At 57.3% G+C, this 115343-nt stretch carries 107 protein-coding genes, 1 tRNA gene and 1 pseudogene (2 of these 109 only partly in view); 47 read left to right on the top strand and 62 right to left on the bottom strand.

The features are described from left to right. Positions 1–96, top strand: partial view of a bifunctional metallophosphatase/5'-nucleotidase gene (locus ACQE3D_RS00980; RefSeq protein ID WP_313729349.1) — the 3' end only. 1749 nt of this gene lie to the left of the window's left edge; 96 of the gene's 1845 nt are visible here — the last part of the coding sequence; its start codon lies off the left edge, out of view; it ends in the stop codon at positions 94–96. A gap of 39 nt (positions 97–135) precedes the next feature. On the opposite strand, the gene ACQE3D_RS00985 is transcribed toward ACQE3D_RS00980, so the two are convergent. The 15 genes and pseudogenes from ACQE3D_RS00985 to ACQE3D_RS01055 form a co-directional block, all read right to left on the bottom strand. Then, a complete protein-coding gene (locus tag ACQE3D_RS00985) occupies positions 136–462 on the bottom strand; it encodes a P-II family nitrogen regulator (RefSeq protein ID WP_071160130.1) in 327 nt (108 codons plus the stop codon). A gap of 8 nt (positions 463–470) precedes the next feature. Next, positions 471–3539: an efflux RND transporter permease subunit gene (locus ACQE3D_RS00990; protein WP_168030294.1), complete on the bottom strand. Its 3069-nt coding sequence runs from the start codon at positions 3537–3539 to the stop codon at positions 471–473. Between the two features lie 12 nt (positions 3540–3551). Next, complete coding sequence (locus ACQE3D_RS00995) at positions 3552–4709, bottom strand: efflux RND transporter periplasmic adaptor subunit (protein ID WP_313729348.1); 1158 nt, start codon at positions 4707–4709, stop codon at positions 3552–3554. Beyond that, the gene (locus ACQE3D_RS01000; protein ID WP_313729347.1) at positions 4709–6043 is read right to left on the bottom strand and encodes a TolC family protein; all 1335 of its coding nucleotides are present in this window, start codon (positions 6041–6043) and stop codon (positions 4709–4711) included. The genes ACQE3D_RS00995 and ACQE3D_RS01000 overlap by 1 nt, the downstream gene beginning before the upstream one ends. A gap of 217 nt (positions 6044–6260) precedes the next feature. Beyond that, on the bottom strand, positions 6261–7700 hold the full coding sequence (locus tag ACQE3D_RS01005) for a carbohydrate porin (RefSeq protein WP_313729346.1): 1440 nt from the start codon (positions 7698–7700) through the stop codon (positions 6261–6263). Positions 7701–7852: 152 nt separating this feature from the next. Continuing rightward, a complete protein-coding gene (gene trpC / locus ACQE3D_RS01010) occupies positions 7853–8650 on the bottom strand; it encodes an indole-3-glycerol phosphate synthase TrpC (RefSeq protein ID WP_313729345.1) in 798 nt (265 codons plus the stop codon). Between the two features lie 129 nt (positions 8651–8779). Further along, positions 8780–8944, bottom strand: coding sequence for a hypothetical protein (locus ACQE3D_RS01015; protein ID WP_175463757.1), 165 nt, complete (start codon positions 8942–8944; stop codon positions 8780–8782). A 131-nt stretch (positions 8945–9075) separates the two neighbouring features. Then, positions 9076–9774 (bottom strand): hypothetical protein, encoded by a 699-nt coding sequence (locus ACQE3D_RS01020; RefSeq protein ID WP_313729344.1) that lies wholly within the window; start codon positions 9772–9774, stop codon positions 9076–9078. Positions 9775–9901: 127 nt separating this feature from the next. Then, positions 9902–10045, bottom strand: coding sequence for a hypothetical protein (locus tag ACQE3D_RS01025; protein WP_313729343.1), 144 nt, complete (start codon positions 10043–10045; stop codon positions 9902–9904). A 539-nt stretch (positions 10046–10584) separates the two neighbouring features. Next, positions 10585–11231: pseudogene (locus ACQE3D_RS01030) on the bottom strand (DUF6680 family protein). Positions 11232–11291: 60 nt separating this feature from the next. Next, positions 11292–12878 (bottom strand): glutamine-hydrolyzing GMP synthase, encoded by a 1587-nt coding sequence (guaA, locus tag ACQE3D_RS01035; RefSeq protein ID WP_168030276.1) that lies wholly within the window; start codon positions 12876–12878, stop codon positions 11292–11294. 81 nt (positions 12879–12959) lie between these two features. Continuing rightward, complete coding sequence (locus ACQE3D_RS01040; RefSeq protein WP_313729341.1) at positions 12960–13928, bottom strand: class I SAM-dependent methyltransferase; 969 nt, start codon at positions 13926–13928, stop codon at positions 12960–12962. Positions 13929–13995: 67 nt separating this feature from the next. Then, entirely contained in the window at positions 13996–15462 is a 1467-nt protein-coding gene (gene guaB, locus ACQE3D_RS01045; RefSeq protein WP_064026411.1) for an IMP dehydrogenase, read from the bottom strand. 94 nt (positions 15463–15556) lie between these two features. Then, complete coding sequence (locus ACQE3D_RS01050) at positions 15557–16027, bottom strand: hypothetical protein (protein WP_313729340.1); 471 nt, start codon at positions 16025–16027, stop codon at positions 15557–15559. After that, entirely contained in the window at positions 16027–16626 is a 600-nt protein-coding gene (locus ACQE3D_RS01055; protein ID WP_281021974.1) for a CPBP family intramembrane glutamic endopeptidase, read from the bottom strand. Before ACQE3D_RS01055 ends, ACQE3D_RS01050 begins: the two co-directional genes overlap by 1 nt. An 86-nt stretch (positions 16627–16712) precedes the next feature. On the opposite strand from ACQE3D_RS01055, the gene ACQE3D_RS01060 reads away from it, so the two are divergent. The 4 genes from ACQE3D_RS01060 to dinB all read left to right on the top strand — a co-directional run bounded on the left by ACQE3D_RS01060 (position 16713) and on the right by dinB (position 19501). Beyond that, the gene (locus tag ACQE3D_RS01060; RefSeq protein ID WP_064026405.1) at positions 16713–16985 is read left to right on the top strand and encodes a YcgL domain-containing protein; all 273 of its coding nucleotides are present in this window, start codon (positions 16713–16715) and stop codon (positions 16983–16985) included. Between the two features lie 103 nt (positions 16986–17088). Further along, positions 17089–18108 carry a DUF2333 family protein gene (locus ACQE3D_RS01065; RefSeq protein ID WP_064026403.1) on the top strand — a complete coding sequence of 340 codons (1020 nt, stop codon included), beginning with the start codon at positions 17089–17091 and terminating at the stop codon, positions 18106–18108. 7 nt (positions 18109–18115) lie between these two features. Beyond that, positions 18116–18418 carry a DUF4389 domain-containing protein gene (locus ACQE3D_RS01070; RefSeq protein ID WP_064026401.1) on the top strand — a complete coding sequence of 101 codons (303 nt, stop codon included), beginning with the start codon at positions 18116–18118 and terminating at the stop codon, positions 18416–18418. A gap of 6 nt (positions 18419–18424) precedes the next feature. Further along, positions 18425–19501, top strand: coding sequence for a DNA polymerase IV (gene dinB, locus ACQE3D_RS01075; protein ID WP_313729339.1), 1077 nt, complete (start codon positions 18425–18427; stop codon positions 19499–19501). Positions 19502–19519: 18 nt separating this feature from the next. On the opposite strand, the gene ACQE3D_RS01080 is transcribed toward dinB, so the two are convergent. The 4 genes from ACQE3D_RS01080 to ACQE3D_RS01095 all read right to left on the bottom strand — a co-directional run bounded on the left by ACQE3D_RS01080 (position 19520) and on the right by ACQE3D_RS01095 (position 23783). Next, positions 19520–21853: a xanthine dehydrogenase family protein molybdopterin-binding subunit gene (locus ACQE3D_RS01080; RefSeq protein WP_313729338.1), complete on the bottom strand. Its 2334-nt coding sequence runs from the start codon at positions 21851–21853 to the stop codon at positions 19520–19522. Beyond that, positions 21850–22317 (bottom strand): (2Fe-2S)-binding protein, encoded by a 468-nt coding sequence (locus ACQE3D_RS01085; RefSeq protein WP_313729337.1) that lies wholly within the window; start codon positions 22315–22317, stop codon positions 21850–21852. The genes ACQE3D_RS01080 and ACQE3D_RS01085 overlap by 4 nt, the downstream gene beginning before the upstream one ends. Positions 22318–22407: 90 nt before the next feature. Continuing rightward, the gene (locus tag ACQE3D_RS01090) at positions 22408–23211 is read right to left on the bottom strand and encodes an XdhC family protein (protein ID WP_313729336.1); all 804 of its coding nucleotides are present in this window, start codon (positions 23209–23211) and stop codon (positions 22408–22410) included. Beyond that, complete coding sequence (locus ACQE3D_RS01095) at positions 23190–23783, bottom strand: nucleotidyltransferase family protein (protein ID WP_313729335.1); 594 nt, start codon at positions 23781–23783, stop codon at positions 23190–23192. Before ACQE3D_RS01095 ends, ACQE3D_RS01090 begins: the two co-directional genes overlap by 22 nt. 476 nt (positions 23784–24259) lie before the next feature. On the opposite strand from ACQE3D_RS01095, the gene ACQE3D_RS01100 reads away from it, so the two are divergent. From ACQE3D_RS01100 to ACQE3D_RS01120, 5 genes are all read left to right on the top strand, one after another. After that, positions 24260–24805, top strand: a complete 546-nt coding sequence (locus tag ACQE3D_RS01100) for a C40 family peptidase (RefSeq protein ID WP_313729334.1) — start codon at positions 24260–24262, stop codon at positions 24803–24805. 122 nt (positions 24806–24927) lie between these two features. After that, a complete protein-coding gene (locus tag ACQE3D_RS01105) occupies positions 24928–26079 on the top strand; it encodes a DUF1624 domain-containing protein (protein WP_313729333.1) in 1152 nt (383 codons plus the stop codon). Between the two features lie 166 nt (positions 26080–26245). Continuing rightward, positions 26246–27055 (top strand): sulfite exporter TauE/SafE family protein, encoded by an 810-nt coding sequence (locus ACQE3D_RS01110; RefSeq protein WP_313729332.1) that lies wholly within the window; start codon positions 26246–26248, stop codon positions 27053–27055. A gap of 127 nt (positions 27056–27182) precedes the next feature. Then, positions 27183–28484, top strand: coding sequence for an NAD(P)/FAD-dependent oxidoreductase (locus ACQE3D_RS01115; protein ID WP_313729331.1), 1302 nt, complete (start codon positions 27183–27185; stop codon positions 28482–28484). 21 nt (positions 28485–28505) lie between these two features. Then, positions 28506–29027: a YcxB family protein gene (locus ACQE3D_RS01120; RefSeq protein ID WP_064026382.1), complete on the top strand. Its 522-nt coding sequence runs from the start codon at positions 28506–28508 to the stop codon at positions 29025–29027. 55 nt (positions 29028–29082) lie between these two features. On the opposite strand, the gene ACQE3D_RS01125 is transcribed toward ACQE3D_RS01120, so the two are convergent. The 3 genes from ACQE3D_RS01125 to ACQE3D_RS01135 are packed head-to-tail and all read right to left on the bottom strand — an operon-like array spanning position 29083 to position 32532. Next, positions 29083–30717, bottom strand: coding sequence for a sensor domain-containing diguanylate cyclase (locus tag ACQE3D_RS01125; protein WP_313729330.1), 1635 nt, complete (start codon positions 30715–30717; stop codon positions 29083–29085). A gap of 19 nt (positions 30718–30736) precedes the next feature. Then, positions 30737–31255 carry a hypothetical protein gene (locus ACQE3D_RS01130; RefSeq protein WP_197471738.1) on the bottom strand — a complete coding sequence of 173 codons (519 nt, stop codon included), beginning with the start codon at positions 31253–31255 and terminating at the stop codon, positions 30737–30739. 20 nt (positions 31256–31275) lie between these two features. After that, positions 31276–32532 carry a hypothetical protein gene (locus tag ACQE3D_RS01135; protein WP_313729329.1) on the bottom strand — a complete coding sequence of 419 codons (1257 nt, stop codon included), beginning with the start codon at positions 32530–32532 and terminating at the stop codon, positions 31276–31278. A gap of 623 nt (positions 32533–33155) precedes the next feature. Between ACQE3D_RS01135 and scpA the strand changes: the two genes are divergently transcribed. Both scpA and meaB read left to right on the top strand, forming a co-directional pair. Next, entirely contained in the window at positions 33156–35321 is a 2166-nt protein-coding gene (gene scpA, locus ACQE3D_RS01140) for a methylmalonyl-CoA mutase (protein ID WP_313729328.1), read from the top strand. Positions 35322–35336: 15 nt separating this feature from the next. Then, positions 35337–36347 carry a methylmalonyl Co-A mutase-associated GTPase MeaB gene (meaB, locus tag ACQE3D_RS01145; RefSeq protein WP_071160164.1) on the top strand — a complete coding sequence of 337 codons (1011 nt, stop codon included), beginning with the start codon at positions 35337–35339 and terminating at the stop codon, positions 36345–36347. Between the two features lie 246 nt (positions 36348–36593). Here meaB and ACQE3D_RS01150 read toward each other — a convergent pair whose 3' ends face one another. Both ACQE3D_RS01150 and ACQE3D_RS01155 read right to left on the bottom strand, forming a co-directional pair. After that, on the bottom strand, positions 36594–37655 hold the full coding sequence (locus ACQE3D_RS01150; RefSeq protein WP_313729327.1) for a helix-turn-helix domain-containing protein: 1062 nt from the start codon (positions 37653–37655) through the stop codon (positions 36594–36596). 130 nt (positions 37656–37785) lie between these two features. Further along, positions 37786–37956, bottom strand: a complete 171-nt coding sequence (locus ACQE3D_RS01155) for a hypothetical protein (RefSeq protein WP_313729326.1) — start codon at positions 37954–37956, stop codon at positions 37786–37788. Positions 37957–38403: 447 nt separating this feature from the next. On the opposite strand from ACQE3D_RS01155, the gene ACQE3D_RS01160 reads away from it, so the two are divergent. Further along, positions 38404–39063, top strand: a complete 660-nt coding sequence (locus ACQE3D_RS01160; protein WP_313729325.1) for a hypothetical protein — start codon at positions 38404–38406, stop codon at positions 39061–39063. A 58-nt stretch (positions 39064–39121) separates the two neighbouring features. Here the strand turns inward: ACQE3D_RS01160 and ACQE3D_RS01165 are convergent, their stop codons facing one another. From ACQE3D_RS01165 to ACQE3D_RS01190, 6 genes are all read right to left on the bottom strand, one after another. Further along, entirely contained in the window at positions 39122–39568 is a 447-nt protein-coding gene (locus tag ACQE3D_RS01165) for a hypothetical protein (RefSeq protein WP_313729324.1), read from the bottom strand. Positions 39569–39800: 232 nt separating this feature from the next. After that, positions 39801–40148, bottom strand: a complete 348-nt coding sequence (locus tag ACQE3D_RS01170; protein ID WP_313729323.1) for an antibiotic biosynthesis monooxygenase family protein — start codon at positions 40146–40148, stop codon at positions 39801–39803. A 57-nt stretch (positions 40149–40205) separates the two neighbouring features. Beyond that, positions 40206–42170 carry a serine/threonine protein kinase gene (locus tag ACQE3D_RS01175; RefSeq protein WP_313729322.1) on the bottom strand — a complete coding sequence of 655 codons (1965 nt, stop codon included), beginning with the start codon at positions 42168–42170 and terminating at the stop codon, positions 40206–40208. 72 nt (positions 42171–42242) lie between these two features. Next, positions 42243–42530 (bottom strand): SelT/SelW/SelH family protein, encoded by a 288-nt coding sequence (locus ACQE3D_RS01180; RefSeq protein WP_168030234.1) that lies wholly within the window; start codon positions 42528–42530, stop codon positions 42243–42245. A gap of 6 nt (positions 42531–42536) precedes the next feature. Continuing rightward, positions 42537–43886: a UDP-N-acetylmuramate:L-alanyl-gamma-D-glutamyl-meso-diaminopimelate ligase gene (gene mpl / locus ACQE3D_RS01185; RefSeq protein WP_313729471.1), complete on the bottom strand. Its 1350-nt coding sequence runs from the start codon at positions 43884–43886 to the stop codon at positions 42537–42539. A gap of 27 nt (positions 43887–43913) precedes the next feature. After that, positions 43914–44438 carry an ankyrin repeat domain-containing protein gene (locus ACQE3D_RS01190; protein ID WP_168030230.1) on the bottom strand — a complete coding sequence of 175 codons (525 nt, stop codon included), beginning with the start codon at positions 44436–44438 and terminating at the stop codon, positions 43914–43916. A 72-nt stretch (positions 44439–44510) separates the two neighbouring features. Here ACQE3D_RS01190 and apaG point away from each other — a divergent pair, with 72 nt between their 5' ends. From apaG to trpD, 5 genes are all read left to right on the top strand, one after another. Continuing rightward, the gene (gene apaG, locus ACQE3D_RS01195) at positions 44511–44888 is read left to right on the top strand and encodes a Co2+/Mg2+ efflux protein ApaG (protein ID WP_064026361.1); all 378 of its coding nucleotides are present in this window, start codon (positions 44511–44513) and stop codon (positions 44886–44888) included. Next, positions 44888–45715 (top strand): symmetrical bis(5'-nucleosyl)-tetraphosphatase, encoded by an 828-nt coding sequence (locus ACQE3D_RS01200; RefSeq protein WP_313729321.1) that lies wholly within the window; start codon positions 44888–44890, stop codon positions 45713–45715. Before apaG ends, ACQE3D_RS01200 begins: the two co-directional genes overlap by 1 nt. A gap of 86 nt (positions 45716–45801) precedes the next feature. Then, entirely contained in the window at positions 45802–46128 is a 327-nt protein-coding gene (locus ACQE3D_RS01205; RefSeq protein WP_168030225.1) for a periplasmic heavy metal sensor, read from the top strand. 68 nt (positions 46129–46196) lie between these two features. Then, a complete protein-coding gene (locus ACQE3D_RS01210; protein ID WP_313729320.1) occupies positions 46197–47501 on the top strand; it encodes an NAD(P)/FAD-dependent oxidoreductase in 1305 nt (434 codons plus the stop codon). A gap of 96 nt (positions 47502–47597) precedes the next feature. Continuing rightward, positions 47598–48614, top strand: a complete 1017-nt coding sequence (gene trpD, locus ACQE3D_RS01215) for an anthranilate phosphoribosyltransferase (protein WP_071160182.1) — start codon at positions 47598–47600, stop codon at positions 48612–48614. A gap of 110 nt (positions 48615–48724) precedes the next feature. On the opposite strand, the gene ACQE3D_RS01220 is transcribed toward trpD, so the two are convergent. Further along, positions 48725–49804, bottom strand: a complete 1080-nt coding sequence (locus tag ACQE3D_RS01220) for a choice-of-anchor L domain-containing protein (RefSeq protein WP_064026352.1) — start codon at positions 49802–49804, stop codon at positions 48725–48727. A 524-nt stretch (positions 49805–50328) separates the two neighbouring features. Between ACQE3D_RS01220 and ACQE3D_RS01225 the strand changes: the two genes are divergently transcribed. The 4 genes from ACQE3D_RS01225 (at position 50329) to ACQE3D_RS01240 (ending at position 55403) form a co-directional block, all read left to right on the top strand. Next, complete coding sequence (locus ACQE3D_RS01225) at positions 50329–52440, top strand: acyltransferase family protein (protein WP_313729319.1); 2112 nt, start codon at positions 50329–50331, stop codon at positions 52438–52440. Positions 52441–52718: 278 nt separating this feature from the next. Beyond that, positions 52719–53345 (top strand): LON peptidase substrate-binding domain-containing protein, encoded by a 627-nt coding sequence (locus ACQE3D_RS01230; RefSeq protein WP_313729318.1) that lies wholly within the window; start codon positions 52719–52721, stop codon positions 53343–53345. A 289-nt stretch (positions 53346–53634) separates the two neighbouring features. Next, the gene (locus ACQE3D_RS01235) at positions 53635–54039 is read left to right on the top strand and encodes a FixH family protein (protein ID WP_313729317.1); all 405 of its coding nucleotides are present in this window, start codon (positions 53635–53637) and stop codon (positions 54037–54039) included. Next, positions 54036–55403 (top strand): cytochrome-c peroxidase, encoded by a 1368-nt coding sequence (locus ACQE3D_RS01240; protein ID WP_313729316.1) that lies wholly within the window; start codon positions 54036–54038, stop codon positions 55401–55403. The genes ACQE3D_RS01235 and ACQE3D_RS01240 overlap by 4 nt, the downstream gene beginning before the upstream one ends. Positions 55404–55634: 231 nt before the next feature. Here the strand turns inward: ACQE3D_RS01240 and ACQE3D_RS01245 are convergent, their stop codons facing one another. From ACQE3D_RS01245 to ACQE3D_RS01285, 9 genes are all read right to left on the bottom strand, one after another. Beyond that, positions 55635–55907 (bottom strand): hypothetical protein, encoded by a 273-nt coding sequence (locus ACQE3D_RS01245; protein ID WP_313729315.1) that lies wholly within the window; start codon positions 55905–55907, stop codon positions 55635–55637. Between the two features lie 120 nt (positions 55908–56027). Continuing rightward, the gene (gene fae, locus ACQE3D_RS01250; protein WP_071160193.1) at positions 56028–56537 is read right to left on the bottom strand and encodes a formaldehyde-activating enzyme; all 510 of its coding nucleotides are present in this window, start codon (positions 56535–56537) and stop codon (positions 56028–56030) included. Between the two features lie 28 nt (positions 56538–56565). Continuing rightward, the gene (locus tag ACQE3D_RS01255) at positions 56566–57867 is read right to left on the bottom strand and encodes a c-type cytochrome (protein ID WP_313729314.1); all 1302 of its coding nucleotides are present in this window, start codon (positions 57865–57867) and stop codon (positions 56566–56568) included. A 14-nt stretch (positions 57868–57881) separates the two neighbouring features. Beyond that, positions 57882–59318, bottom strand: coding sequence for a c-type cytochrome (locus tag ACQE3D_RS01260; protein ID WP_313729313.1), 1437 nt, complete (start codon positions 59316–59318; stop codon positions 57882–57884). A 386-nt stretch (positions 59319–59704) separates the two neighbouring features. After that, positions 59705–59779 carry a pyrroloquinoline quinone precursor peptide PqqA gene (gene pqqA / locus ACQE3D_RS01265; protein ID WP_082885416.1) on the bottom strand — a complete coding sequence of 25 codons (75 nt, stop codon included), beginning with the start codon at positions 59777–59779 and terminating at the stop codon, positions 59705–59707. 81 nt (positions 59780–59860) lie between these two features. Next, positions 59861–60340, bottom strand: a complete 480-nt coding sequence (locus ACQE3D_RS01270; RefSeq protein WP_313729312.1) for a c-type cytochrome — start codon at positions 60338–60340, stop codon at positions 59861–59863. A gap of 19 nt (positions 60341–60359) precedes the next feature. Next, the gene (locus tag ACQE3D_RS01275) at positions 60360–61220 is read right to left on the bottom strand and encodes a substrate-binding domain-containing protein (protein ID WP_313729311.1); all 861 of its coding nucleotides are present in this window, start codon (positions 61218–61220) and stop codon (positions 60360–60362) included. Positions 61221–61249: 29 nt separating this feature from the next. Continuing rightward, entirely contained in the window at positions 61250–63046 is a 1797-nt protein-coding gene (locus ACQE3D_RS01280) for a PQQ-dependent dehydrogenase, methanol/ethanol family (protein ID WP_313729310.1), read from the bottom strand. Positions 63047–63884: 838 nt separating this feature from the next. After that, positions 63885–64676, bottom strand: a complete 792-nt coding sequence (locus ACQE3D_RS01285; protein WP_071160347.1) for an RMD1 family protein — start codon at positions 64674–64676, stop codon at positions 63885–63887. 105 nt (positions 64677–64781) lie between these two features. On the opposite strand from ACQE3D_RS01285, the gene aroG reads away from it, so the two are divergent. From aroG to ACQE3D_RS01305, 4 genes are all read left to right on the top strand, one after another. Continuing rightward, complete coding sequence (aroG, locus tag ACQE3D_RS01290) at positions 64782–65861, top strand: 3-deoxy-7-phosphoheptulonate synthase AroG (protein WP_064026329.1); 1080 nt, start codon at positions 64782–64784, stop codon at positions 65859–65861. A gap of 3 nt (positions 65862–65864) precedes the next feature. Beyond that, positions 65865–66842, top strand: coding sequence for a sulfur carrier protein ThiS (gene thiS / locus ACQE3D_RS01295; RefSeq protein WP_064026327.1), 978 nt, complete (start codon positions 65865–65867; stop codon positions 66840–66842). Between the two features lie 1132 nt (positions 66843–67974). Beyond that, positions 67975–68838 (top strand): hypothetical protein, encoded by an 864-nt coding sequence (locus ACQE3D_RS01300; protein ID WP_313729309.1) that lies wholly within the window; start codon positions 67975–67977, stop codon positions 68836–68838. Positions 68839–69428: 590 nt separating this feature from the next. Next, positions 69429–69629, top strand: a complete 201-nt coding sequence (locus ACQE3D_RS01305; RefSeq protein WP_064026320.1) for a (2Fe-2S)-binding protein — start codon at positions 69429–69431, stop codon at positions 69627–69629. An 18-nt stretch (positions 69630–69647) separates the two neighbouring features. Here ACQE3D_RS01305 and ACQE3D_RS01310 read toward each other — a convergent pair whose 3' ends face one another. The 3 genes from ACQE3D_RS01310 to metH all read right to left on the bottom strand — a co-directional run bounded on the left by ACQE3D_RS01310 (position 69648) and on the right by metH (position 74121). Continuing rightward, a complete protein-coding gene (locus ACQE3D_RS01310) occupies positions 69648–69878 on the bottom strand; it encodes a glutaredoxin family protein (RefSeq protein WP_313729308.1) in 231 nt (76 codons plus the stop codon). Next, positions 69878–70384: a TIGR00645 family protein gene (locus ACQE3D_RS01315; RefSeq protein WP_197471737.1), complete on the bottom strand. Its 507-nt coding sequence runs from the start codon at positions 70382–70384 to the stop codon at positions 69878–69880. The genes ACQE3D_RS01310 and ACQE3D_RS01315 overlap by 1 nt, the downstream gene beginning before the upstream one ends. A 62-nt stretch (positions 70385–70446) precedes the next feature. Next, the gene (gene metH / locus ACQE3D_RS01320) at positions 70447–74121 is read right to left on the bottom strand and encodes a methionine synthase (RefSeq protein ID WP_313729307.1); all 3675 of its coding nucleotides are present in this window, start codon (positions 74119–74121) and stop codon (positions 70447–70449) included. An 80-nt stretch (positions 74122–74201) separates the two neighbouring features. Between metH and ACQE3D_RS01325 the strand changes: the two genes are divergently transcribed. Next, a complete protein-coding gene (locus tag ACQE3D_RS01325; protein WP_064026314.1) occupies positions 74202–74390 on the top strand; it encodes a DUF2970 domain-containing protein in 189 nt (62 codons plus the stop codon). A gap of 60 nt (positions 74391–74450) precedes the next feature. Here the strand turns inward: ACQE3D_RS01325 and ACQE3D_RS01330 are convergent, their stop codons facing one another. Then, positions 74451–74870 (bottom strand): hypothetical protein, encoded by a 420-nt coding sequence (locus ACQE3D_RS01330; protein WP_064026312.1) that lies wholly within the window; start codon positions 74868–74870, stop codon positions 74451–74453. Between the two features lie 209 nt (positions 74871–75079). On the opposite strand from ACQE3D_RS01330, the gene ACQE3D_RS01335 reads away from it, so the two are divergent. The 3 genes from ACQE3D_RS01335 to ACQE3D_RS01345 all read left to right on the top strand — a co-directional run bounded on the left by ACQE3D_RS01335 (position 75080) and on the right by ACQE3D_RS01345 (position 77498). Next, positions 75080–75208, top strand: coding sequence for a hypothetical protein (locus ACQE3D_RS01335; protein WP_255189959.1), 129 nt, complete (start codon positions 75080–75082; stop codon positions 75206–75208). 142 nt (positions 75209–75350) lie between these two features. After that, positions 75351–77255 carry a DCC1-like thiol-disulfide oxidoreductase family protein gene (locus tag ACQE3D_RS01340; RefSeq protein WP_313729305.1) on the top strand — a complete coding sequence of 635 codons (1905 nt, stop codon included), beginning with the start codon at positions 75351–75353 and terminating at the stop codon, positions 77253–77255. A 105-nt stretch (positions 77256–77360) separates the two neighbouring features. Next, positions 77361–77498, top strand: a complete 138-nt coding sequence (locus ACQE3D_RS01345; protein WP_168030184.1) for a hypothetical protein — start codon at positions 77361–77363, stop codon at positions 77496–77498. Positions 77499–77876: 378 nt separating this feature from the next. Here the strand turns inward: ACQE3D_RS01345 and ACQE3D_RS01350 are convergent, their stop codons facing one another. Genes ACQE3D_RS01350 through glyQ form a run of 4 tightly spaced genes read right to left on the bottom strand, consistent with a single transcriptional unit; the run spans position 77877 to position 82120 of the window. Next, positions 77877–78587, bottom strand: coding sequence for a lysophospholipid acyltransferase family protein (locus ACQE3D_RS01350; RefSeq protein ID WP_313729304.1), 711 nt, complete (start codon positions 78585–78587; stop codon positions 77877–77879). Positions 78588–78600: 13 nt separating this feature from the next. Continuing rightward, positions 78601–79143 (bottom strand): D-glycero-beta-D-manno-heptose 1,7-bisphosphate 7-phosphatase, encoded by a 543-nt coding sequence (gene gmhB, locus ACQE3D_RS01355; RefSeq protein ID WP_313729303.1) that lies wholly within the window; start codon positions 79141–79143, stop codon positions 78601–78603. Then, positions 79140–81206: a glycine--tRNA ligase subunit beta gene (gene glyS, locus ACQE3D_RS01360; RefSeq protein WP_409521105.1), complete on the bottom strand. Its 2067-nt coding sequence runs from the start codon at positions 81204–81206 to the stop codon at positions 79140–79142. Before glyS ends, gmhB begins: the two co-directional genes overlap by 4 nt. Then, complete coding sequence (gene glyQ / locus ACQE3D_RS01365; protein WP_064026492.1) at positions 81206–82120, bottom strand: glycine--tRNA ligase subunit alpha; 915 nt, start codon at positions 82118–82120, stop codon at positions 81206–81208. The genes glyS and glyQ overlap by 1 nt, the downstream gene beginning before the upstream one ends. A gap of 144 nt (positions 82121–82264) precedes the next feature. Here glyQ and ACQE3D_RS01370 point away from each other — a divergent pair, with 144 nt between their 5' ends. Further along, entirely contained in the window at positions 82265–82711 is a 447-nt protein-coding gene (locus ACQE3D_RS01370) for a GNAT family N-acetyltransferase (RefSeq protein ID WP_313729301.1), read from the top strand. Between the two features lie 33 nt (positions 82712–82744). Here ACQE3D_RS01370 and ACQE3D_RS01375 read toward each other — a convergent pair whose 3' ends face one another. Next, positions 82745–84850: a hypothetical protein gene (locus tag ACQE3D_RS01375; RefSeq protein WP_313729300.1), complete on the bottom strand. Its 2106-nt coding sequence runs from the start codon at positions 84848–84850 to the stop codon at positions 82745–82747. Positions 84851–85095: 245 nt separating this feature from the next. Here ACQE3D_RS01375 and ACQE3D_RS01380 point away from each other — a divergent pair, with 245 nt between their 5' ends. From ACQE3D_RS01380 to ACQE3D_RS01390, 3 genes are all read left to right on the top strand, one after another. Continuing rightward, complete coding sequence (locus ACQE3D_RS01380; RefSeq protein WP_064025375.1) at positions 85096–85314, top strand: cold-shock protein; 219 nt, start codon at positions 85096–85098, stop codon at positions 85312–85314. Positions 85315–85495: 181 nt separating this feature from the next. Then, a tRNA-Pro gene (locus ACQE3D_RS01385) sits at positions 85496–85572 on the top strand. 984 nt (positions 85573–86556) lie between these two features. Further along, a complete protein-coding gene (locus ACQE3D_RS01390) occupies positions 86557–87012 on the top strand; it encodes a hypothetical protein (protein ID WP_139306335.1) in 456 nt (151 codons plus the stop codon). Positions 87013–87224: 212 nt separating this feature from the next. Here ACQE3D_RS01390 and ACQE3D_RS01395 read toward each other — a convergent pair whose 3' ends face one another. Together ACQE3D_RS01395 and ACQE3D_RS01400 are read right to left on the bottom strand one after the other, a co-directional pair. Then, a complete protein-coding gene (locus ACQE3D_RS01395) occupies positions 87225–88349 on the bottom strand; it encodes a GNAT family N-acetyltransferase/peptidase C39 family protein (RefSeq protein WP_313729299.1) in 1125 nt (374 codons plus the stop codon). Next, positions 88346–89440: a DUF2817 domain-containing protein gene (locus ACQE3D_RS01400; protein ID WP_313729298.1), complete on the bottom strand. Its 1095-nt coding sequence runs from the start codon at positions 89438–89440 to the stop codon at positions 88346–88348. The genes ACQE3D_RS01395 and ACQE3D_RS01400 overlap by 4 nt, the downstream gene beginning before the upstream one ends. A 247-nt stretch (positions 89441–89687) precedes the next feature. On the opposite strand from ACQE3D_RS01400, the gene gltA reads away from it, so the two are divergent. Then, on the top strand, positions 89688–90983 hold the full coding sequence (gltA, locus tag ACQE3D_RS01405; RefSeq protein ID WP_064025365.1) for a citrate synthase: 1296 nt from the start codon (positions 89688–89690) through the stop codon (positions 90981–90983). A gap of 69 nt (positions 90984–91052) precedes the next feature. Here the strand turns inward: gltA and ACQE3D_RS01410 are convergent, their stop codons facing one another. The 3 genes from ACQE3D_RS01410 to ACQE3D_RS01420 are packed head-to-tail and all read right to left on the bottom strand — an operon-like array spanning position 91053 to position 93836. Further along, positions 91053–91640 carry a phosphoheptose isomerase gene (locus ACQE3D_RS01410; protein WP_064025363.1) on the bottom strand — a complete coding sequence of 196 codons (588 nt, stop codon included), beginning with the start codon at positions 91638–91640 and terminating at the stop codon, positions 91053–91055. A gap of 1 nt (position 91641) precedes the next feature. After that, positions 91642–92013, bottom strand: coding sequence for a YraN family protein (locus ACQE3D_RS01415; RefSeq protein ID WP_409521097.1), 372 nt, complete (start codon positions 92011–92013; stop codon positions 91642–91644). Next, a complete protein-coding gene (locus ACQE3D_RS01420) occupies positions 92010–93836 on the bottom strand; it encodes a penicillin-binding protein activator (RefSeq protein ID WP_313729297.1) in 1827 nt (608 codons plus the stop codon). Before ACQE3D_RS01420 ends, ACQE3D_RS01415 begins: the two co-directional genes overlap by 4 nt. A 22-nt stretch (positions 93837–93858) precedes the next feature. Here ACQE3D_RS01420 and rsmI point away from each other — a divergent pair, with 22 nt between their 5' ends. Further along, positions 93859–94716, top strand: a complete 858-nt coding sequence (rsmI, locus tag ACQE3D_RS01425) for a 16S rRNA (cytidine(1402)-2'-O)-methyltransferase (protein ID WP_313729296.1) — start codon at positions 93859–93861, stop codon at positions 94714–94716. Positions 94717–94732: 16 nt separating this feature from the next. On the opposite strand, the gene ACQE3D_RS01430 is transcribed toward rsmI, so the two are convergent. Both ACQE3D_RS01430 and ACQE3D_RS01435 read right to left on the bottom strand, forming a co-directional pair. Then, positions 94733–96202, bottom strand: coding sequence for an oligosaccharide flippase family protein (locus ACQE3D_RS01430; protein WP_313729295.1), 1470 nt, complete (start codon positions 96200–96202; stop codon positions 94733–94735). A gap of 64 nt (positions 96203–96266) precedes the next feature. Next, complete coding sequence (locus ACQE3D_RS01435; protein WP_168030166.1) at positions 96267–96830, bottom strand: TetR/AcrR family transcriptional regulator; 564 nt, start codon at positions 96828–96830, stop codon at positions 96267–96269. A gap of 109 nt (positions 96831–96939) precedes the next feature. Here ACQE3D_RS01435 and ACQE3D_RS01440 point away from each other — a divergent pair, with 109 nt between their 5' ends. Further along, positions 96940–97587 carry a glutathione S-transferase family protein gene (locus tag ACQE3D_RS01440; protein WP_071160238.1) on the top strand — a complete coding sequence of 216 codons (648 nt, stop codon included), beginning with the start codon at positions 96940–96942 and terminating at the stop codon, positions 97585–97587. 22 nt (positions 97588–97609) lie between these two features. On the opposite strand, the gene ACQE3D_RS01445 is transcribed toward ACQE3D_RS01440, so the two are convergent. After that, positions 97610–98626, bottom strand: a complete 1017-nt coding sequence (locus ACQE3D_RS01445; protein WP_313729293.1) for an asparaginase — start codon at positions 98624–98626, stop codon at positions 97610–97612. 58 nt (positions 98627–98684) lie between these two features. Between ACQE3D_RS01445 and ACQE3D_RS01450 the strand changes: the two genes are divergently transcribed. The 6 genes from ACQE3D_RS01450 to phoU all read left to right on the top strand — a co-directional run bounded on the left by ACQE3D_RS01450 (position 98685) and on the right by phoU (position 106059). After that, the gene (locus tag ACQE3D_RS01450) at positions 98685–99200 is read left to right on the top strand and encodes a dihydrofolate reductase (RefSeq protein WP_313729292.1); all 516 of its coding nucleotides are present in this window, start codon (positions 98685–98687) and stop codon (positions 99198–99200) included. Between the two features lie 130 nt (positions 99201–99330). Next, positions 99331–100317 (top strand): PstS family phosphate ABC transporter substrate-binding protein, encoded by a 987-nt coding sequence (locus tag ACQE3D_RS01455; protein WP_064025348.1) that lies wholly within the window; start codon positions 99331–99333, stop codon positions 100315–100317. A 215-nt stretch (positions 100318–100532) separates the two neighbouring features. After that, entirely contained in the window at positions 100533–102809 is a 2277-nt protein-coding gene (locus ACQE3D_RS01460) for an ABC transporter permease subunit (protein WP_313729291.1), read from the top strand. Then, positions 102806–104461 carry a phosphate ABC transporter permease PstA gene (pstA, locus tag ACQE3D_RS01465; protein WP_064025344.1) on the top strand — a complete coding sequence of 552 codons (1656 nt, stop codon included), beginning with the start codon at positions 102806–102808 and terminating at the stop codon, positions 104459–104461. The genes ACQE3D_RS01460 and pstA overlap by 4 nt, the downstream gene beginning before the upstream one ends. A gap of 35 nt (positions 104462–104496) precedes the next feature. After that, positions 104497–105330 (top strand): phosphate ABC transporter ATP-binding protein PstB, encoded by an 834-nt coding sequence (gene pstB / locus ACQE3D_RS01470; protein ID WP_064025385.1) that lies wholly within the window; start codon positions 104497–104499, stop codon positions 105328–105330. 9 nt (positions 105331–105339) lie between these two features. Continuing rightward, positions 105340–106059: a phosphate signaling complex protein PhoU gene (phoU, locus tag ACQE3D_RS01475; protein WP_064025342.1), complete on the top strand. Its 720-nt coding sequence runs from the start codon at positions 105340–105342 to the stop codon at positions 106057–106059. A gap of 79 nt (positions 106060–106138) precedes the next feature. On the opposite strand, the gene ACQE3D_RS01480 is transcribed toward phoU, so the two are convergent. The 5 genes from ACQE3D_RS01480 to ACQE3D_RS01500 form a co-directional block, all read right to left on the bottom strand. Continuing rightward, on the bottom strand, positions 106139–107701 hold the full coding sequence (locus ACQE3D_RS01480; RefSeq protein ID WP_313729290.1) for an ATP-binding protein: 1563 nt from the start codon (positions 107699–107701) through the stop codon (positions 106139–106141). A gap of 8 nt (positions 107702–107709) precedes the next feature. After that, positions 107710–108285, bottom strand: coding sequence for a YfiR family protein (locus ACQE3D_RS01485; RefSeq protein ID WP_313729289.1), 576 nt, complete (start codon positions 108283–108285; stop codon positions 107710–107712). Next, positions 108286–110262, bottom strand: a complete 1977-nt coding sequence (locus ACQE3D_RS01490; protein ID WP_313729288.1) for a TonB-dependent receptor plug domain-containing protein — start codon at positions 110260–110262, stop codon at positions 108286–108288. Positions 110263–110340: 78 nt separating this feature from the next. After that, a complete protein-coding gene (locus ACQE3D_RS01495; RefSeq protein WP_064025334.1) occupies positions 110341–110958 on the bottom strand; it encodes a class I SAM-dependent methyltransferase in 618 nt (205 codons plus the stop codon). Between the two features lie 2 nt (positions 110959–110960). Continuing rightward, a complete protein-coding gene (locus ACQE3D_RS01500) occupies positions 110961–111908 on the bottom strand; it encodes a Tim44 domain-containing protein (RefSeq protein ID WP_064025383.1) in 948 nt (315 codons plus the stop codon). A 143-nt stretch (positions 111909–112051) separates the two neighbouring features. On the opposite strand from ACQE3D_RS01500, the gene ACQE3D_RS01505 reads away from it, so the two are divergent. The 4 genes from ACQE3D_RS01505 to ACQE3D_RS01520 form a co-directional block, all read left to right on the top strand. Continuing rightward, complete coding sequence (locus ACQE3D_RS01505) at positions 112052–112444, top strand: hypothetical protein (RefSeq protein WP_157197747.1); 393 nt, start codon at positions 112052–112054, stop codon at positions 112442–112444. 117 nt (positions 112445–112561) lie between these two features. Beyond that, positions 112562–113866 (top strand): TolC family protein, encoded by a 1305-nt coding sequence (locus ACQE3D_RS01510; protein WP_064025330.1) that lies wholly within the window; start codon positions 112562–112564, stop codon positions 113864–113866. 71 nt (positions 113867–113937) lie between these two features. Beyond that, positions 113938–114954 carry an efflux RND transporter periplasmic adaptor subunit gene (locus ACQE3D_RS01515; RefSeq protein ID WP_313729287.1) on the top strand — a complete coding sequence of 339 codons (1017 nt, stop codon included), beginning with the start codon at positions 113938–113940 and terminating at the stop codon, positions 114952–114954. Next, on the top strand, positions 114954–115343 hold the 5' end (the start) of the coding sequence (locus ACQE3D_RS01520) for an efflux RND transporter permease subunit (RefSeq protein ID WP_313729286.1). 2673 nt of this gene lie beyond the right edge of the window; only the first 390 of its 3063 coding nucleotides appear in the window; its start codon is at positions 114954–114956; the stop codon falls past the right edge of the window. Before ACQE3D_RS01515 ends, ACQE3D_RS01520 begins: the two co-directional genes overlap by 1 nt.

Here is a 115343-nt window from a genome sequence, read left to right on the forward strand (position 1 = left end):
CTGATCGGCTATCTGGGCCGTTATCTGCCGCCGCATCCGGCCTACGATCCAAGCGCCGCGACGTTGCACGCGCCGCGCACCGTCAAGCTGCCTTAAAACGCTGGGGCCGGTCGGACTGGACGCCGACCGGCCCTTTTACGCCAAATCCTCGCCGCGTTCGCCAGAGCTGATTCGCCCGCCCTTGTGGACCTCCAGCATGTAGACCTTGCCGTCGCCGTGGTGGCCGCTGTGGGCCACTCGCATCACCGTGGTAAAAATTCGCTCGGCCAGTGCGTCCGGCGCGAAAATCTCGATGCGCTTCTTGGGCAAGAAGGGTTTGTAGTCCTGAATATGTTCGGTCCGTTCCCGGCCGAAACCTTCGCAATCCATCACCGACATGCCGGGAAAGCCGGGAATCTCCAATAGCGCCAACGTCAAGGGATTGAGTTTATGCGGTTGGATGTAGGCGCGTATCTCTTTCATGGGCAGTCCTAGGGCTCGTCGGCTTCGGAAAAATAACGGTACAGGGCCGGTAGTAGGGTCAATGTTAGAACGGTGGCGGTCGCCAAACCGCCGATAATCACCACCGCGAACGGTTTGGCGGTTTCCGAACCGACGCTGGTGGACAAAGCCGCCGGCAGCAAACCCAGCATCGCCATCAGCGCGGTCATGACCACCGGCCGCAAGCGGCTGACCGAGCCGTTGACGATCGCGTCGTGCAGGGACTGACCTTCGCGGCGCAATTTGTTCAACTGCGATACCAGAATCACGCCGTTTTGTACCGCGATGCCGAACAGCGCGATAAAGCCGACCGCCGCCGACACGCTCAAATTGATGCCGGTCGCCAGCAGGATCAGTAAACCGCCGATCATCGCGAACGGTACGTTCATCACGATCAACAACGCGTTTCTAACCGACATGAAGGCCCAGAACAGCAAGACGAAGATCAATCCCAGACTGATCGGAACAATGATGGCCAGGCGTTTCATCGCCCGTTGCTGGTTTTCGAACTGGCCGCTCCAGACGATATGATAGCCCGGCGGCAAGGCCACTTGCTCGGCGACTTTTTCCCGAGCTTCGGCGACGAAGCTGCCCTGGTCGCGGTCGATTAGGTTACATTTGATCGCGATCCGCCGCATGTTGTCCTCGCGGCTGATGCGCGACGCGCCCTGATTGACCTTGATCGTCGCCAGTTGCGCCAACGGAATCTTTAAGCCGTCCGGCGAGCTGACCAGCAAATTCTCCAGGCTGGCGATCGAATTGCGGGCGTTCTCCTGATAGCGCAGCGTGATGTCGAAGCGCCGTTCGCCTTCCAGAAACTGAGAAGCCGCCTTGCCGCCCATGCCGATTTCCATGACCCGTTCCACATCGGCGACGTTGATGCCGTAACGGGAAATCTTGGCGCGGTCGATCTCGACGATGGCTTGCGCCAAGCCGGCTTGCTGCTCGGCGGCCACGTCGGTGGCGCCGCGGATCGAGGCCAGGATTTGGGTAATTTGATCGGCTTGGTCTTGCAAGGTTTTCAAATCGCCGCCGAACACCTTGATCGCGATTTCGCCCTTGACGCCGGAAATCGCCTCCTCGACGTTATCCTGAATCACCTGGGAAAAGTTGGTCATCAGGCCGGGATAAACCGCCAAGGCCTTATCCATCGCCTGCACCAGTTCGTCCTTGGAATGGTAACGCCAAGTCGATTTCGGGTTTAGATCGATTAACGCTTCCAGGTTATTGAAGCCTTTCGGATCGGTACCGTCTTCGGGCCGGCCCAACTGGGTCAGCACCATTTTCGCTTCGCTAAAGGTTTCCAGCTTGGCGCGCACCCGCCGTTCGATGTCCTTGGCGGTGGTCAGCGACACCGGCGTCGGCAGCGTGATGGTCAGCCAGATGTTGCCCTCGTCCAGTTTGGGCATGAATTCGGTACCGATCAGCCGGACGGTCATGAAACTCAACACCAGCGCCGCGACCGCCGCCGTAAACACGATTTTGGCGTGGCGCAACACCCATTCCAGCAGGCGCCGGTAGTGGCGTTCCATCGCGTGTACCAACGGATTGTGGCGCTCGCCGATGTTCGGCCCGAGCAAATAGGTCAGCATTGCCGGTACGAAGGTCAGGCTGAACAGCATCGACGCCACCAATGCGAAGCTCAGCGTGTAGGCCATTGGCGAAAAGATTTTGGCTTCGACGCGCTGGAACGTGAAGATCGGCAAAAAGGCGATGATGATAATGGCCTTGGAAAACAGGATGGGCCGGCCCATCTCGGTGGCGGTGTTCAGCAACGACTGGCGCAGATGGCGCATGTCGGCCTTGCGCTGCAAATCCAGGGTAATTTGTACCATCACCGCTTCCACCAGCACTACCGCGCTGTCGACGATAATGCCGAAATCGATCGCGCCCAACGAAATCAGGTTGGCCGAGACGCCGCCGGCATCGACCAGAATAAACGCGAACAGTAAGGACAGCGGAATGATCAAGGTGACCAGCAAGGCCGCCAGGAAGCGGCGCAAAAACACCAGCAGGATCACCAGAATCAATGCCGCGCCTTCGATCATATTGTGTTCGACGGTATGCACGGTATGGCCGACCAGCTCGGTGCGGTCGTAAATCGGCGTGATTTTGACACCGGGCGGCAGGCCGAACTGGTTCAGTTCGGCGATCTTGTCCTTGACGCCATTGACCACTTCCACCGCGTCGCGGCCCTTGATCAACAGCACGATGCCTTCGACGATGTCGTCGCGCTGATTCATCGCCACGATGCCGGTGCGCGGTTGCGGGCCGACCGCGATTTCGGCGATGTCCTTGACCCGCACCGGCACGCCGTCGTGGCTGGCGACGACGATATCGCCGATTTCGTCGGCCGACTTCAGCAAGCCGACACCCCGCACTACCAAGGCTTCGTCGCCGTCCTCGATATAGCCGCCGCCGGTGTTAGTGTTATTGGCGGCGATCGCCGCGTACACTTGGTTCAGATCGAGTTGGTAATTCTTCAGCCGATCAGGTTTGACCAGTACCTTGTATTCCTTGACGCCGCCGCCGTAGGAAATCACGTCGGCCACACCCTGCACGGTGCGCAACTTCGGTTCGATCACCCAGTCCTGCAACGCGCGCTGCTCGGTCAACGGCAGATGTTTGGCGTCGATCACGTAGCGGTAAATCTCGCCGACGCCGGTCGACAGAGGCCCCAACTGCGGTTTGACCTCGTCCGGAATGTCGGCATTGTGCAGGCGCTCCAGTACTTGCTGGCGCGAAAAGTAATCCTCGGCGTCGTCGTCGAAGGTTAACGTCACCACCGACAAGCCGAAGATCGACACCGAGCGCATGTTCAGCAGATGCGGCAGACCGTTCATTTCCCGTTCGATCGGCAGCGTGACCAACTTTTCGACCTCTTCCGGCGCCTGGCCGGGATACTGGGTAACGACTTGGACGAACACGTTCTGCACGTCGGGAAAGGCCTGAACCGGCAGTTTTTCGAAGGCAATGATGCCGGATACGGCGACGGCCAGCGTCATGCCGATCGCCATCAAGCGTTGCTGCAAACAAAAAGCGATGATGCGCGCGATCATGAGCTATCCCGGTCAATTGGCCTGAGTGTCGGCATCTTCCTCGGCGCGCAGCACCAGGGCGCCTTCGGTGACTAGGCGCTCGCCGGGCTGTAAGCCTTCCAGAACGACGCCTTGGTCTTTCAGGCGCAGGCCGATTTTGATCGGCTTTTGCTTGAAACGATTTTCCCCGGTCGCGACGAATACGTAATCGGATTCGGCCTCGGTAAATACCGCCGTCAGCGGAATCACGATCGCCTGTTGAGACGGGTCGCTTTCCAGAGTCACGCTGGCGTACATGCCCGGCAGCAGGCGGCCGTCCGGATTGGCCAGCTCGCACCGCACTTGCACGCTGCGGCTGTTTTCATCCAGTACTTGGCCGATATAGCGCACCACGGCCGGAAAACGTTCGCCCGGATAGGCGGGCACTTCGACGCTGACTTGCTGACCGACCTTGATCTTGCTCAGATGGATCTCGAACACCTCCAGCACCGCGCTCAGCCGGCTCAAGTCGGACACCACGAACAATGGACGGTCGGTGTCCGGGCCGACTTCCTGACCGGGATTGACGTTACGCTCGACGACGTTGCCGGCCAACGGCGATTTCAACGCAAACCGGCCGTTGGCTTGGCGACCGGCCAGATGCAGATTTTTCAAGCGGGTTTCGGTGCGTTGCAGTTCGCTGCGCGCCCGCTGCAAATCGTCCTCGGCTTGCTCGAAGTCCTTGCGGGCGACGACCTTGCCTTCGTAGAGCTCGCGCTGGCGTTGATAGGCCCGGTTGGCCAGCGTCGATTCGGCCCGAGCCTTGGCGAAATCGGCTTCGGCGTCGGCGACATCGGGGCTGTGCAATTCCAACAGCGTCGACCCGGCGGCGACTTGGCTGCCCAAGGCCAGCGCTTGGCCGACTACCCGGCCGGCGACCGGCGAGCTAATCCGCGAGGTCAGGTTTTCGTCGTAGGCGATCTTGCCGGCCAGAGGCTCCATCGTCGGCGGCCGGCTGTAGGCCACTTCGCGAATCTTGACGTAGGTTTTTTTCGGCGAATCGGCTTGCAACACCACCTCGCCCGGCGTTTTGGCAGCTGGGGGCGGCGGAGTTTTATCGGCGGCTTCGTTGCACGCGGCCAGCGCCAGCAAGCCCGCCAGCAGCGCGGTCCGAATCGGGACGTTAAAATGGCGTTTAAACACGGTGGTCATCAGGGCTTGGGAATGGAATTTGAATCGGCGGCCGGATGGCCGAGCGGGGTTTCGTCGCCGACGGCTTTGGCCAAGTCGTAATAGGCGTTGGCACGACCGACGACGGCCGCGAAGTAGTCGCGCATCGCGGTTTTGTAACTGCGCTGCGCCTCGATAAAATCCAACACGCCGGTCGCGCCTTTTTTGAAAGCCAGTTCGGCGCTGTCTCGCACGGTTTGGGCATCGGTCAGCAAGCCGTTTTCGTAGCGTTGGGCGATTTTATCGGCGCTGCGCCAGGCGGCCAGCGCATTGGCCACGTCGCTACGAATCGCCAGTTCGGTTTGTTCGACCGCCAATTGCGCTTGATTCAAACCGACTGTCGCCTTGTCGGCTTCGCCCTGGTACTGATAAAACACCGGCACCGGCACGCTGACGCCGACGAAAAACGAATTGAGCGCGTTGTTGCTGGGGTCGCGGGCGTAACCGGCGTTGACCGTGACGTCCGGGTATTTCAAGCGGCGGGCCAATTCCAGCTCCTTTTGCGCTTGCTCGGCGCGGCGCCGATCGGCCTGCAAATCCGGCCGCTGACGCAAGGCTTGGTCGAGCAATGCGGTTTCATCGCCGTGCTGGCCGATGTCGCTGAGCGCCGGCCAGACTTCGGTGGCCTCGAATTGCCAGTCCGGCTCCGGCCAACGCAGAACTTGCGCCAGCGAGGTTTGGGCCTGACGCACCGCCGCTTCGGCCGCGTCCAGATCCGCTTCGGCGCGGGTGGCTTCCATTTTGACCCGTAAAAAATCCGCTTCGGCGATGTCTCCGCTGTTTAGGCGCAGCTTGTTGGCCACCGCGATGTCCCGATAATGGGAGACGGCTTCCTGGGCTAGCCAGCGGTTTTTTTGGGCCAGCAACAGATCGAAGTAGGCGTCCAGCACCATATTGCTAAAGATACGCACTGCATCGCGCAGATCGGCTTCCGCGGCTTGCGTCGCGAAGCCGCTGCTTTCGATGCGCAAACCGCGTTTGCCGGCCATCTCAATCAACTGACTGAACGAAAAGTATTCGGCGGGCCCGCAAGAGACCGACGGATTGTGATTGCAGCCGCGCGCCGCCGAGCCCATGTTGGGATTGTCGCCGATCTCGGACAACTGGAAATTGAAATCCGGATTGGGGATGGCGCCGGCGATGACTTCCTGGGCGCGGGCCTGATCGATGTTGTATTGGGCGGCGATCAAATCCAGATTGCGCTGAAAGAACAGCGCCAAGGTTTGCTCGGCGCTGACTAGCCGGGTTTGCGCCCACGCCGACTGCCCGCCGAGCAGCGCCAGGAGGCAACAGAGTTGCTGGAATCGTTTTCGCATCAATTTCGCCGTGATTGATTAAACCTCCGGCCGCGCCGGAGCAGATTCAGTTTAGCAAGAGCTTTGCCATTACCGAGTCGGGGTTACGGTCCGCGCCGACACCCGCCGTTCGCGGGCCGCGCATGATAGCAGACTATTATCGATACGCTATCTTTTTCCGGAAAAGCCTTTTTTGGGTAAAATCCCCCAACCTGCGGTTGATTTCAACCGCGCGACGTCAGAATTCGAAATGGGCGCGCAGTCCGTAAACGTCGACCGGACCTCGATCGGCATTGTAGGCCGGATTGGCGATGTGCTGGTAGTCGGCGGTCAGCCACACCGAGGGCCAGGGATGGAATTTATAGTAAACGTCTACCAACTGTTCCGGCCGGTAGCGGATGGTGCCGTCGCCGATAAATCCGTCCACGCCGCCCAGGCGCAAATAGTCGACGTGGCTGGCCGACAACCAACTGCTGGCGAAGCCGACCCCGACCGTGTCGCGGGCTCGGCCCCAATATTCGCCGTCGACGGCCGCGCCCAACGACAACGAGCGGTCGGCCGAGGTATAGGAGTACACCTCGGTTTGCCCGTCCGAAACCATGCCGCGTAGAAATATCCCGATCGCGCCAGTCAAGCGCTGTTCGATATTGATGCCGATGCCGGTTTTGACGTTGGGTCGGCGCACCCAACACAGATCCGGCGCGCCGGCGTTGGTCGAGTCGTAATGAAAGCCGCCGCAAGCCGCGGCGTTTTTGCTTGGGTCGTCCTTCAGCGCCGCGATGGCCGCGTCCCAGCGACCCATGATTTCCCGATTGCGGTAGGCCAACAGCCGCACCGCGCCGTCTTGGCCGTACAGCGTGTGGCGGTGTTCGATCTCCAGTTGATCGCCGTAATGGTTGAACACGTTGAAATCCAACGGCAGATCGTTGGGATTTTGGGGCGTGGCGAAGCGGCCCAGCCGCAAGGTCCACGCGCCGAGATGATATTCGCCGGCCAGACCGACCGAATAACCGCGCGCGTCGGCGGCAAAGTCGTAAGCCGCGTGGCTGAGAAACGCCATGTTCAAAAACTGCTGGCGCAGGTCGGCGGAAAAGCGGTTCTTGTCGAAAATGTCCAACACGCTGAGATTGCCGAAAGTGACCACCAAGCGGTGGCTGTCCAACGCGCCGGCCAGTTGCAAGGGCGCGGACTCGTTGCGGCCGTCGTCGCCACCGAAGCCAAAGGTTTGCTTAAGATAAAACCGCGACTTGTACCAGGTCGCGCTGACCGAGCCGGTTTTTTGCAATTCGAAGTTTTGGATGCCGCCGCCCAAGCCCTTCAAGTCGGACAGCGGCAGTTCGGAAATCATTTCCGGCGCCAGATAAATCTCGCCGCCCGGCCAGGCTTTCAAACCGAAATAAGCGGTAAAGGTGCCGGTAAAACTGCGCTCGGCATTCGGACTGAGCGAATGCGGCGTGCCGTTCAGATTGGTGTAAGCCGCCGCGAAGGCCGGTTTCCAGCTGGAGATGTAGGTAGCCTGGGCGTAGGCGTTCCAACGCTCGTCGTCCAGGTCGTGCCAGCCCTGGTCGGCCAGGGCCTGCATTAACGAAAATTCGTCGCCCGCCAAGCCGGCCACGGGCGCCAGCAGCACCAGCAAGCACCATCTCCAACCACGGACCGCCCCCAGGATATTAGCCATCGCCCCGCCCCCATCGGTGAAAACCGGCGGCACTATACCAGTCTCCGTCGTGCGCGCGTGAAAGACGTAAACCCGTTTCGAGTAAAAAAGGGTTTGGTCGGTCTAATCTGGCCCGGCAGCGGCGAGCATCAGCGAATCCGAAAATAACGGACTTAGAAAAACAACTCGCGCATCTTCTTACCCGGCGATTCGGCGCGCATGAAGGCTTCGCCGACCAGGAAGGTGTATATGCCGTTGTCCTGCATCAGTTTGACGTCGGCCGGAGTGTGGATGCCGCTTTCGGTGACGATCAATTTGTCGGCCGGAATCGTGTTTTTCAGGTCCAGCGTGGTTTGTAGGGACACTTCGAAGGTACGCAGATTGCGGTTGTTGATGCCTATCATATGGGTGTTCAGCGCCAAGGCCCGTTCCAGTTCCTCGGCATCGTGCACTTCCACCAACACGTCCATGCCCAAACCGGTCGCGGTATCGGCCAGTTCCTTCAGCATCGCGTCGTCCAGCGCGGCGACGATCAACAAGATACAGTCGGCGCCCAGCGCCCTCGATTCGTGGATTTGATACGGATCGATCATGAAATCCTTACGGATCGCCGGCAGCGGGCAACGTTCGCGGACCATTTGCAGATTGGCTTCCGAGCCCTGGAAAAATTCCTTGTCGGTCAACACCGACAAACAGGTCGCACCGTTGAAGGCATAATCGACCGCGATTTCCACCGGCTTGAAGTCCTCGCGGATCACGCCTTGGCTGGGCGAAGCCTTTTTGATTTCGGCGATGATTGCCGGTTTTTGCTGGTCGGCCTTGTTGCGCAAGGCCTGGTAAAAGCCGCGCGGAGCCTGCACGGTGCCGGCCAATTCTTGTAGCATAGCCAACGGTGTGTTGTTCTTGCGGCGCGCTACTTCTTCGGCTTTTTTGGCGAGGATGGTTTTGAGGATGTCGGGTGTGTCGGTCATGTTGTGTGGTTTGGCTAGGTGATGTATCGCTAATGCTCGGATTATATTGCAAAGTGTTCCGGACTCGGCGTCAAAGCCATTCGGCTTGATTCTTTTTATTCGCTCGCGGCAACGGCGCGTTAGACGATTTCAGCCGCAGGGGCCACAAGCGCCTTTTCCAACCAAGCCGAAATAGGCCGGTTGTTTGCCCTGTCGCAGTGGCTTGCCGGATTGTTCCTGAATAAAGATGGCGGTTTTATAGGGGCGCCAGAGCGTCGGCGCTTCGGCGTGGGCGCCGACGCGGTAGTACTTCATCTTTCGCGCTGTTTGTTGGACTGAGAACGGCATTGTTATCAGTCCAGCAGCAACAATGCTCGGGGCGGAACTATGGAATTCTATCTGGCCGGGTTAGCGAGTATCCAACCCGGCTTTTCCGGCGTCGCACGCTAAACAAACACCTTCGCAGTCCGGGCTTGTTGCTTAGAGCCGCTTAACACCCAGCCTATTAACAAGACCGACAAGGGAAGCGCTAACGAAGGAATAGGCACTGGAACAGGTAACAGAAGCGGCGTAATTCCAGCCAGCGCGGCTTGCGGCGACAATGGTTGAGCAAGAAATCCGCTCGACGTAGTTTGATCCGCTTCAACGAAATTATAGCTTGCTTGTCCTGGAGACCAATGCGAGTAATAACTAAAAACTCGGTTTGAACTGTCAGGCGTAACGCCGTCGTAACTCCAGCGTATATATCCAACACCCTGACCCAGGTTAAACAGATCGGTATTGCCAATTTCCAAATTCCAACCGCTCGGTCCCGATAACAAACTAATTTCTTGATCCGAGAAATACGGAATAGTTAATGCGGCGTGTTCGTTGATTTGCTGGCCAAATATTTGATAGCTATATTGCCATAAGCTTTCAGCTTCGTTATAGCCCAATCGCTGACCAATAAGGACAGGATTCGAGGCAGGAACACCTTCGGGTGGCTGTCCTGGCGATATTGTTATACCGGGCAATTCCGGGCGAATGGTTACTTCGGGGACCGTTATTTGATTTGAGTGGATTGGCGTATTATCGATAACTTCGCTAGCGTGAGCATTGAATGAAAATACGCCAATCAATGCCGGCCATAATAATTTCCTGAACATTTTTGTTTCCTTACGTTTGAAAATAGGAGATGTCTGGAAGTAGAGTGTTTCGAGTCTCTACCACGGAGCTTGTCGCGCCGAACTGACTCTAACATATTAACTGATTGCGGAGCAATCCCGATTACCGTTATCGCGCTCCCGCGTGGATGCAATCCAGCGTTTCCCGCATCATCATCTCGCTAAACACTAGTTCGGCGTTTAGGCCTTTCTGCCAAAATGGGAATTCGCGGTCGTTCTTATGCGCGGCCTTGGCGAAACGCAACTTTTGCAAAAGGCGCTCGGCTTTTGTTGTTGCGGCAGGTCGATGATTCGCCGGTCAGAGTAGGATTTGAAACTGGCGACGCATTTGTCCAAAACCGTAGCCTGGGCGACAGGTTTTCCAGGATCGCGTAAGCGAAGAGTTTGAAATTGGCGTGCTGCCGTTGGTATCGCCAAGTATCCAGAACGATTTGAATGGCATCAGGGCGGGTAAACTCCGGCTGACTTTATTCTCGTTACAGGTTAGAAATGGGGTTTGTCCGGTTTGGTGATGAGGTTGCGGCTGCTGCCCATTTTGCCTCCCTTGGTTACGGACGCTGCTATGCTATAGCGTGGTCAAGCGGTGCTTGCCGCCGCTCGAACCTCTACGGTTGTAGGAAGTGACCCTGTTGGAGCGGGCTTTGGCAGTTATTCGCTTGCAAACACGACGCCACGCGGGGTGGCAAGGCTATATTGCAGCGACTTTGTCTTCGCCCTGGATGCACAGAAGATGTCGAGATGAGATGTGTATAACGTGAACGCAGAGCGCGGGAACGATGGAAATCAGGGTTACTAATCGGGTTTCGCGATATTACTCGGTTGTTCGCTTTCACCACCAGGCGTTTCTAACGATGATTCCGAATCGTGATTATTAACTCCAGGGAAAGAAGTTACCGCCATTGGTAGTGATTTATCTCCTTTTACAATACTTTCTAAACCAGTTAAAAGATTGAGCTGTATATTTTCAATCGTTCCGTGAGCTTCCGGTCGATAACAGTCCCTTTGAAGCTGAACTTTATCGTAGTCATAGTTTAAGGATTGCGCCATTGCATAAAGCAAATCAGTAAACAGCTCATCGCATTTTTTAGCCATGCCTCACCTGACTCATATGTATTTCTTTGGCCTAGGTGGTTATTATAATTCTTCCAACAATTAGTAACTGCTTGTTCTTTTTGAGTTTGATATCGCGTTCTTATAAGTGGAATCATTTGACCATAAAACTCAATGTCAATCATGTTTAGAGCTTGAACATGGTCTCTATTTAGGCGCTCTGCTCGTGTAGACATCAAGGTTTTGAACAACCTGATACGACGTTCCTTTTTTTCACTAAAATTTTCAAGAAATTTCTGAGCCTGGACAGCAAGGATTGGCCCCACAATGACTGAAATGGTCATTATCCAATCTTTAGTATCCATATTCAGTTCATTAATCAAAGGCATGGTGCCAAGCCCTAAAAAATTACGAATTAGATGTTGAATGTTTTATTTTTCAGCGCATCTTTACTCCCACTCAATCGTCGCCGGCGGCTTGCCGGAGATGTCGTAAGTTACTCTGGAAATCCCCGGCACTTCGTTGATGATGCGCCTTGAGACCAAGTCCAGAAAGTCGTAGGGCAAGTGGGCCCAGCGGGCGGTCATGAAATCGATGGTTTCGACAGCGCGCAAGGCCACGACGTAGTCGTATTTGCGGCCGTCGCCCATTACGCCGACCGATTTGACCGGCAGGAACACCGCGAAGGCCTGGCTGACTTGGTTGTACAAATCATGGCGATACAGTTCTTCGATGAAGATGGCGTCGGCCTTGCGCAGTAAGTCGGCATAGGATTTTTTGACTTCGCCGAGGATGCGCACGCCCAAGCCGGGACCGGGGAAGGGGTGGCGGTAGATCATGTCGGCCGGCAGGCCCAGTTCCAGGCCGAGTTTGCGGACTTCGTCCTTGAACAGTTCGCGCAGTGGTTCGACCAGTTTCAGCTTCATGTTTTCCGGCAGGCCGCCGACGTTGTGGTGGGATTTGATCAGATGCGCCTTGCCGCTTTTGGCGCCGGCCGATTCGATGACGTCCGGGTAGATCGTGCCTTGCGCCAACCATTTGGCGTCGGTCAGTTTGCCGGCTTCCTCGTCGAAAATCTCGACGAACAATCCGCCGATGATTTTGCGTTTTTGCTCCGGGTCGTTGACGCCGGACAGTGCGCTCATGTAGCGGGCCTCGGCATCGACGCGGATGACCTTGATGCCCATGTGTTCGGCGAACATTGCCATGACCTGATCGCCTTCGTGCAGGCGCAACAGGCCGGTATCCACGAACACGCAGGTCAGTTGCGAGGCTATGGCGCGGTGCAATAAGGCCGCGACCACCGATGAATCGACGCCGCCGGACAAGCCGAGAATCACTTGGTCGCTACCGACTTTTTCGCGCACCGCGTTGATGCTATCTTCGATGATGTTGCTGGCGTTCCACAGCGCCGCGCAGCCGCAGATGTCCAATACGAAGCGGCTCAGGATGCGGCCGCCCTGCTTGGTGTGGGTGACTTCCGGGTGGAATTGCAGCGCGTAGAAATTGCGCGCCTCGTCGGCGATGCCGGCAATCGGCGCGCCGTCGGAGCTGGCGATCAGTTTGAAGCCGTTCGGCAATTCGACCACGCGGTCGCCGTGGCTCATCCATACGTCGAGTAGGCCGTAGCCTTCCGGTGAGACGTGGTCTTCGATTTCCGTCAACAGTTTGGAGTGGCCGCGAGCGCGAATTTGGGCGTAGCCGAATTCGCGGTGGTCGGAGGACTCGACCTTGCCGCCCAACTGTTCGGCCATGGTTTGCATACCGTAGCAAATGCCCAGTACCGGCACGCCTAATTCGAACACGGCCTGCGGCGCGCGCGGGGTGTCGCTGCTGGTCACGGTTTCCGGACCGCCGGACAGGATGATGCCCTTGGCGCCGAAGTTTTTGACTTCGTCGTCGCGACTGTCGCAGGAATAAATCTCGCAATACACGCCGATCTCGCGGATGCGGCGGGCGATCAGCTGCGTGTATTGCGAACCGAAGTCGAGGATCAGGATTTTGTCGGCGTGGATGTTGGATGCGGGAGTCGTCACGGGAACACCTTGAAGTAACGGAAGCGGCTTGGGCTTTAATCTAGCCCAAGCCGTCGGAAATAACAGAAAATCGGTCGCTGCCTAGAGTACGCGATACTCGCGGTACAGCTGATCCAGCAGGGCTTTGCTATCGGCGACCGGCTGGTTCAGTCCGCGCTCGGCGATGCTGCGTTGCAGTTTTTTCAAAAACCGCAGATAGGGCGCGGCCCGCATGAAGTGGCGCAGGTTGGTATGGCCGCGCACGATCGCGCCGATCCGGTCGGCGTTGCCGCTCAGCGCTGCCGAGTCGGCTCGGACTTCGGCGGGTTTGAAGAACATCGTCAAGTTGCCGCCGTCTTCCGATAAGCGGTATTCGCTTGCGGTCAGGCCGACTTTTTCGCCCATCCGTTGCAGGGTGTTGGCGTTGAAATTGAACAGATGGGCTTCGTGAAAGCTGCTGGCCGGCGATTGGCAGACGGCCTCGACGTTGGGTACTTCGACAACCAGGATACCGTCGGGTTTGAGCAGGCCGCGCAGGCGGCCGAGCACCGCGCTGGGGTCTTCGGTGTGTTCCAGCACGTGCCAAATCGTGACTAGGTCGAAACTGGCGTCGTCGAGTGCGGCGTCCTGGATGAAGCCGATTTGCAGATTCAAGCCGTATTGGGCGGCGGAATATTCGCCGTAGCCCTTGTTCGGTTCGATACCTTGCAGCTCGTGGCCCAGCGATTGAATCAGGTAGGCGAATTCGCCGCCGCCGGTGCCGACGTCCAACACCCGTCGGCGTTGCTGCAACAGATGCTTGATCTTGGCGTGGCGTTCCAACGCCACCCGGCCGGCGCGCAGGATATGCTTGGCCTTGGGCGCGTAGGTTTGCTTATAGGCCAGACGGTAGTCGTCGGCGTAAAACTGGCGGGGGTCGTGCGGAAACGGGTCGCTCCATACCAGGCCGCAATCCTTGCAGATTACGGTGCGTAACGCCGCGCCGCTACGGGAACGGTTGGACAGTACCTCGACATGGCGGCCGCCGCACAGGTTGCAGGGCATGGAGGATTCGAGTTGGTTTGCTTGCATGCTGATTTCCGGAAACCCGCCGTCGCCGGTCGGCGACGGCCAGGGAGCGGACCGGGATCGGTCCGGATTAGTTCATGTGGTAGTTGGGCGCTTCCTTGGTGATCGTCACGTCGTGGACGTGGCTTTCCCGCATGCCGGCGCTGGTGACTCGAACGAACTGAGCATTGTTGTGCATTTCTTCTATCGTGCTGTTACCGGTATAGCCCATCGCCGAGCGCACGCCGCCCAACAATTGATGGACGATGGCCAGTACCGAGCCTTTGTAAGGCACCCGGCCTTCGATGCCTTCCGGCACCAATTTTTCGACCTGCTCGGTATCTTCCTGGAAATAGCGGTCGCTGGAGCCTTGTTGCTGCGACATCGCACCCAGCGAGCCCATGCCCCGGTAAGATTTGTACGAGCGGCCCTGGAACAATTCGACTTCGCCGGGGGCTTCCTCGGTGCCGGCGAACAAGCCGCCCAGCATCACCGCGTGAGCGCCGGCCGCCAATGCCTTGGCGACGTCGCCGGAATAACGAATGCCGCCGTCGGCGATCAGCGGCACGCCGCTGGCTTTCAAGGCGTCGGCGACATTGCTGACCGCGGTGATCTGCGGCACGCCGACGCCGGCGACGATACGGGTGGTGCAGATCGAGCCGGGACCGATGCCGACCTTGACGCCGTCGGCACCGGCTTCGACCAGCGCCTTGGCTGCCGCAGCCGTGGCGATGTTGCCGCCGATGACCTGAACCTGCGGAAAGTTTTGTTTGACCCAGCGCACCTTGTCCAGCACGCCTTGCGAGTGGCCGTGGGCGGTGTCGACGATAATCACGTCCACGCCGGCCTCGACCAGCGCGCCGACCCGTTCGCCGGTGTCGGCGCCGGTCCCGACCGCCGCGCCGACGATCAGCCTTTCCTGCTCGTCCTTGCAAGCTTGCGGATTGTCCTTGGCTTTTTGAATGTCCTTGACGGTAATCATGCCGCGTAAATGAAAGGCGTCGTTGACCACCAGGACTTTTTCGATGCGGTGGGTATGCAGTTTTTCGATGACTTCCCGGTGGCTGAAGCTTTCGCGCACGGTGACCAGCTTGTCTTTCGGCGTCATGATCTGGCTGATCGCCACGTCGAGGCGGGTTTCGAAACGCAAATCTCGGCTGGTAACGATGCCGACCAATTCTTCACCGTCGACGACCGGCACTCCGGAAATATTCTTGGCGCGGGTCAGTTCCAGCACTTCGTGGACCGTGACGTTGGGCGAAACCGTGATCGGGTCCTTGATGACGCCGCTTTCGTATTTTTTGACCCGCCGTACTTCGCCGGCCTGCTGCTCGACCGTCATGTTCTTGTGGATGATGCCGATGCCGCCTTCCTGGGCGATCGCGATCGCCAAGCGGGCTTCGGTAACGGTGTCCATCGCCGCCGAAACCAGCGGGATGTTCAGGGTGATTTTGCGGGTCAGCCGGGTTTTCAGCTCGACTTCGCGGGGTAATACGGAAGAATGGGCCGGCACCAATAACACGTCATCGAAGGTGAGCGCTTCCTGAATAATTTGCATAATCACACCTGGGGCTAATCTTTAATAAGCCCGCCATTGTACAACCTAAGCGCCCATCCTAAAAATCGGAAATAGTCAACGGGATTTGCCGGCATCACGGGGTTTTCCGGGTCAGCTCGGCGACAATGCGCTGATATTCCTCGGTCTTGGGTCGATGCAGATACACGCCCAGCGCCGCCATCAGGCTGAAAATATAGAGGGTGTTGTAACCGTCCCCGATCAGAAACATCCCGAAACCGAACAGCCCGACCCATGCGATCAGCCCCTGGGTGACCGCAATCGTGACCAGATAGCGGGCCGCCGCCGGTTTGGGGCCTGGCATGGTCTGGTTCAGACGCAGCAGGACGTGGCGCAGCAGATTGGTGAACGGAAACAGCACGATGGCAATGCCGTACAGCACGCTACGGATCAGCTCGCGCCGGTCGGCCGGCCAGCCGAGCTGAAACTCGTTCGGCCAGAAGTGGCAAAACGCGTTGTAGGCTAGCAGCAGCGCCAGCATCGCGACGCAGATCAGTTTGTGGGCCGTCAGCTTATCGTGGTTGTCTCGACCAGGCGACTCGGGCATTACTGGCTCCTTAACTGGCGGTGGCGGTAATCGCGCAGGATAACAACAAACGCGACGAAGTCGTAAGCGGCGTGGGCCACCATCGGCATCAGCAGGTTGCGCTCGCCGCCGTAATCCAGCAAAACGCCGAGATAGAGACCGATCAGCAAGGCCAACACCGCGTACAATGGGGTTACCGCGTGTACCAGCGCGAACACCGTGTTGCTCAGCCAGAGCGCGGGCAGCGCGCCCCAACGGTTCTCCAGCCACGGCTGCAAAAAGCCGCGAAACAACGCTTCCTCGCCGAAGCCGGCTAGACCGGCCAGAATCAGCAGATCGGACCAGTGCCGTCCGACCAGTCGGGCGCCCAACGTCTCCAGCAGCAATTCGCGAATGTCGCGCAACGCCGGATATTCCAGCGCTTGCAGCGCGAAAAACACGATCAACAGCGGCAGCGTGGCCAATAAGCCGTTCGCCAATGCCGGTTCCGACCAATCCAAGCCCGCGAACGGATCGACGTCGGTCAACCAGCCGAACAGAACCGCCAGCGGCGCCAAGCCGGCCTCGAATAGGCAGGCCAGCCGGAAAAAACGGTCTTGCGGCGGAATCGAATCGGACATTAGCGGTGGCTGCGAGAAGGGGTTGACCGAAAATTCTAAACAAAAACCGTTAAAATTGGCAGTCCAAACCAATCCGAGAGCCGCGCATGCAATGCTTTATTTATAAAAGCCTTAAAAAAGACGAACTCTATTTATATCTGGACAAGAAAGACGATTTCTCGGCTTTACCGGCCGATTTGTTCGCCAGCTTGGGTCGCTTGCAATTCGTGATGGAGCTGGAGTTGACGCCGGAACGCAAACTGGCCAGGGAGAAGGTCGAAAAAGTCATCGCCAGCCTGCGGGCGAAAGGCTTTTTCGTGCAACTCCCGCCCACTCGGCTGGCCGATCCGCTATCGCTTGCCAACGCCAAGCTGCACTGAAATCGGCGAATGCCAACCGGTTAATCCGTGCTAACATGGTCGCATTTTTATCGGGGGGCGGCTTTCTCCTGTTTCTCAAAAGACTCACCGGGAATTGTTACAAATGTCAGATAATCCATTAGCTTACGAAGACTCCAAGTCGAGAGGCATTCTGTGGGGATTCGGATCCTTGGTCAGCGTGGTGGTCATCGTGATGCTGGTTTTGGGGGAATGGTGGAGCCAGGAGCCGGAACAATTCAGCGTCGAAGATGAAGCGATCGAACGCATGAACGTGACCCACACCGATCAAATGCCGATCGGCTACGTCTACGCCAACACGCTGGCGCACATTGCCGACGTGATTTTATTCAAGGCCGGCGGGTACTTATCCAACGACGTGGCGCCGCCCGGCTTGTTCTGCGATAACATCCAAAGTTTCGAGTACGGCGCGCTGGTCATGCTGCGCGATGGCACCACCGCCTTGCGCAACCACTTCGCCCGCGACCAGTCGCAATCGGCCGAAGACCCGGATTTGGCGAAAGCGGAGCCTTATTTTTACTACGAACGCAATTCCTGGGCGCTGCCGTCCACCGAATCCGAATACGTTAAAGGCGTCGAGGCATTGCATGGTTACATGGCGCGTTTGCAAAATCCGACTTCGGAATCCAAACCGGCCCAGTTTCATGCCCGCGCGGATAACCTGTGGCAATACACCGAGGTTGTCATCAAACGCTTGGGCGGATTGTCCACCCGTTTGGCGGCCAGTACCGACCGCTTCTCCGGCGCCGCGCACGGCGACCCCTCCAACCCGGTCGATATGAACATGCCGACCATCGGTCAAACGCCTTGGCTGGAAATCGATAACGTGTTCTACGAAGCGCGCGGCGCCAGCTGGGCCTTGTTACACATTCTGCGGGCAATCAAGCACGATTTTTCCGACATTTTGCTCGACAAGCGGGCGATGAATACGCTGGACATCATGATCCAGTCGCTGGAAAAAGCCTTGACGCCGACCTTGAGTCCGGTGGTATTGAACGGCGATGGCTTCGGCCTGTTCGCCAACTATTCGCTGGCGCTGGCCAACTACATCGCCCGAGCCAATGCGGCGGCCTTGGACTTGCGCGACGTGATGAACCGGGGTTAAGGCGGCGATGCAGGACCAAATCAACGAAAACCTGAAAAAAATCGAAACCTGGAAGCGGATCATCTTCATGGTGATCTACGCGGCCATCGACAGCCTGGTGAAGTTGTTGCTGTGGCTGGTAATTCTGTTGCAGGTCGGCTCGGTGCTGCTGACTGGCGCATGCAATCCCAACATCCTGAATTTCGGCCGCTCGCTGTCGATTTATCACTACCACATTTTGCTGTTTCTGACCTTCAATACCGACAAATTGCCGTTTCCGTTCGCGGACTGGAACGACACTGCCAATCTGGAATTGCCCCACAAACCCTAGTACGCCATGACCGAGGTGCCGCGCAAAATCATCCATATCGACATGGATGCGTTTTACGCGGCGGTCGAGCAACGCGACCACCCGCAATACCGCAACAAGCCGGTCATCGTCGGCGGCCAGCCCGATTCGCGCGGCGTTGTCGCCACCTGTAGCTACGAGGCCCGCGTGTTCGGCGTGCATTCGGCGATGCCGTCGTCGCAGGCCTACCGGCTCTGTCCGCAAGCGATTTTCGTTAGACCGCGTTTCGACGTGTACCGGGTTGTTTCGGCAGCCATCCGCGCCATCTTCGCCCGCTATTGCGATTGCATCGAGCCCTTGTCGCTGGATGAAGCCTATCTGGACGTCAGCTCGGCCGAATCGGCGATGCGATTGGCCGGGCAAATCAAACAAGCCATTCGCCGGGAAACCGGACTAATCGCTTCGGCCGGCGTGTCCTATAACAAGTTTTTGGCGAAAATCGCCTCGGATTTGGGCAAACCGGACGGTTTGCACTTGATCACCCCCGAGCAAGGCCCCGCCTTCGTCGAAACCCTAGCCGTCGGCAAATTTCACGGTATCGGTCCGGCCACCGAACGCAAGATGCAGGCGCTTGGGATACTGACCGGCCTGGATTTAAAAAAAGCCCCGCTGGCCTTGTTGCAACAGCATTTCGGGAAGGCCGCCCAGCATTATCACGACATCGCCCGAGGCGTCGATCACCGGCCGGTGCGGGCCGACAGACAGCGCAAATCGGTCGGCGTCGAAACCACCTTCGAACGGGACGTCGCCGACGCGGCGACTCAGTCGCGTTTGCTACAGGCTTTATTCAGCCAAGCCCTGTTACGGCTGACCGAAAAGCAGATGACGGCTTACACGCTGACGGTCAAAATCAAGTACCGCAACTTCGTGCAAGTGACCCGCGCCCGGACGCTGGATCGACCGATCGCCGACGACGCGGATACGCGCCTATTGCTAGCCGAGTTGTTGCACAGCGCCGGCACCGGCAGCGAGCCGGTGCGATTATTGGGGGTCACCTTATCCGGCCTGGACCCGGAGCGCTCCGCCGGGCAGTACCACCAGCTCGATTTATTCGAACACCTCTAGGACAGGATGACCCGACGCTCAGGCGCTTTCCAACTGATCCTTGATCGGCAAATGACGGATACGCTGGCCGGTTGCCGCGAAAATGGCGTTGCACAGTGCTGGCGCGATCGGCGGCACGCCGGGTTCGCCGACGCCGCCCAACGGCACATCGAAATCGCCGGCCGGCAGCAAATGCACCCGAATCTCGCGCGGTGCATCGTCGATTCGGGCGATTTGGTAGGCATGGAAATTATCCTGTTGCACAGCGCCGTTCTTGAAACTGATCTCGCCTTGAGTAGCCAAGCTGACACCCATATTGCAAGCGCCTTCGATTTGCGAGCGTATCCGTTCCGGGTTGACTTGCGGGCCGCAGTCGACGGCGATGTCGATGCGGGGAATGCTGAGTTTGCCGTCCGCGCCAACCGCGACTTCGGCGACCACCGCCACATAGGTGACAAAACTGTAATGCGCCGCCAGGCCCAGACCTTGACCCTTGGGCAAGGCTCGGCCCCAGCCGGCTTCGCGGGTCGCGGTTTCGATGACCCGACGCAAGCGGCCGGTATCGATAGGATAGCGTTCCGGCGATTCGCCGTGGTTCCAGTTGTCGCCGAGTCCGCGTGGATCGATTTTGCGAGGCGGACCGATCAAGGCCAGCAAAAAATCGCGGTGATCGTGGCTGGCCGCCGCCGCCAACTCGGCGACGAAGGATTGCACCGCGAACGCGTGCGGAATGTTCGAAACCGAACGGAACCAACCGATTCGGGTATGGGCCTCGGCCTCGGCGGTTTCGATGCGTAGATGCTCGATCGCGAACGGCACGTTGATCACGCCCATGCCCAATTCCACCGGCATCGGCAATTTGCTGCCGGCGACGAAGGTCGAGGAAATGCTCGGCGAGGCGCTGCGGTGCAACCAGGACAGGGGCTTGCCTTCCGCGCTCAGTCCGGCTTCCAGGCGATCGAGCGTCACGGTGTGGTAGTAGGAATGATGCAAATCGTCTTCGCGGGTCCAGGTGACCTTGACCGGTTTGCCGGCCATCGCTTGCGACAGCAAGGCCGCCTCGATCACATAGTCCGGCATCGATTTGCGGCCGAAGCCGCCGCCGAGCAAGGTGACGTGAACCGCTACCTTGTCCTCGGGTAGTTTCAGCCATTTGGCGACCTTTTCCCGGCTCAATTGCGGCGCTTGCGTGCAAGCCCACACTTCGCAACGGCCGTTGCCGATGCGGGCGGTCGCCGCCGGCGGCTCCATCGGTGCCTGGGCCAGATGCGGGACGTAATATTCGGCTTCGACGCGCTTGGCGGCGGATTTCAGCGCGGCCCCAACATCACCTTGCTGGCGGATTACCTTGGCGGGTTGGCGTGCCGCCGCCTCCAGCTCGGCTTGGTAGGCCGAGGAGTCGTACCCGGCGTGCGGGCCGGCGTCCCATTCGATTTTCAACGCCGCGCGTCCCTGAATCGCCGCCCAGGTGTTGGTCGCAATCACCGCGACGCCGCCCAGCGGATTGAATTCGGCCGGCGGCGGACTGCCGGGCAATTCGACGACCTTGACCACGCCCTTCACGTTTAGCGCGGCACTGGCGTCGTAGCTTTTAAGCTTACCGCCGAAGACCGGCGGCCGGGCAATCACGGCATACAACATGCCTTTCAGCCGAATGTCTATCCCGTATTGAGCCTTGCCGGCGACGATGTCGGCGCCGTCGTAAATGTCCGACTGGCCCTTGCCGATGTAGCGAAATTCGGTCGGCGCTTTCAATCGCAGGGTATCTCGTTCAGGCACCGGCAGTTTCGCCGCCGCCTTGGCCAGTTCGCCGTAGCCGACGGTCTTGCCGCTGGGTAGGTGTTTGACCTGATGCAGCTCGGCGCGTACCTCTTCGATAGGCACGCGCCATTTGGCCGCCGCCGCTGTTTCCAGCATGCGTCGGGCCGCCGCGCCGACCCGGCGCATCGGTAGGAAAAAATGCCGAGTGCTGCGCGAGCCGTCGGTATCCTGATTGCCGAAGCGGACCTCGTCGCCGGGCGCTTGCTCAACCCTCACCCGTGCCCAATCGGCTTCCAGTTCGTCGGCGACCACCATCGGCAAACTGGTACGCACGCCCTGACCCATTTCCGAGCGGTGGCAAACGATGGTGACCATGCCGTCGGCGGCGATTGCAACGAACACCAGCGGATCGTCTATCCAGCCGTGCGGCATCGCGTCGGCGCCGTACTTTGCCGGGGTTTGCGGCGATGCGGTTTCGTCGGCTTTCAACATGGCCGGAAAGCCCGCAGCCAGTACGAAGCCGGTCAGCGCGCTGGTTTTCAGGAACTCGCGGCGGCTGACGTTGACGATGCTTAGCGCGTCGCCGGGACGATCGGAAAACGGCCGGTTCATACGGGCTCCTCGTTCAGACTCGCGGCCTGCTTGATCGCGGCGCGGATGCGTTGGTAAGTACCGCAGCGGCATAAATTCACGCTCATCGCCTTGTCGATGTCGCTATCGCTGGGCCGAGGGTGTTGTTTGAGCAGCGCGGTTGCCGACATGATTTGTCCGGACTGACAATAGCCGCATTGCGGCACGTTCAACGCCAACCAGGCGTCCTGCACCTTGCGGCCCACCGGGTCGTTGCCGACGGCTTCTATCGTGACGATTTTCTTGCCGGCCGCCGCCGAGATCGGCGTCACGCAGGCGCGGGTGGGGGTGCCGTCCAGATGCACCATGCAGGCTCCGCACACCGCCATGCCGCAGCCGAACTTGGTGCCGGTCATGCCGAGCCGGTCGCGCAAGGCCCACAGTAGCGGCGTGTCGTCGGGCAGATCGATTTTATGGCGTTTGCCGTTGATATCGAGCGTGGTCATGGTCTATCGCTCCGTTAGGTGTCGCGAAAAATGCCGTGTGGCGAGTGGGCGCATCGTACACGGCGGTTGTCGGCCGGTAAAGCGGCCGAATTAACCGGGCGGACTTGCCGGGAGGCCGCTCAACGGTACGCAACCCGCGCCCCGCCGAACCGCGACCATTTCGGCGACGATCGCCAGCGCGATTTCCTCGGGCGTTTTCGCGCCTAAATCCAGTCCGGCGGGCGCCCGGATACGCTTCAGGGAGGTTTCGTCCCAACCTTCGCCGGCCAAGCGCGAAATCACCAATTGCGCGCGTTTGCGGCTGGACACCAATGCGATGTAGCCGGCTTCGGAATTTAGGGCCTGGGTCAGCGCGTCGTAATCGCCTTTGTGGTGGGTGGCGACGACGACAAAATCGCCGGCAAACGGTTGCAATTGTTGATAGCGCTGATCGTCGGTAATCAGCCGGCAGGCGCCGGGGAAGCGTGTCGGCAAGGCCTGATGATCGTCAACGATGGCGTCGAAACCCAGGCGGCCGGCGAATTCGCACAAGGCCTCGACGATGCGGCCGTGGCCCAACAGCCAGGCGCGCGGTTTCGGCACCACCGGCTCGACGTAGACCCGCATACTGCCGCCGCAGGGCATGCCGGCGCCGAATACTTCGTCGGTCAGATCGACATCGATCACACAGGGTTCGCCGCTGGCCAGGGCTTTTAGCGCGGTATCGACCGCCATCGCCTGCGCGCAACCCCCGCCTATCCAGCCGGCCAGGACCTCGCCGGTTTCGCCGATCAGAGCCTTGGCGCCGGGTTTGGCCGACGACGAACCGAGAATTTCGACCACGGTGGCCAGGGCGTGCGGACGGCGGGCGTCGCGCAATTCAAGTTGCAAACTTAACAGATCGGGTTTTTGCATTGTCGGGGGAGTAAGTCTTCGGGCCTGTCGATGTCGCGGAAAATACCGGGGTCGTCGCAATCGAGCAGCATGAGTTGATGAAGATGGGCTTGGATGACCGATTTTGCGCCTTGATCGCCTTGCAATGCAATCAATTCAGGCGCCAATGCCGCGGCGAAACCGACCGGATGGCCGCGCCGGCCGTTGAACACCGGGGCAGCCACTAAGGCGCCGCCGCGCAAGGCCTCGGCGACTTTGATCACCGTACTCGGCAATATCCAGGGCATGTCGGCCAGTGCCACCAACCAGCCGGCGGCCGGCGAGGCCACCTGCACGCCGCGGGCCAAGCTGTGTCCCATGCCCAGGTCGGCATCGCGGCAAACCGCGACTTCGGCGCCGGCGGCTTGCAAACGGTCGGCCAAGGCCGGATTGTCCGGCCGAACCACCGTGACGACCCGATCGCAACCCTCCGCCAGATTCCGGTAGGCGCGTAGCGCAATAGGTTCTCCATCCGGCAGGCATTGACTCAATTTGTCGGCGCCGTAGCGGCGACTAGCGCCGGCGGCCAACAGAATTCCGACTATTTTCGGCATCGGCTAAAACATGCGGTTGAGTGTGGCGACATCGGGACGGGTGAAAAGCCTGGATTCGAGTTAAGCGTTACCGAACAGGGGAAACGGCGCGCCGGTGAGTCCGATTGCGAAGCGCGACTGATTTCAATGCCCGGCACTCGGCGATTTTTGCCTAGCCCGGACCGCCGGCGAACCTTAGCATCGACGCAACGGCGGCGCAATTGCCCGTTGGATTCTTCTCGCTGGCGCTTAATTCGTGTTTGTCGGACTCTCGATAGTGCGGGTCAATTTGGCGGGGGGCGCTTTCGCGTTATTACGGGGGGCAACTCATAGGCCACGGGTGGACCGATGTTTACCTTCGCGGCTAACGTCGTTCCGGCGCTCGTCTGTGTATTTTTCGGTGCAAAACGTCGTTTTCCGTCGGTTGGGACTCTGCGCTGACATACTAAGCCTGGGCGGACAACGGGCAGGCCGACTATAATTGGCCCAACTTCGTCTTGAAAACCGCACCGATGCTCAAGCTCAGTTTTTCGCCAGCGATATTGCCGATAGCGCTATTGGCCGCGTTGCTGGCCGGTTGCGCCGGCGACGACAAGAAGGCGCTGAATATCGCCCCGCAAGCAATACCGGCCGACGCGCCCAAGGTGGTCGCCGAGGCCTTGCAATTGCAGGGGCGGCCTTACGTTTACGGTGGAGCTTCGCCCAGCCAGGGCTTCGATTGCAGCGGCTTGGTGTATTACGTCTATAACCGCCAAGGTTTGCGTCTGCCGCGCGATACCTTTTCGTTGGCCACCCAGTTGCCGGCCGTCCATCCGGAGCAGCGCCGGCCGGGCGATCTGTTGTTTTTCAATACCGACAAGCCCTACTCCCACGTCGGCATTTATGTCGGCGACGACCGCTTCGTGCATGCCCCCAGTAGTCGGACTGGTCGGGTCATGGTGTCCGATTTGAATCAACCGTATTGGCGGGAGCGCTTCATCGGCGTGCGCCGGCCGCCCAGCCAGCCCGCGCTATCGATGAACGAAGCTTGTTTCGGCGGCTAATATTGGCGGCCGGCGCGCCCGTTTCTAGCGATAGTACGATCAGGTTAGGAACAATCCTCCGCCAGTCGAGCCCAAATCCGGCCGCGCACCGTTAAACGCAGCCGTTAAACAAGTACAAGGCTATGAATCAACGCATTCCTGCTCTCGATAATCTGCGCGGTCTGGTGATGGTACTGATGACTCTGGACCATACCCGCGACTTCTTCAGCAACGCCCATTTCGATCCTACCGACCTGGACAAAACCTCCCCGGCCCTGTTCATGACGCGCTGGATCACCCATTTTTGCGCGGCGGTGTTCGTGTTCCTGGCCGGCACCAGCGCTTATCTGTGGGCGACCAAACGCGGTCCGGACGCGCCGCTCGGCGAATTTCTGGTCAAACGCGGCCTGCTGTTAGTCGTGTTGGTGGCGACCGTCGAAGCCTTTGCCTGGAATTTCCGGGCCGACTTGCGCCAGCTCGACGCTGGCGTTTTGTGGGCGATCGGCTGGTCGATGATCGCGTTGGCCGGCCTGGTCAAACTACCGCTGGCTTGGCTGGTGGCGTTCGGCGGTTTCATGGTGGCGACCCACAATCTGTTCGACGGGATTAAACCGGAACACTTGGGCGGGTTCGGCCCGTGGTGGGCGGTGTTACATACCGGTGACGACATCGATTTCGGCGCCGGTTGGAAACTGAATCCCTATTATCCGCTGGTACCGTGGATCGGCGTGATGGCGCTGGGTTATGGCTTCGGCGGACTGATCAGCAGTCCGGGCTGGCAAAGCGGTCGGCGGCTGGCCGGATTGGGCGCCGCGCTGATTCTGGGATTTATCGCGCTGCGCTACAGCAATTTTTACGGCGATCCCAAACCCTGGCGAAGCTACCCCGACTCGACATTTACGCTGCTGTCGTTTATCAATTGCCATAAATACCCGCCGTCCTTGCTGTACTTGCTGATGACCTTGGGTCCGGCCATGCTGTTTCTGGCAGCCAGCAGCGGTCGGCTGTTGCCGATTTTGCCGGTGTTCGGTAAGACCCCGCTATTTTACTATTTGATCCATCTTTACCTGATACACGGTTTGGCGGTGCTCATCGCCTATTGGACCGACGGTCCGGTCGCTGCCATCGCCGGCGGCGGCATTTGGCGGAAAGACTTGCCGGCGGACTACGGCTACGGGTTGCCCGGCGTTTACGCGATTTGGCTGCTGGTGTTGCTGATGCTGTATCCGGTCTGCCGCTGGTTCGAAGCCTTCAAGGCGGCGCGTCCGGATTGGCGGTGGCTGCGCTATTTGTAGCGCGCTGCGAAGGCTAATTCGCCTCGACGACCACCGCCGTCAAGTCTTGCACTTCAAAGCGCTTGGCGGCCGCGCGCGACACAGCGTTCACCCGTGGCGCCGAACGAAAGATCGGCCACGACTACCTAATTTCTACAACAACCGGCTCGGCCGAAAGAGGAACTTCTTGCTGGAACTCGACTGGATTGCGGCCTACCTGGGCCTGGGGGTGGCGGTCGGCTTTTTTGCCGGCTTGCTAGGTATCGGCGGCGGCGGCATTATGGTGCCGGTGTTGACCACTTTGTTCGCAATGCAAAACTTCGGCGCGGCTCACTTGGTACACATGGCGCTGGCAACTTCGATGGCGGCCATCATCGTGACGTCGATCGCCAGCCTACGGGCTCACCATCGGCATGGGGCGGTGATTTGGCCGGTGGTATGGACGCTCTCGCCCGGCATTATCGCCGGCACCTTCGCGGCGGCGTTCGTTGCCGCGTTGATTCCAAACCGACCGTTAGCCCTGTTTTTCGTGGTGTTCATGGCTTATGTGTCGCTGCAAATGGTGCTCAACGTTCGCCCCAAGCCCAGTCGACAGCTGCCGGGCGCTACGGGTTTAAGCCTGGTTGGCCTGTTGATCGGCGCGGTGTCGGCGCTGGTGGCGATCGGCGGCGGTTCTTTGACCGTGCCGTTTCTAAGCTGGTGCAACGTGCGCATCCAGAATGCGATCGGCACCTCCGCGGCGGTCGGCCTGCCGTTGTCGCTGGCCGGCACTTTGGGCTACATGGCCAGCGGTTGGCGGGTCGAAGGCCTGCCGGCCCATAGTTTCGGCTACATCTATTTGCCGGCGGTGGCGGCGATTGCGCTAGTCAGCGTGGTGACCGCGCCATTGGGCGCCAGACTGGCCCATCGCCTGCCGGTACCGGCCTTGAAAAAACTGTTCGCGCTGTTGTTGTTGCTGCTGTCCGCCAAGATGCTGCACACCGTCTACGACGCCTGAAACCCGGCCGGGAAAATCGGCGGGCGGCCGAGCGCGATTGGTTATAATGCCGGACAACGGAATGCACTATAAAGTGGAGGGATTTCATCCATGCCGCGCCGCGGCTATTGACTGGGGAAGAATATAAATGGCTGATGAACTACATAAAATCCTGATCGTCGGCGGCGGTGCCGCCGGTCTGGAGCTGGCGACCGAACTCGGGAAAAAACTCGGCAAGTCCGGCCAGGCGGAGATCACGCTACTGGATGCCACTTCGACTCACATCTGGAAGCCGTTGCTGCACGAAGTCGCCTCCGGCACCTTGGCCGAAGCCGAGGAAATCGAATACATGGCTCAGGCCCACCGCAACCATTTCCGTTTCCTGTTCGGCCGCATGGAAGGCCTGGATAGAGCAAACAAGGAAATCGTCGTTGGGGCAATCACCAACAAGAAGGGCGAAGAGATCATTCCGCAGCGCCGCTTCAAATACGACACCTTGGTGATGGCGGTAGGTAGCGTCAGCAACACCTTCGGCATCAAGGGCGTCGACCAGCACTGCATGTTCATCGACACCACTACCCAAGCCTATCGCTTTCAGCGGCAGTTGGTGGAAACCTATTACATCCAGTCTTACGCCAACCAAAGCAGGCAACGCGACAAGCCGCTGTCCATCGTCATCGTCGGCGCCGGTGCCACCGGCGTGGAGTTGTCCGCCGAATTGCACGAGGTCACTAAACTGCTGGCGACTTACGGCCTGGAAGGCTCGATAGAAGTCAACATCACCATCATCGAAGCCGCCACCCAATTGCTGCCAGCCTTGCCGCCGCGTTTGTCGCAAGCCACCCAAGACCAATTGCTCAAGTTGGGCATCCAGTTGAAGCTGGGCCGCAAAGTCACCGAAGTCACCGAGACCGAAGTGCATACCTACGACGGCGAGGTGTTCGACGCCGATCTGAAAGTCTGGGCCGCCGGTATCAAGGCGCCGGACTGGATGAAAAGTCTGGACGGTTTGGAAACCAACCACATCAACCAGCTGGTGGTGGATCAAACCCTGCAAACCAGCGATCCCGACGTATTCGCGATCGGCGACTGCGCCGCCTGCGCCTGGGCCGACCATGCCGGTAACGTGCCGCCGCGCGCTCAGGCCGCCCATCAAATGGCCTCGGCCGTTGCCAAGACCATCGTCAACCGTCTGAACGGCAAGGCGCCGGTTAAATTCGTTTACCACGATTACGGCTCGCTGGTGTCGCTAGGTAAATTCAGCACGGTCGGTTCGTTGATGGGCAGCCTGATGGGTACGGTCAGCGTCGGCGGTTTTATCGCCTATGTGGTGTATTTGTCGCTGTACAAAATGCACCAAGTGGCGATTCATGGCTATTTCCGCACCGCGATGCTAACCCTGTCCAACCTGTTCCGGCGCAGTACCCACGCCAAAATCAAGATGCACTAATCCACCCGACGAGCGAGCGCAATGTTAGAAATCGAATACGAATTCCGCGAGGAAGACCTGGTTCACTTCAACGAACTCAGGCTGAAAAGCGATCCGGAAATGCAAAAGAAAATCCGCAACAACCGCCTGTTCGCCCCCGGCGTGATGATGGCGATCGGTTTGTTTTACTACGTGTACTACGTGGATATGATGACCACCGCCTACATCACGATCTTGGCGCTGGGTTGGGCGTTTGCGTCGCCTTTCATCATGAAAATCGACATGCGCCGCCAATTCTTCAATAAATACACCGAGGCCGAGAAAAAAGCCATGTTCGGCATCCACCATCTGACGGCGGAGCCGGAGTTCTTGCGGGAAACCTCGCCGGGCGGCAAGCACAAGACGCTGTGGAAAGACATGCTGCGCGTCGAGCGCCATAAGGATTACGTCTACATTTACGTCGATTTCGACGCCGCCATCGTCATCCCCCGCGCAACCGTCAAAAAGGGCGACCTTAAGGTGTTCGCCAAGCAGGTGGAAGGCTTGATCGAGCGCGCCAGCTGAGCTTTTGCCAGCCCGATAGGCTTTGGCCGCGACTTCGCCCAGCCAACCGCTTGTCTCAAGACGTCAATTGGTCTCTCCGCATCGGCGATGGAACGCTGATGCAAAAGTCGTTTTTGCCGGCGAGCTTGACCTGATACATCGCTTTGTCGGCATGATCGATCAACTGGGCAATCGACAAATGGGCGTGCTCCGGTCCGCTGGCGCAGATGCCTATGCTAACGCCGATATTCGCGTTTCGGCCCTGATTCAACGGGATGTCTTGCAGCAGTAAGCGGATTGTTTTTTGTGCTATCCGGCTTAAGTCGGCTTGGTTGATCGCCGGTTTGCAGATTAAAGCGGCCAGAAATTCGTCTCCGCCCAGCCTAACCAGAATATCGTTTGCCCGAAAACAAGCCAATAAGCGCTCGGCTACCGCTATCAGAACGGTATCGCCGGCTTCGTGGCCGTAGTTATCGTTGATCGGTTTGAAATTATCCAAGTCCATCAGGAAAATCGCGAAGCCGCAGGCTTCTTGCAGGGCCAGATCGCGCATCAGATTAAGGCGGGTTTCCAGGCCATTGCGATTGAACAGCTTGGTCAATGGGTCGCGCTCCGCTTTAAAACGCGTTTGCAGTTCTTCAATCTTTCGTTCCGTGATATCGATTACGATCATTTGCACGAAAGCGCTGCCTTCGAATTCCGACGTTTCGCTCACCCTGGCTTTTGAAAACAGGCATTGAGCCCAACGCGGCCCATCTTGGTCGTCTGTAGTCACCAATTCGAATTCGCCGTTCGTCAACTCGCCGGCGGTTAGCGTGTCGAATACGATACGATTAATTTGGCGGGCATCCTTGAAAAATTGCTCTACGCGGGCCGGACCTTCGGGCGCCGCGTCCAGACGCAACACCTCACGGCAAACCGGGTTGTGCAAAATGACATCGCCGTGTTCGTTCAGCACGCAAATACCGACGCTGGCATTCTCGAACAGCAGTCGAAAACGTTGTTCAAGCTTTTCGAGCTGCTCGCGCAACTCACGTTCGGAATGAATACGGAAATGCGAAATATCCAACAGGAAATTGATGTCGGCGATCAAGTGGCCAATTTCGTCCTTTCGGTGGCTAAGCGGACAGTGCAAGCGTTTCGTGCCGCTTGGGTCGATACGGTTCAGTGTGGATGCCACCGTTTTGATGGTGCGCACGAAGATTTGCTGGATAGCCAGCATGATGATCAGCGCCACGATCAACGTGTACGACGACAGGAGTAGCGCCTGATTTCGAGCGATCAGCTTGGCATTGCGCTCGATAACGTCGTGTTTGGGGAAAATTTGCAGCACACCGACTTTCTCGCCCGGACTGAATGGAGAATCCAGGTCGAGCGCTAACGGCGCTTCGCCGAGAGCATCATTCAGCGGTTTATGGTCATTGGTCGAATGCCAACCGCTTTGACTTTTCAGCAAGACGCCGGCTACGACTTCGTTATTCATTAAACCGCCGATAACGTCGTCCGCAATCTCTTGGTTATCCAGGTAAGCCGCGATCTGCGCGCTTTTTTCGACGGTTTTGGCTAATTCCATGATTCTGGCGTAAGCCTTATTGCGCTCTTGCCGCAACGTATCGGTATAGGACACCGCCGAGCCGACCCCCGCGACCAACAGCGCAAAAAAACTGATGACCAGCGTAATCCGTACCGAAAGTTTCTTAAAGGTGATCATGAGTTAGGCGAGTGAGTCGTCAGTCGGCCGGTTTTAGACGATATACGACTTTGCAACAGCCGTCATAGTCCCGGCCGTCGACATAACCGATGGCATCGGCGTTTTCCTTGACCGCCGACAACACCGCGGCCGGACTGGGCAGCATTTTCGGCGGCGTGGCGTTGCCGGTGAACAGCAGTCGCGCCCAATAGGCATTGACTTGGGGAACGGATTTGCCGACCAATTGTTGATAAAAATGCGCGCGGGTCGGGGAGTCCTGCGCCAGATCGATCGTAAACACGGCTTTGCCGCTGTGGAAATTCTGCTGGCGTCCCATGAAGAAGTCGATCACTTGGTTGCGGCTAAACTCCATGGCCTGATTGGTTTGATTGACCACCACCAAAACCTCCTCGCCGCAACATGCGGGTTGCCCGTGTAGCGTCGCCAACGGAATCAGAAAAATATAGGGATTCAAGAAACGGCGCTTGCCGGCCGGCAGCGCTTCCGAAGGGCTGACCCGCCTTGCATCGCTACGATTGGTGCCTCGGAAACGTCTCATGTTCAAACGGCCCGCCATCATTAAAAAGACCAATTCATGCTGAGCGAAAACAAATCGACATCTAAATCCGGCGTCGAAATCTCACGGCTGCCGTTCAGCCAAAGACTGGAAGAGTTAGCGGCGACATGACTGTGGTCCCATTGAATCTTGGCGGCCAAATTGGGCGCGAAATCCCAGCGGGCACCCAAACTGATGGTCTCCTGATTGATCCTATACTCTTGCATGGCTACCGATGTGGCGGCATACAGTTGGTCTTGCAACGGACCCGAGATTTCCGGCGGTACGACCGCTTTTGACTCGCCGCTCGGTCTGGCGATGCTGAACAAGAGATAGGGGGTAATGTCGCCGATGTGTCGGCCAATACTGAAGTAACCGCTGAATTGGCTTTGTATTTCGGGCACGCCGGAATCGAGATAACCAAACTCGCTTTGAATGCTCCATTCGTTGGCGTTATAGGCGGCGCCTATTGAGTAAAAGCCAATGCCTTTACCAACCTTGTTGAGTTGCGCGGCGTAATCGGCCGCATTGCTCCAGACGGTTTTCACTCCAGGGCCGGTGAGCCCTTGGAGCAGCTGCGAGATTCCCGCGAAGTTTTTATCGAAAATGGTATAGGTGGCGCCGAGGGACAACTGCCAGTCCTCATCTTCGTAACTGAATTTGCCACCGAATATCGGCGAAAGCGCCAAGGTGTTTTTTGAAACGGTATCGAGCTGAAAGATCGGAAACGAATGCGAGTAACTACCGGCAAACGCTTTCGCTTGAAAAAAACCCTGCGCGAGCGGTACGCGCCAAGCCAGGTCCACGCCATCAAAGTTTTGGTTAATCAAGGAGCCGTAAAATTCCGTGGGCGGCCTTTCCCACAAATAGGCGTAACCGACATTGCGGTAATCGGATAGCAGATAAACATCCAGCCCCAAGCGTCCCGCGCGCACGGTGAAGTTGCGGCTGGGTTGCCAGCGCAGCAAGCCCCAAAATAAGTTTTCGTTCAATGAGTTGTACGATCTGTCCTTAATCAGGAACTGCACCATTGCATCCCATTCGTCGGTAAATTTGGCGCTGGCCTGAATACCGAGTTGGGTGCTAGATCTCCACGACCAATGACCGTCGAAGGTGTTCGGTTGATCGGTCGATGTTTGTAAATACAGGATGTCGCTGCTGTCGTAAACAACGCCTAAGGTACCAAAACTGCTCAGGCGTAATTTTCCATCCTCCGTGGAAAAAAAGTCCGCACGAACGGTTCGCACGCTCAATAGAATCGGCAGACTACACACAAACAATGAAATTATCCGCTTCACGACGCACTCCGAATGCCTAGGGCAATGGCGTTAAGTTAACAAAATCAAATCATGTCGCATTTCATAAGTTATTGAAAAATATTTGAATAAAACATTATAGAGGCGTCAGTGCCAGTGCCGGAACTGTCGGAAACCGATGGATCACTGGATTAGCGCATTGAGATTACGAAGCCTACCGTCAACCGTCAAATCGACTCTTACGGTATACATTGTCAACGTCCGCACGGTATTCAGAGCGTTTGGAAGGCGATTTCAGCACAACCGAGTCGTTTGCAGATTCAACAAGTGTAGACGTTACGCGTTAATGATAGAACGAAACCGGATAGGCAGCTTATTGTTGTATGGCGTCTTCAATGAATAGGCCCAAAACAACCTCTCGACCTGTCTTGCTTCAACGCATTGGGTCGCGATCAAGAGCGCCGGCTTTGCGAGCAGGTTCTATCGCTCAAGGCTTCCGGAATTCGGATTGGCGTGACCTGCCTAACTCAGCTTCTTGTATTTTTCCGGACTATCTTTAACCGAATATAATCGATAAAGTGGCGCCGGTTCTACACGAGCGTCTGGCCGATCGGGCATGCAATCACCTCTTGGAAGTAGCAAAGCAGATGAAAAATTATCCTGAAGTAAAGATTCCTTCCCTGGATGCCTGGGCCAAGGCGGCCGCGAAATCCGCGCCGGGCGGCGCGGTCGAGAACCTGACCTGGACGACGCCGGAGGGGCTGTCCGTCAAGCCGCTCTACACCAAGGCCGACACCGAAAACCTGCCGTTCGCCGATACCCTGCCGGGATTCGAACCGTTTTTGCGCGGCCCGCAAGCGACGATGTATGCGGCGCGGCCCTGGACCATCCGCCAATACGCCGGCTTTTCGACCGCCGAGGAATCCAACGCCTTTTACTGTAAGGCCTTGGCGGCCGGCGGCCAGGGCATCTCGGTGGCCTTCGACCTGGCCACCCATCGCGGTTACGACTCCGACCATCCGCGGGTGACCGGCGATGTCGGCAAGGCCGGTGTGGCGATCGATTCGGTCGAAGACATGAAAATTCTGTTCGACGGCATTCCGCTGGACAAAGTCTCGGTGTCGATGACGATGAACGGTGCGGTGTTGCCGGTGCTGGCCGGCTACGTGGTCGCCGCCGAGGAGCAGGGCGTGTCGATGGCACAATTGTCAGGGACCATCCAGAACGACATCCTCAAGGAGTTCATGGTCCGCAATACCTATATCTACCCGCCGACGCCGTCGATGAAGATTATCGCCGACATCATCGCCTACACGGCCAAGCACATGCCCAAGTTCAACTCGATCTCGATCTCGGGGTACCACATGCAGGAGGCTGGCGCGACCCAGGCCTTGGAACTGGCGTTTACCTTGGCCGACGGCCTTGAGTATGTAAAAACCGCGATTGCCTCGGGCATGGACGTGGACGATTTCGCCGGCCGGCTAAGTTTCTTTTTCGCGATCGGCATGAACTTCTACCTTGAGGTCGCCAAGCTGCGCGCGGCGCGTTTGTTGTGGTGGCGGATCATGAAGGCGTTTGAACCCAAGAATCCCAAATCAATGATGCTGCGTACCCATAGCCAAACCTCGGGCTGGTCGCTGGCCGAGCAGGACCCTTACAACAATGTGGTACGAACCACGATAGAGGCGATGGCGGCGGTATTCGGCGGCACCCAGTCGCTGCATACCAACGCGCTCGACGAGGCCATCGCCCTGCCCACCGAATTCTCGGCGCGGATCGCCCGCAACACTCAGTTGATCATCCAGGAAGAGACCCACATCACCAAGGTTATCGATCCTTGGGCCGGCTCGTACATGATGGAATCGCTGACCCAGGACATTGCAGACAAGGCTTGGGCCATCATCGAAGAAGTCCAGGCGATGGGCGGCATGACCAAGGCGGTCGAGACGGGCTGGGCCAAGCTGCAAATCGAAAAATGCGCCACCCAAAAGCAAGCCAATATCGATTCGGGTCGAGACGTGATTGTCGGCGTTAACAAATACAAACTGCCTCGGCAAGACGCCATCGATATTCTGAACGTCGATAACCACGCGGTCCGCGACGCGCAGGTGGCGCGTCTGGCCGAGATTCGCGCCAGCCGCGACGCCGGAGCGGTTCAGGTGGCGCTGGCCGCTTTGAGCGACTGCGCGAAAAGCGGCGACGGTAATCTGCTCGACCTGGCCATCAAGGCTATTCGCCTGCGCGCCACGGTCGGCGAAATCTCCGAAGCGCTCGAACAGGTCTGGGGCCGCCATCGCGCCAGCAATCAGGTCGTGACCGGCGTGTACGGCGCGGCCTTCGAGGCCGATCAGGAGTGGACGCAACTTAAGGAACAGGTCAACGATTTTGCGGCCGCCGAAGGTCGCCGGCCGCGCATCATGATCGCCAAATTAGGCCAAGACGGCCACGACCGCGGCGCTAAGGTCGTCGCGACCGCCTTCGCCGATCTGGGCTTCGACGTCGATATCGCGCCGCTGTTTCAGACGCCGGAAGAAGTCGCCCGCCAAGCCATCGAAAACGACGTGCACGCGATCGGCGTATCGACGCTGGCGGCCGGCCATAAAACGTTGGTGCCGGCGCTGATCGACATTTTGGCCGGGCAGGGCGCCGGCGATATCATCGTCTTCGTCGGCGGCGTGATTCCAGCCCAGGACTACGAGTTTTTGTTCGCCGCCGGCGCCAAGGGCGTGTTCGGACCCGGCACGCCGATTCCGCAATGCGCGCGGGATGTGTTGAACGCCATCCAAGCGGCGCAAGCGCCGACGGCATCCTGATCCGGGGCCAACAGCATGCCGGTTCTACCGAATTTCCAACTCAACCGCGAAGACCAAGCGCTGGTCGGTGCCGTGCTCGCCGGTCAGCGCCGCGCCTTGGCCAAGACGATTACCCTGATCGAGTCGACCCGTAGCGACCATCGCCAGCGGGCAGGGACCCTGTTGCATGCCCTGCTGCCGAACAGCGGCAACTCGATTCGGCTCGGCATTTCCGGCACGCCGGGCGTCGGTAAATCCACGTTTATCGAGGCACTCGGCTTGCACCTGATCGAACAGGGGCATCGGGTCGCGGTGCTGGCGGTCGATCCGTCATCCTCGCGCTCCGGCGGTTCCATTCTCGGCGACAAAACCCGGATGGAATTATTGTCCGCACGCGACGAAGCCTTCATTCGCCCATCGCCTTCATCCGGGTCGCTGGGCGGCGTCGCCGCTTCGACGCGAGAAGCCATGCTGGTTTGCGAAGCGGCGGGCTTCGATGTGATCATCGTCGAAACCGTTGGTGTTGGTCAGAGCGAGACAGCGGTCGCCGGCATGACCGATGCGTTCTGCCTATTACAGCAACCTAACGCGGGCGACGATCTGCAGGCGATGAAAAAAGGTATCGTCGAACTGGCTGACATTTTCGTCGTCAACAAGGCCGATCTCGATCCCGTGGCGGCCGACCTGACCGCAGGCCAAATCACGGGGGCGCTGACACTGCTGCGGCCAAGCGCCGCGCGCTGGCAGCCGCCGGTACTGAAAGTCAGTGCGGCTTTGGGTGAAGGTATCGGCAATTTCTGGCAACAACTCGGCCTCTTTCGCCAGACCGTCGGCGAAACCGGCGAATTGGCCGCTAAACGCAGGCATCAGTCGTTATCCTGGATGTGGGCGCTGATCGAGTCCGGCCTCCAGGAACGCTTTCGAGAAAACCCCGGCGTCCGGGCCGCCATGCCGGATTTAAGCGCCGCCGTCGAAAACGGCAGCGTATCGCCTACGCTGGCTGCGCACCGTTTGCTCGAACTGATGGGCGATACTACCGGGATTTAGCCCGAACGCTGGGCGACAATAAGGCAAAAGGGGCATGCCGGTTAGCCGATAGCAGGCATTAAAATAGCGCACATACTACCTGCCCAAGGTTTGCATCATACGACTGGCCGCATTTTCGGCTCGAGGTGTGCTGAGCAGATGAACATCGTTAGTCATCAACGCCCAGGCAGAAATATCGACCTCAGTTTTTCGACGCCAATTGGTGCATCCTTACGCTGCGGGAACTGCGAATAAATCTGCGGTAACTTAGTTGGATGGCTTGCCGTCGGTTAGCGGGTGCAAGGAGGATTTCTCGGTGTTACCGGCTTCGGTTGTTTGGGAGTCAAGGTTGTTTTGAAGCGCGCGCCGCGCCCGAAAGGCGCCCGGCGGCTCTTGGAATTGCTGACGGAATTGGCGATAAAAGTAAGACAGATCGTTAAACCCGGATTGGAAGGCGATCGCAGCGATATCAAAGTGGCGGAACTTAGGGTCGGCCAGCAGCCGGCATGCCCGGGCAATTCTTAGTCGATTAAGAATCTGAGTAACACTTTCTCCGGTTTCATTCAGCAGATCGAACAAATACCTCCGGGATATTCTCAATTCGCCGGCGATTTGCGCCGCATTCAGCCCTGGCTCACTAAAGTGCTTTTCCAGATATCGAATGACGGCCGCTTGCCGGGCCGCCCGCACCCCTCCGGAATGGGACTCCTTAACCACCTCGTCGTTACAAAGAAAAGCGATGAGATCGACAATATGATTCCCCACTAGTTCGCCTAGGCTAGGATCTTGAGCGACGCCCCCCCGGTCTAGCATTTGCAGGTAATTTCTTAACAACTCTATGCCCTCCGAGTTGCAAAGAGGAGTCATAACCAGGCGTTCGGCTTTCGGTACCCGTTTGGTCAATTCTGATCTGGAAATGCGCAAGCTCAAGAGTTCCTGGTATCCCTCGGGCGAGTCTGGTCCGAACCCGCCGTCGAGAACTTTGGTCGAATCAACTAAGCCGGCGGTGCTTCGATTGATCAACAGTCGCCGCTGTCCTTGCATAACCTCCCAGATACCGGCTACGCATACCGATAGGCCTAGGTAATCGTCTAACCCGTCTCCGGAAATGAGTTCACGAGTACGGCGAAAACGCACCGCGGTACTAGTATGCGCCGCCAAGTTCACGTGGCCGAAGGAATGAAACCGTGTTTGGTTGAAAAAAGGCCGCGAATCGGCGTGTTCGACATCGAATCCAGCAATTTTTCTGGCAAACATTTCGCGCCAAATGTCGACCCGGTCTTTATCCGGGAAATCAGTGCTGGAAAAGATGAATGCAGCGTTAGTCATAGGCCCAAATTCATTTTACTTTTTGATGGATGCGATCGATGGCCTGAAACCAACATCGAACGCCAGGGAAATAAAGAGGTCGGAGAAAAATAAAATATCATCCAGCTACTTGTCCGACTTATCTTTTTGCTCATCTACTGGTCGTCCCGATTTTTTTGCCGTTAACAGGCTGTTGAAATTTAAAAAACTGCTCCACTTTTGCCTCCAAAAACGCATTTTCCGCAAAATAAAGTTTTGTAAGTCCCTGATTGTTTGTCACAGCTAAATGACTTTTAGCGACAAATTGGAAGATTTTTTCCACCGAGTTTCTTTTTCAACAACCTGTTAGACGCAAGCTAAGTTAGTCCCCGCCAAGTAACATGTCGAGTGAAGAAATACCTTGAGGTCGTCTAGGAGAAACGGGCTCCGCTTCCTGATGGCGACTCAAGCTTCAATTCGTCATGGCGAGCGTATCGGGTCGATTTGAACGAGTGTTTTCGCTGAATGAATTCGAAGCAGTGATCGGTGTCGCGGAGAACGAACCGCGAGTTGGACCGCGTTAAAATTTTTTTAGGGGCATTGAACCTTAGCGTTGCTCCGGGGATATACCAACGAGCGGCACCGGTGCTCCGACCACCCCCTATTCGGTAGCTGCGCCATGCCGCTCGGTTATACGGTCTATATTCCTTGTAAACCGCAATCGCACCCGGAGGGAACTTAGTTTCCCGCCGGGTGCTTCCATCGGATATCAGCAACAGAGGATAGGTGTATGAGAATCAACACAGCGAAACATTGGGTATTCGTCGCGATCATCGCCGCCGCGCAGCCGGCGCAAGCCGTCGCGGTCAGCGACGCGATCGGCGATTATGTCGCCGGATACAACGGCAGTACGGCGGGCGACTTGGATGTGGTGTCGGCGTCGGTCAGTTACGATCAGGCCACCGCGACTTTCCGTTTGGATAGTACGTTCAATGCCGACATCGGTTCGTCGCCGAGCGGTTTTTATATTTGGGGCTTCAATCGCGGCGGCGGTACCGCGCTTTTCGAATCTAACGGTCTGAAGAATATTTTGTTCGATTCGGTCGTGCGCTTGAACAACGACGGCACCGGCTTGGTAACCTTGATCGCGCCGTCGTTCAGCACGACGAACCTCGCTCCGGGCTCGGTGACGATCACCGGTAATCATATGGTTGCCGAGATTGCATCGGGTCTGTTGCCGTCGACCGGTTTCGCGCCGGAAAGTTTTACCTGGAACCTGTGGCCGCGCGACGGCGCGGTTGCCGCCGGCTTCACCCAGATTTCCGATTTTGCCCCGGACACCTTCAACGTTGGCGTACAGGTCGTACCCCTGCCAAACGCGGCTTGGTTGTTCGGTTCGATGCTGGGCTTGATGGGGTTGCGCCGCAACCGCCGCGCGGCTGGACGGTAAATTCGCCGGGCTCTTGGCTCTTGCAATCGGGCCGGAACGGCCCGATTGCAAGGCTTTGCTAGCTGTCGTCCTGAATGATCGAAATCAACAGTTCGTTGAAGGTATGGATTGGGGAACCGGTTCCCACCGTATCCACGACGGTCGCCAACAGGCGGTTCACCGCGCCGAGCAGCTTTTCCAGGATTTTATGGCCGCCGACCAGTTCGATGCCGTAGAGCATGAACTCCTCGGTAAAATGATTGATGACTTTCAGCTTCAAATGCAGCGGACTGCCGAGCAAACCGTGCGTCAACAAGGTGTTGGTGTCGGCGCGTTGAATCGCGTCTTTCAATGCGTAAAAGTGAGGGTCCAGTTCGCGCCACGCCCGTTTGTAATCGTCGCGGAATTTGGGCAAAAAATACTGGTCCGCGCCGATCAAGTCGCCGAGCAGCTTTTGTAAGGTATCGACGAAGTGGAGTAGATTTTTCCTGTCGTCGTCGCTCACGCCGAATTCGAGTTTTTCCATGCCGTATCCAATGCCAGGGGTTCCGCGCGGCGCGCGCCAAGGCGCTGGCCCGCAAAAGTTCACTGCCCGGCGCGGTTTCGGGCGGTTATTGCTTGGATAATAGCAGAAACCTGCCGGCGCGGCGGTTCGCGCTGTGCGACGCCGACGATTTACCGTTAACAGATTCCGCTGACGATCGGCATTTGCGTTCTCGGCCCCGGATGCCGGACCGAACCGCCGTCGCCGCTACGGGTCAGGGCGTGACTTCGTAGTTGGAATACGGTTGCGACTTCAGTCTGTCTTCCAACACGGTCAGCTTCATGATCGGCTCGGCCAGTTCGTAGCAAGTCTCTACGCTGTCCTTCAACATCGCATAGCCTTCCGGATCGGCGACCGGTCGTTGCGACTGCCAGGCCTCGCGCCAAGCCGCTTCGTCCGGCCATTGCGCATAGGCTACCCAACTGCCGTCGGCATCGCGGTGCAACCGCGATCCGAGACTGCCGTACATTTGATAGACGGCGTCGGTCACCTTCAGCCAGCCCTCGCGAAATTTCGCTTCGTATCCCGGTTTCACCCGCCAACGATATACGGCAACAAACATGGCTATTCTCCTATCCAGTGTGTACGCGCCGGCCCGAGGCCGGCCTTCGATAATGTGTTACCAAGCTTCCAGCACCACCACTTTCCATTCCCGGTTCGCCACCGGATTTAGACTGACCCAAGAGGCGATGCGCCGGCCGCTATACGCCGCCGAATTTTCATAATACCCCACCCCGCCCCGTTGCCCGGCAATTTCTTCGGCCAATTGGCGCAGCTCCGGGAGTTGGGCATACCGTTCCTCCCGAAACAGATTTAGCCCGATTTCGTTTGTCTCGGTATCGAACAAAATCAACCCGTCATCCTGGATGATCCAAATGGTTCGGCGGCTGTCTTGCAACTCCGCGTGCAGTAAGCCGCCTAGAAATTCGGCGGCCTTGATACGACCGGAGACGAAGCCGATCGTCGCATTGCCGGCCTTGACCGGCGCGACCAGCGTGACAGCCTGATAACCTTCCGGTGCCGCATGCACCTGGCTCAGCACCGGCTCGCCGCTTTGTAAGGCCATTCGGTTATGTTCCAGCTGCGAAGTGTCGGCGCCGATCGCGTGCCGGTAGCGGGCCGGCGCCACGGCCAGGAGGGTGCCTGGCGCCCGGGTGGCGGCGGCACTTTCCAGACGCGGCAGCTCCGTGGTCAGTTTTTCCAAGCGCGGCGTGGCGCCGACCAGGTCGGCATCGGTCCGAAATTGAGTCGCGGCCTGAACTAAGCCGTTCAGCAAATTTGCGAATTCGCCGCCGATACTATAGGCAATCCGGCTGGCGACGGTTAGATTGGTGTTGGAAATGCGGGTTACGTCGGCCAGCGCCTGCTCGGCGCGTTGAAACTGTTGCTTGGCCTGTTCGCCCTCGGCGACCGCCAGTTTGTGGGCTTGCTTGGCTTCGATACCGAATCTCAATGCCAAGCCGGCGCCGATCACGATAGACGCCATGACCGCAGCTGTTGCCAGCAACAACACCTTGTTGCGGGCAATAAAACGCTTCAGCAGTTCGGCGCGGGTATAGGCGTAGGCATTGACGAGACGCCCGTCGCGAAACGCCCGCAATTCGTCGGCGAACGCGCCGGCATCCTTGAACCGCTTGGCCTTGTCCTTGGCCAACGCGTGATCGCAGATCGCCACCAGTTCGACCGGAGCCGCCAACTTCGGATTCCGCGCGGTCGGCATGGCCTGGTCGGAAGCCAACTCGGCTAGAATCCGGTCCATGCCGCCTTGTAGAGGAGGTCGGCCGTTCAGCAAATAAAATAGCATGCAGCCCAGCGCGAACACGTCAGTGCGGGCATCGATACCGCCGAAACGCGGGTCGGCTTGCTCCGGCGCCATGTAAGCCGGTGTGCCCAAGATGTCGCCGAGCCGGGTCAGGTCTTCGTCGTCATCAGCGTTCGAGCGGCCGGCGCGCGGTAACGGCGCCGCCGCCGACTCCGTCTCGCTTTCGACCTTGGCCAAGCCCCAGTCCAGCACGATGGTCTCGCCAAATTGACCCAGCACCACGTTGCCGGGCTTCAAATCGCGGTGGACCACGCCTTTGGAATGCGCGTAAGCCATCGCCTCGCAAACGTCGATCAGGCGGTCCAATAGGGCCAAACGCTTGGACAGCGCATGTTCGGGCAACGGATCGGCGTTGCACTCCTTCAGCGCCTGGGCCAAGGTGTCGCCGCGTACCAGTCGCATGACGTAGTAAGGCGCGCCGCTGGGCTTAACACCCAAGTCGTAGACCGGCACGATGCCGGGATGCTCCAGCCGGCCGGTGATGCGTGCCTCGCGCAGAAAGCGGGTGCTGAGTTCGCGGTCTTCGTTGGCGGCCTGGTCCAGCATTTCCTTGATCGCGACTTCCCGGCCGATACGCTCGTCGAAACCGAGCAGCACCTGGCCGACGCCGCCGGCACCGACCGCACCGCGCAACGAATAGCCGCCGCCGTAAGCCTCGTCGTTCGCGCGAGTGTCGGGCAACGGACGCGGGTAAGGCCGCGGTTTCAGCACCGTTAAATCGTCTTGCGGGAGAAGGCGGGTCAGGTCGTCGTCGGGCGTCATCGGCTAACCGTGGGAACAAACAGTTGCGCCAAGTATAGGTCGCTATTTGCGGTGGGGCCGGCCGCGCGCGGATTAGGTCGGCGGCGGCTTGCGGTCGGCGTGGCCCAGATCGCGCTCCGGGGCGATTTGATCGCGGACGCGTTGCTTAAGCTCGGTGATGTCCGGGAAGCGACCCTCGGCCTTGCGCGACCAGACCAGTACGCCGTCGGCATAGACCTCGAAAATGCCGCCGGTGCCGGGCTGCAAGGCCAGTTCGGTCAGGTCGCCGTCGAAAGTGCTCAGCAGTTCCTGAGCCATCCAGGCCGCGCGCAGCAGCCAGCGGCATTGGGTGCAATAGCGGATTTCGACACGGTGGCTCATAGCGACTTACAAAATCTCGCGCAAGCGTTGGTAGATGCCGCCGAAACTGCCGTTGCTCATCAACAAGACGTGGCAAACGCCGCCGGCTTCGGCGCGGATGGTTTCGATGATGGCATCCAGGCTGTTGCAAATCTCGATGTTGTTGGCGTATCTCAGCAATTGGCTCAAGTCCCAGCCCAGTCCGTCCGGCTGAAAGATGATGGCCTGGTCAGCCTGGCTCAGCGATTCGGCCAGCGACTGGGTATGTACGCCCAGGCGCATCGTGTTGGAGCGCGGTTCGACGATGGCCAGGATTTTTTCGCTGCCGACCTGTTTGCGTAGGCCGTCCAGCGTGGTTTGGATCGCGGTCGGGTGGTGGGCGAAATCGTCGTAGACGGTGATGCCGGCTTTCTTGACAATGACTTCCATCCGCCGCTTGACGTTCTGGAATTGGGCCAACGCGGCAATCGCGTCGGCCGGCAACACGCCGACATGACGAGCGGCGGCAATCGCCGACAAGGCGTTGTAGACGTTGTGTCGGCCGGTCAGCGGCCATTCGACGACGCCTTGGGCTTGGCCTTCGAAATGCACCGCGAAGCGGCTGCCGTCTTTGCTCAGCAATTCGGCTTGCCACGGCGCCGGGGCGTCGATCGCGGTCAGTTGCACCGGGGTCCAACAGCCCATGTCCAGTACTTCGGAGACATGCTGCTCGCAGTCGGGCGCGATAATCAAGCCTTGGCCGGGGATGGTTCTGACCAAATGGTGGAACTGTTTTTTGATCGCGTCCAGATTTTCGAAGATGTCGGCGTGGTCGTATTCCAGGTTGTTCAGAATCGCGGTGCGCGGCCGGTAGTGGACGAATTTCGAACGCTTGTCGAAAAAGGCGCAGTCGTATTCGTCGGCTTCGATGACGAAGAAATCCGATTCACCCAAGCGCGCCGAAATCCCGAAATTCAACGGTATGCCGCCGATCAGGAAACCCGGTTTGAAACCGTTGAATTCCAGTATCCAGCCGAGCATGCTGGTGGTGGTGGTCTTGCCGTGAGTGCCGGCCACCGCCAACACCCATTTGTGTTGCAGCACGTGTTCGGCCAGCCATTGCGGGCCGGAGATATAGGGCAAGCCCAGATTCAACACGGCTTCCACCTCGGGGTTGCCGCGCGACATCGCGTTGCCGATGACGACCAGATCCGGCTTGACGTCCAGATTTTCGGCCATATAACCGTTCATCAAGCGAATGCCTTGCTGTTCGAGTTGGGTGCTCATCGGCGGATAGACGTTCTGGTCCGAGCCGCTGACGCTGTAGCCGAGTTCGCGGGCGATCAGGGCCAAGCCGCCCATGAAAGTGCCGCAGATGCCGAGGATGTGAATATGCAAAGGTTTGTCGTTGGTCATGTGGCTGGTTTATTTGCCTGCTTCCTTGGGGGTCTCGCCTTCGGGCTTAGCTTCGCCTTCGGGTTTGGCTTCGGTTTCGGATTTGGTTTCTGTGCCTTTGGCGCCTGCCGCTTCCAGCAACTTGACGATGGTCTCGCGGCCCGTCTTCTTGGCTTTGTCGAGGATTTTGACATTCTGGCCGTCGGCGGCATTGACGTTGGCGCCGGCCGCGATCAACACGCCGACCACATCGGCGCTGCCGAACATCACCGCGTCGCCAAGCGCGGTGGCGCCGGTTTTATCGGCGGCATTCACGTCGGCGCCGTAGGCCAAAAGCGCTTTGACCACCCGCAGATTGCCGTTGAAACTGGCCGCCATCAGCGCGGTTCTGTCCTGTTCGATCTTGGCGTTGACATCCTCGCCTTGAGCCAGCAAAGCCTCGACTCGCTCCGGCTTGCCGGCCGCCGCCGCCGCGAACAGCTCCTTGCCGCCCTCGGCGCCGGCGGTAACTGAAATCGTCAGCAGCGCCAGCGCCGCGAATCGGGTCGTGAACATTCGGATTGCTTGCTTGCGTTTGCTTATCAGTTGGGTTGAAATAACCGGCATAACGATTTACATCATCTATCAATGAGCGAAAAAAACAAAGTTTTAGTTGAGGCCCAGCCTTACTACATCGAGGCGCAATCTTCGCCCGAAGACAACCGCTACGTGTTCGCCTATACCGTGACGATTACCAACGTCGGTTCCAGCGCCGCCAAGTTGCTGACCCGGCATTGGCTGATTACCGACGCCAACGGCAAGGTGCAGGAAGTCAACGGCGAAGGCGTGGTCGGCGAACATCCGCATCTGAACCCCGGCGATTCGTTCCGTTACACCAGCGCGGCGATGATCGAAACCCCGGTCGGCGTGATGCAGGGCAAATACCAGATGCAGGCCGACAACGGCGAAAGCTTCAACGCGAACATACCTAAATTTACCTTGTCGATTCCCCGCACTCTGCATTAATGGCGACCTACGCGATAGGCGATATTCAAGGGTGTTACGACGACTTGCGCCGCCTACTGGACCGGGTAGACTTCGATCCGGGTAAGGATACGCTGTGGTTGGCCGGCGATCTGGTGAATCGGGGGCCGAAGTCGCTGGAGACCTTGCGCTTCGTCAGGAGTTTGGGCGACGCGGCAGTCTGCGTGCTTGGCAACCACGATCTGCATCTGATCGCCACCGTGGTGGCGCTGGGCAAGTCCAGCAAGAAAGACACGCTGGGCGCCATTCTGCGAGCCGCCGACTGCGACGAATTGATAGCTTGGCTGCGCCATCGTAAATTATTCCATTACGACGATGATTATTGCATGCTGCATGCCGGTCTGCCGCCGCAGTGGGATTTCGAACTGACCCGGCAAATGGCGCTGGAAACCGAACAGGCCATGCAGAGTCCGGACTACGAGCGCTTCTTTCGGTCCATGTACGGCAACAAGCCGGCGGTCTGGCAGGACGATCTCAGCCACACCGAGAAACTGCGGTTTGCGATCAATTGTTTCAGCCGACTCCGTTATTGCAGCGCCGACGGCGTGTTGGATTTCACGCAAAAAGGTCCGCTCGGCAGCCAGCCCGCGCATTTGCTCCCCTGGTTCGCGGTGCCCGGCCGGCGCAGTCTGGGCATGCGGATCATCTTCGGCCATTGGTCCACTTTGGGGTATTACGAAGGCTACAACTGCTACGGTATCGATACCGGTTGTCTGTGGGGCGGCCAATTGACCGCGCTGGAATTGTCCGACCCGCCGCGCCGCCACCAAGTCGAATGCCAAGCCGCCAGCGATCCGCTGGCCGTATGAAAACCTGAACTTTAGCGGTGTTTGCTTATCCATTTCGACGCCGCCCTGAAGGCGCGCATTCATTCAACCCTCCGAGAGTACATCCGATGATTAAACCGCTACTGATGCTGGCCGCGCTGATTTTGCCGCTGACCGCGACTGCCTACCCCAGCGAAAACGATTACGGTCAACCGACCGACCACAAGCTCGAGCACTTGAGCAAAATGCTGCAACTGACGCCCGAGCAAAAAACCAAGCTGGAAGCCATTTTCACCGAGCAACACGCCAAATTCCGGGCGATACACGAAGAGTCGCACGCCCGCATCAAGGAAGTGCTGACCCCGGAACAGATGCAGAAAATGGACGAGATGCGCAAGGAGCATATGGAAAAACGCCAGGAAAAGCGTGGTGCGCTCAAACCCAGCCAACCTTGATCGGTTCGGTTCCTCGCATGATAGGTCAGCCGCCATGCTAACTCGCATACTTCTGGGCTTGGCGGCCGGTGCCAATAGCCGGCCCTGGACGCTTACGCCGGCACCGGCCGGAACAAGTCTTGGCGGCGAACGGATCGCCGGGCATGGATAGCTCGCCCACCGTCGCCATCGTCGGCGCCGGTCCGGCCGGTTTGATGGCCGCCGAAGTGCTGGCTCAAGCCGGTGCCGCTGTTACCGTTTACGACGCGATGCCGTCGGCCGGGCGCAAATTCCTGATGGCCGGCAAAGGTGGCTTGAACATCACCCATGTCGAAGGTTTTGAAAGTTTTTTATCGCGCTACGGTGCACGGAGCCACGCTCTGGCCGGGTTTATACACGATTTCTCGCCGGAGATTTTGCGCCATTGGGCGGCCGAATTAGGCATTGCGACTTTCGTCGGCAGTTCTGGCCGGGTGTTTCCCAACGAAATGAAAGCGGCGCCGCTACTGCGCGCCTGGCTGCATCGGCTGCGCGGCAGCGGTGTCAAATTCCGGATGCGTCATCGCTGGCTGGGTTGGACCGACCAGCGGCTGCGCTTTGCGAGTCCGGACGGCGAAAAACTGATCGAAACCGATGCACTGGTATTGGCCTTGGGCGGTGCCAGTTGGCCGCAGTTGGGTTCCGACGGCGCCTGGACTCAGCCCCTGGCCGAGCGCGGCGTGACCATCTCGCCGTGGCAACCCGCCAACTGCGGCTTCGAAACCGGTTGGAGCGATTATTTCCGCGAACGCTTTGCCGGCGAGCCGCTGAAGTCGGTGGCCTTGACGTTTGTCGGAAACGACGGCCTGGAATGCCGGCGGCTTGGCGAAATGACGATCGCGGATTACGGTTTGGAAGGCGGCTTGATCTATACGTTGTCTGCGCCGATTCGCCAGCAGATCGCCGCCAACGCCGCCGCCGTCGTCCATTTGGATTTACTGCCCGGCTTAACGGTCGAGGAAGCCGGCCAGCGTGCCGGGCAAGCGCGCGGCAAAATGAGTTTGAGCAATCATCTGCGCAAACGCTTGGGTCTCGGCGGCGTAAAAATGGCGCTGCTCCGCGAAGTCTTGAGCGCCGCCGAAATCAACGACCCGCACCGCCTCGCTATCGCGGCAAAAGCCCTGCCTATCCGCCTGAGCGTGGCCCGACCGCTGGCCGAGGCGATCAGCAGCGCCGGCGGCATAGACTTTGCCGAACTTGACCAAGGCTTGATGCTGCGGCGTTTGCCGGGGGTGTTCGCGGCCGGCGAAATGTTGGACTGGGAGGCGCCGACCGGCGGCTATCTGCTGACCGCTTGCCTGGCGACCGGCCGCGCCGCCGGGCTGGGCGCGGCTACCTGGCTGCAAGCACGTTGACATTTGCGGCGCGTCGCGGTTTGTTATCATAACCGTCTACCTTAACCGGCCGCCCGGGACTGCCGTTCCGAAGCGCCCCAACCCACGACGCTTGCCATGCAAATTCAGGCCACGCTGCAAAAACTGCTGGATAAACACGACCTCGACGGCGAGGAAATGCGCGCGGCGATGCGCGCGATGATGAACGGCAAGTTGACCGACGCCCAAATCGCCGGTTTTTTGATCGCGTTGCGTTGCAAAGGTGAAACCATAGACGAAATTGCCGCGGCGGTCGGCGTGCTGCGGGAGTTGGTGCACAAGGTGCCGGTGACGGGCAAACACGTCATCGATACCTGCGGCACCGGCGGCGACGGCGCCAATACCTTCAACATCTCTACGACGGCGGCTTTCGTGGTCGCGGCGGCCGGCGGTAAGGTCGCCAAACATGGTAACCGTTCGGTGTCCAGCTGCTGCGGTAGCGCCGATTTGTTGGAAGCCGCCGGCGTCAATCTGGACCTGCCGGCCGAGCAAGTCGGCCAATGCGTCGAAGACATCGGCGTCGGCTTCCTGTTTGCCGCGAAGCACCATAGCGCGGTGCGCCACACGGTCGGGCCGCGCAAGGAAATGGGCGTGCGCACGCTGTTCAACCTGATCGGTCCGTTGTCGAATCCGGCCAATGCGCCGCACCAGCTGATCGGTGTATTCGACAAACAATGGCTGGTGCCGGTGGCCGAGGTATTGAAACGCCTGGGCAGCCGCCACGTGCTGGTCGTGCATGCCCACGACGGCCTGGATGAAATCAGTATCGCCGCGCCGACTGACGTCGCCGAACTGCACAACGGCGCGATCGGCACTTACACAATTACCCCTGAATATTTCGGCCTGCGCCGCGCACCGCTCGACAGTCTGGCCATCACCTGTGCCGAGGACAGCCTGACCATCGTCAAGGCCGTGCTGAATAATCGTCCCGGCCCGGCGCTGGACATCGTCGCGCTGAACGCAGGCGCCGCGATTTACGCCGCCGACCTGACCGACTCGCTGGAAGCCGGCGTCCGCCGGGCCTATGCGGTGCTGGCGGACGGTAGCGCGTTAGCCAAGTTCGAGGCCTTGGTAGGGTATTCCAAAGTCGGTTAAAGCATTGATTTTTTTCTAATCATTCGAGTAGCCACTCGGCGAGCGGCTGTTAGCTTGAAAGAGGGATTGAATCCGGGCCGTTTGGTTCGCCGGCCACGCTCAAGCCTTCCCTAGCGTCTACGTCGCAATCCGCCCACCAGCGCTAATCCCGATACGAACAACCCCAACGATGCCGGCAGCGGCACGGCGGTCGGCACGTTGGCTTGGAATACGCCGGGCACCGTGGCGGAGCGCAGGCCGGATAGGAACACCGCGCTATCCCAAAGCGGATCGTTGGAATCGGCAATGACGGCTTCCAGACTATGATTGGCCAGGGCTGGGTTCAGTAAGGCATTGACGGTCAAAACCGCCGTATAACCGTCGAACTCGAACGGAACCGAGCTGGCGCCGGCGTTGGGCGTCAGAAAGCCGTTGTCGTTTTGTACGGTGTCGGTGCACGGATAAACGCCATTGCTGCTGCAATTGTCCAGCACCACGAAGTTCGAGGCATCGAAGTGTGCGTAATTGACGCCGTCCACGACCAACGCAAAGCCGTCGCGGAAAATGCCGGTCCATTCCGGGTATTCCTCGGAGGCAAACACGAACTGGGTCGTGATGCCGTTGGCGCTCGACGCTGACGGATCCAGGGTAAAGTCGAACTTCAGCGAATTGGCGTCGTAGGTCATTTGCTTGCTGAGCTTGGAAACTTCGTAGCTCGCGCCGGTTCCGGTCACGCCGGTTGCCCCGCTGGACGTGTTGGAATGGGCAAAGTTAGCCATGCCGGTGGTCAGGACGATGCCGTCGGCGTTCACCACGCTGCTGAATTCGCTGGCGGCATAGACCCGCGCCTGGTCGCCCTTGCCGATGTAACTCACGTTTTGCGCGACGATGCCGCTGTTGGGCACCCGCCAGGCATTCAACAATTGATTGCCGGTCACGGTATCAAGCGGAGTCTGCACCGGCGGCGGAGTGACTTTTATCGTCTCCAGTTCGGTTTCGGTGATTTCCGGTGTGTCGGCATCGTTTTGCTTTTCCGCGCCGTATTGCAGCACGTAAAGGTCCGAAGCGGAGGGATTGTCGTCCACGGTGCCGCTGTTACCTCCGCCTCCGTTCCCGCCATTTCCACCACCGCCGTTACCGCCGCCGGCAGCCCAGGTTGCGTTCGTAGCCGCCAGTAAAACCATTAGTACAGCCAAATTCACGATTTTCATATTCGATCTTTCTTTTTCAGGGTTAAAGGTCATTCGTTTCCCAGCTCGGCGATCCGATCGGGGCCGGTTAGATTGGAAATCCCTTCCGCGCCGTTCGGTCTCGCTAACATGTGTTAATGCGAACTGGCGCGTAAGAAGTTCAATCGGATAAATTTTCGGTGCGAAATGAGGTTAAGAATTGGGCTGCGCGATAACGACGCAGTTTGAAAGGCCGAAGCCCGCGTAAGTCGTAACGGACGCGGGCAATACCGGGTTCACGCGCCGACGTGAGGTATCAACCGGTTTCGATAGCCGCGACTGTCCTAAATCCAAGGCTTATCGGGGCCGGGGCGGCCGATTGACGACGGCGCCGTGAAGCAATATGATCGCCGCCAGAGTTGTCATTCTGTTGTCTTGATTCCGGGCGAACCGCGATGGCGCCAGATTCAGCGACTCGCCACACATGCGTTCTGCTTTACTCCATCAGTCACCTATAGTGCGGGCAAGAAGTCGAACTTATGCCACTTTAGCGTGCCGGGAGCTTCATGACCTTTACCCAGTCCCACGTTTTAAACCCTAGTCTGTCTCATCCGAAATATCGCCCCGATATCGATGGCTTGCGAGCCATCGCCGTGCTGTCGGTCGTTGCGTTCCATGCCTTTCCGAACGGTTTAAAAGGCGGCTTCATCGGCGTCGATATCTTTTTTGTGATTTCCGGCTATTTAATTTCCACGATCGTTTTTCAGAACCTGGAAAAGGGTACGTTCAGTTTCAGCGAGTTTTACATTCGCCGGATCAAACGTATTTTTCCGGCGTTGATTCTGGTATTGGCGGCAAGCTTTACGTTCGGCTGGTTCGCGCTGTTTGCCGACGAGTACAAACAGTTGGGCAAGCATATCGCCGCCGGTGCCGGCTTCGTGTCGAATCTGGTGTTGTGGAATGAGGCCGGTTATTTCGACAGCTCCGCCGAAACCAAGCCCTTGCTGCATTTGTGGAGCTTAGGTATCGAGGAACAGTTTTATATTGTCTGGCCGTTGTTGCTGTGGCTGGCGTGGCGGAAAAATTTCAATTTGTTTACGGTGACGGCGATCGTCGCCATTGCCTCGTTTTATTTGAATGTTCGCGGCGTATTGAACGATTCGGTCGCCACGTTTTACTCGCCGCAAACTCGGTTTTGGGAACTGCAGTGCGGCAGTTTGTTGGCGTGGATGGCCTTGTACCGCAAGCACGCCTTCGCATCGGTTCGACACAGGCTGGACGGTTGGCTGGTGGCCGTCGTCTATCGGGAGGGCCAGCCGGTGGATGGCAGAACCCTGGCGAACGTGTTGTCTTTCCTCGGTATCGCGCTGTTGATTTACGGGTTCAGCGTCATCGACAAGGACTCCGACTTTCCCGGCAAATGGGCGATATTGCCGATGCTCGGCGCGGTATTGATCATTTCGGCCGGACCGAATGCTTGGGTCAATCGGAAGTTGTTATCCAACCGGCTAGCGGTTTGGGTCGGTCTCATCAGCTTTCCGCTATACCTGTGGCATTGGCCGCTGCTGTCCTTCGCTCACATCATTCAAACCGACGAGCCCAGTGCCAATATCCGAATCGCCGCGGTGCTGTTGACGGTGGTGTTGGCGTGGTTGACGTATGCCTTGGTCGAGAAACCGATACGCTTGGGTAAGCACAGCGGCGCCAAGACCTTGACCTTATTGCTGCTGATGCTGGGTATCGGAAACGTCGGCTACCAGTTATATCTGAAAAACGGCCTGGAGTTTCGGGATGCCGACGCGCTCAGTAAAACCCAGATGTTCGCCGATGTGAACGGTACCGTGCTGTTCAATACGCCGGAAGATTGGGTAGACGATCGATGCCGCGCCGAATTGGGAGCCAGTTACAATTACTTGATCTGTCGATTTACCAGCGCCACGCCGAAAACCTTGGTGGTAGGCGACAGCCACGCCGCGCAGTTTGTCTACGATTCCATTTCTCATGGCGCCGACGATCTGGCGCTGGTGGCGGTGAACGGCTGTCTGCCGTTTATCGATTTGGTTACGATCAATCCGACCGAGCAGTACGAGGAAAAGTCGACGCGTTGCAAGGTCATCATGCCCATCGTGCTGAAACTGTTGCGGGATTTTCCGTCGATACAGCGGATTGCGTTTGCTACCCGAGGCGCGATGTATATCGAAGGCTCCGGTTACGGCAATACCGAAACCAAAAATGTTTATCGGATTATCAACGGTCCCGACGATGTATTGGTGGAAAATTATCACAAGTTTATCGACGGTTATTTGGATTCGATTAATCCGATCCTAAAACTCGGAAAAGAAGTGGTGTTTATCGAAGACGTGCCGGAAATTGGCGTCAAGGCCAAAAATTGCGTTGACGAGCGGCCGTTTCATATCAGCTCGAAAGATCGCCCGGAATGCAGCGTATCCAGAACGTCGTTCGACAAACGTAATGCCAATTATCGGAAGGCGGTGGATTCCATCGTTAACTCAACCCAGCATCAGGTTAAGGTATTCTCGGCCTATCAATATTTGTGCAACGATATTTCTTGCGGCGGCATGCACGAGGATATGTCTTACTTTTACGACGACGATCATCTTTCGATGCGCGGCAGCCATTTTATTTTTGGAAAGTTCGCCGAATGGCTGGACCGGTAAACCGGCCAAGCATTCCGAAGTTCGAGTCCGCTTCCGGGCATGCCGGCGCCGAAGGCGTATTGTGCTGTCTGAGAAGTCCTCTAATCCACTTGTAAACCGCGACTGATTCCGTTCAGTTGTGTGGAATGGGATATTTGGGACGCGCGGAAGATTAACGTAATCAATTCAAGGGCGACGATCACCTTAGTTTTATCAAAATCGCTAAAAATAGTTTTCGCTATTTTTAATGGCTTAGCACACGAACTGAATAGCGATAACCAACCATTAGGATTGATAACATGCAATCACTGCAAACCGGCGACCAAGCCCTATTTCCCCTGAATATCCCCTTATTCCCAAAATGCACTTTACAACTGCAAATATTCGAACAGCGCTATATCAAGATGATATCTGCTTGTTTACGAAGTGGATCGAGTTTTACCGTATGCTTGCTGCGCGAGGGTTTTGAAAAACAGGAAGTGCTTGTTAATGCCGATTCACCCGCAAAGAACGAGTCAATTTTTTATTCAATCGGTACCAGCGCTAAAATCATCGACTTTGGCCAAATGCCCAATGGCTTGCTGTCTATCTCTTTACGGGGCGAGCAACGCCAAAGTCTGGATGAAATTCATCAACAAGCCGATGGACTGTGGCTTGCCAAAACGGGCAATTTAGAGGAAGTAAACGTTTGCAACGGGGAAGTTCTACCTATTTGGGCGGCCGTTTTGAAAAGTTTGATCCAAAGTGGCGTTGTCAGCTGTTCCGAGGTGGAACTTTACGACCACCCGGAACTAGCGATGAATTATTTTGCCATGTACGCACCTCTGCCATCGCATTTGAAGCAATCTTTATTGGAAATAGATGACTTACAAATTCGCTGGCAACGTTTGCAAGAATTTACCGCGCAAAGCTTAATTAAGGTTTAGATGTAATGATTTAGCCTGGATAACACGTGGCCTTAATCCAAGTTTCGCCTTTTAAAACGAGAGAGTGAGGGGAATATATTTAAATAATCCGCTATCCCTCATTTTCAAAGAGGGGGCAGATCGCTGAGCAGTGACAAAATCCGTTTGATTGCAAGCTGGCACGGAAATTTCTAAGTAGTCCGGACACTCGCGGAAACCGCCGGATCGAGCGCGTTGGACGAGTGCCATTGTTTAGAAATCGAACATAGACATTGTTCATCTGCCTGCAATTCGAACACTTGCGCCACTAATGGATAACTTGAGATACCTGCGTATCGCGTTGGGCATGGTCTTGGCCCTAAGCATTTCCCCCTCTTCGGCGACCGACGCCCACATCAGCGACAAAGGCCTGTACCGGGTGAGTTGGCAAAGCTTGGCCCCGGAACTGACAACCGATTTGATACACGAGTGGCTATTGCATGTGGAGACCGCTGACCGACGTCCGGCGGATAACCTGATCATCTCCGTTTCCGCCCACATGCCGGGACATGCGCACGGCCTGCCGACTCAACCCAGGGCGACTGCGTACCTCGGCAACGGCGACTACCGAATCGCCGGCATGAAATTTCAAATGAGCGGCGTTTGGTGGGTACGCTTCGATTTTTGGCGTAAGAACCGGCGCGACTGGGTGATCTTCGAGGTCCCGGTCAAATGAGCGCCCCGTTCAAACCCGAGCTCGCCCCAGCGATCGGCCGGGACGATAAGCCCGGTGCCGTAGACATTCCTAGAAACGAACCGCTTACCCGGCAACGGCAGACTTGTTCGGCCAAGCGCTTGGCGGGCGGTTGGACTCTGCTCCTGGTGTTGAGCGCGACCAATGCTGGGGCGATCGATTCCGGACTATGGTCCGATAGCGAACTGACCACGCTGCGCTCGCTAGCGCTGTCCAGTCTGCCGCCGTTGCCGGCCGATCCGTCCAACCGCTTCGCCGACGACCCGGCGGCCGCGGTGTTGGGGCGGCGCTGGTTTTTCGACCAAGGGCTCAGTTCGAACGGCAAAGTCGCTTGCGCCAGTTGTCACGATCCGGACCGGGATTTCCAGGACGGGCGAGACCTGGCGAAAGGCGTCGGCCGAACCAACCGTCGCGCGATGCCGCTAGCGGGCATGGCTTACAGCCCGTGGCTGTTTTGGGACGGTCGCAAGGACAGCCAATGGGCGCAGGCGCTCGGTCCGCTGGAAAACCCCAACGAACACAATCTGACCCGCGGCGGTTGCGCCAAATGGGTGTTGGCGCATTACCGGTCCGAATATCGCGCTGTGTTCGGAGAGCCGCCCGATCTGTCGGCGCTGCCGGATAACGCCGGTCCGCTGGGCGACAAGCGAGCTCGGCGTGCTTGGATCGGGCTTGACGATTCGGCGCGCGACGCAGTCAATCGGGTTTTTGCTAATGTCGGCAAAGCCATCGCGGCTTTCGAGCGGCGCATCGCGTGGAACGAAAGCCGGTTCGACGCCTATGTGCGGGCCTTGGGGGAACAGGCTCCGGCCACGCCGGAAAACTCGTTGAGCTCGGAAGAGATCGCCGGACTGAAACTGTTCATCGGCAAGGCCCATTGTGCCGAATGTCATCGCGGGCCATTGTTCACCGATTTGGATTTTCACAATACCGGCGTGCCGGCCCGCCCCGGTTTGCCCAAGGATTTGGGGCGCCTGGCCGGCGCGGAACAGGTCGTCGCCGACGAATTCAATTGCCTCGGCGGTTACAGCGATGCCAGTCCGGAACAATGCCGGGAGTTGAACTTCATCAACAAGGGTGAGCGACGCCTGTTGCGGGCCTATAAGCCGCCCAGTTTGCGCAACGTCGCGCAGCGTCCGCCCTATATGCATGCCGGACAATTCGCCAGCCTGGAAGCGGTGATCGGCCACTATAACCGGGCGCCCGCCGCCCCGGCGGGGCGCAGCGAAATCAAACGCTTGCATCTGAAGCCTGCCGAAATACGCCAACTGGCCGCCTTTCTGAACACGCTGAGCGGCACCATCGATAGCCCGGCCGACGCGCGACCGCCTGAGTCGTCTCGATAGCCTGTCAGCGCTCGAAGAGGCTTGCCTTGAACTGGCACGCCCGCAATCAAGCGCGTCGTGGAAACCGAACCGATTCCGTTCAGGAGTGCCCGTGGGCTTAGGCTGGCGGTTTACACGGACGTGCAAAATCCCGTGCCCGCCGACAAGCCGGCGGACGCATCTATTCGGGAAGAGGACCGAAGGCGCCGGCGGCTTTGGGTAAAACCCCGCGCCCCGCGCTATGGTCTCGCTTTAATTACGCTTGGGACAGTTTTCGCAACGCGTTTCCCAGCCGGTTTGCAAGGCCAGATCCATTTTGGCTTCCAGTCGCGCCAAATGCCGGTTCAGCGCGCGAATTTCCTGATGCAGGGATTGGTTGTTTTCGTGTATGTGCTGGAAGTGGGTCTGAAAATATTTTGGCAGCGGAAACAGCTCGATAAAATCGGATTCCGGTTTGGCTTGCCGTTTGTTTTTCTTGGCTGCCTGAATATTTTGGGATTGCGATACTGTCGTCAATTGCGTCATTGGATAACTCCTTTTCAGTCAATGCGTTCGCCTCGGCGAACGCTGGATAAATCCATCCGGGATCTCTCGGGTGTGCATCCTTGCCCGTTGTCGGTGCCAGGCTCGCCGGCGCCGGCAAACTCATTTCGCGGCGAAGGGGTGCTTGGCACCGGCCTTGGCCGCAATCACTTCGGCCGCGCCGGGTCGGTGGGAAACCGCCCGTTCGATAGCCAATTTGGTTGCTTGGTAGTTGTAGCGTTCGATTTTGTTGTCGTCCTCGGCTGCCCAATGGATGAACACGCCGACCGAGATGAACAAATCGTCGGCCTGCTCGAGTGGGATCGTGCCGTTTTCAACCGAATCGGCCACGGCCATTGCCACGCCGCGCTGGGCCGGGCCGAACATTTGCACGGCCTGCCTGGCGCCCTTGATCGTGACTTTGTTGAACAGAATCGTGGCCGGCTTGACCATCAAATTCGGCGCGACGACGGCCAACAGCGTCGAAAAGCCCTCTTTGTTGTTGGTCAATGCCAGTGCGAACGCGGTTTCGGCGGCGGAGCCACGCGGCCCCAGGATCAGGTCGATATGAGCAATCTCGTTGCCGTCGCCGACTAAGGCTTCCCCGACGCAAAGATGAGTGATTTTCGTCATGACGGTTTGTCTCGTGAGAGGTTAAAGCTTAGCGCAACATGTAGTCGGCGATGGCCTGCAGTTCGGTTTCGCTCAGATGCGGAAAACCGGGCATTTGCATGCTGTTCTCGCGCTTCTTGCCGGGATTTTGGGTCCAGCGGATCAGGCCCTTGGCGTCGCCGGCGTAAATTCGGCGGATTTCCCCCATGTCCGGGCCGACCGTCGGCAGATTAATATGGTGGCAAGCCGCGCAATTGCGCTGAAACGCTTGTTCGCCGAGATCGACCGGTTCGCTTTGTTGCGCCAATGCGGCCGATTCCGCCTCTTGCCTGGCGTCGGCCGCCGCAGCCAGATAGTTGGCGGTTTTCTGGGCGATCGCGAGTTTATGGTCTTTCAACGCGTGTTCTCGATACTGGTGGCGGGCCACGGCCATTGCCAAAATCGTGCAGGCGAACAGAACTATGATTCTGCTGAAATGCCTGTCCAGCGAGTTGTCTGGGTTCACCAGATTGCCCCACATCCAGTACAGCGCCGGAACACCGAAACCGCCACCGGCGAACAGCAGCAGCGTCACGCCCCAGCTCATGCCCTGGGCCGGAAGACTGACGAAGACCACCAACCCGGACAATATCTGAAAGATGGTCGCGCCAAACGCAAAGGCGTAGAAAAAGCGGCGTACCGATTGCAGCAACGGTTGGCTGAGTTTGACCTTGGCTTGAAATGCCGGTCGGCCGCTCCACCACGCGAAAAACAGCGCGCTGAATAAAATCGCCGCCGAAACGAAGTGCAAGTAACGCTGCAACACGTTCGGCAACAACACTGCCGAGAAAAAGCCTTTCACCTCCGGCCAATATTCCGGAAACAACATCAGATTGACGTTGGTCATGTAGATCAGCGGAATAAACAGGAACAGTGCCGATTCCAGCGCGGCGATGCCGATATGCAGTTCCGGAATGTTGACGAAGCGATCCCACCAAAACTTATGCGCGTAGGCCAGCAGAAAGGCGACCGCCACCAGTGGGATTACGGCCATCCAGGCGCCACCGATCAAGGCGCTGGACGCGTAAAACTGCGGCGCGTACAGCGTGTTGATGATCAACAGCGGAGCGACGCCCATCACCACCGCCAGACTTTTGTTGACGGTGACCGCCTGGGCGATTTTATAGGCCAATCGCTCGTATTCGATCTGCTTCAGCCCCTTGATCTGGCAGAACAGGCTGAACAGCGATCCACCCAGCATCATGTGCACGAACACAATATGCACGATGAACGAGACGATCAACAAGACTTCGAGCAATCCCTCCGGCGCCGGCAGCGGAAGCGGGATGTCGCGAGGTACTGGAACATTCATGTCGGGTTTCCTGATTATGGATGAGTAAGATCGGGGATGCTGCCGTAGTGCGTCGAAGCGGCCACGTGATCGGGCTTGGGAATGCCGGTGACCTGAACGCCTTCATACGACTGGGCGCGGTTTTGCAGCGAAGCCAAATAAACCGCCAGCGCGGTCAGTTCTTCTTGGTTGCCTGGGAACGGCGGCATGAAATAGCGGGCGCCGTGCATGTTTTCCAGATAGGCCGCAATCACGTCGGCGTTCCAGCGCTGGTCGCCGTACATCCTGACCAACTGGGCGCGGATGCCGTTGACGCCCTTGACGGTGTGACAACGGGTACAGGTCAGTTGAAACACTTCGCGGCCGGCGATGGTTTGGTTGTCGGAGCGTATGTCGCGCACGCCGGCGTAAACCGCGTGCTTCAAAATTCCGTCGCGCCGCAGCAAGGGGTACTCGGCGACCCGTATGCCGTTGGCGTACATGTAGTTACCGATGATGAACGGCTTGCGGATGAACTCGCGGACCCGCTCGAACTGTCCCAGCATCACGCACAACACCAGCGCCGCCGCCACATACTGGCCGCCGTGCAAACGGCCGGGACGGCGCAGGCTGTCCGTCAGGACCCAGCCGACGAACAGCAGGCCGGCGATCAGCACCCATTTGAAATTGGCGAGCCAGTCGGTATAGGCCTGGGTGGTGATCGCGACCGGGATATTGGCCAGCATGTGCGCCGGCACCACGCTGGAATACCACCATGCGGCTATCGCCAGCAGACCGGTCCACAATGCGGTCCAAACGCATATCGTGCGCGCCAAGCCCTCTCGAAAAGCCGTGTCGTGGTCGGTAAACCAATAGCCGAACGCCATCATCGTCATGCCGCCCATGACCATGGCCAACGAGGTTCTAAAGGCCAATTGCGGCAAGTACATCGGATTGAACAGGCCGGCCCACAAGGACTGCCGTTCGTGCCAGTCGCCGGGGTCCATCATGAATCCGAGGATTGCGACGATGATGGCCATCGTAATCCACGAAAACGCCGCCAACATCACGCCAAAGCGCATATGGCGGCGTTTGGCTTGCGCCGATTCGGTCGAGTTCGGCCAGCTCAGGAAATACAGCATGATCAGCGAGACTTCGCTAACGAATACGATCCATTCGACGAACCAGCCCCAGAAAAACACCCGAATCAAACTGCCGATGGCCGCCGGATTGACCAAGGCCGCCGAAAACCAGATGCCGACGCCGGTCAACGCGCCGACCGTGGTTGTCACGATGAACACCACTTTCAACAAGCGGTAGGCCAACGTGTCCCAGCGCGGATCGCCGTGACGAATACCGGTGTATTCCAGCAGAACCACGATAGGCAGGGCGCCGATCGCGAAGGCATGATTAATCAGTACGTGCAGAATCGCATCGACCGCGATCAGCAGGCGGTTTCCGATGAAGTCGATATGAAATATTGGAAAATCCATGTAGGTCCCTAAGCAAAAGTCAGATTTGCCTCAGCCCAAGGCAAATGCCGTGCCTGTTTTGCCTAACGAGCCTGCCGCGCCGCGAGCTGCAAGGCTTGGCGTTGGCAACAAAAATTTCGCCCGGCAAAATGGGTCGCCATTTGTAGCGAATCGATTCGGCGAAATAGTGTAGAAACTGGACAGGTATGCAGAAATTAAACGGACAATAACTGCCCGATCCGTCGGGGAATCGCGGCGGCGGGCAAGGCCGGCCGAGTTCGGTATAACGCCGGTTTGGCCGGAAACCGGTTTTGGGTATCGTGGGCGCCCCAAAATTCGGTTGGCGGGATTCGAAAAGTCGAGCCGCCGGTTTGTGGGCCGACAGCTCGGGCTCGCTTAGAAAGCGTCTAACGGTTGTAAATGTACATCGTGACTTCGAAGCCGAAGCGCAAGTCTTGATAACGTGGTGTTTCCCATTTCATGTCGATGATCTCCTAATGAGTTTGCTTGTTAAATACTCGGTGCGACGCCGAACCGGCCGATTTGGTCGGTTCGGCGTTCGTCTATCGGCTGGGATGCGCTTCCCACCAATTGACGAAGGTTGGCTCCGATCCGGTTCCCAATAAGCGTAGATAGGCCGTCAGGTTGGCGAGATCGTTGGGGCACAAGTTGTTTTTGAACGACGGCATGCCCTCGCCTTCGCCTTGCGTTACCACCTCGGCGGTTTCGTCGGCTTCCCCGACCAAGCTCGGGCCCATCGCGCCGCCGTGACCGCCCATGCCGTGGCAGCTATAACAATTCATCCGCATGAAGGCTCTCCGGCCTTCGCCGGCGGCGTCCTGTGTCGGCGTGATGCATTGCGGCGGGGTGGTCAATTTCGGATCGGCCGCCACGCTGGTCCCGCCACCGGTGCCGGTCCGGCTGGAAGCCGTTTCCGAATAGCTGCCGCCCGTCTTGGGTCGATCCGCTCGCGCGGCGCCGATGCCGCCGACGATGAGCATCAAGCCCAAGGCGGCGCAACTGAGTGTCTGTAAAACTCGCATGATTGATTTACCTCTTATATCAATGGTTAGCGGCCACGCTATCCGTCGCGGATGGCGTTGAGCCGACGATAGGTTGGATGATCGGTACGCGGTAAGCCGCCAGAATCGCTTGGATCTCCGGCCGCTTTCGGGTCAGGCTGGCCGCTAAACGATCGGCCAGGGCCTGGTCGTCTTTGCGGACTCCCAGCGCGATGTCGAACGCAAACGGCATTTCCGGACTAGCGGAATCGGCCGGTACCGGCGCGACCTGGATTGCGTTGCCGTAAGGCTTGGCGAAATAACCGGCAATCGGCCCCCAGACCACGGCCAGATCGATCTCGCCGTTAGCAACGGCCCCCACGATCTCGCCCTGAGGGTTTTCCTGAGTTTCCTCCCCCCACATCGAATAGCCGACGATGTTTTCGACGATGCCTCGGCTAGCCAGCGCGTGCGCCGGCGGCGAATTGGCGCCGTCGTTGCCGATCGCATGCAGACCGATTTTCAGATCGTGCAAGCGCGGATCGTCGAACGACGAGATGTCCAAATGCCGGCCGGCAGGCGTCACGAAGGCGTAACCCGAGCGATAATACGGCGGGGTGGAGCGCACCCGTTCGTAACCGTGGGGCACGCCCATCACGACATCGCAATGACCGGCACCCAAGGTTTCCCGTATGAAACCCTGGCGTTGCTTTTGCCAGTAAAAGCTCAGCTTGGCCGGCAGATCGTTGGCTAACAACGCGGCGATCTTGTTTTCGAATCCCTCTTGATTGCGATTGGAAAACGGCAGATTGTCCGGGTCCGCGCACACCCGCAGCTCGGTTTCGGCCGAGGCTGGCGCGGCTAGACTGAATAGCGCCGTCAATAAAGCGATCGCGGCATTGCGACTGGAAGGTGGGTGCATGGCAGCTTTCTCCGTACCGATGAAGGACATCAGGGCAGTTTGTAAACGTGAACCCAACCGCCGTTACCGGTGGGGTGTTCGCCGCCGGAGTTGGCCGCGCACTTGTCGTCGCTGAATACCGCGATACGTTGCTTGCCGTCCGCGCCGGCAAAACTGATCGGGTTGCCGACCGTATTGCATTGCAGCGCGGCGCTAAACAACGGTGCACCGGTCTTGGCATCGACGGCTTTCAAAGCGGGTGCCTTGGTCGAGTAAAACACCACGCCGCCGGCCGTTGTCAGAGTACCCGCGTAGATCCAGGCTTGCTCCTTGACGCCCCAAAGTTTCTCGCCCTTGGTGGCGTCCCAGGCGATCAGCTCGCTGGCGTAACTGGTGTCCGAGGCTGGCCCGATGCTGTAATCGGTACCCATATAGGGTGCGCCGGAAATGAATTCGGCCTTCAATGCCTCTAAATTGCTGCACAGATTGAAGGTCGGCGCGTAGAACAATCCGGTTTTCGGCGAAAACGAAGCCGGTTCCCAACCCTTGCCGCCGAGCACCGACGGACAGATCTTCTCGGTCAGCACGCCTTGGTGGACGCGCATGTCTTCGTTGACATCCGGCAGTCCGGTCGCGGTATCGACTTCGTTGGCCCAGTTGACTTCATCCACGAATTGCGGCGCCAACAGCACTTCGCCGGTGGCCCGGTCAAAGGTATAGGCAAAACCGTTCTTATTGAAATGCACCAGCAATTTGTCATGGCGAACGCCGCCGACCGTGACGGTTTGATTGACCGCGATGGCCTCGCTGGCGGCGTCGTAGTCCCAACTGTCGTGTGGGGTAAACTGGTAGGCCCAGACCGCTTCGCCGGTATCCGGTTTTCTGGCGAAAACCGATGCGCCCCATTTATTGGCGCACTTTTGCGGGTCCTTGGCATACGCGGTTTGGTCGCAGCGCATATCGGCGTTCCACACGCCCGGCTGGCTGGTGCCGTAGAACAGCAAGTCCAGCTCGGGATCGTAGGTCAAATAACCCCAGGCGGCGCTACCGCCCAATAGATAGGCGCGCTGGTTGGGCCAACTGGTCGCGCCCTGGTCGACTTGACCCTTGTAATAGACCGAATTGTCGCGGAAGTTTTGGCCGATCAGCACGTCCTTGTCGGGACCCGTGTTATAGGCGCGCCATAAGGCTTTGCCGGTTTTCAGATCGAGCGCCTGAATCCAGCCGCGCACGCCCATCTCGCCGCTGGAAGACGCCGTAATCACCTTGCCTTTGGCAATAATGGGCGCGACGGTCATCGTCACGCCGGTATGCGGATCGGCCAAACGATTGCGCCAGACTTCCTTGCCGGTGACCGCGTCGACCGCCACGGTGGTGTTATCGAGCAGGTTGAAGACGATTTTACCGTCGGCGTAGGCCGCGCCGCGATTGATGCCGCCGCAGCAATTGGCGCCCTTGGCGTATTCGCTGATGTTTGGGGCGTAGGCCCATTTGGGTTTGCCGGTGGTGAGATCGTACGCGATCAATTTGTTGGGAAACGGTGTGACGACGTACAGCGTTTTACCGACCACCAATGGTTCACCCATGTGGCTGCCGTGAGTGCCGGTTTTAAAGGCAAATTCTTCTTTTAATTTCGCGGCGTTGGCGGGGGTAATGTCGGCCAGCTCGCTATAGCGTATGCCTTCCGGCGTACCGCCGGCGGTGGTCCACTCGGCGCCGGCGCCGGTTTGCGCCGACGCGGTTTGCGCGGCCAACAGTCCGGCCCCAAACAGCAGGGCGGTGATCGGCGTCGTTCGCCGATTTCGGCTGAGCTTTGAATTACGACAAAGCGGGTTGTCAGTGGTCATTGAATGGCCTCCTTCTAATGGTTTAACGGTCGAAAAGGCAATAACGAAATCAGCGGAAAATCGCGAGAAATGAATATCGAAATTCGTTTCGATAACTGATGACGTCGAGTCCCTTCGAATTTGTGAGAAAACAAACCTAGTGTTTAGGCGTGAATGCGCCGATATCGGAAAACGATCGGGCATATTCAGAATATCGAGCTGGAATGAATGTTTTGTTAATGCGGGATTAAATCCAAATTAAAACCGGGATTTTTTCCTATTGACAGGGTTGGCTTGAATGCTTGCGCTGGCTAAAAACTCTATATAGCTGATTTGTATTGGTTATTTCTAATTGACTGGCGGCGGATTGGTGGCTCGGCACGAATTGGGCTTTGCCGGTAATTGAAATGCCACGGAATTTTAATTTGAGTGGTTCGGTGTCGAATAACTTTGAAAATACTCCGCCCCATTATCCCATTTAATTAATTCTGGTTCAGGATTGGCACAGTAAGCCGGTAGAATAAATTCAAGCTTAAAACTCTATTAGAATTTTATTAAAATCGCTTGGTCGGCAATCGGCAAATTGTGCCGGCGATCTATCGTTACCAATATCAATCCAAGGCAATCTCGGTTTAACGGGGCCGTTACCGCGCGGCGTTTGCCGCCCCATAAAACCCAAGCCAATTAATGGCAGCAAGAGCGAGGACTTGAGAAAACGCAGCCGAATATTGGTGCGCTAGTCAGGAGGCGAGCGTAGCGCTTTAGTCGGATAGTGAGAGATAGTTTGGTGCTGGAGCGGACCCGCTTTACTCAATGGCGGCGAGCGGTTCCGAGTGGGGGGCGGTCGGGAAATCTCCGTTTAAAGCAGCCTATCCAGAATCGACATCACAATCTCGACCGCGATCAGCCAGATGATGATCCATTCCAGCGCCGAGGAATGCTGGTGCTTTTGTTCGTCGGCCAGCATCTCCAGCAGTTCGTGTATCGTTTCCAGTTTTTTCGACAGTACTTCGGTGCGCGGCGCGACTTCCAGATAATTGGCGGCCATCGAATACATGCTCTGATATTCCGGGTGTTCCCAGAAGAATTCCGGGGTATCGAGCAAATCGTAGTTCAGGATGATGTCGCTCTTGGTTAGGAACAACTGGCCGCGGATCATTGCCATCGCCTGGCGGTTGAGCTTGATTTTGCCTTCGCGAGCCAGCGATCGGGGCAGGTGAGCGGTCGCGCGGATTGTGTCGATGGCGTGGCCTTCGAAGGCCGCCAGTTTGATCGACTGGGCCATCGCGTGCGACAAGGCCAACAAGACCAGGAAGTCGCCGGATTGTAATTCGATATGATCGTGTTGAAAACGATCCTGCTCACAGTCGGTTTCGTAGCTGAAATTGTCTTCCGGCGGTTCGTCGGCCGGCGTCGTCGCATATTCGAGCAACAACTCTTGCAAGCCGTGGCGCTCGTCCAGAGCGACGTTCCAGTAAACCACGACGCCGTAGGAAAATACCACCGCGCAACCGGTTTTGTAATCCACGATCAGCGCGTTCCGAAATACTTGAGTGCGCCGGGTGTCGAGCAGTTTTTCGCGCAGATCGGCAAAACGGAACGATTGCGCCAGGCAGACGGTCATGCAGCGCTTAACGATACGATTTTCCATGGTCAGGTCGATTTCCGTTACAGGCTTAGCATTACTTTGTATCACAGGCGGCGCAAAGGTTAAAATAGCGGTTTTCGACCATTCATCGAGCCTACGGCCACGCTTATGCCTACCCACTATAACACCGACGATTTAAGAATTTGCGACACCAAGGATGTCGTAGCGCCGATTCAGGTTCATGAAGAGATCCCGATGACCGAATTCGCCGCCGCCAATATTCTGAAGACCCGCGCGGCGATTCACGACATTTTGTACGGCAACGACGACCGGCTGTTGGTCGTCATCGGCCCTTGTTCGATACACGATCCGGAAGCGGCGGTGGAATACGCCCGGCGTCTGAAGTTGGAAATCGAGCGCCTGGAGCGAGACCTGGTGATCGTGATGCGGGTCTACTTCGAAAAGCCGCGTACCACGGTGGGCTGGAAGGGTTTGATCAACGACCCGGATTTGAACAGCAGCTTCAACATCAACAAAGGCTTGCGGATGGCGCGCAAGGTGTTGTCCGACGTCAACAATCTGGGCGTGCCGGCCGCGACCGAATACCTGGACTTGATTACGCCGCAGTACGTGTCCGACCTGATCTCCTGGGGCGCGATCGGCGCCCGTACCACCGAAAGCCAGGTACACCGGGAGCTGGCTTCCGGATTGTCTTGTCCGGTCGGCTTCAAGAACGCCACCGACGGTGGCGTCAAAATTGCGATCGACGCGATCAACGCCGCAATGAGTCCGCACCACTTCCTGTCGCTGACCAAGGAAGGCCGTTCGGCGATTTTTTCGACCCGCGGCAACGAAGACGCCCACATCATCCTGCGCGGCGGCAATAATCGTCCCAACTACGACGAAGTCAGCGTCCAGCAAGTCGCCGAAGGTCTGGAAGACGCCGGCCTGCGCCCCAATATCATGATCGATTTCAGCCACGCCAACTGCCAGAAGAAATACGAACGGCAAATGTTGGTGGCGCAGGACGTGGCCGGGCAAATCCGCCAGGGCGATCGCCGCATCGTCGGCATCATGGCGGAAAGCCATCTGGTCGAAGGCCGCCAGGATGTCGAAGACGGCAAGGCGTTGGTCTTCGGCCAAAGCATTACCGACCCCTGCCTGGGTTGGGACGATACCGTCAAATTACTTAACGATTTGGCCGGCGCCGTCGAACGCCGCCGTGCCGCGACTACATCGAAGGTTTAACGCATGAAAATACAAGTCAACGGCGACAGCCGCGAAGTGGCCGATAATACCTCGGTCGCCGACGTCATCGCCGATTTGGGTCTGACCGGCAAACGCATCGCCGTCGAATTGAATCTGGAAATCCTGCCGTTTACCCAGCACGGCCAACACGCGTTGAAGGACGGCGACCGCCTGGAAATCGTTCACGCCATCGGCGGCGGTCAGGACGATTATTTCACGCTGGCCGGCAAGCAATACCGCTCCAGGCTGTTGGTCGGCACCGGCAAATACCGGGATCTGGACGAAACCCGCGATGCGATTGCGGCCAGCGGCGCCGAAATCGTCACCGTGGCGATTCGCCGTACCAACATCGGCCAAAATCCGGGCGAACCGAATCTACTGGACGTGATTTCGCCGGACAAATACACGATATTGCCCAACACCGCCGGCTGCTATACCGCCGACGACGCGGTGCGCACCTGCCGTCTGGCCCGCGAGTTGTTGGGCGGTCACAAGTTGGTCAAGCTGGAAGTGCTGGCCGACCAATTGACCCTGTTTCCCGATGTTGCCGAAACCTTTGTTGCTGCGGAATTGCTGGTCAAGGACGGTTTCGACGTGATGGTGTACACCAACGACGACCCGATCGCCGCCAAGCGCCTGGAAGACATCGGCTGCGTCGCGGTGATGCCGTTGGCCGCGCCGATCGGTTCCGGCCTGGGCATCCGCAATCCCTACAATATCCTGACCATCGTTGAAAACGCCAAGGTGCCAATTTTGGTCGATGCCGGCGTCGGCACCGCTTCCGATGCGGCCATCGCGATGGAATTGGGTTGCGACGGCGTATTAATGAACACCGCGATCGCCGCCGCGAAAAACCCGGTGCTGATGGCCTCGGCGATGAAAAAAGGCATCGAGGCCGGCCGCGAAGCCTTCTTGGCCGGCCGCATGCCGCGCAAGCGTTTCGCCTCGGCCTCGTCGCCGATCGACGGCTTGTTTTTATAAGCCGGCGCCTGGCGGCCGTCGCTCGCTACGCCGGCTTGTACGGCTGGCGCGGGCGACCTCGATCCATCACCCTAAAAAGAGCAGTTTGGCGATGAAAAATCCCGTTCGTCCTGAGTTTGTCGAAGGGCGTGCGGGATTTTTCATTCACCCGTTTGGCGAGTGTATTGCGAGCCGTACATCATGCTTCGACAGGGCTCTCATGAGCGCAGCCGAAGGACTCAGCACGAACGGCCCGCAATACACGCAAACTACCCTTTTTAGGATCACGCGGTAAAAGCGGCGATTTGCAAAGTCGGCTTGAACTGAAAACCGCCGAATTTCAATTTTCCTGCCCTTTCTGCCGAGCCGGTTTAGCCCGAACCGGCCGCCGGCAACCCATCGGACCGGGAAACACTCGCCCGGCCTAAGCCAGTCTCACCCCGGCAAGGCCGGCCCGAGGTCATCGGTCTTTCCGTGCCGTGCTTCCAAGCTTCCGTGCCGTGCTTCCAAGCTTCCGTGACGTGCTTCCAGCGTTCCGTGACTTGCTTCCAGCGTTCCGTGACGTCCTTCCAACCTTCCGTGACGTGCTTCCAAAGTTCCGTGTCGTGTTTCTACGGCTCCGTGAAACCGGAATCGCCGGAAGCCTTGCCAGCTGTGGGCTGCGGCGGTTTTCCCCCAACGTTGGAAACACGCGTAAAAACCGTTCCGGGACGGCCTTCCCGGCCGGGGTGCCGTCAGCCGCTTTGAAACGCGCGTGGATTCGTTGACCAGGTAGCTAACGTAACCTGAGCGGCTAATGCCATAGCCGATGCGCACGCTGCTTGAGCGTTGGATAAGGTAACCTATACACCGGATACAGCACGGTAAGGCCGCTAGTGTGCTCACGCGGATATTTTTCGATGCGCTATGATTCAGCACACTGCGGTACGGAATTTTAGCGGGTGGCTTGCGATCCGTTGCGGACTATCGGTTGATCTGATTCAATGACGGCAGTCTGGCCATTGCCAGTCATTATTTCATCGTCGAATGATATATAGAAAGGAAGATCGTATTCTAATCAATAAATTATCGTGCCGAAGATCGTTTTTCTGTAGATATACGGAAACTACTTAATTCCTTGTTGGGCATCAGCTATCACTCCTTGGCCTCTCTCATGACCGAATCAACTACTTCATCGACCGCCCTTCCGCTCAGTCGCCGAATTCTGTATGCGGTCGCGGACTGGGCACTGCTTGTCGCGGGCCTGGCCAATCTCGCGGTGGGAACCTTCGCAGCGTTCCACGACTCGGCGGCGATAGCTGCCACGTCTCTCGCAGCCGGCCTTGTACTCCTTTTTGCCGCAACTATTGACCGCTTCGAATCATTGAAGGGTCTAGGTATCGAGGCCAAAACCAAGCAACTCGATCAAAAGATCATCCAAGCCGATGAAGCGTTGCGACGGTTACGCGAAATGACCGAGATTACCGGTGCAGCACTGATCGACTTAAACAGCAAGATGGGACGATGGGACTCCGCTCCTGGACCGCGTGAGTCGATTGCCTTTGCGGATCGCGTTCGACAGATCATGAAGAATCTCGGCTCTAGCGAAGAGATTATTGCGTCTGTGTTACGTCCTTGGGCTAAGACTCTTTGCTTTGACATGGCTCGCGTACAAGCGCATGAATTGGAAAAGCTACTACAGGCTCGTTTGGCGGCACTGGAGTCCGAACGTCAAAAGATCAAGCAGCCCAGAAACCCGGACGACCCACTCTTCAACCAACTGACTTCCAAGATTCGGGCAATAGGTGAATTTCAGGCGTCACGACTCAACAACATGCGTCGACTAGAACTGGAAGACTATCCACACAAATTCATGGAAATATTTGACGATGTGCCAGAGGTAGAAGCAGCCGAGGTCGATGCGCTACGTACCGCCGCAGCGCGCTTTGCATCCGGTATGGCCTCGCTCCGCGAATCCAGGTTGTTGCCGGACTCTGAGTTGTGGATTGACGTACTTGCCAAAGGAAGGGGCCGCTGATGCCCAACCCTGCGGTCAACCGGACCTGCGCGAAAAGCTGCGCAGGCCGGTTACCTTGAACGTGTGTGCCGGGCATGGCACGTTACTATGTCGGTGAACGCCGTCAGCCAGGTTTTCGTAGAGCCGAAGGCTAGGGAAACGGCAAGGGCGTTGTCGTGAGGCAGTCCGGTAGGGTGGGCACGGTTTTTGTGCCCACGCGGATTTTAACGGTGGGCAAATTTGCCCACCCTACATCTGCTAAAAGCAAGTAGCCTCGATGGAATCGAGGATTCAAAGGCCGACACCCTTTCAATTGCCGATTTTGGTTTGATGACGGGTTGGCCGCCCTTCGATTCCGCTAACGCTGCATCAAGGCTACGCAAGACCTGCAACGCTATCTGGCCGAGTACTACCAGGCAGCTATCTATTCAAATGTGGAAGCTGGCAAAATAGGGTCGTACGATGCGATAAACAACATGCATCGCCCCCCCACCAAATTTTGCAAACACCCAAAACCTCGGAGCGGCGGCGGCCGGGATTCGGTAATATAGGGGCTGCCGCGCTTGACGGCCAACAAGCCATATCAACATCATAGCCTCGGAACATTCAGCATGAGCCTCGACCAGGACGACGTCCTTTGTTTTTGTAGCGGTACCACTCGCCGCCAGATCGAACAACTGATCGCCGACGGCATAAGCGATCCCGAGCGAGTGTCTCGTATCACCGGCGCCGCATCCGGTTGTGGCGGTTGCGAGTACGAATTCGAGCAGTTGTTTAAAGCCGAAGCTCGCCGGGCGGCCGGCGGCGCATAAGCGGGGTCGCGGAGGCGGTTAGCGTTCGGCCAAGAACGCGGCGACCTGCTCTGCGTTGAACGGCCAGTTCAGTTCCGTACCGTCGGCCGGGTCGCGCAGTACCGGAATCCGAAGCGCATAATGTTGATAGACCGCGTCGTCGTTTAGTATCTCTTGTTTTACGAAGTGCGCGCCGGCCCGAGCCAACAGCGTTTCGGCATCCTCGCACAAATGACAGCCGTCGCTGCCGTACAAAATCAATTCCGCCATCAGTGTTTGGAAATCTTGTCCAGGTAGCCCATGAAGAAGGCCGACACCACCAGCGTCAGGTGAATGATCACGTACCACTGCAATTTGTCGGTTTCGGTGGCGTGCAGATTCATGAAAATTTTCAGCAGATGAATCGACGAAATCGCCACGATGGACGAAGTGACCTTGGTTTTCAACGAGCCGTAGTCGTGGGTGCCTAGCCACTCCAGCTTTTCGGTGTCGGACTCGATGTCCATCCGCGACACGAAGTTTTCATAGCCGCTGAACATCACGATCACGGTCAGGCTGCCGACCAAGGCCAGGTCGATGAAGGTCAGCAATTTCAGGATGATTTCGGTATCCGGCAAGTCCATGACGTGCGGGATGAAATGCCAAAGCTCCTGAAAGAACTTGACGGCCAACACAGCCAGAATCAGCGTCATACCGAAATAAATCGGCGCCATGATCCAGCGGCTGGCGTACATGGTGCGTTCCAGAAAATGTTCGATGCGTTTTGGGGTGCTCATAGTCGTCTTGGGTCGCCGAGCTAAAGACCGAAAATCAGAGCCGGTCTCTAACTCAGCCAAGCTTAGTGGTTTAAATGTGCCGCCAGCCAACGTTCGGCCACTTCGACGTTGATGCCTTTGCGCCGCGCATAATCTTCCAGTTGGTCGCGATCGATTTTGCCGACATTGAAATACTGCGACTGCGGATGCGAGAAATACCAACCGCTGACCGCCGCGGTTGGGTACATCGCGAAGTTTTCGGTCAGTTCTATCGTAGTATTTTCGGTAACGTTGAGTAATTCGAATAACTTGGCCTTTTCGGTGTGATCGGGGCAAGCGGGATAGCCGGGCGCCGGACGGATGCCCTGATACGCTTCTTCGATCAGGGCATGGTTGTCGTACTTTTCGTCTTCGGCATAACCCCAATAATCGCGGCGCACGGTTTGATGCATGTATTCCGCAAAGGCTTCGGCCAAACGGTCGGCTAATGCTTTCAGCATAATAGAACTGTAGTCGTCGTGATCTTTTTCGAATTCGGCGAGTTTGGTTTCGATGCCGATACCTGAGGTAACCGCAAAGCCGCCCAGATAATCGGCAATGCCGCTGCCGACCGGCGCGATAAAGTCGGACAAACAGTAATTGGGCCGACCCGGTGCCTTGACGTTTTGCTGCCGCAAATGATGCAACACTGCGCGTTGCTCGGTCCGGCTGTCGTCGGTATACAGCACGATGTCGTCACCGTCGCTATTGGCGGGAAAGAAACCGATCACGGCTTTGGCGGTCAGCCATTGCTCGCTGACCAGTTGTTGCAACATTTTTTGCGCATCTTCGAATAACTTCGCGGCTTCGACGCCAACCACGTGGTCATTGAGGATGGCCGGGTAGCTGCCGGATAACTCCCAAGTCTGGAAGAATGGCGACCAGTCGATGTAGCCAACCAATGTTTCCAGCGGCAAATCAGTGACGACCTTGGTACCCAAAAATTTAGGCTTAACCGGCTGGTGGTCGGCGTAATCGAATCGATTTTTCCGTGCACCCGCCAAATCGTGCTGTGGATTCTTGGCTTGCCGGCCTTTATGGCGTTCGCGCACCAAGGCATATTCTTCGCGGGTTTTTTCGACGAAGTCGGCTCGCAAGTCTTCGCTTAACAGCGCACTAACGACGCCGACACCGCGCGAAGCATCGGTGACATAAACGGTCGGCGCGGCTTGGTAATTGGGTTCGATTTTGACAGCCGTGTGGGCGCGCGACGTGGTGGCGCCGCCTATCATCAAGGGGATTGTAAAACCCTGCCTCTGCATTTCCTTGGCGACGTGTACCATTTCATCCAACGATGGGGTAATCAAACCACTGAGACCAATTACATCGACTTTTTCGTCACGCGCGGTTTTCAAAATGGTTTCAGCGGGAACCATCACGCCCAAGTCGATAACTTCGTAGTTATTACATTGCAGAACCACGGCGACGATGTTTTTGCCAATATCGTGTACATCACCCTTTACCGTGGCCATCAGCACCTTGCCGTTGGTTTGCCGTTCGCTGCCATCGACTTCCGCATCCATAAACGGCATCAGATAGGCTACGGCTTTTTTCATGACCCGCGCCGACTTGACCACCTGCGGCAGGAACATCTTACCCTCGCCGAACAAGTCGCCGACGACATTCATGCCGTCCATCAACGGCCCTTCGATGACATGCAGCGGTTTTTCGGCTGCCAGCCTTGCTGCTTCGGTATCTTCTTCAATGTAATCGGCAATACCTTTCACCAACGCGTGTTCCAAACGCTTACTGACTGGCCATTCGCGCCATTCCAGGGTTTCCACCTTAGCTGCCTGGCCACTGCCGCGATATTTTTCGGCAATTTCGAGTAGTTTTTCAGTGCCTTCAGGCGTGCGATTCAGGATAACGTCTTCGACGGCGTTACGCAGTTCTTCCGGAATATCGGCGTAAATAGCCAACTGTCCGGCGTTGACGATACCCATGTCCATACCGGCGTGGACAGCGTGATACAGGAACACCGCGTGTATCGCTTCCCGCACCGGGTTGTTACCGCGAAAGGAAAACGAGACGTTAGAAACGCCGCCGGAAACCAAAGCATGCGGCAGGGTTTGTTTGATGATGCGGGTAGCTTCGATAAAGTCGACACCATAGTTGTTGTGCTCTTCGATGCCAGTGGCGACTGCGAAGATATTTGGGTCGAAGATGATGTCTTCTGGCGGGAAGCCAATTTGTTCAGTCAAAATCTTATACGCGCGGCTGCAGATTTCCACCTTGCGCGCCATCGTATCGGCCTGGCCTTGCTCGTCGAAAGCCATCACAATTACCGCCGCACCGTAGCGGCGCACCAGCTTGGCGTGTTCGATGAACAGTTCTTCGCCTTCCTTGATCGAAATCGAGTTGACAATGCCTTTACCCTGAATACATTTCAGCCCGGCTTCCAGAATCTCCCATTTTGAGGAGTCCAGCATGATCGGTACTTTAGCGATATCCGGTTCGGCAGCTAGCAAATTCAAAAACCGCACCATCGCCGCTTTCGAATCCAGCATGCCTTCGTCCATGTTGATGTCGATAATTTGCGCGCCGTTTTCGACTTGCTGTTTGGCAACCTCCAAGGCTTCTTCGTAGCGTTCTTCAATGATCATTTTTTTGAAGATCGCCGAACCGGTGACGTTGGTACGCTCGCCGACGTTAACGAATAAAGTTTCCGGCCCGATGCTCATCGCTTCCAGTCCGGCCAGGTGGCAGCGCTTTTCCAACTCGGGAATCTTACGCGGCGGATATTTGCTTAACGCGGCTACAATGGCGCGGATGGTATCCGGCGAGGTGCCGCAGCATCCACCAATAATGTTCAAATAGCCACTGGCGGCCCAGTCGGCCAATTCGGCGGCCATCATTTCCGGCGTTTCGTCGTACTCGCCGAATTCGTTGGGCAGGCCGGCGTTAGGGTGCGCGGAAACGTAGGTATCGGCGATATTGGAAAGTTCTTCGATGTACTGGCGCAGTTCCTGGGCGCCCAATGCGCAGTTGAAGCCGATAGAGATAGGCTGCACGTGTTTCAGCGAATACCAGAATGCGGCGGCGGTTTGTCCGGACAGGGTGCGGCCGGAGGCGTCGGTAATGGTGCCGGAGATCATTACCGGCAATTTGTAGCCGAGTTTGTCGAAGGTTTGTTCGACCGCGAAAATCGCGGCCTTGGCATTCAGCGTATCGAATACGGTTTCGATCAGGATGATGTCGGCACCGCCATCGATCAGACCTTCAGTCGCTTCGCTGTAAGCAGAGACCAGATCGTCGAAGGTAATATTGCGGAAGCCGGGATCGTTGACGTCGGGCGACATCGACGAGGTGCGGTTGGTCGGGCCCAATACACCGGCGACGAAACGCGGCTTGTCCGGCGTGAGCGCGCTGGCCTCCAAGGCGGCTTGCTTGGCAACCCGCGCGGATGCGACGTTGATCTCGTAAGCCAGGTCTTCCATCCGGTAATCGGCCATCGCGATTCGGGTGGAATTGAAGGTATTGGTTTCCAGTATATCGGTGCCGGCGTCCAAATACGCCTTATGTATCGCCTTGATGATGTCGGGCTGGGTGATCGACAGTAAATCGTTGTTGCCCTTCAGGTCGACCGGCCAATCGGCAAAACGCGCGCCACGATAATCCTTTTCGCTCAGCTTGTAGCTCTGTATCATGGTGCCCATTGCACCGTCCAGAAACAGTATCCGTTGTGACAAGAGCTCGTGTAATGGTTGTGTTCTGTTCATCGATCCGAAGAATAAGAGTGGTTACCGACTCGGAGTGGGCGATGCCATCAAGGAATCCGTTTTAAACACCGAGGGGAAAAATGTCGAAACCCAGCATGTTACATGTTATCAAAAGCGTGCTCGCCGCCGGAATCGGCGTACAAAGCAACAAGAACCGGGAAATTGATTTCAAGCACGGTTCGCTACCGGCTTATATCATCGTGGGACTAATTGCGACGGTACTGTTTGTTTTCGCCATCGTGACGGTGGTCTCGCTAGTCACGGGATGATCAGTACCGGTGGGACGGCGCGTAAGCCCAAATTCAGGCTTTAGGGCTTACGCGCGGCGATTAATTGCTGGAGGTTTTAAAGCTGTCTTTAATGCTAATGAGCATTTCCTTGATACCGCTAAACAGGTTGGCCGGTGTCGGCGCTTCCTTCAAAATGACTAGCGTGCGGATGGCGGCCACGGCTAGAACGCCGGCAACCGACGGGAATAATTCGCACAAGCTGTTGACGAAGAAGCCGCCGGGGTTTTCCTGGGTTCTTCTGTCGCTGACGCTAGCTAAATCGCGATCGTAGCTGTCGCCTATATCCTTGCCGCCCAATGCGTCGATGATTTCAATGCAAAAGATCTGGGCAACGAATTCGACCGCGAAAAACACCACCACGCATGCGGCTACCCACATGAGCACATTGCTCTTTTTGGCTTTCATCATGGTCTGGTAGACCCAGATCGCCGTTAAAACCATTACTATGCCGCCTATCATGATTTCTCCCCTATGACTATTGTTATTGTTATGAAATTAACACGCGCCCATACTACTCATATTCTCTCTGGATGGCAATTGCACCGCGATCTTTAACAATCACCCACCAATTGCTTGACTTTGCAAGCAGCTAAAGTAACATATGATGCTCGACCGCCAACGAACTGGCACATTTTATAACAATTAACTTATTTAGGTAGGAGGCACCCATGGGAGCGATCTTAGACTTAACAGAAATGCTGAAAGAACCTTCAGGCATGATCGGCGCGGTAGTGATTATCGCTGCCGGATATTTTTTCGTAAAATGGGTGTTTGCCGAACCTAAAGACGAAGAATAAGACAGTTCGGTTACGAACAAGCTTTTCTGGAAAAGGCGGCTACGGATTGATCCGTAGCCGCCTTTTTTTTGCCAAAAATTCGGGAGGAAGGTTGCAATACCTTATAATTCCTGATCTTTTTCTTTCGCCGTTTCGATCAAACATGTATAGAGCCCTTGTTTCCAAATTCGCAACGCTTTACTCAAAGCGAGTTCCAGCCACGGGCGTGGGGCTGTTTCGCATGTTGTTCGGTCTGGTCACGCTTCAGGAAGTGTGCTTTCTGATCTATTTCAATCATTTGATCTTCGACCCCATCCCGTTTCTCGATGTCGAATTTCCGATGATCGTATTCGCCCTGTGGCTCTGGGCCGTTGTCGCGCTGTGTTTGGCGGTGGGCTACCGCTGTCAAGCCGCCAGCGTCGCCAACTATCTGTTATGGCTGATTTTCGTCAACTTCACGCCGATGCAGCGTGATTTCGACGGCGGCTTCGATTTGTTCATGATAGGCGGCAATTTTTTCTTGATGTTTATGCCGATGGATAGGGCGTTTGCTATTGATGCGCTCCTCCGTAAATTGCGGGCGCCGTTTGCTATTTACGACCGCACACGAGTGGAGCAAGTGTCAGCGTTAGTCTATATTCTGCCGGTTTCGATCTGTCTAGGTCTGCTCTATTTTGATTCCGCCATCCATAAAATGTTTGCCGAGCACTGGCGGAACGGGTTGGGTGCCTGGTTGCCTTCCTCAATGCCGTATTATATTTCGGCCGTCGATCTGGCTTGGTTGCTGAATATCGAAAGCCTGCAAAAATTTATAGGCTACACCATCATCGTCTTCCAATTCAGCTTCCCGTTTTTTTACTTTTTAAGACGATTGCGGCCGCTGTACTTTTTGATCGGCGTCGCGCTGCATCTGGGCATCAGCTTGTCGTTCAATATTTATCCGTTCGGTATGGGTATGTTGATTTTCTATGTCTTAGTCATGCCGTTTTCCTGGTATCGGCGCATCGGTACTTGGCTGAGAGGCAAGACCAAGCTGACGGTGTTCTACGACCGGCAATGCCCTCTGTGCAATCGCACGGTGTTGACGCTCGCTCATTTCGACGTTTTACGCCGTGTCGAATTCAAGCCGGCCCAAGTGCATGCAATCGAATATCCCGCGTTGGCCGAATTGGACGAACAGCAATTGCTAACCGATCTCTACGCGGTGGATAGCGAGGGGCGTGTGTATGCCGGCGTCGATACCTATGCGCAAATCCTGATCGCAATGGCCTATCCTGCCCCAATCGGTTGGCTGATGAATCTCCCGCTATTGCACGGTTGGTTATATCGACGCTATCGTGCGATCGCCGACAGTCGTGCCCGTCTGGTCTGCGACGTGAGCTGCGTTACAGAGACGGCGCCGGACGTAGCGTTTTCCTGGTATGAGCGAGTCTTCGAGCCGGAGCATGCGACGCCGGCGCGTAGCCGAATTCACAAGATTGCCAAAGTCGTAGTGGTGCTGTTGTTTTTTCAGTTCAACAGCAGCATCCATTACGGTTTGCTATATCGCTTGCATGTCGACACCCGGCAAACGATGCTGGCCGGCATGTTGACCGACGCGAGCAACGGGATTTTAATGCTCTCGCATACCTTTCTAGGCATTACTCCTCACGCGCTTTACTTGCACGACCACTTCGAAGGCTACGATCGCATTCTCGGCATCACTTATCTGAACGCCGATGGCGAAGAGTTCTGGTTACCGTTTGTGAATCGGCAAGGACGCTTACTGGCGCCCAATTGGGGGCGGGTGCATTCGATGTGGGCTAACATCGCCGTGACCCCGAATATCGACGAAGTCAGGCTCAAGAAATTCATCATGAAGGTCACCGCTTTTTGGGGAAAAAAGTCCGGACTGGATTTGGAAAACACCCAATTCATCATCAAAATGAAGCGAACCCGTGCACCGTCTTCTTGGGAAAAAGATCTAAGAAATAATAACTTATCTGGAGATTGGGAGGCGATAGGTTCGGCGGCCTGGTCCGGTAAGGAAATCAAGATTAGCCTGCCAAAAGACATCGATTCGCTATGAATATAAGGGGTGTTGCAAGCCGAGAATGATCATGCTATAAAATCCTGGTGCTCGAGATTTGTGCACGAGAACTATAAAAACCTACATTTTTATTCGGAGGATGTTATGAAAAAAGTTTTGTCTCTTCTTGCGATGGCGATGATGATTGTTAGCTTGAGCGGCTGCATGGACGACCCGGACCAAGGTAATCCAAAACCAAAAAACTACGGTACTCCTGCCCAACAAGGTTCAGGCGTCAACTGATCGTAGTTAGGGATTTAGCAAAATCCTTTTATAAGGCCCGCTTTATGCGGGCCTTATTTGTTCTGAAACCGTTCTCTAAAGATATTTTGTTTGCGAAAATCGGCTTTAGTCTGTATAAGTTTCGCCGTGCTTAATTCTTTTTTGATTTCGTACACGAAAAAATATAAAAAACATTCATTTGGAGGATATTGTGAAAAAAGTACTGTCTTTGTTGGCGATCACCCTGATGCTGGTTGGCCTGAGTGGTTGCATGGACGATCCGGACGCATCCAAACAAAAAGTTTCAAGCTCTACTTCCGTACAGCTCTAAAGCTTAACGGCAAGGCCCGCTGTCGGCGGGCCTTGTTTATGGTTTTTTCCTAATATCCTCTTCAAAAATCAAGCGCTCTCGGCGGAAATCTCCGTCATGGCATTCCCAATCCATTCTTCCGCAGCGGCGTTAATCTCTTTAGCGGTTTTGCCGGTGACTTCGATAGTCGGCCCTATCTTGACTTTAATTACGCCGGGATATTTCAAAAAACTGTTGCGCGGCCAAAATTCGCCGGCATTGTGAGCCAGCGGTATTACCGGAAAACCGGATTTTTGCGCCAACATCGCGCCTCCGGCGTTGAATTTTTTGGAGTCGCCTGGCGCGACACGAGTGCCTTCCGGAAACACCAACACAAACAGACCTTCCTTGAGGCGCGCAGTGCCTTGTTCCAACAACATTTTCAGTGCCTCTTTTTGCGCGCTTCGATCGATCGCAATTGGTTTTAGCGTTGCCAAGCCCCAGCCGCCGAACGGGATGCGTAATAACGACTCTTTCAAGACAGCGGTTTGCGGCGAGATAAACTGACGTAGCGCGATAGTCTCCCAGGCCGATTGATGCTTGCTCAGGATCACCGCCGCGCGATCCTTGGGAACGTTTTCCAATCCCTCCACCTGGCAACTCAAACCGCAACAAAGCTTAAGCATAAACATCAGGTAGTTTATCCAGATATCGGCGATTCGATACCGCAGCTCGAAAGACAACGGTATTGCCGCCAGTATCAGTACGCCGACAATCGGGGTGGAAAACAGAATGTAAATAAAGAATAGGGTGGAGCCCAAATAGACTCGGAAATCAGCTTTGCGTGACGATGAAGTTGGCTGCGTCATAAAGAGTGTCGAAGATAGGACAGTAAAGTTCTGGATGATCTTGCATGGTTTTCAGGCCCTTGCCGGTCTTGACCAGGATAGGCTTGGCGCCGGCCGTTTCGGCGGCTTGCAGGTCGCGGAACGAGTCGCCGACCGCGTAGATTTTGCTCAAGTCGGCGCGGTAGTCGGCGGCGAAGCGGCGAAATAGCCCGTCCTTGGGTTTACGGCAATCGCAGGCATCGTCGGGCCCGTGCGGGCAGAAATAGATTGTTTCGATCTTGCCGCCCGCGTCGATTACCAACTGTTTCATCTTGGCGTGTATCGCCTCCAGCGTTGCGAGATCGAACAGGCCGCGCGCCACGCCGGATTGATTGCTGATCACCACGACTTTAAAACCATGGTGGCTCAATAAGGCGATGGCATCCAGGCTACCGGGTAGTGGTTGCCATTCTCCCGGCGACTTGACGAAGGTATCCGAGTCGACGTTGATGGTGCCGTCTCGATCCAGGATGACATAACGGTCCGTCACGCTTGCAGCTTGGAAATGTCGGCGATCCGCAAGAACTGGTTGGACAATTTGGCCAGCAAGGCTAGGCGACTGTTGCGCAATGCTATGTCGTCGGTGTTGACCATGACGTGATCGAAAAACGCGTCGACCGTATCGCGTAGCTGCGCCAAGCGGCTCAGCGCCAGCGGATAATTGCGCTCGGCCAGCAGTGGCAGAATCGCGGTTTCCGATTCCTCGGCGGCAACCAGTAGATTTTTTTCCTGTGCTTCGGCCAGATTACCGATGGTTTCCGAAACCGGCTGTTCGGACTTCTTCAAGATATTGATGATGCGTTTATTGGCGGCGGCCAGACTTTCGGCTTCCGGCAAGGCGCGGAAGGACTGCACCGCTTTAATCCGCAACCAGAAATCGAACGGACGGGTCGGGTTAACCGCGAATACCGCTTCGAATTCGTCGTTGCTGAAACCTTGATCCAAGCAATAGCCTTTCAGACGATCGAAGATGAAGCCAGTCACCTTGTTTCGGGTTTCGGCCTTGTCGAATGTATGACTGAATTGCGCCAGCGCGGCATCCAGCAATTCGACGACATCCAAATCCAGGCCGTTTTCGATCAAGGTCCGCAAAATGCCCAAGGTGGCGCGGCGCAGGGCATAAGGGTCTTTGTCGCCGGTTGGTATCAGTCCGGCGCTGAAAATGCCGGCCAGGGTGTCGATTTTTTCCGCCACGGACAGCGCCACGCTGATAGCCGCCTTGGGAATCTCGCCACCGGATTGTTTCGGGAAATATTGTTCTTCCTGGGCGTTAGCGACCGCTAAGTCCTCGCCGTCCGCCGCCGCGTAATAACGGCCCATCGTGCCTTGCAGGTTGGTAAATTCGCTCACCATATTGGTCAGCAAATCGGTTTTCGCCAGCAAGGCCGCGCGTTTCGCCAACGCGACATCGGCGCCGAGTTTTTCGGCGATCAAGCCGGCCAGATGGGCGATGCGCTCGGTCTTGTCGAGCAAGGTGCCCAAGTCTTTTTGAAAGACGATGGTTTTCAGGCTGTCGACGCGATCGGCCAGGGATTGCTTGCGGTCTTGTTTCCAGAAGAATTCGGCATCGACCAAGCGCGGCAACACCACGCGTTCATTGCCGGCGCGTATCGCCGCCGGATTGGAGCTTTCGATGTTGGCAAAGGTGATGAAGTGCGCCAGCAAGCCGCCGTTTTCATTCTTGACTGGGAAGTACTTCTGGTTGGACTGCATAGTCGTGATCAATACTTCCTGCGGCAATTCCAGGAAGCGGGCATCGAAATTGCCGACTACCGGCACCGGCCACTCGTTCAAGGCCGCGACCTCTTCCAGCAAATCGGCCTCGATATGCGCGATGCCGCCCAGTTCGGTCGCCGCCCGCTGGGCGCCGGTTTCGATTTGCCGCATGCGCTGTTCGAAATCGACCGTCACTTTCGCCGCCAACAGTTTGTCCACGTATTCATTGGGATGGCTTAGCTCGATCGGCGCTGGTGCATGCATGCGGTGGCCGAAGCTATGACGACCGGTCTTCAAGCCCAGGATCTCAGCCTCGATAATGTCGTCGCCGAATAGCAGCACCGCATTGTGCACCGGTCGCACGAACTCGTGGTCGTAATTGCCCCAGTGCATGCGCTTGGCGATCGGCAGTTGCGCCAGGCTTTTGCGGATGATGTCGGGGATAAGCTGGGAGGTCGCTTGACCTTTGACAGCCTGTTTGAAAATCAGCCAGGAACCTTTATCGGTTTCCAGTTTTTCCAGTTGCTCGAAGCCGGCGCCGCAACTGGACGCAAAGCCCAGTGCCGCCTTACTTGGTGCGCCATCCGGACCGTAGGCCGCTTGCAAGGCTGGGCCGCGCTTTTCGACCACCTTATCCGCCTGCTGGCTGTCCAGGTTACGGATGATCACGGCCAAACGGCGTGGTGTCGCGTAGGCCTTGGCCTCGCTAAATTTCAAGCCGGCGTCATTCAAGCCGGCGACCATGCCGTCCAGCAAAGACTGGCTGAGTTTCTTCAAGGATTTTGGAGGCAGTTCTTCGCCACCCAGCTCGAATAACAAATCATTGGTGCTCATGATTACGCTCCTTGTCTGGCCAGAATCGGGAAACCCAGCGCTTCGCGGCGGGCATAGTAGGCTTCGGCGACCGACTTGGCCAGATTGCGCACGCGCAAGATGTAACGTTGGCGTTCGGTGACCGAGATGGCGTGGCGCGCATCGAGCAAGTTAAATGAGTGTGAGGCTTTCAAGACCATTTCGTAGGCGGGCAGGGGCAGGTTTTGTTCGAGCAGTTTTTGGCATTCCGCTTCGAAGGTATCAAAGCATTGGAACAGAAAATCGACGTTGGCGTGTTCGAAGTTGAACGCCGACATTTCCACTTCGTTTTGGTGGAATACGTCGCCGTAAGTCACTACGCCTTGCGGGCCGCGGGTCCAGACCAGATCGAACACCGATTCCACGCCTTGCAGATACATGGCAATACGTTCCAGGCCATAGGTGATCTCGCCGCTGACCGGCTTGCATTCCAGGCCGCCGACTTGTTGGAAATAGGTAAACTGCGTGACTTCCATGCCATTTAGCCAGACCTCCCAACCCAGCCCCCAGGCGCCCAGGGTCGGCGACTCCCAGTTATCCTCGACGAAGCGGATGTCGTGCTCCAGCAAATCCAGGCCTAGATGGCGCAGAGAACCCAGATACAATTCCTGGATGTTGTCCGGCGACGGCTTCATGATGACCTGGAACTGATAGTAATGTTGCAGGCGGTTGGGGTTTTCGCCGTAGCGGCCGTCGGTGGGGCGGCGCGAAGGTTGGACGTAAGCCGCGTTCCAAGGCTCCGGGCCTATGGCGCGTAAAAATGTCGCGGGATGGAAGGTACCGGCGCCGACCTCCTGATCCAGGGGTTGTAATAACACGCAACCCTGCTCCGACCAGTATTGTTGCAAGGTCAGAATCAGGCCTTGAAAAGTAGAGACATCAGTGTTGGTCGTCGTCACGTCGCAAGCCATTTTAAGGGATTAAAAAATACTGCGATTATACTCCAAAAGCCCCCTCGAACGCGGCGGATGGCAACCGACCAGCGCTGATGGTTACTCGGAAAATTCGGTTACACTGGCCGATTCGAATTAGGAGACGACACTATGCGGATCGATTTGGCCTGTGCGGCCGACATCGCGGTCCTAAGCGATTTGTTGACTGAGCTCTTCGATCAAGAAGCCGAATTTTGCCCGGATTCGACGGCGCAACAGCGAGGGTTGGCGGCCATCATAGGTGATCCGACGATCGGCGAAATCCTGGTGGCGCGGGAAGACGGCCGGCCTGTCGGCATGGTCAGCTTGCTATACACGGTGTCCACGGCGCTCGGCGGGCGCGTGGCATGGCTGGAAGATATGGTGGTGACCGCGAATCGGCGCGGGTCGGGGATAGGCCAAGGATTGCTGAAAGCGGCCATCGCACACGCCAAATCCGGCGGTTGCCGCCGGATTACCTTGTTAACCGACGCGGAGAATGCGGCGGCGCAAGACTTTTATCGGCGGGAAGGTTTTAACGCTTCGCCAATGCGGCCTTACCGCTTGTCGTTGGAGTGACGCAGCCGAATGCGTTTGACGTCACGCGCCGGATTATTCGCCGGCCGCCGTAAAGGCGTCGCGTAATATTTGTTCGGCGCTGTAACCGGCTTCAGCCAGGGCTTGGGCGCGCAATATCGACAATCCCAGGCCGTGGCCACTGCCCACGCCTTCGAATTGCCAGCCCCTCCCGCCACTGAGTGCTTCGATCCGGTCCGGGCAGGACGGCAATTTGAGGGTATTGCGGAATACTTCGCAGGCTAGGACCTCCTCGCTTTCCGGATAGTATAGGCGGACCAACAATTCGCCGGTTTTGCGGCGTTCGCGGCGGATAGCGTCGATGCGTTGTTCCGCGAAACGGCCTTCCAATTCCGCGGCCGCGATTTGGCGAATCCAGCGTCGGTCGCCGCCGTTGGCGAAGGGCAGCCAAGTTTGTCCGTCCGCCAGCGCATCCAGTAATCGCAACAAGTTGGGGTCGGTTCGCTCTCCGCTACGGGAATGGGCGTTTGGCGCCTCGCCCAGAAACACCATGCAATGGGTGGTATCGCACAGAGCCTGACTCTCCGAGTGGCGATGCTTGCCGTGGCTGCCGTTCCAAATCACGAGGGCTCGCATCGCTCGGCGGGCACTGCCGGTCAAGGTTTGCGCCTCGGCTGACAAAACGCCATCGGCATAGGTTTCCGCGTCGGTTTCCAAAATGTCGGGACCGTCGCCGACGTCGTTCAATAGACCCGCAATCAAGCGAACGGAACGACTGCCGCGCGCGCTGGATACCAGTGTAAACGACCCGCAACGGCTAAATCGTCCGGCCGGCCCGTTCAGTTCCGGGCAGTCTGCGTCGGCTTGCCAGCTATTGCGTTCGGTGGCGGACAGTAAGCGTACCCGGACGGCGGCGAATTCGGCGGGATATTGTTGTTGCCAGCGTTGCAGCCGCGGCGACGCATAGGCTAGGACGCCGGCGCCGTTGACGCCGCGCTGGCGGAAAACCGCTAAATAGACCGGATGTCCGGCCGGCCAGGCCACCATCAGATGACCGATCTCGGCTTGGCCGTCCGCGCTCGAGACCGTGCCGGTTTTTGCCATTGCCTGTAATCGGCGCAATATCGCTAGCTCGGAGTCGGGACGAGCGGCCAAGGTCGAACCCGGAAGACTACCGTTTTGGGCTAGGCCTTGAAAATAGCTGGGCTGGCTTAACATGGCGGCTCGCATGGTCAGCGCCAATTCGGGCAAGTCGGCGACGATCGGGAAGCGGCCGTCGGCGTCGCGTTCGCCTAAAAACACGCGCCAACCTTGGTCGTCAATCTGGGCTGTCGGTGGAGCTGGCCGCGAAGCTTCCGGCAAAAATCGTCGGTAAAGGTCGGGTTGAAATTGGGCGCGGCGTTGTAGCAATTTGTCGGTGTCGCTGGTCGCTAATTCGGTGGTCAGCACTTCCGGATTGGCGTTTCGCAATGCGGCCGCATAGGGAATCTTCAATAACGAGCCCGGCGGCAAAGCGGTTTGCGAGTCACCGCCTTGGTCCAAAATCCGCCCCGAAATCAAGTTCATCAGTAAGTAGCCTGCTCCCGCGCTCGCATTGGAGCCCAACCAAGATTGCCATTGTGGCGGCGCGCCACAGGCGCGCGCCGGCCATTCAGCTGTCACCGCGAGGCGGCCCAGTAACGATCTGGCTTTAGCGCTCAATTGATTGCCGGAGCGGATGTCTGCCGCTAGGGCTTCCAACTCGGCAGCATTGAGTTGAGACGGGGCATCGACGTTGGATAGTTCGCCGCTAAAGCGCATTGCGGCGGCTTCCTCGATCCAGGTCGGCCAAAGTCCCCCGCAGCTGCGATGGCTGGCTTCATGAAACAGCTCGTGGCGCAGATAGACTGCCGCATCCAAACCGCCTTGCGGTTGCTGGCGCAGGTAAATGGCGCCGGGTCGCCAGCCGCCGGCATGGCTAGCGCTGAATTGGCCGTTCGTTAATGTCGGAAACACTCGTACCGGATCATTTTCGCTGGGGACTCGGTAGCCTTGTTCGATCAATTCGGCCAACGCTGCAACGCCGGCGTCGTGCAAATCTGGCGAATGGGCCAGGCTGCCGAAAAACAGGATAGCGGCACCGGCTTCCGCGTAGTACCCAAAGCGAAGCAAGGGGCGTATCCAGGCCGCAATGGTCGTCAAAGCTAAAATCCTCCAACAAATAATGTCAGGGTACGTCATCTCTCGTTTAAAGACACGAATTAGATTGACAAGCCGGCGAATCAGCCTAGAATAAGGTCAGCTAGAAAATACGTTTTTACCTTTGTTTATCAAATCGGTGTCGGTAAGTTAGACATTCGTCCTTGTTCTTCATTTAGTAATTCCAGCATTTACCAGCGTTACCGGCCTATCGCAGGCCAAATTTTAATATTTTTCTAGGACTTATCATGTCTACTACTTTCACCACCGGCGTCGTCAAATGGTTTAACGCGGATAAAGGCTTCGGCTTTATCGAGCAAAAACAAGGCCCGGACGTTTTCGTTCATTTCAAAAACATTCTGAACCCGAACAACAGTTACAGAACCTTGGACGAAGGCCAGCACGTGCAGTTTAAATTGGGTCGCGGCCCTAAAGGTCCGCAGGCCGAAGAAGTTAGCATTATTTAATGCGGAGAAAGGCCGCCGAGATGTCGGCGGCCTTTTATGAGCCGCATCCGGTTTGGTGCCAGCTTCGCTATCCAGATGGGCGGCGCTAAACTCCCTCTCCTTACTCGATTCGGTTCTGGTTAGCGAAAAGCTTGCGCCGAAGCTACCCATCTTTGTTAGAATAAGCCATCCAAGACGGCATCGGAGTGTAGCTCAGCTTGGTAGAGCACTGCCTTCGGGAGGCAGGGGCCGGAGGTTCGAATCCTCTCACTCCGACCATTCCAAAATGATTGAAAATCCCTCGTGATTGTCAATTGTCATCGATAGTCTCAAGTATAAAACCGGCGGTTGCCTGACAACGTGGATCACGCCGCTTCCCTGGCTCGAAACGGTTCAGGGCATTTGAAAACTTCAGCGTTGTTCCGGAATTGTCTTTGTTGAGATCAATTTAAACTTGCCCTGCTAAGCTATTACCAGCTGGATTTTAGAGCGCAAACGGAATGCTGAAGGCGGCCCGCATCTGGTGGCGGATGCTATCGGCGTGCTTTGGACTTCGCAGATGATTTCCCCGGCGGAGTGTACGCGCAGGTATAGCGGCTGCGGACGCGTAGGGAAATCAGCATTTTCATCCCTCGCCATCGGCCGTGGTACCCGGGTTACAAACTGGAGGAGATGGCTGGCGCCAACTTTTTAAATGCTTGGCACCGATGGTTTGTCTTTCACGATTACAAGGGGAGCTGAATGCCGTGAGTTACGGTAAAAATAGATCGTCGGCGTTGCCACTCGTTTTCAATTGACTTCTTAAGCACTTGAACTGACTTCCTGGCGCCGCGAAGGGATATCAAACCGTCTCGGCCCCATATCTACAGCGCCCTTAGGCATTTTCCACTGTCCTTAACGCAATCGTTCTAGCCTGGACGGTGCGCTAGCCAATCTCGAAAAAACGGCCCGAAGCAGCGATGGTATCGCTGAATGTCGTGCAAGTGTGGTCGGCGTGGCTGTCCACGCAAGTAATTTCGTTGCAATCCTCGCTTACAATGGATGCGAACCAAGTTTTGGGTTCGAGCCTGCCGCGACTTTGGCGTTGGAACGGCGGTTAACAAAGTTTTACCTGCTTTTACCTTTTCGGTGGCCCCGTCGAAGGCGATGTCTTCTAGTATTTCGTTGGCCGGTCAAGTCGCAACTTCCCTCTATTCGGTTTGGCCGGCTACCGGCGACGGCGTTGCCGTCGCCACATTCCAACGAAAACCAGGAGTTTTAATCATGACTAGAGCATGGCTGATTTCCAGTCTCTTGATCGCGTTGGTCGGCAGTGCGCCGGCTTACGCCAAATCGTCGCAAACCGCGCTACGGACCGCCGAGTTCGAGGCTGCCAATACCGACACCGCCGACGACTTGACCTTGGCTGAGTACCAGACCTATATCGCCGGTTTGACCGACACTCGTTTCGACGAACTGGATGCGGATGATAGCGCCGACATTTCGCTTAGCGAATTCGTCGTCGGCAAGACCGGGAAGGCGCTGACTTTGGAAACCGAAGTTTTCAATTTGGCTGATGCTGATGCCAGCGGTGCGTTAAGCAGCGAGGAGTTCGCCGTGACCGCATTGGGCAACAGTGATGGCGAAGTATTGCGCCGCTTCGCGGATATGGATCGAGACAGCAGCTTGACGGTCAGTCTGAGCGAGTATTTGGTCGGTTGTCGGAAACAACGTCATTGATTCGCGTACTCCGTCGGAGGGTTAACTGGGCGGCAAACGCACAGAGGCGGTTCGCCTTGATTTAACTCCTTACGGCTCGACACGCCTGTCCGCGAGAGGGAGCTTCGCCCTAAAAAGCACGCAAGACCGGCGCTTGGGCCAATTGAAAATGCAGCTCGAAATTTGTCGAAACTGGCGGCGTTTTTCGATGCCGGTTTCGGCGCGGCTCGCGTTTATTGGGTTTTGTGAGCGAGAGCGGAGTCGGGTTTTAAAATCACCGCCGTCCGCAGCCTGGATTTGCCGAAACAGCACATCCGCTCGAAATCCTCGCGGGCGATCGGGATGAACTGGCAATCCAGGTCGCTTTGCCGGCCGTCGTCGGGGTCGGAGTCGTGCATGTACAAGCAATCGTTGTCGTAGCCGCTCATGACGACCCAATGCGGGGCTTTCTTACGGTCCATCGCATAGGTGCTGATCAGAATCAAGGGAATTGCACCGGTCTCGAACGCGGCGATTAGATCGGCCTGGCTGATGCTGGCGTAATGTACCGGTATTTGCCGACGCTCGGCTTCGCGTTTGAAATATTGATCAGTGAGTTCGATGACGCGTTTTTTCTCGTCGCTGCGTACGCTGTCGATGAACAAGGTCGAGGTTTGGTTGATCCAGGTTTCCACGTGAAAACCGCGCCGGCCCGCCGCCAGCGCTAAACCGAGCGGGTGGCAGCCGCCGTGGCCGGAGGTCATGAAGACTGTGGTGGCCTCGCGCCAAAGATTGATTTCTTCGTCGGCCGACGGCTGGTAGGTTCGGTTCAAGGCGTGCATCGCCATCATCAGCGCGGCCGGCCCGCAGGTAAACGGCGTGGTTTGTCTGAGCCAGTGCACCGAGCGGTGCTGCGGTTTGTCGCGGTAACGGCGGATGCGTTTTTGATAGCGCAGCGCGTCCTTGTGATCCTGATAATAATCGCGATAGACCCCGAAACGCTGGTAGCCTAGCGCTTCGTAGAGCTTGATCGCCGCCGCGTTATCGACGCTGACTTCCAGGCGCAGATAAAGCCTGCCGTCGTCGCGAGCGGCTTGTTCGCCGGCGGTCATCAAGGCCTTGGCGATGCCGTGGCCGCGCAACTCCGGCGCCACGGCCAGCGAGTAAATTCGCGCCAATCGGGTGCCGGGATGGTAAATGATCAAAATGTAGCCCGCCATCCGATGTTCGAATTCGCCGACCAGCAGGGCGCGATGCTCGTTGGTCAGCCAATGCCGAAAACTGCGCCGACTGAGTTTGTCGGTGGCGAAGCTGGCGTTTTCCAGCGCGACCAGCGCCTCCAGATCGGTCGGCAGCGCCGGGCGTATCGCGGTCGTCATCGTGCCAGCCCGGCTAGTGCTTGGCCGATAACCTGACGGGCGCGAAACAGTACCTGTTCGCGCCAGACCGGGTCCTCCGGACAGAAATGCCGGCGCATCGCGTCGCGGTGGATCAGGCGAGCCGCGTCGTTGCCGGTTTGCGCCCAAAGCAAATGATCTTGCAGCAAGACATCGAACAGCGCATCGGTGGCGTAGGTGCCGAACTCCAGCGTGACGTAGCAACCGGCATCGCCGATTGCCGCGTGCCACAAATAATCCAGCAAACCCCATTTTGGTACCGAACTCGAGGTGCCGGCCGCCGGTAAGGTCACCGCGTCGCCGTACCAAGTTTTTGCAAGCGTCGAGCCGATGCTGTTCGGCGCGTGGTCGCAGATGATTTCTCCGTAACCGTAGGCTCCTAGTCCTGTGTGGATGTCGACGACCGCCAGCCGGCGCCGATTGAGTTGATAGCGAGAAATCAACGCTTCGCATACCTTACGGCCGTGAGCCGGCGCGCGGCCGCCGTAAAAAGGCCCGAGCGGATCGAGGTATTGCCCGCCGCTGATCGCGATTTCCAGCGCGGTTCGACCGTGGCGGGCGGCGAATTCGGCGAACGCTTGTTGGCGGCGGCCGGTATCGGCTTCGAACAAGATCGGCCGCAGTTCGCGGTAATGCGGGTTGTCGGGTGGCGGTAGGGAGAAATCGATTGCATTGCGGTTCAAATCGACGCCGTCGGCATCGCAGCGACGCGACCAGGCATAACCCCACGGCGTTAATGCATGCACCAGCACTAATGCGACACCGTTGGGCAGCAGCGAGGGTTGTGCACTCAAACGGTGCAACCAATCGGTTTGTACCGCCGAACCGGCGTAGCCTTCGATGCCGTGGGTGCCGGCCAGAATCACCACCACTTGTTCGGCATCGGCTGGTCCTATCCAAATGCTGTCCGTGAATAAGGCCGCGCCGTCCGGTCCTTGGCCGGGACAGGGAAAATCCAAACTCTCGCAATGCAAGCTTAATTCCGCCGCCGCTAGCCAGCCCTGGCGCGCTTCGACGTAGTTGCTTGGAAAGCAAGCGAGGTCTAATGGGTTGGAAGTGGTTGAGCTGGACATGGTGTTTTGGTGGCGGGGCGAAGGCCGGTTTTGCGGTTCACGGATTATCGGCCTTCCTCGGCTAGTGAGTCCAGCGCTGACTGGAGAAATACCGGCCGGGTTTTTGCATGGATTCGTCCGCAACTATCGGTTATCAGTAAATAGTCAATTCGTGAACAATCCCGATTTTCGGCTGTGTTTATTTGCTGTTTGCAATAGAATAGCTGCATCACCGCCATTAAACGCAAGCTTTCAGGAGAATTCCCCGATGACTGACAGAAAAGTGACGATAAAACGGGACGATCAGGACCAGCACTACGAATTGCCGGTGATGCCCGGTACCTTGGGGCCTTCGGTGATCGACATTCGCTCGCTGTACGCGCAGACCGGCCATTTTACTTACGACCCTGGTTTTACCTCCACGGCCAGTTGTACGTCCAAGATCACTTTCATCGACGGCGACGAGGGCGTCTTGCTGTATCGCGGCTATCCGATCGAGCAATTGGCTGAAAAATGCGACTTTTTGGAGGTTTGCTATCTATTGCTGAACGGCGATTTGCCCAACGGCGCGGAAATGAAGAATTTCGTCACGACGGTCAGTCAACACGTGATGGTGCACGAACAATTGACCAAGTTCTACAACGGTTTTCGCCGCGATGCCCACCCGATGGCGGTGCTGGTTGGCGTGGTCGGCGCGCTGTCGGCTTTCTATCACGACGTCATGGACATCAACAGTCGTGAGGATCGTTACATGTCGGCAATCCGGCTGATCGCGAAAATGCCGACCATCGTGGCGATGTGTTACAAGTACAGCATCGGCCTACCCTTCATATATCCCAAGCGCCGCTTGGGTTACGCCGAAAACTTCATGCGCATGATGCACGGCGATCCGTACGACGATTACATCGCCAATCCGGTGCTTACCCGCGCGCTGGATCGCATCCTGATCCTGCACGCCGATCACGAACAAAACGCATCGACCTCGACGGTGCGTCTGGCGGGTTCCAGTGGGGCGAACCCCTATGCCTGCGTCGCGGCGGGCATCGCTTGCTTGTGGGGTGCTGCGCATGGCGGCGCCAATGAAGCGGTGTTGAACATGTTGGAGCAGATCGGCGATGTCTCCCGAATTGGCGAATACGTGGCGCGGGCCAAGGACAAAAACGACTCGTTCCGCTTGATGGGGTTTGGGCACCGGGTCTACAAAAATTACGACCCGCGCGCCAAACTGATGCGGCAAACCTGCCACGAAGTGTTGGACGAATTGAATTTAAACGACGATCGCCTGTTCAAGCTGGCGATGGAATTGGAACGCATCGCGCTGGAAGATCCGTATTTCGTCGAGAAAAAACTTTACCCCAATGTCGATTTCTACTCGGGTATCGTGTTGCGGGCGCTGGGCATCCCGACCGAGATGTTTACCGCGATTTTTGCGCTGGCCCGTTCGGTGGGTTGGATCGCGCAGTGGGACGAAATGATTTCGGATCCGGAGCTGAAGATCGGCCGGCCGCGCCAGCTATATCGCGGGGTCGGCAAGCGCGATGTCAAGTTTATCTCCGGCCGCTAGCTCTTAAGGCCGCCAAGCGGCCGGCGCGCGCCGGCCGCGTTCCGTCAAACTCTTGCTCGATCGCTTAGGTTAGCCGCCAAATAATTGGTGGTCGATCAAATCGCACAAACAATGCGAAATCAACAAGTGGACTTCCTGAATCCGGGCCGTGGAATAGGACGGCACGCGGATTTCGATATCGGCTTCGTTCAATGCGCCGGCCAATATTCCGCCATCCTTGCCGCTCAGCGCGATCACGGTCATGTCGCGGTCGTGCGCGACTTTCACGGCCTTGACGATATTGCCGGAATTGCCGCTACTGGTATAAACCAACAAGATGTCGCCGGCCTGTCCCAGCGCGCGGAGTTGTTTGGCGAAGATTTCGTCGTAGTGGTAGTCGTTGGCTATCGAGGTGATGGTGGACGTATCGGTCGTCAACGCAATCGCCGGTAAGGCCGGCCGTTCGCGCTCGAAGCGGTTCAGCATTTCCGACGAGAAATGTTGGGCGTCGCCGGCCGAGCCGCCGTTGCCGCAGGTTAATACCTTCCGGTCGTTGACCAAGGCCTCGACAATTTTCTGCGAGGCGAATTCGATCAACTCGCACAAACTGGCCATCGAATCTTGCTTGGTTTGGATGCTGTCGGAGAAGTGACTGATGATGCGGTCTTGTAAGCTCATGTTAGGTTTGAAATGCGTTTTTGATCCAATGGAGATGCTTGTCGCCGGAGACGGCCACTACATCGAAGCGAACCGATAGGTGGTTGAGCTTGTGGATTATGACATAGTGCTGAGTGGCGGCGATGATCCGGGCCTGCTTTTGCGGCGTGATACTGGCCAGGGCTCCGCCGTATTGTTCGGATTTGCGGTAGCGAACCTCGACGACGACCAGCATTTCGCCATCGCGCATTACCAGATCCAATTCGCCGCTCTTGCAGCGGAAATTGCTGCACACCCAGATCAGTCCTTGGCTTTGCAAATGGTTCAGTGCCAAGCGCTCGGCGTCGGCGCCGCTTTGCAAATGCGCGGGTTTGGGTTTGCCGAAACGGATCAATTTAAAAATCCGTCGGCGACCGGCACGCCGGCCTTGAATTGCGCGCAAACCAGCGCCCGGCCGATCCGGTTTTCGCCGGTTAAGGTCAGACGTCCGGTAGCGCCGGCATAAGCGCCGCCGGCTAACTGGTTCAATTGCCCGCTCAGATTGTAGGCGTCCACGCCCAGCGCCACCAGTTTGATTTGGCTGTCAGGCAGTCCTTGCCAGATGTTTTGCAACGCCGACTGGCTCAGCGGGCCGGGATAGTATTCGCCGAACAGCCACGGCATGTCGCAAAAGCGGATGGCGCCCAAGTCCACGTCCCGCACCGGATTTTGCCGGCCGCTGTAAAGGTTGGGCATCGCGTAAATCGACAATTCGGCGCTTTGCGGGTACTTGAGCTGCGGCGCCAATTCGCGGGCGACTTCCGGGCTTGCGCTGACGAATACCGCCAAGGGTTGTTTCTTACCGTCGATACTGACCGAGGGCGCCAGCAAAGTGGCGACCGATCCCGAGAAATCGTGCTGCTTGGGGTCGTATTGTTCCAGACCTACAACGCTGCCACCGCCGGCCTGCCAGGCTGAGGTTAGCAAATGGCCGACGCGCTGGCCCTGTGGGGTATTCGGCACCAGAAACACCGCGTTTTGCAGGCCGTCGCGGCGGGCTTTTCGCGCCAGTTGCTCGGCTTCGTCTTGCGGACTTAGACCGAATTGGTACAGGTTGGCCTTGCCGAGATTGTCGACCTGGTTCAACGCCAGCACCGGTATCGGCAGCTCGCCGGATAGCGCTAAGGTTTGAATGTCTTCCTTAACCAACGGGCCGACCACCAAGCCGGCGCCCTCGGCGATGGCCTTGCGGTACAGTTCGCCCGGTTCGCCCTGGCTGGTGTCGTAAAACTTCAATCCCGGTTGCGGCGCAGCACTGGCCGCCAAGCGGTGGGCGACCGACAAACCCTCCTTGATGGCTTTCGCGGCGGGTGCGTAAGGACCGGCACTGGGTAACAACACGGCGAGGTTGGCACCGGCGGCGGAGGTCGCCGAGGCCGGGCCAATAGCGGTTTCACTCGGCGCGGGTTCGGCCGCGGCCGCCGGCGCATTCAGGTAGGTTTGCAGATATTCGGCGTTGGCCGGATGGTAGGGATAGGCTTGCCGCCAGCCGGCGATTTGCCCGCTCAAATCGAAACCCGGCGAACCTTGCTGCTTCAGGATCTTGGCCAGCGCCATCCAGCCGCCCAGTTCGTCGGCCACCGGCGCAGATGCATTCAAGGTTTCCACCGGCAGTACGCTTAATGCGTCCAGGATTGCCGCGATATTCTGTTTTTGCTGCTCCGGGGCCTGCAGTAATTGACCGAGTTTCAAGCGGGCGCGCACCGAGGGCAGGACGTCGCCAAGCAAGGCATGCACGAAGGCCAGGGATTGGTAGTAAGCAATTCGATCGCCTTCGGCCAACACCGCCGGCCGGGTGCCTTCCAGTTTGTGCAACGCTCGTTCGGCGTCTCCGGCGCTCAACGAGATTTGCGCGTCGAGCAGTTTATACTTGCTCAGTTGCTCGGGCGTTAGCTGCTCGGGATTGATCCGGTCCAGGGCTTTTTGCGCGGCTTCGCTGTCGCCGGCCTGTATGCGGGTATCGGCATCGAGCAAATGCAAGCCGTTCTGGTTGTCCGCTATTCGGTAGCTTTGGGCCGGTTCGTTGGGCTTGCCGCGTTTCGCCGCCGACTTGGTCCGCGCGGTCTGAGGTTTGACGGATTTCACCGGCTCTTCGGCGCAGGCCGTCAATAACAGCCCGAAAACACAGCAGGCGGCCAAGCGAGCGGGCATAATGGCGGCGAATTTAAAATCAGACATGGCAAGAGGGCCTGCAGCGGAAATGTCCGGGAAATTATACGTGGTCGCCACGCCGATAGGGAATCTGGCCGATCTCAGCTTTCGAGCCGTCGAGGTTTTGAAGTGCGTCGATTTGATCGCCGCCGAGGATACCCGCCACGCCAAGCTGCTGATGCAGCACTACGGCATCGGCAAGCCGTTGCAATCGCTGCACCAGCACAACGAAGAGCATGCCTCGGCGGGCTTGATCGCCAAAATTCAAGACGGCCAGTCGGTGGCACTGGTCTCGGATGCCGGCACGCCGCTGATCAGCGATCCTGGCCTACCCTTGGTTCAACTGGCGCGACGCAAACACATCGATGTCGTGCCCATTCCGGGCGCTTGCGCGTTGATTGCCGCGCTCTCGGCCGCCGGCTTGCCGACCAGTCGCTTCAGTTTCGAAGGGTTTTTGCCGCGCACCTCGTCGGCCCGCAAAGGCTTTTTCGAAACCAAATTAAGCGATACTTCGACCTGGGCCTTCTACGAGTCCAGCCATCGGATAGAGGATGCGTTGGCCGATATGCTGATGGTGTTTCCGCCGGAACATCCCATCGTCGTGGCCAGGGAAATCACCAAATTGCACGAGACCATCGTCGGCGATCGCTTGGATAAGGTTGCCGAGCGCGTCAGAACCGACGAAAACATGCGCAAGGGCGAGTTTGTGGTTATCGTCGCCGGCTATCAAGCGCCGGAAACCGCCGGCGAAATCAGCGACGAAGAGCGGCGGATTCTGGCCTTGTTGTTGAAGGAGTGCTCGACGAAAACCGCCGCCGCGTTGGCGGCGGACATCACCGGGCAGCGCAAAAAGTTGCTGTATCAAGCGGCGTTGGCGATGCAGGGCGGCGCCAACGCCGCCGATTAACCTACGTTGCCACGGCTCAGCTTCGACGGATTAGCGGCTTCAGATCGAAGGCCGCGACGACCGTCAGATAAATCGTCAAGCCCAGGCCGCCACTCAGCCAGGCGTTCCAATGGAATTCGCTTAGGGTCCAGCGATTGGCGACGTATAAGCCCAACCCTAGGATCAAGTAACTGAAAATCCGGGCCAACGGATACGGAACCGGGTAATAGTGCCGTCCCAGCAGCCAGGAAGCCGCCGCCATGAAGGCATAGCAAGCCAGCGTGGCCCAGGCCGAGCCGACGTAACCCCAAAGCGGTATCCAATAGATATTCAAGGCGACCGTCAACGCGGCGCCGGCCAGCGATACCCAGGCGCCAAGGCCGGTGCGGTCGCCGAGTTTGTACCAGACCGCCAAATTCACATAGATACCTAGCAACAGATTCGCCATTAACAGGACGGGCACGACTTCTAGGCCGGCTCGATATTCCGCGCCGATAAAATACTGGAAAAAGTCGATAAACAGCGTCACCAACAAAAAGATGAACACGCCGGCGATGACGAAATAGCGCATCACCAAGGCGTAGGCGCGCTTGGCGTCGGCGCGGCCGGCGTAAGCAAAAAAGAACGGCTCGCCGGCGTAGCGGAAGGCCTGAACGAACAGGCTCATCAGAATCGATAGTTTGTAACAGGCGCCGTAGATGCCCAGCAGTTTCAGGTTGGTCGCCAGATCGTAAGGTAGTAGGATTTTCAGGATGGCCCGGTCCAGCATTTCGTTAACCATGCCGGCGAAGCCGATCACCACCATCGGTAGCGAATAGCGCAGCATGGGGCCGAGCAGCGCCGGATTTAGGTTGACCGGTATCCGGCGGAATTGTGGCATCAGCAGCAGCCATTTTGCCAGGCTGGCGATCAGGTTGGCGATGAAGATGTAGCCCACGCCCACGTTGGGGTCGTAAAAGTGCAACCATGCCGCGTCCGGCCAGCGTTGCGCCAGTTTCGGGCATAACAACAGGAAAAATAGATTCAGCGCGATGGTTATCGCGATTTCGCTCAATTTGATGCCGGCGAAACGCCAGGCGCGGTTTTCGGCGCGCAGGCGGGCGAACGGTAGCGCGGTGATGCCGTCCAGCGCCAAAATCGCGGCAAACCAGACCAGATACTCCGGATGATCCGGATAGCGCAGCCAATCCGCCAAGTCCTGGCGCCAGTAAGCGACGGCGGCGAGGAATCCGGTATTGGCCAAGGTCAGCAAACTAAGAGCGTTAGCATAAATCGCGTCGCTGGCGTAAGCGGGATTTTGCCGAAACCGAAAGTAACCGGTTTCCAGGCCCAACGCCAACACGACCGCGAAGAAGCCGGCGTAGGCGTAAAACTCGGAGACCACGCCGTATTCCGCGGCGCTGTAGGTATAGGTGTAAAGCGGGACCAACAGATAATTCAAGAAGCGGCCGACAATGCTGCTGAGGCCGTAGATTGCGGTTTGGGAAACCAGTTGACGGAGATTCACTTGACGAAACCGGGGGAACGAGGGCAACGCTTATTGTAATCGTTGCAGGCGCGAGCGAAATGGCTCAATCGCGGGCCGATGCGATCAGGATTTTGGCGGCCTCGCGCGCCAAGCGCATGTGTTCGGTGCCGCGCCGCATTTGCTCGCCGACCATCGCGCCGGCGATCAACATCGCCAACTGTTTGGATAACGGCTCCGGATCTCGGACGCCGGCCCGAGCGGCCAAATCGGATAACAGCGCGCGAAAGCCTTCCGAAAATTCGGCGGCGGTTTGTTGAATCGGACTGCCGGAGTCGGCGAATTCGGCGGCGGCGTTGATAAACGGGCAGCCGCGAAACGCCGGGTTGGCCTGCAAATCCCCGAAAGCATCGAAAACCGCCAGCAGTTGTCGCCCCGGATCGGTACCGGCCTTGAACAAATATTCTTGGATGTACGCCTGAAGTTTGGCCCGGCTCTTGCGCAAATGCGCCAACACCAGATCGTCTTTCGACGGATAATATTTGTACAAACTCATTTTGGTGGTGCCGGCCGCTTTGACGACGGCATCGACACCGGTGGTTTTTATGCCCTGGCTGTAAAACAGCTCCGAGGCGACATTCAGGATATGTTCTTGCAGATTGCGGGTCATGGCGGCGAGAGAAAAACGATGTTGCAACTATACCGACCAGTCTGTATTATTTCAATAGACTGACCGGTCTGTTCGGGTCGGTCGTTTTTCAACCAAGGGAGACAACAGCATGATTACTCTATACGGTTTTGCGATCAGCAATTATTACAACAAGGTCAAATTCGCGCTTTTAGAGAAAAACCTGCCGTTCAATGAAGAATTGGTGCGGCCTAGTCAGGACGAAACGGTATTGAAGCGCTCCCCGCTCGGCAAAATCCCGTTCATTAAGACCGCCGACGGTTATTTGTCGGAATCTCAAGCCATACTCGAGTATTTGGAAGACGCTTTCCCCGAGTATCCTCTGTATCCGGCCGATCCTTACCAACGCGCGAAATGCCGCGAATTCATTCAACATATCGAATTGAACGTCGAACTGATCGCTCGCCGCCTCTACGGCGAAGTGTTGTTCGGCACCGCCGTGTCCCAGGAGGTTAAGGACGAGGTAAAAACCAAGGTGGAAAACGGTTTGAAAGGTCTGAACCGCATCATGCCCCGGAGCCCGTACGCGCTGGGCGAGCACTTCACGTTGGCCGACGTGATCGCCTGGCCGCACTTGCAATTGGTGGGGTTCGTGACGCAGAAGATTTACGGCGTCGATTTAGTGGCGGAGCATTTGCCCGACGTTGCCGCTTACATCGCGCTGATCGAAAGTCGTCCGCATGCGCAAACGGTGTCGGCGGGACGAGCCGAAGCTCTGGCGAAGTTTTTCGCACGTTAATTGTCGGGAAGACGGGCTGGCCTTAACTCAGATGTTCCCAGGCGACGTCGGCGCTCAAAAACGCGGAGATGGCCTGGGGCGAGCCGAAATTGGCGAGCGCCAGTATGAGTTTGGCGTAAGCTGCTTCCAGCGATATATTCCAAACCATTTCGGCGCCAGCCGAAAGCAATGCGCGGGTCGAGGCGTAAGCGTCGTCCGAATACAGCGCCGGGGCCAGATACAGCGGAATGCCGCGCTGCCGGCACGCGGCGGCGAACTCGATAAGGTTGTATTCGGCGCCAACTTCTGCCGATACGCAGGCGGTGCCGGAGTGGTACAGGTCGTGCAGCACTGCATCGCAGCCATCCAGACGGAGGTCGCGGTAATTCAAGCCGGGATAGGGGCGGATCACCAGCAATTTTTTCGAGAAATCAGGTTTTAGTTCGTACGGGCTACGTGGCGACAGCGGATGATGGAATTCGAAACCGTCGGGCGAATAGGTCGCGTAGGGCCGGGATTGAGCGCTGATGAAATCGCTACCTAGCGGCAGACAGGAGGCCAGGCGACTGGCCAGATGTAAGCGCATCACGCCGCCTGGGTTGCGATACGCCGCAAACACGCCGGCCGTGCCGATGTCGCGGATATAAGAAACCGCGCAACTGAAGTTATCCAGCCCGTTAGCCCGCGGATCGGCAAGCGGTTTATCGCTGGAGACCAGTACCAGCGGTATAGGCAAACGGTTGAAGTACAGCGCCAGCATCGCGGCGGAAAACGCTAGGGTGTCGGTGCCGTGGGTAACGATGATACCGGCGAAACTCGCCAGATCCAGGGCTTCTATCGCGGAGACCATGGATCGCCAATGGCTGGGGTGTAGATTTTCCGATAGTATGCCAAACGGCTGCATACTGGAAAACGTCACGGTTTCGGCAATGTCCGGGTGGCTTTGCCGGTAGAGTTGCAACAACGCGAAGCCGGCGTCGGCCGAGGTGTTTATCGTGCCCGCCTCCGATTTGGAGCCTATCGTGCCGCCGGTAAATACCACCAGTATGTTTTTCTTCATGGGCTGATGTCTAGTATCATCTTCGGTTTGAACAAGGCTAGCCATCTTAACCCACTCCATGAAAATTTCACTGATCGTCGCGATGTCGTCCAATCGGGCGATCGGCTTGGACGGCCGTATGCCCTGGCATTTGTCGGCCGACTTGCGGCGCTTCAAACGCATCACGCTGGGCAAACCGGTTTTAATGGGGCGTAAAACCCATCAGGCGATCGGCCGGCCGCTGCCGGGTCGGGAAAATCTGGTGGTCAGCCGCGCGAGCGATTACAAAGCCCAGGGTTGTCTGGTGTTCGCAGGCATCGACGCGGCGCTGGCGCATTGCCGGGACAATGACGAGGTATTCGTGATCGGCGGCGCCGAACTTTACCGGGCCTTGCTGGACCGGGCCGACTGCTTGTATTTGACCTGCATAGACCGGGATTTCGCCGGCGACACGTTTTTTCCGGAAATTGATGCCGAAGCTTGGCTTGAGGTCGAATCCGAGGAAGTCGACGACGACCCCGTCGTCGATTTCCGCTATCGGTTTTTGACGCTACGCCGCGCCGCCGTAGCCGATAGCTCGGTTAGGCGCGAGTGACGCCGGCGGCCGGCTAGGCCTACAATTCGCCGGCAATTGTCACAAAACTGTCATATTCGCTTCATACTATTGTCACGCTTGCTTGGCAAACTGTTTGCAAGTTTTAAAACAAACCTTTTCGAGATCATTTATGAAAAATACTTTCGCGCTGAAGTCACTGGCATTAGGATTCGGGTTCGTATCGGCAACGCTGACTGGAGTCGCGGCCGCCGCGCCTGCCACCTTAGATCCCGCTCTGCCCGAATACGCGCCGGCCAGCGGCGTCTCCGGTAACATTTCCAGTGTCGGCTCCGATACCCTGGCCAACCTGATGACACTGTGGGCGGAAGAATTCGGCAAGATTTACCCTAACGTCAATATTCAAATTCAAGCCGCCGGCTCATCGACCGCGCCGCCGGCGTTGACCGAGGGAACCGCGAATCTGGGTCCTATGAGCCGGAAGATGAAAGACAACGAAATCGACGATTTCGAAAGCAAATACGGTTATAAACCAACCGCTATCCCGGTCGCGATCGATGCGTTGGCGGTATTCGTCAACAAGGACAACCCGATCAAGGGTTTGAGCATTCCGCAGGTCGACGCCATCATGTCGTCCACCCGAAAATGCGGCTATGCGAACGACATCGGCACCTGGGGACAAGCCGGCCTGACCGGCGGCTGGGCGAGCAAGCCGATCCAGTTATACGGCCGCAACTCGGTTTCCGGCACCTACGGCTTCTTCAAGGATGAAGCACTGTGCAAGGGCGATTTCAAAAGTAACGTCAACGAACAACCCGGCTCGGCTTCGGTCGTGCAATCGGTGACCACGTCCAATAACGGCATCGGTTATTCCGGTATCGGCTATTCGACTTCCGGCGTAAAAGCCGTGCCGCTGGCCCGCAAGGACGGCGAAGCCTTCGTCGAAGCGTCTCCCGAAAACGCCACCTCCGGTGCTTATCCGTTGTCGCGCTTCCTATACATTTATGTCAACAAAAAACCCAACGAGCCGTTGGCACCGTTGGAAAAAGAGTTCTTCAAGATGGTGCTGTCCAAAGCCGGTCAGCAAGTCGTGATTAAGGACGGCTATATTCCGCTGCCGGCCAAAGCGGTCGAAAAAGCCCTGTCCTTGGTACAGTAATCTAAGTTTCAGGGATGGACGATACATGGATTTCGTTGCAGGGATGCAACCAAGGAACGGCGACTTGCATCAATGCCTATTCCCCACTCCCCCTTTCTACGGGCGTTGATCTTGTATAATGCTCAAGCCGATAATCCCTAAAGGTTATCGGCTTTTTTGTTGGCGCCGCGTCGTTTCCAAGCGGCGCAACCCAAGTTAACTACACATGCCTTGTTATGACTGAAGTCCAATCGATTCCGGCGAAACCTACGTTGCTGCAGAGCGCCTCGAGCGAACGTCATCAGCGTTGGCGGCTGTTAAAAGACAAAATCGTCGCGCGCGGCGTGGTGGCGGGTGGTCTGAGCATCATTGTCGCCGTCGTCCTGATTTTCTTCTATTTGCTGTATGTGGTGTTTCCGTTGCTGTTGCCGGCGACACTGCAGCCGGCCGGCGGTTATCCGGTGCCGGAGCCGGCCTTGGGCAAGACTCGTTTCCTGGCCACCGAAGAGCAAAACGAATTGGCCGTGCGCTTTACCGATACCGGTAATGCGGTATTTTTTCGGGTCGCGGACGGGCAGACAGTGAAAGCCCAGGAATTGCTTGGCGCCGACGCCGCCAAGATTGCCAGTTTTAGCCACGGCAGCCCGGACAGCGGTGTCGTCGGCTACGGCCTGTCCGACGGTCGCGCGGTAATTATGAAGCACGAGTACAAATTAAGTTACCCCGACGGCAAGCGGGTGGTGACGCCGAATATCAGTTACCCGCTCGGCGAGCAGCCGTTGACGATAGACAACTCCGGTCAGTCCTTGCTGCAATTGACGTTCGCGATCGGCGATGAGCATAGCCTGCTGGTTGCCAAGACCGCCGATCATCGTTTGATTCTGGTTAGGCTCAGCAAGAAAGAGTCGATGTTCGACGACGAAGTCACGTTGGATAGAAGCGATGCAACGCTGGATGTACCGGGCGACGATGTCGAATTCATGTTGTTGGATAAGGAACAGCACAACCTTTATCTGCTCTCCAAACAGAGCCTGACGGTGGTCGATGTTGGCGAATCGTCAACCTTGGCTGTCAAGCACAAAATGAACTTGGTCGATAACGGCCGGCAAATTACCGACGTCGAGTTTTTGAATGGCGAAAATTCGCTGCTGGTCGGCGATTCCAAGGGCGAATTGGCGCAGTGGTCGATGGTACGCAACGAGCAGAATTACGTTAGCTTGCAAAAATTGCGCAGTTTCAAGCTCGCCGACAGCCCCATCGTCAAAATCAATCCTGAGCAGCGCCGGCGCGGCATGCTGGTGGTCGATAACAGCGGTATGCTGGGCGTGTTTAATTCCACCGCCGAGCGCGAACTGATCAAACAGCCGGTAATGCCCGGCGCGCCGATGGCAATGTCGTTGTCGCCGAAAGCCGACCATGTGCTGGCCGAGGACGCCGACGGCAACCTCAAGGCCTGGAAGCTGACCAACGAACATCCGGAAATTTCGATGAAATCGTTGTGGCGGAAGATTTGGTACGAGAGCTATTCCAAGCCGGATTATATTTGGCAATCCTCCTCCGCCAGCAACGACTTCGAACCGAAAATGAGTTTGACGCCGCTGGTGTTCGGCACATTGAAGGCGTCGTTTTACGCGATGTTGGTCGGCATTCCGCTGGCCTTGTTCGGCGCGATTTACACCGGCTATTTCATGTCTTCGGGGATTCGCCAATACGTCAAACCGGGCATCGAAATCATGGGGGCGTTGCCGACCGTGATATTGGGTTTCCTGGCAGGTTTGTGGTTGGCGCCGTTCGTCGAAGCGAATCTGGCGGGAATCTTCGCACTACTGATGATCGTGCCGTTGGCGGTAATGCTGTTTGCCTACGCTTGGCAGTTCCTCCCGGAGCAAAAACGGCAAAAAATTCCGGACGGCTGGGATGCCATTGTATTAATCCCGGTCGTGGTTTTCGCCGCTTGGCTGGCCTTTCAAGTCAGTCCCGGTATCGAAGCCTTATGCTTTAACGGTGATCTGCGCACCTGGATGCGCGAGGAATTCGGCATCGCTTACGATCAACGCAATACATTGGTTGTCGGCCTGGCGATGGGGTTCGCGGTCATTCCTATGATTTTTTCGATCGCCGAGGATGCGATTTTCAGCGTTCCCAAGCATTTGACCACCGGATCGCTGGCCTTGGGAGCGACGCCCTGGCAAACCTTGACCAAGGTGGTTTTACTGACGGCCAGCCCCGGTATTTTTTCGGCGATCATGATCGGCTTCGGCCGGGCGGTCGGCGAGACGATGATCGTGTTGATGGCGACCGGCAATACCCCGGTGATGGACCTGAGTATTTTCCAGGGCCTGCGGACCTTGTCCGCGAATATCGCGGTGGAAATGCCCGAATCCGAAGTCAATAGCACCCACTATCGGGTGTTGTTTTTGGCCGCGCTGGTCTTGTTCATGTTTACCTTTGTGGTCAACACCTTGGCTGAAATGATTCGGCAGAATCTGAGACAAAAATACAGTTCATTATGATGAAAGAATGGTTCAAAAGCGGCACGCCGTGGATTTGGTTCACCGCCGGCGCGGTCAGTATCAACCTGGTTCTGGTGATCGGTTTGCTATTGTTGATTGCGGTGCGCGGTCTGGGGCATTTTTGGCCGGCCGACATCGTCGAATATCACTACCGCGATCAGCAAGGCTTGGACAGCGTTATCGTCGGCGAGCAGGTTGCCACCGCATTGCTGCCGACCGCGCAAGCCAGGGCCGCCGGTCACGAAGTCTTGAACAATGCCGAATACTTGGAACAGCATCTGGTCAAGACCGGCAATCGGGATATATTAGGTAGCGATTTCCGTTGGATATTGCAGCAATACATTACCGGAATAGCGCATCCGGACGATCTGGCGTGCATCGAGCGCCGCGAGTGGGGCAATTTTTACGGCCGACTGGTCGCGGTCAAGGAGGACGGCAACGTCCTGGCGCAAGGCGGATCCGCTTGGTCGGTAGCCCAGCAAAAACTGAATGACGCGCTGGCCTTGCATGAACAGATCGACCGTTTGCAAAACAAGGACATCGGCGCGATTAATTACAATCTGGAGCGCCTGCGCTTGCGGCAACGCAAGCTGGAGTTGGAAGGTACCTGGAGCGCCGACACCGAGCGCGAATTCGCCGCCCAAAAGCAGGCCTATCAGGTGCAATATCAGCAAATTCAACAACAACTCGCACAGCTCAACCGGGAGATCAAACGCGTCAATCTGGTCGTCGCGGAAGCCGGCGGAAGAGAAGTCAATCTACCGTTGCATCGGGTCGTCAAACTGACGCGGCCCAATGCGATGAGCACCTTCGATAAATCGATCGAATACGTAGCGCGCTTTATCGACTTCATCAAGGAAGAGCCGCGCGAAGCCAACACCGAGGGCGGCATATTCCCGGCCATTTTCGGTACGGTGCTGATGGTGTTGCTGATGGCGGTGGTCGTGACGCCATTCGGCGTGATTGCGGCGGTTTATTTGCGCGAATATGCCAAGCAAGGTTTCATCACCCGGGTGATCCGCATCGCGGTGAACAATTTGGCCGGGGTGCCGTCCATTGTGTATGGCGTGTTCGGTTTGGGCTTTTTCGTTTATATCATCGGCGGCAATATCGACCGGCTGTTTTATCCGGAGGCGGCGCCCGCGCCGGTGTTCGGTACGCCGGGTCTGCTCTGGGCGGCATTGACCTTGGCGTTAATGACCCTGCCGGTGGTTATCGTCGCCACCGAGGAAGGTTTGTCGCGGATACCCAAATCCATCCGCGAAGGCAGTCTGGCGCTCGGCGCGACCAAGGCCGAAACCTTGTGGCGCACGGTGCTGCCGATGGCGAGCCCGGCCATCATGACCGGTTTGATCTTGGCCGTGGCTCGTGCCGCCGGCGAAGTGGCGCCGCTGATGTTGGTGGGTGTCGTCAAGCTGGCGCCGACCTTGCCGCTGGACGGCAATTTTCCCTATCTGCACTTGGACCGCAAGTTCATGCATTTGGGTTTCCATATCTACGACGTCGGTTTTCAAAGCCCCAACGTCGAGGCGGCCCGGCCGCTGGTATACGCGACATCGCTGCTGCTGGTGATGGTCATCGTCGGTCTGAACATGACCGCGATCGCGATACGCAATAACTTGCGGGAAAAATACCGCGCCCTCGAAAACTAACAGCCATCGATATCCCGATGTTCGGACCCGATAACATGACGACACTACAAAAACGCACTCACGGCATTGACATTAATGCGCTGAATCGAGAAGAGAAGCCCGATGCCGGCAAAATCGAAACCTGCATCAAAGTTGAAAATCTGGAATTGTTTTACGGCCAAAAACAAGCCTTGCATAGCATCAATATGGAAATGCCGCGTAAGAAGGTCACGGCCTATATCGGTCCCAGCGGTTGCGGCAAATCGACCCTGTTGCGTTGCATCAACCGGATGAACGATCTGGTTGACGGTGTCAGCATCCGCGGCAAAATATTGCTGGACGGCGACGACGTCTACGACAAATCGGTCAATGTCGCGGCCTTGCGGCGCCGGGTCGGCATGGTGTTTCAAAAGCCTAATCCTTTTCCGAAGACCATTTACGAAAACGTCGCTTACGGTTTGCGTATCCAAGGCATCAACGACCGACGGGTTCTCGATGAAGTGGTCGAGAAATCGCTACGCGGCGCGGCGCTGTGGGACGAGGTGAAAAATCGCTTGAACGACAACGCCTTGGGTATGTCCGGCGGCCAACAGCAGCGCTTGGTGATTGCCCGGGCCATCGCAATCGAACCGGAAGTGATTCTGCTCGACGAACCCGCTTCGGCCTTGGACCCGATTTCTACGTTGAAAATCGAGGAATTGATTAACGAGTTGAAGGAACAGTACACCATCGTTATCGTCACTCATAACATGCAGCAGGCGGCGCGGGTATCGGACTACACAGCGTTCATGTACATGGGCGAACTGATCGAATTCGGTGAAACCAGCGAGTTGTTTACCAACCCGGCTAAGAAACAAACCGAAGATTACATTACCGGCAGGTACGGCTAGGAGGTAAACATGGATAACAGCAAAATCAAACAACACATCTCCCAGCAGTTCAACCAGGAAATGGAGGAGCTGCGTAACAAAGTGATGATGATGGGCGGGTTGGTGGAAGAGCAAGTCGATCTCGCTACCAAGGCCTTCATGAGTTACGACATGGAAAGCGCCGATCAGGTGGTGTTGCAGGATCATCAGGTCGATACGCTGGAAAAGGAAATCGACCACGAATGCACCGATATCATGGCGCGCCGCCAGCCCGCCGCCTACGATTTACGGATGCTGATCGCGACGATCAAGATCATTACCGACCTGGAGCGGATCGGCGACGAGGCTACCCGGATCGCGCGGATGGTGATGCGTCTGGAAGGCACCGACTACTACCAGGACAAATACTACGAAATCGAGCATTTGCTGAATCTGGTCAAGGGTATGCTGAACGGCGCGCTGGATGCCTACGCCCGCAACGACGTCGAGGAAGTCATCGCGATCACCGCGCAAGACGCCAAGGTCGACCGCGAATACAACAGCATCACCCGCCAGCTGATCACCCAGATGATGGAAGATCCGCGCAATATCACCCGCGCGTTGGATATGCTGTGGACCGCCCGCGCCCTGGAGCGGATCGGCGACCATTCTTGCAACGTCTGCGAACATGTAATTTACATGGTCAAGGGCAAGGACGTTCGCCATCTCAGCCGCGAGGAAATGGAACGCACCATCAATTCCGTGCGTTAGCACCGAGCTCGGCCGGAACCCGCGAGCCAGGGGGCCGGCCTTGCGCCCTTACGGTTACCGGTGAAGGGAAGTTCCCGCCCTACCCTTGACTGGACTCAGGGGTCACGCCGTATCCGGTATAAACCCCTGGCTCCGACTGGTCGGCGTCGGTGGAGGCGACCGGCAGTAAAATCGTGAAGCGACTGCCCACGCCGGGCCTACTGTCGACCAATAATTCGCCGTTCATCAACTCCACCATGTGTTTGGTGATCAAAAGACCGATCCCGGTGCCTTCGATGGTTTCCTGTTCCAAATGAAAACGGGTGAAGGGTTGAAACAGCAGGGGCATATTCTCGGCGGCGATGCCGCGGCCGCTATCTTCGACGGCGATTGCGACTTTGGTCTCGGCCATGAAGATCGATACCTGGATCGTGCCGTCGGCGCGGTTGTATTTCATGGCGTTCGACAGCAAATTCAACAAGCACTGTTTCAAACGCAAACGATCGGCGCTCGCCGGCGGTAGCGCTTCGCCGCCGCTGATGCCGATTTGCAGTCCCGCTTGATGAACTTGCGGGGTGACAAGTCGGACGGTTTCCTCGACCAGCGATCGGCACTCGATCGGTCCGGGTACCAGATTCAGTTTGCCGCTTTCCACGGTAGCGAGGTCCAGCAACTCGCTGATCAGCGCCAGCAAGTGATTTCCGGAATTCAGGATATGCCGCACCGAGTCGTGTTGCTCCTCGCTTAGCGGGTGTTCGGGGTCCGATTCCAGTAATTGGCCGAAACCGATAATGGCGTGCAGCGGTGTGCGCAGTTCGTGGCTCATCCTCGACAAAAACTCGGATTTGGCGCGGCTGGCGCGCTCGGCTTCCCATTTGGCGTGAGATAGTTTGACGATCAGGGCATTCTTGTTGTGTTCCTGTTGTTCGAGTCGGTCTAGCATGTTGTTGAAACTGTGGATTAAAACGCCGGTTTCGTCGCGGCTGTCGGTATTTAGGCGCGTGTTGAAACTATGATTGCGGCTGACTTGTTCGATGCTACGGGTCAGACGTTGCAATGGACGGCTGACCCGCCGCCCCAGCCAACGGGCTAGTAATACCGAAAATAGAATGGCGATCGCTAAGCCGGAAACGGCTTCGTGGACCGTGCGTCTGAAATGTTCCGAAGTTTCCGCCAGCGACAGATGCAGGTCGATGAACCCGACCCATCGGCTGTCCAGTCGAATCGGTACGACGACGGCCAGACAATCGTCATTAAAGCGGTAGGTCGCGTCGTCGCTGGATAGCGTGTCGACGGTGTGGGAACCCGCTGAAATCCCTTGGTCGATTTCAGCCAATAACGCCATGTGTTGGCTTAAGCGGCTGCGATATTCCGCGAAAACCTGGCGGTCCGGTGTGAATACGTGGGCCGAGATCACGTCGGACTTTTCCTTCAGCGCGGCCAATACCTCGGTCGCGGTGGCCGGATCGTGGTAAATCACGGCGGCGGCCACGTTACTGGCTAGGATGCGCGAGAGTAATTTGCTTTGCTCCAGCAGGGTTTGTCGCTGCTGATGAAAATCGGTAACCAAAAAAAACGACAACGACAGGATTCCGGTCAGCAAGGCAGTCGCAAGCGCCATCGCTAGAATTTTTTGTCTGATGGATGGCGTGCCGCTGAACATAATGCCGCCTACTCGACCAGATGGGAGCTGCGCAACAACTTGGAGCTGATCCGCAGGTTGCCGTTCGAGACATTGCGCAGTTGGATCACGGGTACTATCCGCCGACCCTCGCTAGCGAGTCGAATCATGCCGCCGCGTTGTTCGAAATCCGGTATGTCGCTAACCGTCAACACCGGGTATGGCTTGATTTGTTCCAGCGCGGCGGCCGTTATGCGCTCCTGTTGCAGCGGAATGAACAAAATCTGGCATTCGCTCAGTCGATCGGAACCCGGATCGACAACTAGCCGGAACGGACGGTTGTGCAATCGTTCGCCGTCAACCAATCGGGCCAACACCGGCGTCACCGGCGAGGCGGAATAGCTGCAAATGTTGAAGTTCGCATGGATGTCGTCATCGGGCCAGCTGGCGAAATACGCGAAGTTGTATAAGAACGCGGCTTTTAGTTCGTGTTCGCTAAACTGGTGTTGCTCGGTGGCGCAAACGATGCCGGAAAGCAGCCAGCCCAGCAGCCAGCCGCGTCGCGGCCCCTTGGCGGGACCCGGAAGTCCGGGCTTGCGGATGCGGAAGCTTTGCTTCGCCGGCATTTAGTAGCGCACCGTGGCTTTAAGATAAAAATTGCGTTCGATTTCGCTGGCAACCAGGGCATTGTCCGGGCTGGGTGCGAATTCCAGGTGCCGGTTGTCCAGCAGGTTCTGGGCGCCGAGTGCTAGTTCGAGATGTAAATTAGGCTGCCAGCCCAGTCTCGCGTCGAAGCGGTGGTATCCGTCAATTTGGCTGCGCAAGCGGCCGGTGTAGTACCAGTGTAGGTCCAATTCCAGTTGGTGGGGCAGGTTCAAGTACGAGCTGATGTTGAAGCGGTTGGAGGGGCTAGCGGTCTCGGCGGCTTCGGCGGCGCTATCCAAACTGGCCGGACGCTTGTGCAGCGCAATGCCGAACAAGCTGTAGCTGGCTTGCAACCGCCAACTTTGCGCGGGTCGCCAATTCACAGCCGATTCCCAGCCGTAGGTTTCGCCATAAGCCTGATTGTCGATCAATAGCGGGATCGTTATGGTCCGATTCCCGTTGATGGGATCGAGCGGTTCGGTCGTGGTCAGTCGGCTATAGTCGCCGTAGAACAAGGTGGTGTCCAGACTAAACGCCGAATTGGGAAAGAAGCGATAGCCGATCTCGTAATTGACGACCGTTTCGGCAGCTAAGTTCGGGTTGCCGCGAATGTTGGCGGTCGTGCCCGGTCCCAACGAGAAAAAGGTATTCAGGTCATGTTCGACGCGCGTCGGAACGCGGACGGCCCGCGAAACGCCGGCCCAAGCACCGTGATGGGGTGCCGGTTGCCAAAGTAGGCGGGCGGAGGGTTGCAACTGGTAACCGCTAAAATCGTTATGCTCAAGACGGCCGCCCAAAACCAGGCGCAGTTCTTCCGCCAGTAAGCGCCACTCGTCTTGGGCAAACAGGTTGAACCAATGTCGGTCTCGATGCGTTGGGCATATCGTCAACGACGGCGACTTAAGTTGGAGCATGTCGCCGACGTAACGATAGCCGGCGCCCCAAGTCAACAGATGGTCATTCCAGGGGAAATCGTGCTGCATGTCCAAGTCGAGGGAGTCGCGGCTGTAGTCGAGTAACGACTGGTCGCGGGTGGCATGGTCGAAGTAGCCGCGAATTTGCAGGCGAGCGTCGTCGGCCAGCGCCTGCTGCCAGCGAAGCAGTAAGTTGCCGCCGTAGGATTTACCGGGATCGGCCGAGATGCTCATACCGTCCAGCGGATTGCTTAGAGTCTGGTCGGTGTTACCGTTGTAATAGTCGCCTTGGGCGATCAAGCTATGGCGAGCGTCCAAACTCCAATCGCTACGAAAACCGGCACGGCCGATGTCCAATGCGTCGTAAGCCAGATCGCCGCCGTTCAGATGTAAACGGTCGCGGTGGTTGTATTTGCCGTATACGCGATAATGCAAGTCGTTGTCGAGTTTTCCGCCGTAGCGGACACTGACGAAGCCGGGTTCTTCCTGGCTCGTGCCGGTACTGACCAGCGTGCCTTGGGTCTCCTGCGCGGAGCGAGTGACGATATTGATCACGCCGTTAACGGCATTAGAACCCCACATTGTAGCGGCGGGTCCGCGAATCACCTCAATACGGTCGATATCCTCGAGCGGATAATCCTGTTCGTTCCAAAACACGCCGGAGTTGAGAGGATCGTAGACGGTGCGGCCGTCCACCATCACCAACAATTTATTGGCGTAAAGTCCGTTGAAACCGCGACTGGTGATAGCCCAATGATTTCCGTCCACTCGGGCGACTTCCAGGCCGGGCACTCGGCGGAGAATCTCCGGGATAGACTGCAAACCCGAACGGCGGATTTCTTCCTGATTGACCACGAATACCGCGGAGGGTGTTTCGCCGACCGCCTGGCTGCGCTTGGCGGCGATCGCCACGGTACTGCTGCTTAGCGCCTGGAGAGACAGCGATTTAAGCTCCGAAATCGCTTCCTCGCCATGGGTCGGTTCGGCGGTGACCGCCAACAGCAGTAAGAGGCGCGCTCGCGCGATGATATGTGAAAGTGGCATAAACCCAAAGCCGATTGCGTTAGCGTCCGGCCATTTTAGACCGGGGGGCGCAAATGGTAAAACCGGGATGCCGTTGGACTACTTGACCGCGCGGATCAGTTTGATCATGTCGCCGCTGGCCGGATCGACGTAGATATGCCGGAAGGGGCAGGATTGGACGTTTTTGACGGTCTCTCGGTTGATGTTGGCACCGAACAGACGGACGGTTAATGGATTGCACAGCCGCATCAGTGCTGCCATGATCCGGTTCGCGCTTAATACGTGTTCCAAAAGCAGCACTTGACCGCCGGGCTTGCAGACTCGGTAAAGTTCCTTCAAGCCCTTGCGCGGACGCGGTACCGAGCAGAACACGAAGCTGGCGATCACGGTATCGAAACAGTTATCGGCGTAATCCAGAGCCTGCACGTCCATCAACGCCAGTTCCGCGCTCAGGCCCTTGCGTTCGCGCTTACGTTGGGCGATCGTCAACATGTTGGGGCTGAAGTCTATCGCGGTCACGCGAGCGTCGGCCGGGTAAAACGGAAAATTCTTGCCGGTACCGACGCCCACTTCGAGTATGTGCTGCCCTTGGACCTCGGCCCAAAGTCGCTTGCGCCAGCGGCGGAAGAAAAGCCCTTCCAGGACGCTCTCCAGGCCGTCGAACCACGGCGCCAGCCGGTCGTAGCGCCGCCGAATCTCGCGACTGTCGGCCGCCATGCTCAATTCTCGATTTGCTGGATACCGTCCAGATACCAGCGCGGCTCATTACTGAATTTCGGTTTGGTAAAATGCCAGGCTTCCCTTACGGGGTTCGCTTGACCGCCGTTTTCGCGGATCGTGGCATCGAATAGCACCGAGGCTTCCAGTTCGCTACCGACTTCCCGGACATCCAGTAATTCAGCGGTCAGCGCCAGCACTTCGGTGCTGTGGGTTTCGCCGGAAGCGCGCAGCTGCTCCTGTATCTCGGCGAACACTTTATCGGTAGTGAGGCTGCGGATTTCCGCCAGATCCCGGTTGTCCCAGGCCGCTTGCAAATGTCGATAGACGTTTTGCGCGCCGTTCAGAAAGACTTTCGCGTCGAAACCGGCCGGCAGGTTGCCGGCGTCGAAGGCTTGCGGCGCCGGAGCGCTACCGACTGCCTTGCCCTTGCCGAATAATAAATCGGTGTTGAAACCGGCCGTGCTTTGCGCGGGTTGTCGGTAGTCCGCCGGATCTGCTTGGGGCGGGTAAGCTTCGCGGGCATGCGCGCCTTCAACGGCGGGCTGGCGCGCGGATTTGGCGGCGAACAGCCGGTACAGGAGGAAGGCGAGGCCGGCGAATAGCGCGATATCCATCAAATTGAGACCCTCGAAGGCGCCTCCGAAGAACATCGAACCGAGCAAGCCGCCCAACGCCAATCCGCCCAGCATACCCATCAGGCCACCACGTCCGGCCCAGTTTTGCCGGGCGGCCTGATTTTGCGCGGCGGCTTGTTGCTGAGCCGGCGAGCGGATAGGTTGGCTGGTCGGCGCGCTGGGTGTGGGACGCTGGTACGGCGTGCTGTAACTGGGTTTACTGCCGAACGATTTGCCGCCGCCCATGCGCTTGGCGTGGGCCGCGTCAATGCCGCCGAACGCCAAGGCCATTGCGATCAGCAAGCCGGCTAAAGTACGCGTTTTGTTGTTCATGTTGTGGTTTACCTGGTGTTGATTGAAGTCTATGCCGATAGTCGGGGTAAGATCGTCTTTTTCAAGTAGAATAACGGTTCGTGCCAACGGCAACAACCCGAGCTTACCTGAATCCGCCATCATACAGAGTATTAAACATTAAAATGGTTGCATTCTTGCGTCGGTTTCTCGTGGTGTTTTTGGTGTTGCTGCAATTGGTAGCCCCGCTGGTGCATGCGCATGTCGGCGATGAAGTCGGTGTCGGCGGCTGGCATTTGCATGAATTCGAGCAATGGCGTGCCGCGAACGCCGACGAAGTGCTGGCCCATATCCATCACGAGCTCCATGCGCAAAGTGCCGTGGTTGAAGTCGGTTCGGCAATTAAGCTCAATTTACCGTTATTTTACGCCGATAACCTTTCCCATGCGTTCGACACGTCGATATTCGGCCCAGCACCGCTAGCGTCTGCGACTTTGGTATTCCGTCGTCTCGATCCCCCTCCGGAACTCATCCAGCCCGGTGTTAGTCTCCATTCTTCTCGCGCGCCTCCCTGTTGATTAGTCAAACGTCGCGCTGACGTCCGGCTTGCTTCGGCCAAGCTCGGTATTTTGGCGCTCACCCGTTTCAAATCGGGTATTCTGGATTTCTGCATACCTACATTTTCGGAGAAAAATATGACCGGATTTCGTCATATTCCAAACGCGTTGTTCGGCGCGTTGTTGTCAGCTGGCGCGTGTTGGGCGGAGCCGCCGGCCACTGAGTTACCGCCGCCCGTTCACGCAATGTCGGCGGGGCCGATGATCGTCGAGCATCTCGATCCGATAGAAACCGATCCGCAACTGAGTTTACCGGGCTTGATCGAACAAACCTTGGAAAAATACCCCGACCGCTTGATCAGCGAGGCTTTGAGCCAGGAGGCCGAGGCTCTGACCGAGCGTAGCGACAGTTGGGTGGCGGGTTCCACGGCCTTGCAATTGGGTTACATGGACGACCGGATCGCCGACGATCTGGGTTCGCGGGAAGCGTCGGCCCAAGTGGAGATCACTACCTGGAAATGGGGGCAGCGCGAAGCGGGTCAGGTCGTGGCGGATCGCGCCGGCGCGGCCGCGCAAAAACAACTGGCAGCGGTTAAGTTGGAAGTCGTTCGGCTGGTGCGCGATGCCTTGTGGAATATGGAAATTGCCAACATCGGCTTGCAGCAGGCGCAAAACGCGCTATCGATCTCCGAGCAATTGATGAAAAAGGTCGAGCGCCGGGTCGAGCTGGGCGATTTGCCGCGCGCCGACTTGCTTTTGGCCAAGGGCGAATATTTGCAAAATCGGGCGCTGGTGACGCAGGCGGAAGCCGAAGTCATGCACAGCCGCAAGGCCTACACCAATCTCACGACACTGACCAAGGTGCCGAGTAGCTATCGCGAACGCCAGAGCGAGATTACCACGGTCGCCAACGATCATCCGATGTTGGATGCCATCAACGCCATCATCGAGCGGCGGCGCGCCGAGGTCGAATGGATACGCACGACCGATCCGATCAACCAGCCGAAACTAGGCGTAGGCGCAAAGAGCCAACGCGACGGCCGGGGCGGGCAGAATGTCGAAAGCGTGGGCGTGAACGTCGTCATGCTGTTTGGTGGCGATGCTTACAACGCGCCGGAAATCGCCAAGGCTAATCTGGAGTTGAACAATGCGATGGCCCAACGCGAACATTTGTACCGGCAGCTCGAAAAGAATTTGCACGAAGCTGAGCATGCCCTGGAAGTGACCCGCGCGGAACTGGCCATTGCCAACGAACTGAAAGACATCGCCGAAACCCATTTGAAGATGACCGAGATCAGTTTCTCGGCCGGCGAGATCAACCTGCTGGATTTGTTAAAAATTCAAGCCAGAGCCTTGGAGGCGATTCGTAACGCCAAGCTGCAAGAGGTCAAGTTGGAACGCAATATCGCCTTTTATAATCAGGCAGTAGGAGTAGCGCCGTGAGATCGATGTTTTTGTACGGTCTTTTTATCGTGTCTTGCGGACAAGCGAGCGCGGAACTCTCGCAAATTCGCATGTCCCAACAGCAAATCGACAATCTGGATGTGCGAGTGGCGCCTCTTGCCGCCAGCTCGGACATCCCGCTGTTTTACGCGCCGGCGCGCGTGACTGTGCCGGCCGATCGCGAAGCGCTGGTCGCCAGCAGCGTGGCGGGTCTGGTCACTAAAATTCACGTCAATATCGGCGATCGGGTGGTCAAGGGCCAGGTGCTGGCCACGTTGAACAGCCCGGAGTTGGTTGGTTTGCAACAGGCTTATTTGACGGCCGGTAGCGAGCATAATTTGGCCGATATCGAGCAAGGGCGCGACCAAAAGTTGTTGCAGGAAGGCGTGATCGCCGAACGGCGTTTGCAAGAAACCGAAGTGTTGCATGGCAGCAAATCGGCCAAGGCCGATGAAACCAGACAATTGCTCGAGCTTGCGGGCATGTCGGTTGGCGAAATTAAGCAACTGGCGAAAACCAAGCGCTTGAATAACCAACTGGCGATCCGCTCTCCGCTGGATGGCGTGGTATTGGAACGGCTGGTGGTGTTGGGCAGTCGATTGGATATGCAGACGCCGCTGTTCCGGGTCGCCGATCTCTCGCAATTGTGGCTGGAAATCAATATTCCGCAAGAACGGATGGGGCAGGTCAAGATTGGCGACAGCGTCGGCGTCGAAGATAGCGGTATCGTCGCCCGCGTTGCTTTGCTGGGCCAAAGCGTCAACCGAGATAACCAAACCGTCGCCGCCCGGGCCGTGCTCGATGGCAAGGCCGAGGGCTTACGCGTCGGTCAAAGCGTCAACGTCAAACTGCTGGGTGGTGGTCAGACCGGTTTCCGGGTGCCGAATACCGCGTTGGCGCAAAACGAAGGCCATAGTTATGTATTCGTGCGCAATGCCGAAGGCTTCGCGGTGACCGAGGTCAGCGTGGCTGGTAAACAAGCCGATGTGACTTTGGTTAACGGCCCGTTGACCGGTAACGAGCAAATAGCCGTCAAGGGCGCGGTGGCGTTGAAGGCTAACTGGTTGGGTTTAGGGGGCGACGAATAATGGCCGGCTTGATCCGCTTTGCGCTGATCCAGCGCCTGTTGGTCATGCTGGCGGTCGCGTTGCTGACCGGCGGCGGCTATTACGCGTTCACCAATATCCCGATCGACGCGTTTCCGGAGGTGTCGCCAACTCAGGTCAAAATTATCGTCAAGGCCAACGGCATGACACCGGAAGAGGTCGAAGCCAGAATTACCGCGCCCGTCGAAGTCGAGTTGCTGGGCATTCCCCACCAAGTCATGCTGCGCTCGCTAGCCAAGTACGCGATCACCGATATTACGCTCGATTTCGAGGAAGGCACCGATATTTATTGGGCGCGGCAACAGGTGGCGGAGCGGCTGAACGGGATTTGGGGCAACTTGCCGGAAGGGGTTCAGGGCGGTATCGCGCCA

The sequence above is a fragment of the Methylomonas sp. MS20 genome (genome assembly GCF_050275925.1).
GTDB classification, from domain to species: domain Bacteria; phylum Pseudomonadota; class Gammaproteobacteria; order Methylococcales; family Methylomonadaceae; genus Methylomonas; species Methylomonas koyamae_A.

Bases quoted from the DNA above. Each gene is read 5' to 3' on its own strand.
- ACQE3D_RS01490 (WP_313729288.1), bottom strand. From the start codon at position 110,262: ATGCCACTTTCACATATCATCGCGCGAGCGCGCCTCTTACTGCTGTTG.
- ACQE3D_RS01330 (WP_064026312.1), bottom strand. From the start codon at position 74,870: ATGATAGGCGGCATAGTAATGGTTTTAACGGCGATCTGGGTCTACCAG.
- ACQE3D_RS01410 (WP_064025363.1), bottom strand. From the start codon at position 91,640: ATGAGCTTACAAGACCGCATCATCAGTCACTTCTCCGACAGCATCCAA.
- ACQE3D_RS01275 (WP_313729311.1), bottom strand. From the start codon at position 61,220: ATGCACCCACCTTCCAGTCGCAATGCCGCGATCGCTTTATTGACGGCG.
- ACQE3D_RS01390 (WP_139306335.1), top strand. From the start codon at position 86,557: ATGACTAGAGCATGGCTGATTTCCAGTCTCTTGATCGCGTTGGTCGGC.
- ACQE3D_RS01240 (WP_313729316.1), top strand. From the start codon at position 54,036: ATGAGCGCCCCGTTCAAACCCGAGCTCGCCCCAGCGATCGGCCGGGAC.
- ACQE3D_RS01170 (WP_313729323.1), bottom strand. From the start codon at position 40,148: ATGTTTGTTGCCGTATATCGTTGGCGGGTGAAACCGGGATACGAAGCG.
- ACQE3D_RS01220 (WP_064026352.1), bottom strand. From the start codon at position 49,804: ATGAAAATCGTGAATTTGGCTGTACTAATGGTTTTACTGGCGGCTACG.
- metH (WP_313729307.1), bottom strand. From the start codon at position 74,121: ATGAACAGAACACAACCATTACACGAGCTCTTGTCACAACGGATACTG.
- ACQE3D_RS01285 (WP_071160347.1), bottom strand. From the start codon at position 64,676: ATGGAAAATCGTATCGTTAAGCGCTGCATGACCGTCTGCCTGGCGCAA.
- ACQE3D_RS01160 (WP_313729325.1), top strand. From the start codon at position 38,404: ATGAGAATCAACACAGCGAAACATTGGGTATTCGTCGCGATCATCGCC.
- ACQE3D_RS01095 (WP_313729335.1), bottom strand. From the start codon at position 23,783: ATGCCGAAAATAGTCGGAATTCTGTTGGCCGCCGGCGCTAGTCGCCGC.
- ACQE3D_RS01015 (WP_175463757.1), bottom strand. From the start codon at position 8,944: ATGAAGTACTACCGCGTCGGCGCCCACGCCGAAGCGCCGACGCTCTGG.
- ACQE3D_RS01005 (WP_313729346.1), bottom strand. From the start codon at position 7,700: ATGGCTAATATCCTGGGGGCGGTCCGTGGTTGGAGATGGTGCTTGCTG.
- ACQE3D_RS01190 (WP_168030230.1), bottom strand. From the start codon at position 44,438: ATGTTCACGACCCGATTCGCGGCGCTGGCGCTGCTGACGATTTCAGTT.
- apaG (WP_064026361.1), top strand. From the start codon at position 44,511: ATGAGCGAAAAAAACAAAGTTTTAGTTGAGGCCCAGCCTTACTACATC.
- ACQE3D_RS01090 (WP_313729336.1), bottom strand. From the start codon at position 23,211: ATGCAAAAACCCGATCTGTTAAGTTTGCAACTTGAATTGCGCGACGCC.
- ACQE3D_RS01165 (WP_313729324.1), bottom strand. From the start codon at position 39,568: ATGGAAAAACTCGAATTCGGCGTGAGCGACGACGACAGGAAAAATCTA.
- ACQE3D_RS01510 (WP_064025330.1), top strand. From the start codon at position 112,562: ATGACCGGATTTCGTCATATTCCAAACGCGTTGTTCGGCGCGTTGTTG.
- ACQE3D_RS01255 (WP_313729314.1), bottom strand. From the start codon at position 57,867: ATGAATGTTCCAGTACCTCGCGACATCCCGCTTCCGCTGCCGGCGCCG.
- rsmI (WP_313729296.1), top strand. From the start codon at position 93,859: ATGTCCGGGAAATTATACGTGGTCGCCACGCCGATAGGGAATCTGGCC.
- fae (WP_071160193.1), bottom strand. From the start codon at position 56,537: ATGACGAAAATCACTCATCTTTGCGTCGGGGAAGCCTTAGTCGGCGAC.
- ACQE3D_RS01335 (WP_255189959.1), top strand. From the start codon at position 75,080: ATGGGAGCGATCTTAGACTTAACAGAAATGCTGAAAGAACCTTCAGGC.
- ACQE3D_RS01150 (WP_313729327.1), bottom strand. From the start codon at position 37,655: ATGACTAACGCTGCATTCATCTTTTCCAGCACTGATTTCCCGGATAAA.
- ACQE3D_RS01305 (WP_064026320.1), top strand. From the start codon at position 69,429: ATGAGCCTCGACCAGGACGACGTCCTTTGTTTTTGTAGCGGTACCACT.
- ACQE3D_RS01515 (WP_313729287.1), top strand. From the start codon at position 113,938: ATGTCCCAACAGCAAATCGACAATCTGGATGTGCGAGTGGCGCCTCTT.
- pstB (WP_064025385.1), top strand. From the start codon at position 104,497: ATGACGACACTACAAAAACGCACTCACGGCATTGACATTAATGCGCTG.
- ACQE3D_RS01445 (WP_313729293.1), bottom strand. From the start codon at position 98,626: ATGAAGAAAAACATACTGGTGGTATTTACCGGCGGCACGATAGGCTCC.
- ACQE3D_RS01440 (WP_071160238.1), top strand. From the start codon at position 96,940: ATGATTACTCTATACGGTTTTGCGATCAGCAATTATTACAACAAGGTC.
- ACQE3D_RS01070 (WP_064026401.1), top strand. From the start codon at position 18,116: ATGCAGGACCAAATCAACGAAAACCTGAAAAAAATCGAAACCTGGAAG.
- ACQE3D_RS01480 (WP_313729290.1), bottom strand. From the start codon at position 107,701: ATGTTCAGCGGCACGCCATCCATCAGACAAAAAATTCTAGCGATGGCG.
- ACQE3D_RS01175 (WP_313729322.1), bottom strand. From the start codon at position 42,170: ATGACGCCCGACGACGACCTGACCCGCCTTCTCCCGCAAGACGATTTA.
- ACQE3D_RS01060 (WP_064026405.1), top strand. From the start codon at position 16,713: ATGCAATGCTTTATTTATAAAAGCCTTAAAAAAGACGAACTCTATTTA.
- ACQE3D_RS00990 (WP_168030294.1), bottom strand. From the start codon at position 3,539: ATGATCGCGCGCATCATCGCTTTTTGTTTGCAGCAACGCTTGATGGCG.
- ACQE3D_RS01230 (WP_313729318.1), top strand. From the start codon at position 52,719: ATGCAATCACTGCAAACCGGCGACCAAGCCCTATTTCCCCTGAATATC.
- ACQE3D_RS01270 (WP_313729312.1), bottom strand. From the start codon at position 60,340: ATGCGAGTTTTACAGACACTCAGTTGCGCCGCCTTGGGCTTGATGCTC.
- trpD (WP_071160182.1), top strand. From the start codon at position 47,598: ATGCAAATTCAGGCCACGCTGCAAAAACTGCTGGATAAACACGACCTC.
- ACQE3D_RS01505 (WP_157197747.1), top strand. From the start codon at position 112,052: ATGGTTGCATTCTTGCGTCGGTTTCTCGTGGTGTTTTTGGTGTTGCTG.
- ACQE3D_RS01085 (WP_313729337.1), bottom strand. From the start codon at position 22,317: ATGACCACGCTCGATATCAACGGCAAACGCCATAAAATCGATCTGCCC.
- ACQE3D_RS01245 (WP_313729315.1), bottom strand. From the start codon at position 55,907: ATGACGCAATTGACGACAGTATCGCAATCCCAAAATATTCAGGCAGCC.
- guaB (WP_064026411.1), bottom strand. From the start codon at position 15,462: ATGCAAATTATTCAGGAAGCGCTCACCTTCGATGACGTGTTATTGGTG.
- ACQE3D_RS01180 (WP_168030234.1), bottom strand. From the start codon at position 42,530: ATGAGCCACCGTGTCGAAATCCGCTATTGCACCCAATGCCGCTGGCTG.
- ACQE3D_RS01080 (WP_313729338.1), bottom strand. From the start codon at position 21,853: ATGAACCGGCCGTTTTCCGATCGTCCCGGCGACGCGCTAAGCATCGTC.
- ACQE3D_RS01000 (WP_313729347.1), bottom strand. From the start codon at position 6,043: ATGCGAAAACGATTCCAGCAACTCTGTTGCCTCCTGGCGCTGCTCGGC.
- ACQE3D_RS01495 (WP_064025334.1), bottom strand. From the start codon at position 110,958: ATGGCGGCCGACAGTCGCGAGATTCGGCGGCGCTACGACCGGCTGGCG.
- ACQE3D_RS01500 (WP_064025383.1), bottom strand. From the start codon at position 111,908: ATGAACAACAAAACGCGTACTTTAGCCGGCTTGCTGATCGCAATGGCC.
- gltA (WP_064025365.1), top strand. From the start codon at position 89,688: ATGACTGACAGAAAAGTGACGATAAAACGGGACGATCAGGACCAGCAC.
- ACQE3D_RS01055 (WP_281021974.1), bottom strand. From the start codon at position 16,626: ATGTCCGATTCGATTCCGCCGCAAGACCGTTTTTTCCGGCTGGCCTGC.
- ACQE3D_RS01020 (WP_313729344.1), bottom strand. From the start codon at position 9,774: ATGTTCAGGAAATTATTATGGCCGGCATTGATTGGCGTATTTTCATTC.
- phoU (WP_064025342.1), top strand. From the start codon at position 105,340: ATGGATAACAGCAAAATCAAACAACACATCTCCCAGCAGTTCAACCAG.
- ACQE3D_RS01450 (WP_313729292.1), top strand. From the start codon at position 98,685: ATGAAAATTTCACTGATCGTCGCGATGTCGTCCAATCGGGCGATCGGC.
- ACQE3D_RS00995 (WP_313729348.1), bottom strand. From the start codon at position 4,709: ATGACCACCGTGTTTAAACGCCATTTTAACGTCCCGATTCGGACCGCG.
- ACQE3D_RS01420 (WP_313729297.1), bottom strand. From the start codon at position 93,836: ATGTCTGATTTTAAATTCGCCGCCATTATGCCCGCTCGCTTGGCCGCC.
- ACQE3D_RS01325 (WP_064026314.1), top strand. From the start codon at position 74,202: ATGTCGAAACCCAGCATGTTACATGTTATCAAAAGCGTGCTCGCCGCC.
- ACQE3D_RS01065 (WP_064026403.1), top strand. From the start codon at position 17,089: ATGTCAGATAATCCATTAGCTTACGAAGACTCCAAGTCGAGAGGCATT.
- ACQE3D_RS01380 (WP_064025375.1), top strand. From the start codon at position 85,096: ATGTCTACTACTTTCACCACCGGCGTCGTCAAATGGTTTAACGCGGAT.
- pstA (WP_064025344.1), top strand. From the start codon at position 102,806: ATGATGAAAGAATGGTTCAAAAGCGGCACGCCGTGGATTTGGTTCACC.
- ACQE3D_RS01345 (WP_168030184.1), top strand. From the start codon at position 77,361: ATGAAAAAAGTTTTGTCTCTTCTTGCGATGGCGATGATGATTGTTAGC.
- ACQE3D_RS01370 (WP_313729301.1), top strand. From the start codon at position 82,265: ATGCGGATCGATTTGGCCTGTGCGGCCGACATCGCGGTCCTAAGCGAT.
- ACQE3D_RS01125 (WP_313729330.1), bottom strand. From the start codon at position 30,717: ATGATCACCTTTAAGAAACTTTCGGTACGGATTACGCTGGTCATCAGT.
- scpA (WP_313729328.1), top strand. From the start codon at position 33,156: ATGAAAAATTATCCTGAAGTAAAGATTCCTTCCCTGGATGCCTGGGCC.
- ACQE3D_RS01315 (WP_197471737.1), bottom strand. From the start codon at position 70,384: ATGAGCACCCCAAAACGCATCGAACATTTTCTGGAACGCACCATGTAC.
- ACQE3D_RS01280 (WP_313729310.1), bottom strand. From the start codon at position 63,046: ATGACCACTGACAACCCGCTTTGTCGTAATTCAAAGCTCAGCCGAAAT.
- ACQE3D_RS01485 (WP_313729289.1), bottom strand. From the start codon at position 108,285: ATGCCGGCGAAGCAAAGCTTCCGCATCCGCAAGCCCGGACTTCCGGGT.
- ACQE3D_RS00985 (WP_071160130.1), bottom strand. From the start codon at position 462: ATGAAAGAGATACGCGCCTACATCCAACCGCATAAACTCAATCCCTTG.
- ACQE3D_RS01455 (WP_064025348.1), top strand. From the start codon at position 99,331: ATGAAAAATACTTTCGCGCTGAAGTCACTGGCATTAGGATTCGGGTTC.
- ACQE3D_RS01225 (WP_313729319.1), top strand. From the start codon at position 50,329: ATGACCTTTACCCAGTCCCACGTTTTAAACCCTAGTCTGTCTCATCCG.
- ACQE3D_RS01050 (WP_313729340.1), bottom strand. From the start codon at position 16,027: ATGCCCGAGTCGCCTGGTCGAGACAACCACGATAAGCTGACGGCCCAC.
- ACQE3D_RS01235 (WP_313729317.1), top strand. From the start codon at position 53,635: ATGGATAACTTGAGATACCTGCGTATCGCGTTGGGCATGGTCTTGGCC.
- ACQE3D_RS01105 (WP_313729333.1), top strand. From the start codon at position 24,928: ATGAATCAACGCATTCCTGCTCTCGATAATCTGCGCGGTCTGGTGATG.
- trpC (WP_313729345.1), bottom strand. From the start codon at position 8,650: ATGACCGACACACCCGACATCCTCAAAACCATCCTCGCCAAAAAAGCC.
- ACQE3D_RS01340 (WP_313729305.1), top strand. From the start codon at position 75,351: ATGTATAGAGCCCTTGTTTCCAAATTCGCAACGCTTTACTCAAAGCGA.
- ACQE3D_RS01435 (WP_168030166.1), bottom strand. From the start codon at position 96,830: ATGACCCGCAATCTGCAAGAACATATCCTGAATGTCGCCTCGGAGCTG.
- ACQE3D_RS01400 (WP_313729298.1), bottom strand. From the start codon at position 89,440: ATGTCCAGCTCAACCACTTCCAACCCATTAGACCTCGCTTGCTTTCCA.
- ACQE3D_RS01130 (WP_197471738.1), bottom strand. From the start codon at position 31,255: ATGAGACGTTTCCGAGGCACCAATCGTAGCGATGCAAGGCGGGTCAGC.
- ACQE3D_RS01460 (WP_313729291.1), top strand. From the start codon at position 100,533: ATGACTGAAGTCCAATCGATTCCGGCGAAACCTACGTTGCTGCAGAGC.
- thiS (WP_064026327.1), top strand. From the start codon at position 65,865: ATGAAAATACAAGTCAACGGCGACAGCCGCGAAGTGGCCGATAATACC.
- ACQE3D_RS01200 (WP_313729321.1), top strand. From the start codon at position 44,888: ATGGCGACCTACGCGATAGGCGATATTCAAGGGTGTTACGACGACTTG.
- ACQE3D_RS01040 (WP_313729341.1), bottom strand. From the start codon at position 13,928: ATGCAAGCAAACCAACTCGAATCCTCCATGCCCTGCAACCTGTGCGGC.
- dinB (WP_313729339.1), top strand. From the start codon at position 18,425: ATGACCGAGGTGCCGCGCAAAATCATCCATATCGACATGGATGCGTTT.
- ACQE3D_RS01120 (WP_064026382.1), top strand. From the start codon at position 28,506: ATGTTAGAAATCGAATACGAATTCCGCGAGGAAGACCTGGTTCACTTC.
- aroG (WP_064026329.1), top strand. From the start codon at position 64,782: ATGCCTACCCACTATAACACCGACGATTTAAGAATTTGCGACACCAAG.
- meaB (WP_071160164.1), top strand. From the start codon at position 35,337: ATGCCGGTTCTACCGAATTTCCAACTCAACCGCGAAGACCAAGCGCTG.
- ACQE3D_RS01260 (WP_313729313.1), bottom strand. From the start codon at position 59,318: ATGGATTTTCCAATATTTCATATCGACTTCATCGGAAACCGCCTGCTG.
- ACQE3D_RS01310 (WP_313729308.1), bottom strand. From the start codon at position 69,878: ATGGCGGAATTGATTTTGTACGGCAGCGACGGCTGTCATTTGTGCGAG.
- ACQE3D_RS01300 (WP_313729309.1), top strand. From the start codon at position 67,975: ATGACCGAATCAACTACTTCATCGACCGCCCTTCCGCTCAGTCGCCGA.
- ACQE3D_RS01115 (WP_313729331.1), top strand. From the start codon at position 27,183: ATGGCTGATGAACTACATAAAATCCTGATCGTCGGCGGCGGTGCCGCC.
- ACQE3D_RS01395 (WP_313729299.1), bottom strand. From the start codon at position 88,349: ATGACGACCGCGATACGCCCGGCGCTGCCGACCGATCTGGAGGCGCTG.
- ACQE3D_RS01205 (WP_168030225.1), top strand. From the start codon at position 45,802: ATGATTAAACCGCTACTGATGCTGGCCGCGCTGATTTTGCCGCTGACC.